The organism is Kitasatospora sp. NPDC001132, from assembly GCF_053598415.1.
Map to the genome: position 1 here is coordinate 343,691 of NZ_JBSFKF010000002.1, position 115,343 is coordinate 459,033.

Annotated in this window: 82 protein-coding genes and 2 pseudogenes (2 of these 84 running past the window's edge); 34 read left to right on the top strand and 50 right to left on the bottom strand. The window is 73.4% G+C overall.

Translation table 11 applies throughout. The features are described from left to right. Positions 1-763, bottom strand: partial view of an ABC transporter substrate-binding protein gene (locus ACWDBE_RS03600; protein ID WP_449787646.1) — the 5' portion only. 515 nt of this gene lie to the left of the window's left edge; only the first 763 of its 1,278 coding nucleotides appear in the window; the start codon lies at positions 761-763; its stop codon lies off the left edge, out of view. 204 nt (positions 764-967) lie between these two features. Between ACWDBE_RS03600 and ACWDBE_RS03605 the strand changes: the two genes are divergently transcribed. Beyond that, on the top strand, positions 968-1,816 hold the full coding sequence (locus ACWDBE_RS03605; protein ID WP_449787647.1) for a universal stress protein: 849 nt from the start codon (positions 968-970) through the stop codon (positions 1,814-1,816). 28 nt (positions 1,817-1,844) lie between these two features. Here ACWDBE_RS03605 and ACWDBE_RS03610 read toward each other — a convergent pair whose 3' ends face one another. Genes ACWDBE_RS03610 through ACWDBE_RS03620 form a run of 3 tightly spaced genes read right to left on the bottom strand, consistent with a single transcriptional unit; the run spans position 1,845 to position 4,764 of the window. Beyond that, positions 1,845-2,678 carry an ABC transporter ATP-binding protein gene (locus ACWDBE_RS03610; protein ID WP_449787648.1) on the bottom strand — a complete coding sequence of 278 codons (834 nt, stop codon included), beginning with the start codon at positions 2,676-2,678 and terminating at the stop codon, positions 1,845-1,847. Beyond that, a complete protein-coding gene (locus ACWDBE_RS03615) occupies positions 2,675-3,769 on the bottom strand; it encodes a FecCD family ABC transporter permease (RefSeq protein ID WP_449787649.1) in 1,095 nt (364 codons plus the stop codon). The genes ACWDBE_RS03610 and ACWDBE_RS03615 overlap by 4 nt, the downstream gene beginning before the upstream one ends. After that, positions 3,766-4,764 (bottom strand): FecCD family ABC transporter permease, encoded by a 999-nt coding sequence (locus tag ACWDBE_RS03620; RefSeq protein WP_449787650.1) that lies wholly within the window; start codon positions 4,762-4,764, stop codon positions 3,766-3,768. The genes ACWDBE_RS03615 and ACWDBE_RS03620 overlap by 4 nt, the downstream gene beginning before the upstream one ends. A 91-nt stretch (positions 4,765-4,855) precedes the next feature. Here ACWDBE_RS03620 and ACWDBE_RS03625 point away from each other — a divergent pair, with 91 nt between their 5' ends. Beyond that, a complete protein-coding gene (locus ACWDBE_RS03625; RefSeq protein WP_449787651.1) occupies positions 4,856-5,818 on the top strand; it encodes an ABC transporter substrate-binding protein in 963 nt (320 codons plus the stop codon). 107 nt (positions 5,819-5,925) lie between these two features. Here ACWDBE_RS03625 and ACWDBE_RS03630 read toward each other — a convergent pair whose 3' ends face one another. Further along, positions 5,926-6,345, bottom strand: a complete 420-nt coding sequence (locus ACWDBE_RS03630) for a MarR family winged helix-turn-helix transcriptional regulator (protein WP_449787652.1) — start codon at positions 6,343-6,345, stop codon at positions 5,926-5,928. Between the two features lie 99 nt (positions 6,346-6,444). Between ACWDBE_RS03630 and ACWDBE_RS03635 the strand changes: the two genes are divergently transcribed. Then, complete coding sequence (locus ACWDBE_RS03635) at positions 6,445-7,269, top strand: SDR family oxidoreductase (RefSeq protein WP_449787653.1); 825 nt, start codon at positions 6,445-6,447, stop codon at positions 7,267-7,269. Positions 7,270-7,736: 467 nt separating this feature from the next. On the opposite strand, the pseudogene ACWDBE_RS03640 reads toward ACWDBE_RS03635, so the two are convergent. Together ACWDBE_RS03640 and ACWDBE_RS03645 are read right to left on the bottom strand one after the other, a co-directional pair. Then, positions 7,737-8,105, bottom strand: a pseudogene (locus ACWDBE_RS03640) (5-methyltetrahydropteroyltriglutamate--homocysteine S-methyltransferase); the annotation flags it as partial. 400 nt (positions 8,106-8,505) lie between these two features. After that, positions 8,506-8,958 (bottom strand): acyl-CoA thioesterase, encoded by a 453-nt coding sequence (locus ACWDBE_RS03645; RefSeq protein ID WP_449787654.1) that lies wholly within the window; start codon positions 8,956-8,958, stop codon positions 8,506-8,508. Between the two features lie 497 nt (positions 8,959-9,455). Between ACWDBE_RS03645 and cobF the strand changes: the two genes are divergently transcribed. Then, a complete protein-coding gene (gene cobF / locus ACWDBE_RS03650) occupies positions 9,456-10,214 on the top strand; it encodes a precorrin-6A synthase (deacetylating) (RefSeq protein ID WP_449787655.1) in 759 nt (252 codons plus the stop codon). A gap of 105 nt (positions 10,215-10,319) precedes the next feature. On the opposite strand, the gene ACWDBE_RS03655 is transcribed toward cobF, so the two are convergent. From ACWDBE_RS03655 to ACWDBE_RS03685, 7 genes are all read right to left on the bottom strand, one after another. Beyond that, complete coding sequence (locus tag ACWDBE_RS03655) at positions 10,320-10,772, bottom strand: MarR family winged helix-turn-helix transcriptional regulator (protein ID WP_449787656.1); 453 nt, start codon at positions 10,770-10,772, stop codon at positions 10,320-10,322. Next, the gene (locus ACWDBE_RS03660) at positions 10,772-12,235 is read right to left on the bottom strand and encodes an MFS transporter (RefSeq protein WP_449787657.1); all 1,464 of its coding nucleotides are present in this window, start codon (positions 12,233-12,235) and stop codon (positions 10,772-10,774) included. The genes ACWDBE_RS03655 and ACWDBE_RS03660 overlap by 1 nt, the downstream gene beginning before the upstream one ends. Before the next feature lie 158 nt (positions 12,236-12,393). Beyond that, complete coding sequence (locus ACWDBE_RS03665; protein WP_392876696.1) at positions 12,394-12,750, bottom strand: zinc ribbon domain-containing protein YjdM; 357 nt, start codon at positions 12,748-12,750, stop codon at positions 12,394-12,396. A gap of 54 nt (positions 12,751-12,804) precedes the next feature. After that, a complete protein-coding gene (locus ACWDBE_RS03670) occupies positions 12,805-14,604 on the bottom strand; it encodes a SulP family inorganic anion transporter (protein ID WP_449787658.1) in 1,800 nt (599 codons plus the stop codon). A gap of 312 nt (positions 14,605-14,916) precedes the next feature. Then, complete coding sequence (locus ACWDBE_RS03675; RefSeq protein ID WP_449787659.1) at positions 14,917-15,963, bottom strand: IPT/TIG domain-containing protein; 1,047 nt, start codon at positions 15,961-15,963, stop codon at positions 14,917-14,919. A gap of 156 nt (positions 15,964-16,119) precedes the next feature. Beyond that, the gene (locus tag ACWDBE_RS03680; RefSeq protein WP_449787660.1) at positions 16,120-18,240 is read right to left on the bottom strand and encodes a HelD family protein; all 2,121 of its coding nucleotides are present in this window, start codon (positions 18,238-18,240) and stop codon (positions 16,120-16,122) included. Positions 18,241-18,356: 116 nt separating this feature from the next. Beyond that, a complete protein-coding gene (locus tag ACWDBE_RS03685) occupies positions 18,357-19,976 on the bottom strand; it encodes an ADP-ribosyltransferase domain-containing protein (RefSeq protein WP_449807113.1) in 1,620 nt (539 codons plus the stop codon). 252 nt (positions 19,977-20,228) lie between these two features. Between ACWDBE_RS03685 and ACWDBE_RS03690 the strand changes: the two genes are divergently transcribed. Continuing rightward, positions 20,229-20,915, top strand: coding sequence for a macro domain-containing protein (locus ACWDBE_RS03690; protein ID WP_449807114.1), 687 nt, complete (start codon positions 20,229-20,231; stop codon positions 20,913-20,915). A gap of 102 nt (positions 20,916-21,017) precedes the next feature. On the opposite strand, the gene ACWDBE_RS03695 is transcribed toward ACWDBE_RS03690, so the two are convergent. Then, on the bottom strand, positions 21,018-21,680 hold the full coding sequence (locus ACWDBE_RS03695) for a TetR/AcrR family transcriptional regulator (protein ID WP_449807115.1): 663 nt from the start codon (positions 21,678-21,680) through the stop codon (positions 21,018-21,020). Between the two features lie 99 nt (positions 21,681-21,779). Here ACWDBE_RS03695 and ACWDBE_RS03700 point away from each other — a divergent pair, with 99 nt between their 5' ends. After that, the gene (locus ACWDBE_RS03700) at positions 21,780-22,793 is read left to right on the top strand and encodes a zinc-binding dehydrogenase (RefSeq protein ID WP_449807116.1); all 1,014 of its coding nucleotides are present in this window, start codon (positions 21,780-21,782) and stop codon (positions 22,791-22,793) included. Positions 22,794-23,089: 296 nt separating this feature from the next. Continuing rightward, on the top strand, positions 23,090-25,912 hold the full coding sequence (locus ACWDBE_RS03705) for a penicillin acylase family protein (protein WP_449807117.1): 2,823 nt from the start codon (positions 23,090-23,092) through the stop codon (positions 25,910-25,912). Positions 25,913-25,954: 42 nt separating this feature from the next. On the opposite strand, the gene ACWDBE_RS03710 is transcribed toward ACWDBE_RS03705, so the two are convergent. Next, positions 25,955-26,266 carry a hypothetical protein gene (locus tag ACWDBE_RS03710; RefSeq protein ID WP_449787666.1) on the bottom strand — a complete coding sequence of 104 codons (312 nt, stop codon included), beginning with the start codon at positions 26,264-26,266 and terminating at the stop codon, positions 25,955-25,957. A gap of 171 nt (positions 26,267-26,437) precedes the next feature. On the opposite strand from ACWDBE_RS03710, the gene ACWDBE_RS03715 reads away from it, so the two are divergent. The 3 genes from ACWDBE_RS03715 to ACWDBE_RS03725 all read left to right on the top strand — a co-directional run bounded on the left by ACWDBE_RS03715 (position 26,438) and on the right by ACWDBE_RS03725 (position 29,873). Continuing rightward, positions 26,438-26,992 carry a YceI family protein gene (locus ACWDBE_RS03715; RefSeq protein WP_449787667.1) on the top strand — a complete coding sequence of 185 codons (555 nt, stop codon included), beginning with the start codon at positions 26,438-26,440 and terminating at the stop codon, positions 26,990-26,992. 105 nt (positions 26,993-27,097) lie between these two features. Further along, complete coding sequence (locus tag ACWDBE_RS03720) at positions 27,098-28,345, top strand: threonine synthase (protein WP_449787668.1); 1,248 nt, start codon at positions 27,098-27,100, stop codon at positions 28,343-28,345. A 142-nt stretch (positions 28,346-28,487) separates the two neighbouring features. Then, positions 28,488-29,873 (top strand): hypothetical protein, encoded by a 1,386-nt coding sequence (locus ACWDBE_RS03725; RefSeq protein ID WP_449807118.1) that lies wholly within the window; start codon positions 28,488-28,490, stop codon positions 29,871-29,873. Between the two features lie 59 nt (positions 29,874-29,932). Here the strand turns inward: ACWDBE_RS03725 and ACWDBE_RS03730 are convergent, their stop codons facing one another. From ACWDBE_RS03730 to ACWDBE_RS03755, 6 genes are all read right to left on the bottom strand, one after another. Next, positions 29,933-30,988 carry an MDR family NADP-dependent oxidoreductase gene (locus tag ACWDBE_RS03730; protein ID WP_449787670.1) on the bottom strand — a complete coding sequence of 352 codons (1,056 nt, stop codon included), beginning with the start codon at positions 30,986-30,988 and terminating at the stop codon, positions 29,933-29,935. After that, on the bottom strand, positions 30,985-32,649 hold the full coding sequence (locus ACWDBE_RS03735) for a phytoene desaturase family protein (protein WP_449807184.1): 1,665 nt from the start codon (positions 32,647-32,649) through the stop codon (positions 30,985-30,987). Before ACWDBE_RS03735 ends, ACWDBE_RS03730 begins: the two co-directional genes overlap by 4 nt. Positions 32,650-32,678: 29 nt before the next feature. Further along, a complete protein-coding gene (locus tag ACWDBE_RS03740) occupies positions 32,679-34,418 on the bottom strand; it encodes a phytoene desaturase family protein (protein ID WP_449807119.1) in 1,740 nt (579 codons plus the stop codon). Beyond that, positions 34,405-43,650, bottom strand: a complete 9,246-nt coding sequence (locus tag ACWDBE_RS03745) for a non-ribosomal peptide synthetase/type I polyketide synthase (protein WP_449807120.1) — start codon at positions 43,648-43,650, stop codon at positions 34,405-34,407. Before ACWDBE_RS03745 ends, ACWDBE_RS03740 begins: the two co-directional genes overlap by 14 nt. 71 nt (positions 43,651-43,721) lie before the next feature. Further along, positions 43,722-44,579, bottom strand: coding sequence for a sterol desaturase family protein (locus ACWDBE_RS03750; protein ID WP_449807121.1), 858 nt, complete (start codon positions 44,577-44,579; stop codon positions 43,722-43,724). A 310-nt stretch (positions 44,580-44,889) separates the two neighbouring features. Continuing rightward, on the bottom strand, positions 44,890-46,323 hold the full coding sequence (locus tag ACWDBE_RS03755) for a helix-turn-helix domain-containing protein (RefSeq protein ID WP_449807122.1): 1,434 nt from the start codon (positions 46,321-46,323) through the stop codon (positions 44,890-44,892). 356 nt (positions 46,324-46,679) lie between these two features. Between ACWDBE_RS03755 and ACWDBE_RS03760 the strand changes: the two genes are divergently transcribed. Continuing rightward, entirely contained in the window at positions 46,680-49,886 is a 3,207-nt protein-coding gene (locus ACWDBE_RS03760) for a M28 family peptidase (RefSeq protein ID WP_449807123.1), read from the top strand. A gap of 91 nt (positions 49,887-49,977) precedes the next feature. On the opposite strand, the gene ACWDBE_RS03765 is transcribed toward ACWDBE_RS03760, so the two are convergent. Together ACWDBE_RS03765 and ACWDBE_RS03770 are read right to left on the bottom strand one after the other, a co-directional pair. Further along, positions 49,978-50,634, bottom strand: a complete 657-nt coding sequence (locus ACWDBE_RS03765) for a hypothetical protein (protein WP_449807124.1) — start codon at positions 50,632-50,634, stop codon at positions 49,978-49,980. 299 nt (positions 50,635-50,933) lie between these two features. Then, positions 50,934-51,563 (bottom strand): hypothetical protein, encoded by a 630-nt coding sequence (locus ACWDBE_RS03770; protein ID WP_449787677.1) that lies wholly within the window; start codon positions 51,561-51,563, stop codon positions 50,934-50,936. Positions 51,564-51,757: 194 nt separating this feature from the next. On the opposite strand from ACWDBE_RS03770, the gene ACWDBE_RS03775 reads away from it, so the two are divergent. Together ACWDBE_RS03775 and ACWDBE_RS03780 are read left to right on the top strand one after the other, a co-directional pair. Further along, positions 51,758-52,996 carry a cytochrome P450 gene (locus ACWDBE_RS03775; protein ID WP_449787678.1) on the top strand — a complete coding sequence of 413 codons (1,239 nt, stop codon included), beginning with the start codon at positions 51,758-51,760 and terminating at the stop codon, positions 52,994-52,996. Positions 52,997-53,196: 200 nt separating this feature from the next. Further along, positions 53,197-54,972 (top strand): penicillin-binding transpeptidase domain-containing protein, encoded by a 1,776-nt coding sequence (locus tag ACWDBE_RS03780; RefSeq protein WP_449807125.1) that lies wholly within the window; start codon positions 53,197-53,199, stop codon positions 54,970-54,972. A 43-nt stretch (positions 54,973-55,015) separates the two neighbouring features. Here ACWDBE_RS03780 and ACWDBE_RS03785 read toward each other — a convergent pair whose 3' ends face one another. The 3 genes from ACWDBE_RS03785 to ACWDBE_RS03795 all read right to left on the bottom strand — a co-directional run bounded on the left by ACWDBE_RS03785 (position 55,016) and on the right by ACWDBE_RS03795 (position 57,829). Beyond that, complete coding sequence (locus ACWDBE_RS03785) at positions 55,016-55,747, bottom strand: TetR/AcrR family transcriptional regulator (RefSeq protein ID WP_449787680.1); 732 nt, start codon at positions 55,745-55,747, stop codon at positions 55,016-55,018. A gap of 139 nt (positions 55,748-55,886) precedes the next feature. Next, complete coding sequence (locus tag ACWDBE_RS03790) at positions 55,887-56,516, bottom strand: RipA family octameric membrane protein (RefSeq protein ID WP_449807126.1); 630 nt, start codon at positions 56,514-56,516, stop codon at positions 55,887-55,889. Next, entirely contained in the window at positions 56,513-57,829 is a 1,317-nt protein-coding gene (locus ACWDBE_RS03795) for a hypothetical protein (RefSeq protein ID WP_449807127.1), read from the bottom strand. The genes ACWDBE_RS03790 and ACWDBE_RS03795 overlap by 4 nt, the downstream gene beginning before the upstream one ends. A 235-nt stretch (positions 57,830-58,064) precedes the next feature. Here ACWDBE_RS03795 and ACWDBE_RS03800 point away from each other — a divergent pair, with 235 nt between their 5' ends. Beyond that, on the top strand, positions 58,065-58,973 hold the full coding sequence (locus tag ACWDBE_RS03800; protein WP_402399100.1) for a UTP--glucose-1-phosphate uridylyltransferase: 909 nt from the start codon (positions 58,065-58,067) through the stop codon (positions 58,971-58,973). A gap of 86 nt (positions 58,974-59,059) precedes the next feature. On the opposite strand, the gene ACWDBE_RS03805 is transcribed toward ACWDBE_RS03800, so the two are convergent. After that, complete coding sequence (locus ACWDBE_RS03805; RefSeq protein ID WP_449807128.1) at positions 59,060-59,827, bottom strand: hypothetical protein; 768 nt, start codon at positions 59,825-59,827, stop codon at positions 59,060-59,062. 83 nt (positions 59,828-59,910) lie between these two features. After that, a complete protein-coding gene (locus ACWDBE_RS03810) occupies positions 59,911-60,279 on the bottom strand; it encodes a hypothetical protein (RefSeq protein ID WP_449807129.1) in 369 nt (122 codons plus the stop codon). 183 nt (positions 60,280-60,462) lie between these two features. On the opposite strand from ACWDBE_RS03810, the gene ACWDBE_RS03815 reads away from it, so the two are divergent. Together ACWDBE_RS03815 and ACWDBE_RS03820 are read left to right on the top strand one after the other, a co-directional pair. Next, the gene (locus ACWDBE_RS03815; RefSeq protein WP_449787685.1) at positions 60,463-61,281 is read left to right on the top strand and encodes a glycerophosphodiester phosphodiesterase; all 819 of its coding nucleotides are present in this window, start codon (positions 60,463-60,465) and stop codon (positions 61,279-61,281) included. Next, a complete protein-coding gene (locus tag ACWDBE_RS03820) occupies positions 61,278-62,729 on the top strand; it encodes an MFS transporter (protein WP_449807130.1) in 1,452 nt (483 codons plus the stop codon). The genes ACWDBE_RS03815 and ACWDBE_RS03820 overlap by 4 nt, the downstream gene beginning before the upstream one ends. A 99-nt stretch (positions 62,730-62,828) precedes the next feature. Here ACWDBE_RS03820 and ACWDBE_RS03825 read toward each other — a convergent pair whose 3' ends face one another. The 5 genes from ACWDBE_RS03825 to ACWDBE_RS03845 all read right to left on the bottom strand — a co-directional run bounded on the left by ACWDBE_RS03825 (position 62,829) and on the right by ACWDBE_RS03845 (position 70,378). Continuing rightward, positions 62,829-64,664, bottom strand: coding sequence for a trypsin-like serine protease (locus ACWDBE_RS03825; RefSeq protein WP_449807131.1), 1,836 nt, complete (start codon positions 64,662-64,664; stop codon positions 62,829-62,831). 109 nt (positions 64,665-64,773) lie between these two features. Continuing rightward, positions 64,774-66,414 (bottom strand): trypsin-like serine protease, encoded by a 1,641-nt coding sequence (locus ACWDBE_RS03830; RefSeq protein WP_449807132.1) that lies wholly within the window; start codon positions 66,412-66,414, stop codon positions 64,774-64,776. A gap of 95 nt (positions 66,415-66,509) precedes the next feature. After that, positions 66,510-68,084: a trypsin-like serine protease gene (locus ACWDBE_RS03835; protein WP_449807133.1), complete on the bottom strand. Its 1,575-nt coding sequence runs from the start codon at positions 68,082-68,084 to the stop codon at positions 66,510-66,512. Positions 68,085-68,180: 96 nt separating this feature from the next. Next, complete coding sequence (locus ACWDBE_RS03840) at positions 68,181-69,797, bottom strand: trypsin-like serine protease (protein ID WP_449807134.1); 1,617 nt, start codon at positions 69,795-69,797, stop codon at positions 68,181-68,183. Between the two features lie 56 nt (positions 69,798-69,853). Continuing rightward, on the bottom strand, positions 69,854-70,378 hold the full coding sequence (locus ACWDBE_RS03845; protein WP_449807135.1) for a hypothetical protein: 525 nt from the start codon (positions 70,376-70,378) through the stop codon (positions 69,854-69,856). 355 nt (positions 70,379-70,733) lie between these two features. Here ACWDBE_RS03845 and ACWDBE_RS03850 point away from each other — a divergent pair, with 355 nt between their 5' ends. Beyond that, positions 70,734-74,813, top strand: a complete 4,080-nt coding sequence (locus tag ACWDBE_RS03850) for a polymorphic toxin-type HINT domain-containing protein (RefSeq protein WP_449807136.1) — start codon at positions 70,734-70,736, stop codon at positions 74,811-74,813. 11 nt (positions 74,814-74,824) lie between these two features. Further along, complete coding sequence (locus ACWDBE_RS03855) at positions 74,825-75,034, top strand: hypothetical protein (protein ID WP_449787693.1); 210 nt, start codon at positions 74,825-74,827, stop codon at positions 75,032-75,034. 257 nt (positions 75,035-75,291) lie between these two features. On the opposite strand, the gene ACWDBE_RS03860 is transcribed toward ACWDBE_RS03855, so the two are convergent. The 5 genes and pseudogenes from ACWDBE_RS03860 to ACWDBE_RS03880 form a co-directional block, all read right to left on the bottom strand. Next, positions 75,292-76,293 (bottom strand): alcohol dehydrogenase catalytic domain-containing protein, encoded by a 1,002-nt coding sequence (locus ACWDBE_RS03860; protein WP_449787770.1) that lies wholly within the window; start codon positions 76,291-76,293, stop codon positions 75,292-75,294. A 531-nt stretch (positions 76,294-76,824) separates the two neighbouring features. Next, positions 76,825-76,932 (bottom strand): annotated as a pseudogene (locus tag ACWDBE_RS03865) (DUF7158 domain-containing protein); the annotation flags it as partial. Beyond that, entirely contained in the window at positions 76,929-81,152 is a 4,224-nt protein-coding gene (locus ACWDBE_RS03870; RefSeq protein ID WP_449807137.1) for a glycoside hydrolase family 38 N-terminal domain-containing protein, read from the bottom strand. The pseudogene ACWDBE_RS03865 and the gene ACWDBE_RS03870, both read right to left, overlap by 4 nt. Positions 81,153-81,177: 25 nt before the next feature. Beyond that, complete coding sequence (locus ACWDBE_RS03875; RefSeq protein ID WP_449807138.1) at positions 81,178-83,622, bottom strand: endo-beta-N-acetylglucosaminidase; 2,445 nt, start codon at positions 83,620-83,622, stop codon at positions 81,178-81,180. 303 nt (positions 83,623-83,925) lie between these two features. Further along, positions 83,926-85,035 carry a LacI family DNA-binding transcriptional regulator gene (locus tag ACWDBE_RS03880; protein ID WP_449787696.1) on the bottom strand — a complete coding sequence of 370 codons (1,110 nt, stop codon included), beginning with the start codon at positions 85,033-85,035 and terminating at the stop codon, positions 83,926-83,928. A gap of 212 nt (positions 85,036-85,247) precedes the next feature. Here ACWDBE_RS03880 and ACWDBE_RS03885 point away from each other — a divergent pair, with 212 nt between their 5' ends. The 7 genes from ACWDBE_RS03885 (at position 85,248) to manA (ending at position 95,301) form a co-directional block, all read left to right on the top strand. Continuing rightward, complete coding sequence (locus tag ACWDBE_RS03885; RefSeq protein WP_449787697.1) at positions 85,248-86,537, top strand: ABC transporter substrate-binding protein; 1,290 nt, start codon at positions 85,248-85,250, stop codon at positions 86,535-86,537. 211 nt (positions 86,538-86,748) lie between these two features. Continuing rightward, positions 86,749-87,621 (top strand): carbohydrate ABC transporter permease, encoded by an 873-nt coding sequence (locus ACWDBE_RS03890; RefSeq protein WP_392879736.1) that lies wholly within the window; start codon positions 86,749-86,751, stop codon positions 87,619-87,621. Between the two features lie 3 nt (positions 87,622-87,624). After that, positions 87,625-88,551, top strand: coding sequence for a carbohydrate ABC transporter permease (locus ACWDBE_RS03895; RefSeq protein ID WP_449807139.1), 927 nt, complete (start codon positions 87,625-87,627; stop codon positions 88,549-88,551). A 59-nt stretch (positions 88,552-88,610) separates the two neighbouring features. Further along, positions 88,611-89,867, top strand: a complete 1,257-nt coding sequence (locus ACWDBE_RS03900) for a glycoside hydrolase 5 family protein (protein ID WP_449807140.1) — start codon at positions 88,611-88,613, stop codon at positions 89,865-89,867. A gap of 81 nt (positions 89,868-89,948) precedes the next feature. Further along, positions 89,949-92,990, top strand: coding sequence for an alpha-mannosidase (locus tag ACWDBE_RS03905; RefSeq protein WP_449807141.1), 3,042 nt, complete (start codon positions 89,949-89,951; stop codon positions 92,988-92,990). 104 nt (positions 92,991-93,094) lie between these two features. Continuing rightward, positions 93,095-94,048, top strand: coding sequence for an ROK family protein (locus ACWDBE_RS03910; protein WP_449807142.1), 954 nt, complete (start codon positions 93,095-93,097; stop codon positions 94,046-94,048). Positions 94,049-94,068: 20 nt separating this feature from the next. After that, on the top strand, positions 94,069-95,301 hold the full coding sequence (gene manA, locus ACWDBE_RS03915) for a mannose-6-phosphate isomerase, class I (protein WP_449807143.1): 1,233 nt from the start codon (positions 94,069-94,071) through the stop codon (positions 95,299-95,301). Positions 95,302-95,326: 25 nt separating this feature from the next. Here the strand turns inward: manA and ACWDBE_RS03920 are convergent, their stop codons facing one another. The 6 genes from ACWDBE_RS03920 to ACWDBE_RS03945 all read right to left on the bottom strand — a co-directional run bounded on the left by ACWDBE_RS03920 (position 95,327) and on the right by ACWDBE_RS03945 (position 101,258). After that, positions 95,327-95,722, bottom strand: coding sequence for a DUF2267 domain-containing protein (locus tag ACWDBE_RS03920; protein WP_449787703.1), 396 nt, complete (start codon positions 95,720-95,722; stop codon positions 95,327-95,329). A gap of 245 nt (positions 95,723-95,967) precedes the next feature. After that, a complete protein-coding gene (locus tag ACWDBE_RS03925; protein ID WP_449787704.1) occupies positions 95,968-96,558 on the bottom strand; it encodes an acyl-CoA thioesterase in 591 nt (196 codons plus the stop codon). Further along, positions 96,555-96,752, bottom strand: coding sequence for a hypothetical protein (locus tag ACWDBE_RS03930; protein ID WP_392879757.1), 198 nt, complete (start codon positions 96,750-96,752; stop codon positions 96,555-96,557). The genes ACWDBE_RS03925 and ACWDBE_RS03930 overlap by 4 nt, the downstream gene beginning before the upstream one ends. A 371-nt stretch (positions 96,753-97,123) precedes the next feature. Continuing rightward, entirely contained in the window at positions 97,124-98,086 is a 963-nt protein-coding gene (locus tag ACWDBE_RS03935) for a DUF6528 family protein (RefSeq protein ID WP_449807144.1), read from the bottom strand. Between the two features lie 274 nt (positions 98,087-98,360). Then, complete coding sequence (locus ACWDBE_RS03940) at positions 98,361-99,749, bottom strand: NAD(P)/FAD-dependent oxidoreductase (protein WP_449807145.1); 1,389 nt, start codon at positions 99,747-99,749, stop codon at positions 98,361-98,363. A 570-nt stretch (positions 99,750-100,319) separates the two neighbouring features. Beyond that, entirely contained in the window at positions 100,320-101,258 is a 939-nt protein-coding gene (locus ACWDBE_RS03945; RefSeq protein WP_449787706.1) for an FAD-dependent oxidoreductase, read from the bottom strand. 128 nt (positions 101,259-101,386) lie between these two features. Here ACWDBE_RS03945 and ACWDBE_RS03950 point away from each other — a divergent pair, with 128 nt between their 5' ends. Then, on the top strand, positions 101,387-102,292 hold the full coding sequence (locus ACWDBE_RS03950) for a LysR family transcriptional regulator (protein WP_449787707.1): 906 nt from the start codon (positions 101,387-101,389) through the stop codon (positions 102,290-102,292). Positions 102,293-102,406: 114 nt separating this feature from the next. Here ACWDBE_RS03950 and ACWDBE_RS03955 read toward each other — a convergent pair whose 3' ends face one another. Beyond that, on the bottom strand, positions 102,407-102,892 hold the full coding sequence (locus ACWDBE_RS03955; protein ID WP_402408932.1) for a cysteine/serine endopeptidase inhibitor: 486 nt from the start codon (positions 102,890-102,892) through the stop codon (positions 102,407-102,409). 268 nt (positions 102,893-103,160) lie between these two features. Here ACWDBE_RS03955 and ACWDBE_RS03960 point away from each other — a divergent pair, with 268 nt between their 5' ends. The 3 genes from ACWDBE_RS03960 to ACWDBE_RS03970 all read left to right on the top strand — a co-directional run bounded on the left by ACWDBE_RS03960 (position 103,161) and on the right by ACWDBE_RS03970 (position 104,586). Further along, a complete protein-coding gene (locus ACWDBE_RS03960) occupies positions 103,161-103,352 on the top strand; it encodes a hypothetical protein (protein WP_449787708.1) in 192 nt (63 codons plus the stop codon). A 143-nt stretch (positions 103,353-103,495) separates the two neighbouring features. Further along, the gene (locus ACWDBE_RS03965) at positions 103,496-104,149 is read left to right on the top strand and encodes a 4'-phosphopantetheinyl transferase family protein (protein WP_449807146.1); all 654 of its coding nucleotides are present in this window, start codon (positions 103,496-103,498) and stop codon (positions 104,147-104,149) included. Positions 104,150-104,202: 53 nt separating this feature from the next. Beyond that, complete coding sequence (locus ACWDBE_RS03970) at positions 104,203-104,586, top strand: barstar family protein (protein WP_449787710.1); 384 nt, start codon at positions 104,203-104,205, stop codon at positions 104,584-104,586. Between the two features lie 128 nt (positions 104,587-104,714). On the opposite strand, the gene ACWDBE_RS03975 is transcribed toward ACWDBE_RS03970, so the two are convergent. Then, positions 104,715-105,419 carry a polysaccharide deacetylase family protein gene (locus tag ACWDBE_RS03975; protein WP_449787711.1) on the bottom strand — a complete coding sequence of 235 codons (705 nt, stop codon included), beginning with the start codon at positions 105,417-105,419 and terminating at the stop codon, positions 104,715-104,717. Between the two features lie 449 nt (positions 105,420-105,868). Between ACWDBE_RS03975 and ACWDBE_RS03980 the strand changes: the two genes are divergently transcribed. Together ACWDBE_RS03980 and ACWDBE_RS03985 are read left to right on the top strand one after the other, a co-directional pair. Continuing rightward, positions 105,869-107,527, top strand: a complete 1,659-nt coding sequence (locus ACWDBE_RS03980; protein ID WP_449787713.1) for a CehA/McbA family metallohydrolase — start codon at positions 105,869-105,871, stop codon at positions 107,525-107,527. Positions 107,528-107,745: 218 nt separating this feature from the next. Further along, positions 107,746-108,240, top strand: coding sequence for an ATP-binding protein (locus ACWDBE_RS03985; RefSeq protein ID WP_449807147.1), 495 nt, complete (start codon positions 107,746-107,748; stop codon positions 108,238-108,240). Positions 108,241-108,275: 35 nt separating this feature from the next. Here ACWDBE_RS03985 and ACWDBE_RS03990 read toward each other — a convergent pair whose 3' ends face one another. Next, entirely contained in the window at positions 108,276-108,734 is a 459-nt protein-coding gene (locus ACWDBE_RS03990; RefSeq protein ID WP_449787771.1) for a DinB family protein, read from the bottom strand. 228 nt (positions 108,735-108,962) lie between these two features. On the opposite strand from ACWDBE_RS03990, the gene ACWDBE_RS03995 reads away from it, so the two are divergent. The 3 genes from ACWDBE_RS03995 (at position 108,963) to ACWDBE_RS04005 (ending at position 111,407) form a co-directional block, all read left to right on the top strand. Then, positions 108,963-109,562, top strand: a complete 600-nt coding sequence (locus ACWDBE_RS03995) for a carboxymuconolactone decarboxylase family protein (RefSeq protein ID WP_449787715.1) — start codon at positions 108,963-108,965, stop codon at positions 109,560-109,562. Beyond that, on the top strand, positions 109,559-110,425 hold the full coding sequence (locus tag ACWDBE_RS04000; protein ID WP_449807148.1) for an RNA polymerase sigma-70 factor: 867 nt from the start codon (positions 109,559-109,561) through the stop codon (positions 110,423-110,425). The genes ACWDBE_RS03995 and ACWDBE_RS04000 overlap by 4 nt, the downstream gene beginning before the upstream one ends. Positions 110,426-110,531: 106 nt before the next feature. Then, positions 110,532-111,407 (top strand): class I SAM-dependent methyltransferase, encoded by an 876-nt coding sequence (locus ACWDBE_RS04005; protein ID WP_449787717.1) that lies wholly within the window; start codon positions 110,532-110,534, stop codon positions 111,405-111,407. Between the two features lie 831 nt (positions 111,408-112,238). Here ACWDBE_RS04005 and ACWDBE_RS04010 read toward each other — a convergent pair. Next, entirely contained in the window at positions 112,239-114,659 is a 2,421-nt protein-coding gene (locus tag ACWDBE_RS04010) for a penicillin acylase family protein (RefSeq protein ID WP_449807149.1), read from the bottom strand. A gap of 322 nt (positions 114,660-114,981) precedes the next feature. Then, positions 114,982-115,343, bottom strand: the 3' end of a protein-coding gene (locus ACWDBE_RS04015; protein WP_449807150.1) for an MFS transporter. 973 nt of this gene lie beyond the right edge of the window; the window shows 362 of its 1,335 coding nt (coding positions 974-1,335); its start codon lies off the right edge, out of view; it ends in the stop codon at positions 114,982-114,984.

Consider the following 115,343-nt stretch of genomic DNA (forward strand, 5'->3'; position numbering starts at 1 on the left):
TCTGGTCCTCCATCTGGTTCGGCAGCGAGGGGTCGGCGGCCACCGATGTCGCCAGGTCGCGCATCACCCCGGCGGCCGTGACGGCCGGCTCCCCGAGCGAGGGCGCCTGTGCGTCGGGGGTGAGGATGGTGCCGCCCGCGCTGGTGACCAGCGTGTTGAACCAGACCGTCAGCCCCTCGTACTGGGCGCCCTGGATCTCCACGAAGTGCGGCTTGCCCTCGTCGGCCAGCTCCCGCGCCCGGGAGAGCATCTGCGCCCAGGTGTCGGGCGGGGTCGGCACCAGGTCGTCGCGGTACCAGAGCAGCTGGGTGTTGGAGTTGTACGGCACCGCGTACAGCCGGTCCCGCCAGGTCGCGGTGCGCACCGCCGCGGCGAGGGTGTCGGCGGTGGCCTGTTCGCGCATCGCCCCGGTCCACTCGCGGATCCAGCCGGCCTCGGCGAACTCGGCGGGCCAGGTGACGTCCAGGCCGAGGATGTCGACCTCGGTGTCGTGCGCCGCCATCCGGCGCACCAGCTGCTGGCGCTGGCCGTCGGCGCCGCGCGGCAGCTTGTTGTAGCGGATCGTGTAGCGACCGCCGGACCGCTGCCCGCAGCGGTCGGCGGCCTGCTGGAGGGCGCCCGAGTCGTCCGGGAAGTTGTACCAGTTCAGGGTTACCGGGCCGCCGCCCCCGCCACCCCCGCAGCCGACCAGGGCGGAGGCGAGCACGGCCAGTCCGGCGGCGGCGCTCGCCCACCGCGAGCGGAGACGGGGGACCCTCGGCATCGTTCTCCCGGAGTGGGACGGACCGGTCCGGGAGACCCTAGCCGGGCTCCCCCGCCCGGCCCGGGCTGTGCCGCGCCGCCCGCCCGTCGACCAGCCGGACGGCCGAACCGGGGCCGGGCCTCCGGGAGGCGCCGGTCGGGGCCCGCGCGGATACTGGGCGCACACGCAGAGACCTCCGGCCGCACCGGAACCGAGGAGCACGCCGTGACCGGACCCGTCGTCGTCGGATTCGACGGCTCACCCGAGAGCCAGGCCGCCGCCGCGTGGGCCGCCCGCGAGGCGCAGCGCCGCGGCCTGCGCCTGGACGTCCTCCAGGCCTGGCCCCGCCCGAAGCACCTCGCTCCCGGCAGCGAACGCGGCGACCATCAGGCACTGGCGCAACTCGCCGAACACGAGGGCGAGTTGCGCTCCATCGTGCCCGAGGTGGAGGTCGCCGCCTCCTCCGTGGCCGGCGATCCCGTGGAGGCGCTGGAGGCCGCCGGGCGGAGCGCCGCCGTGCTGGTGCTCGGCTCGCGCGGCCTGAGCACCCTGCGCGGGTTCCTGGTCGGCTCGGTGAGCCAGGAGGTGCTGCGGCGGGCGGCCTGCCCGGTGGTGCTGGTCCGCTCCGACGGGGACGAGCCGGAGGGCGAGGTGACGCTCGGCCTGGACCTCGGGCGCCCGGCGGAGCCGGTGCTGGCCTTCGCCTTCGAGGCCGCCGCGCTCCGCTCGGCACCGCTGCGCGTGGTGCACGTCTGGTCCCCGCCGGCCGGCAGCGAGTACATGTCCTACGGGGCGATCGGCGGGCTGGAGCGCGAGACGTCCGCGGCCGAGGACAGCGGGCTGGCGCGGGCCCTGGCGCCCTGGCGGGCCCACCACCCGGAGGTCGAGGTGACCACCGAGCTGATCCGGGGCAAGCCCGCCGTGGACCTGGTGGACGCCGCCGCGTCGTCCCGGCTGCTGGTGGTCGGCCGCAGGGTCCGGCACCTGCCGCTGCGCCACCACCACATCGGCCCGGTCGCGCACGCCGCGATCCACCACGTGCACTGCCCGGTCGCGGTCGTCCCGTACGGCTGAGGGCGTCGCGGGTGCGCCGCCCGGGAGGTCAGCGGGTCCGGGGGGCGAGGCCGACGGGGCAGACGACCGGGGTGCCGTGGACCGGGTCGGTGAGGATCGCGCTCTCCACCCCGTACAGGTCGCGCACCAGCTCCGGGGTGACGATGTCGCGCGGCGCGCCCTGGGCGGCGACCTTCCCGTCCCGCATGGCCACCATGTGGTCGGCGTAGCGGCAGGCGGTACTGAGGTCGTGCAGGACGAGGACGACCGTGCGGCCGCGCGCGGTCAGGCCGCGCACCATCTCCAGCACCTCCAGGGCGTGGCCCATGTCCAGCGCCGAGGTGGGTTCGTCCAGCATCAGGATGTCGGTGTCCTGGGCGACGGCCATGGCGATCCAGGCGCGCTGGCGCTGGCCGCCGGAGAGGGTGTCCAGCGGGCGGTCGGCCAGCTCGTGCAGGTCGGCGGCGGTGAGCGCGTGCTCGACCGCCTCGGCGTCGGCGGCGGACCACTGCCGCAGCAGGCCCTGGTGCGGCTGGCGGCCGTAGCGGACCAGGTCACGGACGGTCAGCCCGTCCGGGGCGGTGGCGGACTGCGGCAGCAGGCCGACGATCCGCGCGATCGCGCGGGTGGAGAGCGAGGTCAGCGGCTTGCCGTCGAGCAGCACGGCGCCGGAGCGCGGGGCGATGGTCCGGGCGAGGCCGCCGAGCAGGGTGGACTTGCCGCAGCCGTTCGGGCCGACGATGACGGTGACCTGCTGCCGCGGCAGTTCGAGGTCGAGCTCGCGGACCACGATGGTGCGGTCGTGGCCGAGGCTGAGCGCACTGGTCGCCAGGCGGTGGGCCGGGGCGGCGGTGGTCGCGGCGGTCGCGGTGCGGGCGGTCATGCGGTCCTCCGGGGACGGGTGGTGAGCAGCAGCCAGAGCAGGTAGGGGCCGCCCACGACGGCGGTGACCAGGCCTGCCGGCACCTCCAGCGGCGACAGGACGGTGCGGCCGATCAGGTCGGCGAGCAGGGTGAAGGCGGCGCCGGCGGCGGCCGAGGTGAGCACCGGCACGCAGCGCGGCCCGGCGATCCGGCGGGCGGCCTCGGGCGCGGCGAGCGCGATCATGCCGAGCGGTCCTGCGACGGCCACCGCCAGGCCCGCGCAGACCACGGCGACCGCCAGGACGCCGATCCGCAGGCCGCGCACCCGGACGCCCAGTCCGGTGGCGACGGCGTCGGAGAAGCGCAGCAATGACAGCCGCCGGCCGAGCAGCACGGCGGCGGGCAGGCAGGCCAGCAGGCCGAGTTCGAGGAGGCCGACGGTGTCGGCGTCCCGGCTGTTGAGGGTGCCGACCGTCCAGCCGTAGGCGGAGTTGGCGGCGTCGATGGCGGCGCGGGAGAGCATCAGGTTGGTCACCGCGCCGAAGACCGCGCCGATGCCGAGGCCGACGACCAGGAAGCGGTAGCCGTTGCGGCCGGCCCCGCCGCCGAGGGCGAAGGCGAGCGAGGCGGCGGTGGCGGCGCCCACCAGGGCGGCGGCGGAGGGCAGCAGCTGGGTGGCGACGCCGGTGACGGAGGCGACGGCGAAGGCGGTGGCGCCCTCGTTGAAACCGACGGTGTCCGGGGTGGCCAGCCGGTTCTGGGCGAGGGTCTGCATCAGGCAGCCCGCGACCCCGAGGGCGGCGCCGACGGCCAGGGCCGCCTCGGCGCGGGGCAGCCGCAGCTTCTCCACCAGAAGCACGTCGCGCGCGGTGCCGTCGCCGAAGGCGGCGCGCAGGGCGGTCACCGGGTTCAGGTTCGTCTCGCCGACGGCCAGGCAGACGGCGGTCACCGCGACCACGACGAGCAGCAGGGCGGTGCAGCCGAGCAGCGGCCGGACCGGGACGAGCACCGAGCGGCCGCCGAGGGCGAGCAGCCGGGTGCCGGGCGGGGTCGACGGCCGGGGCGCGGCCGAGTGGGTGTCGGGGTTCGGGGCTTTCAGGGTGGGGGTCACAGCGCGGGCATTCTGTGCGAGCGGACGACGGCGACCAGGACGGGGGCGCCGCACAGGGCGGTCATCACGCCGAGCGGCATCTCGTACGGGCGGGCGACCAGTCGGGAGGCCACGTCGGCGAGCAGCACGACGGCCGGCCCGAGCAGGGCGGAGACCACGAGCAGTCGGCGCAGGTCGGGGCCGACCAGGGCCCGGGCGGCGAAGGGCACCACCAGGCCGACGAAGGAGACCGGTCCGGCGATCGCGGTGGCGGCGCCGACCAGCAGGGCGACGGCGGCCACCGCGAGGGCGCGGGCCCGGCGGGGCTTGTGGCCGAGGCCGGTGGCGACGTCGTCGCCGAGGCTGAGCGCGGTCAGCGCCGGCCCGGAGAGCAGCGCCAGGACCAGGCCGAGCAGCAGCACCGGCAGCACGGCCAGCAGTTGGTCGGTGCCGCGGCCGGCGACCGAGCCGATGGTCCAGAACCGGATCTCGTCGGCGGCCCGGGCGTCGGACAGCAGCAGTACGGAGGAGCCGGCGTTCATCAGTCCGCTCAGCGCCGCTCCGGCCAGCACCAGCCGGACGGGGTCGTCGCCGGTGCCGCGCAGCCGGGCGGCACCGAGCGCCAGCAGGCAGCCGGCGGCGGCGCCCAGCACGGCGACGTACGGGCCGACGCTCGCCGCGCCGGCGCCGAGCACGATCGCGATCACCACGGCGAAGGAGGCGCCGGTGCTCACTCCGAGCAGGCCGGGCTCGGCCAGCGGGTTGCGGGCGGCGGCCTGGAGCACGGTGCCGGCCACGCCGAGCGCGAGGCCGACCGCGAGGGCCACGGCGGTGCGCTGGGCGCGCAGGTGGAACACGGTGAACCAGGAGTCGGAGTCGCCGTCACCGAGCAGGGTGGAGAACGCCCGTGACGGCCCCACATCGCCCGCGCCGAGCAGCAGGCTCGCCAGCACGGCGAGCAGCAGGATACCGCCGGCGGGCAGCAGTCCGCGCAGCAGGAGTGATCGGGTTGTCACACCGGGCCTCCCCCATCAGGGCTTTACGTATGGTTAGGCTAACCTCAGAAAAACGGTTCGCCCGTAAACTACCATTGCTCGGAGAACACCCATGCTTGGCACCCGCTTTACCAAGACCGTGCTCGGCGCGGCCGTCGTCGGCGCCCTCTCCCTGGGCCTGACCGCGTGCGGCTCCTCCGGGTCCGACGGCTCCGCGGGTGACTCCGGCTCCTCGTCCACCGCCGCCGCGAAGGACGGCAAGCGCAGCATCGACACCGCCTTCGGCGCCGTGGAGGTCCCGGCCGGGGCCAAGCGGGTCGTCGCCCTCAACGACACCTCGCTGGACACCGCGCTCTCACTCGGCGTCACCCCGGTCGGCACCAGCTCCAGCCGCGGCGGCACCACCGCCCCCGCCTACCTGAAGGCCGACGCCATCCCACTGGTGGCCACGGTCAAGGAGCCCAACATCGAGGCGATCCTCAAGGCCTCGCCCGACCTCATCCTGGCCTCCTCGGGCATCGAGAAGTCCCAGTACGAGAAGCTCTCCGCGGTCGCCCCGACCATCGTCCCCAAGGCCGGCGACTGGCGCTCGGTGCTCGCCGTGTACGGCGACGCGCTCGGCCACAAGGACGACCTGACGGCCAAGCTGGACGCCCTGGACAAGCGCGCCGCCAAGGCCGGCGAGGGCAGGACCGGCAGCGCCGTGGTGATGCGCTGGATGCCCAACGGGCCGATCGTGATGAACACCACCAACATGCCCGGCGACCTGCTGAAGAAGACCGGCGCCGGCACCATGCCGATCGCCGACGACCTGGGCGCCCAGCCCCACTCGGACCCGCTGTCCCTGGAGAACCTCAACAAGGCCGACGCCGACCGGGTGTTCGTCGCCACCCTCAACGCCGACGGCGAGAAGGCGCTGGAGACCGCCCGCAAGCAGGAGGCCTTCACCCGCCTCAAGGCGGTGGGCACCAACCAGCTCATGGGCGTCGACGGCCAGGTGTGGAGCAGCAGCTCCGGCCCGATCGCGGCGGAGAAGGTCGTCGAGGACATCGAGAAGGCCTTCGGCGCGAAGTAGCCCCACCCGGCAGGGAATTATCCCCCCCCGAGAACTTCCGAAGGGATTCCGAAGGAGTTCCGAGGGAAGGGCCGCAGCCCCCCGGACAACCGTCCGGGGGGCTGCCGTCATGCCTCCAGGACCAGCCGCAGGAGCTCGCGCAGGGACTCGCGCTGCTCGGCGCCGAGCCGGGCCAGCGGGTCTCCGGCGAAGGGCATCCGGGCCCGCAGGTCGGCGGCGACCTCGCGCCCGGCGGCGGTGGCGGCGACCCGCTTCACGCGGCGGTCGGCGGGGTCGACGCTGCGCTCGACCAGGCCGCGGGACTCCAGCCGGTCGATGATCACCGTCACGTTGGACGGCTCCGCGTGCAGCTTCTCGGCGATCCGGCGGGTCGGGACCGGTGCTTCGGCCGCGAGCAGCGCCTTGGCCTGCAGCGCGGTCAGCCCGTGGACCGCCGCGGCCGCCTCGGACTCCCGGCCGTAGCGGCGGTTGACGGCCGCGAAGAGTCCGACGATCTCGGGGGTGAGGTCATCCGATGGGTGGGACATGACCACCAGGGTATCGAGGTGCTTGACAAAGTGAAATATCGGGCCACATAGTTATGGATCATATTGGTTATGAATCATAAACATATGGAGTCCAGCGCGATGAGCAACAAGACCGTCCTGATCACCGGCACCTCCTCCGGCATCGGCCTGGCCACCGCCGTCGCCGCAGCCCGCGGCGGCTGGCACGTGATCGCCACCATGCGGAACACCACGAAGGCCGGCGCACTACTGGCCGCCGCCGGGCAGGCCGGGGTCACCGTCGACGTCCGGGCGCTGGACGTCACCGACCCGGCCTCGGTCGAGGCCTGCCTGTCCGGCGTCGACCAGCTGGACGCCCTGGTCAACAACGCCGGCGCCGGCCACGTCGGCACCCTGGAGCAGGAGAGCGTCGACGACGTCCGCGCCGTCATGGAGGTCAACTTCTTCGGCGTACTGCACGTCACCAAGGCCGCGCTGCCCCTGCTGCGGGCGAGCAAGGGCCGGGTGCTGACCGTGACCAGTGTCGGCGGCGTGGTCGGCCAGCCCTTCAACGAGGCGTACTGCGCCGCCAAGTTCGCGGTGGAGGGCTTCATGGAGTCCCTCGCCCCGGTCGCGGCCACCGCCGGGGTGTCCGTCAGCGTGGTCGAACCGGGCGCGGTGGCCAGCGAGTTCGTCAGCAACGTGGGCCTCACGGACGACGCCGCCGAGCAGGCCGGGCCGTACGCGCCGGCCCTGGCCGGCTACCTGGACCGCACCCGCAACGCCTTCGCCAACGCACAGGCGGCCGAGGACGTGGCCACCCGCATCCTCGGCCTGCTCGAGGCCGAGCGCCCCGCCTTCCGGCTGCTCACCTCCGACGCCGCCCGGGCCTTCGCCGGGGTGAAGCTCAAGGACCTCGACGGCTCGGCCGTGCAGACGCTGACCGCCGACTGGGTCACCCCGTGATCACCCGAGCCGCAGGGCCGGCAAGGTAGCCGGCCGGGCCCCGCGGGCGTCCGGGACGCGGCAGCCGGGCACCGTCCGCGAGTGCGGCACCGGCTGTCCCTGGGGGCGCCGCTCGCGGTCGAGCTCGGCACCGGCCCGCGCCGCCCGGTACACCGCCCGGGCCGACCGTGCCCCCACAGCGAGCGCGGGCCCCGGAAGGGTCGGCGGGGCCCTGGTCGGCAGCGGACCGGACGGCCACGCGGACGGCGTCGGACGGCATGCCCGAACAGTCGTGGCCGGCGTCCGACAGGGCCTGGACCTCGGCCTCGGTCGCGGTGGCCGGCAGGTTGACCGGGCCCGCGTCGGTGACCGCGCCGGCACCACGGCCAGGATGTCGATCGTGCCGGGCCGGTACTCGGCCGGCTCCGCCGCCGGCGCGGGCGCGGCGGCCTCACCGCGCCCGCCCGGCTCCCGTCAGCCGACCTCCGTCAACCGGCCAGTTCCGCGCGCAGCGTCCGGGCGGCGCCGACCAGGCTCTTCAGCGACGCCCGGGTCTCCGGCCAGCCGCGGGTCTTCAACCCGCAGTCCGGGTTGACCCAGAGCCGCTCCGCCGGGATCGCTGCCAGGCCCGCGCGCAGCAGGGAGACCGCCTCCGCGGTGCCGGGGACGCGCGGCGAGTGGATGTCCCAGACGCCGGGGCCCACCTCGCGCGGGTAGCCCGCCTCGGCGAGTTCACCGGCCACCTCCATGTGGGAGCGGGTGGCCTCCAGCGAGATGACGTCCGCGTCGAGGTCGTCGATCGCGGTCATGATCGCGCCGAACTCGGCGTAGCACATGTGGGTGTGGATCTGGGTGTCGGCCCCCCGGGCGCGCACCGCCGGGTCGTGGGTGATCAGGGAGTTGGCGCGAGAGGCGAGGTCCTTCGCGAGCCTGAATCCTCAAGTGCACCGGTGGCACGAGGACGCGAAGGGATGACGAACCGGACGGACACCCGCACCGTGCACGGCTCCGCCTGGTATGGTCGCCGACCCGCCCACGAGGTCACCGGATGGCCGCACGCCAACGGTCGCGTACGGGCAGTGGCAGGTCTTCGGACTCGTGGGCACGCCCACCCGGCCGAAACCGGGGCGGACACCTACACCCCGCCTGGCGGACGGGGCGAACCAGCTGCGTCGCCAGCTTAGGGGCAGAACGTCGCCGTCGAGGCGGAAATCTCGAAAGGCGTCCGTATCGTGGGACCTCGCCGCCGCCGTACGGCTACTCGGCCGAAGGTCCGCGCAGCTCGTCGGGGCCACCGTCCTCCGGGACCAGCTCGGGGACGGGGTGGGGCCGCCCCTGCGAGTCGATCGCCACGAAGACCAGCTCCGCCGTCGCCACCCGGGTCACCGGCCCGGCGAGGTTCCACCGCTCCGAGGTCACCTCCACCGACACGTCCATCGAGGTCCGCCCGACGCTGCCGACCCGGGCTCGGACGGTGAGGAGGTCTCCCGCCCGGACAGGCGCGAGGAACGACATCCCCCGGACGGAGACGGTGACCGCGGGAACACCGGCGTGCCGGCCCGCGGCGGCGGCGGCCGCGTCGTCGATCAGCTTCATCATCACGCCACCGTGCACCGAACCGTAGAGGTTGGTGTCGTGGTCGCTCATGATGTGGGCAAGGGTGACCGCCGAGTCGGCCGGGGTGCGGGAGAGGACAGCGGGACTGGTCACAGCGACGGCCCGCCCGTCATGGCGCCGTGGGAATCGTGGTCGGCGTTCCGCTGCACGGAACTCTCCTTCGTGAGGTCGCGGACCTCGGGCACGCCGAGGAGCGGGCAGCCGTCCGCACACGGCCCACCCGCACCATCGGCCCGCCCTCGGGGTCGTGGTGGGCCGCGGGCCAACACGGCACGCGGGCAGCGGCAGGTCTTCGGACTCGTGGGCGCGCCCTCCCGGCCGAACCGGGACGGACACCCACCGGTCGTCGCTCCCCGGACCCGTTGCCGGGCCCCGGCGCGCAGGACGGCGGTCGTTGCCGCTCGCCGCCGCGGGCGGTCCCGGACTCCCGCCGGGTTCCCTCGTGACGACACCCCGCCCGGCGGGCGGGGCGAACCAGCTGCCCCGCCAGCTTACGTCCATCCGCGCAGCTCACAGCCACCGCCCACCGCTTCGGTCGGCCACGTACGGCCCCGGGCCCGTACGCCGGGGCGGACGGCAGAATGTCCCCCATGCGGCACATCTTCGTCATCGGCATCGGTGCGGGCGACCCGGACCACCTCACCCTGCAAGCGGTCAAGGCGATCGGTCGTACCGACGTCTTCTTCATCCTCGACAAGAGCGACGAACGGCAGGACCTGATCGCGCTGCGCCGCCGGATGCTGGCCGAACACGGACGGCCCGGGCACCGCGTGGTCGAGGTGCCGGACGCCGAGCGGGACCGCACGACCCCGGCGTACGCGGCCGCCGTGGACGACTGGCGCGTCCGCCGCGCCGACCTGGTCGAACAGCTGCTCGCCGAGCACCTCGGCCCGGGCGAGAGCGGTGCGTTCCTGGTCTGGGGCGACCCGGCCCTCTACGACAGCGTCATCGCCGTGGTGGACGACGTGTCCGCCCGGGGCGGCGCGCCGTTCGAGTACCAGGTCATCCCGGGCATCAGCAGCGTCTCCGCGCTCGCCGCCCGGCACCGCACCACGCTGACCAGGGTCGGCCGCCCGGTGCAGATCACCACCGGCCGCCGCGTGGCCGAGGGCTTCCCCGAGGGGGTGGACGACGTGGTGGTGATGCTCGACGGCCGGGCCGCCTTCACCGAGATCGACCCCGAGGGGCTGGAGATCCACTACGGCGCCTACCTCGGCACCCCCGACGAGGTGCTCGACTCCGGGCCGCTCGCCGAGGCGGCCCCGCGGATCCGTGAACTGCGGGAGCGGGCCCGGGAGCGCAAGGGCTGGATCATGGACACCTACCTGCTCCGGCGCTCGGACGGCTGACGGCTCACTGCTGACGGCCCGCGGCTCACGGCTCACGGCTCACGGCCCACGGCTGACCGCTTCTCGCTTCCGCCGGCCGGGTCAGACGGTGAGCCGACCGCGGCCTCAGTCCAGCAGCTTCGCCAGTACCCGGTCGAGCGCGCGCAGGTCCTCCGGCGGCAGCCCGAGCAGCGCGTCCGGCGGCGTGGTGAGGATCGCGGTGGCGAGCGCCGCCTTCGCCTCGCCCTCCTCGGTGAGGTGGACCAGCTTGGAGCGCCGGTCGGCCGGGTTGGTGATGCGTTCGGCGAGCCCGCGCCGCACCAGGTCGTCCACGATGACGGTGGTGTACGGCGGGTCGGCGGTCAGCCGCTCGGCCAGCTCCCGCAGGGTGATCGGGCCGGCGGCGAGCCGGCGCAGCGCCCTGACCCGGCTGAAGCTCATGCCCAGGGCGTCGGCGACGGTCTTGCGGCGGTCGTCGCGCTCCAGCACGAGCGCGTACATCCCCTGCCAGACCCGGGCCGCCGTGGCGGCGTCGGCCCCGCTCCCCTTGGGGTGCCCGCCGGTGTCAAGGCGCTCCATCAGGCGTCCACCGTCTCCTTCGTCTCCTCGGTTCCCTCGGCCGGCTCCTGCTCGGCGAGCCGTCGCGCCACGCGCTCGGCCGTCGTCCGGGCCCAGCGGCCGGAAGTGAGCGTACCGGTGACCAGCACGGCCGCCCCGCAGCCGGCGATGATCCACCAGGCCGTCCGCGCGGCCCCGGTGAAGTCCGCCGGGTCCGCCAGGGCGGTCCCGGCCATCAGGGCGCCGGTCACCGCGACGCCCAGGGACTGGCCGACCTGCCGGCTGGTGGAGGCCACGGCCGCCGCCACCCCGGCCTGAGAGCGGGGCATCCCGGAGACGGCGGTGTTGGTGATGGGCGCGTTGACCAGGCCGAAGCCGGTGCCGAAGAGCAGGAAGGCGACGACCAGCAGCCCGGTCGGCAGGTGCTCGGAGTAGCCGACCGCCTGGAGCACGGCGCTCGCGGTGAGCGTCGTCCCGGCCAGCAGCAGCGGCGTGCGCGGCCCCCGAGTGGCCACCATCCGGCCGGACAGCGGCGCGGTGAGCAGCGACATGACGGCCATCGGCAGCATGACCAGCCCGGCGTGCAGCGGGTCGAGACCGCGGACGTCCTGGAGGTACAGGGAGCTGAGGAACAGGAAGCCGCCGAGGCCGGCGAAGGCGGCGACCGCGATCACGGTGGCACCGGAGAACGGTGCGGAGCGGAAGAACCGCAGGTCGATCAGCGGGTCGGTGCGCCGGGGTTCGTACCAGAGCAGGCCCAGCAAGGCGGCTGGCGCGGCCGCGGCGCAGCCGAGCACCACGGGCGAGGTCCAGCCGAGCTCCGGCGACTCGATGATCGCGTAGGTGAGGGCGGCGAGCAGCACGATGACCAGCAGCTGTCCGATCGGGTCCACCCGGCGGGTGCGGGCCGCCCGCGACTCCGGCACGTAGCGGGTGGTGAGGAAGAGTGCGGCCAGGCCGATCGGGACGTTGATCCAGAAGATCGCCCGCCAGCCGGCCGACTCGACCAGCGCGCCGCCGATGATCGGCCCGGCGGCCATGCTGATGCCCACCACGCCGCTCCAGACGCCGATCGCGCGGGCGCGCTGCCGGGAGTCGGTGAAGGTGTTGCTGATGATCGACATGGCGACGGGGTTCAGCATCGAGCCGCCGACCGCCTGCAGCATCCGCGCGGCGATCAGCCAGCCGAGCCCGGGGGCGAGGCTGCACAGCAGGGAGGCCCCGGTGAACACCACCAGCCCGATCCGGAACACCCGGCGGCGGCCGATCCGGTCGGCGGTGGAGCCGGAGAGCATCAGCAGGCTCGCCAGTACCAGGGTGTAGGCGTCGACCGTCCATTGCAGTCCGGACACCGAGGTGTCCAGGTCGCGCCGGATGGCGGGCAGGGCCACGTTCAGGATGGTGTTGTCGAGGCTGACGATCAGCAGGCTCATGCAGCAGATGGCGAGCACGAGCCAGGGCCGCGGTCGAGCGGCATCGGGCATGACGAACGCTCCATGATTATTTGTGTTGTTGTAATCATTGTGAGCATATAACTAACTCGGGCGACGGCTCCACCCCCGCCCCCGGAGAGGCCCCGGACGACGAAACGGCCGCGCCCCGCCGATCTCCTCGGCGGGGCGCGGCCGTTCAGGCGCGCGGGTCAGGCCTTCTTGACCACGCTGGACTTGAGCTGCATCGCGCCGAAGCCCTCGATCCGGCAGTCGATGTCGTGCCCGTCGACACCGTCCACCAGCCGGATGTTGCGCACCTTGGTGCCGGCCTTGATGCCGGAGACGCTGCCCTTGACCTTCAGCGCCTTGACCACCGTGACGGTGTCGCCGTCGTTCAGCACGTTGCCGACGGCGTCCTTGATCACACGCTCGCCGGCCGGCGCTCCGGCCTGGTCGCCACCGCCGGGCACCCACTCGTGGGCGCACTCGGGGCAGACCATGAGGGCGTTCATCTCATAGGTGTACTCGCTGGAGCACTGCGGGCACGGGGGGAGGTTATCGCTCATGAGTTCAGATTATCCAGGGGTGTTCGAGGGTGGCCTGAGGGACGGGTGAGGAGGTCAGCGGGGGTGCCGGTGCCGGTGGGCACCGGCCCCGGCGGCCGTGCGGCCGTGGTCGGCGGGGGCCGTGCGGCCGTGGTCGGCGGGGGCCGACCGCTCGCGCAGGTGGGTGCGGGCGTGGGCGATGGCCTCGGGGGTCGTGGCGAAGACGTGCCCGTGGGCGCGCAGCCCGTCCAGCACGCCGAGGGCGTCCAGCGGGCGGTGGTGTTCGTCCCGCAGGCCGGAGACCAGCACCAGGGTGCCGCGCCGTCGGAGCGCGGAGATGGCGTCGCCGAGGACGGTCGCGCCGCTGGCGTCGATCGCGCTGACCCGCGACATCCGCAGGATCGCGACCTCGACCTCGGCGGACTCGGTGAGTTCGAGCAGGAAGCGGTGGGCGGCCGCGAACAGCAGCGGCCCGTCGATCCGGTAGGCGACGATGTGCTCGGCGAGCAGCGCCCGCTCCTCCTCGCCGTGGTCGCCGCGGTCGGGCCGGGGCCCGGGAACCTCCCGGCCGGAGGCCTCGGGAACCTCGGCGAGCAGCGGGACCTGTTCCACCCGGGCCGCCCGGGCGACGGCGGCGAGCGCCAGGACGCCGGAGACCAGCACACCGACCACCACGGCGGTGACCAGGTCGAAGGCCAGCGTGGCGACGGCCGTCAGGGCCAGCACGGCGGCCTCGCCGCGCCCGGTGCGGGCCAGCGCCCGCAGCGAGCCGACCTCGACCATCCGGACGGCGGTGGCGATCAGCACCCCGGCCAGCGCCGCCAACGGGATCCCCGCGACCACCGGCGCGGCGGCGAAGACGATCACCGCGAGCACCCCGGCGTGCACCAGGGCGGCGAGCCGGGAGGCGGCACCCGACCGTACGTTGACGGCGGTGCGCGCGATCGCGCCGGTCGCGGCGACGCCGCCGAACAGCGGGGCCGCAAGGTTCGCCAGCCCCTGGCCGAACAGCTCGCGGTCGCCGTCGTGCCGGCCCGACACGCTCATCGCGTCGGCGGCCGTCGCGGACATCAGGGACTCCAGCGCGGCCAGCGCGGCGACGGCGAACGCGGAGGGCAGCAGCGCGGGGACGGCGGAGAGGTCCAGGAAGCCGAGCGAGGGCGCCGGCAGCCCGCTGGGCAGGTGGCCGATGGTGGCGACGGGCAGGCCGGCCAGGTCGGCGGTGACGGTCGCGGCGACGACGGCGATCAGCGAGAACGGCAGCGCGGGCCGCAGTCGTACGCCGACCAGCATCACGGCGGCGACGGCGAGCGCCACGCCGACGGAGGCCCAGTGGGGCGCGGCGGCGAAGTCGCGCACCGCCCGGGCCGCGACCACGGCCGGGTTGTCGCCCTCGGGCTTGCGCACCCCGAGCGCGCCGGGCACCTGCTGGAGGGCGATGACCCCGGCGATGCCGACGGTGAAGCCCTCCACCACGGGCACCGGCACGTACGTCATCCAGCGCCCGGCACGGACCAGGGCGAGGACCACCAGGAGCACCCCGGCGAGCAGGCCGACGGTCAGCACGCCGTCGGTGCCGTAGCGGGCGACGATCGGGACGAGGACCACGGTCATGGCGCCGGTCGGCCCGGACACCTGGAGGTCGGAGCCGCCGAAGACGGCGGCCAGCGCCCCGGCCACGACGGCGGTGGCCAGTCCGGCCTCGGCGCCCGCACCGGAGGAGATGCCGAAGCCCAGGGCCAGCGGCAGTGCCACGATCGCCACCGTGAGGCCGGCGGGCAGGTCCCTGCGCGGGGCGCGGCCCATGGTGGCGAGGATCGCCCGGGTGGGCAGGACGGCCCGCACCCGGTCGCCCACGACGGTGGCGAGGCTCATTCCGCGCCCGCCCCCGACCGCCGGGCGGGCGGCCACTGTTCGCCGATTGCCGCGGTCACGACCGCCCCTTCCTGCGTCCGACGGCGCCCGGACGCGCCTTCCACCGGTTCAACGGCACGACAGCATGTATGAACTTGAAGAATTTTTCAAATCACTTGTTTCGCATGTGATGGATTCCGACAGTAGTGGCGTCCTGCGGTCGGTGGTGGCCACGGGAACGGCCGGCCCCGGTTGCCCGGGCGCTGCTGCTGCTCGCCCTGGCCTCCGGGGCCGGTCCGGCCGCCAGGTCCGGCCCGGCGGCGGTGAGCCGCGCTACGGCGCGTAGGTGAACACCACCGGGCCACTGGTGCCGCCCGCCGTGGTGACCGTGACGTCCACCGGCCCCGGCTGGTCGGCCGCCGGTGCGGTGGCGGTGCACAGCCGCGGGCCGCAGGAGTGCCGGGTGGCGGGCCGGCCGCCGAAGGAGACCGTGCCGCCGGCCAGGTCGTCGCCGGTCACGATGACCGCGGTGCCGCCGCCGACCGGGCCCGAGGGCGTGTTCAGGCCGGAGAGCGAGGGAGCCGGCGGGGGCGGCGGCGGGGCACCGGTGTAGTCGAAGGCCGCCGGGGCCGTGGTCTTCCCACCCGGTCCGACCACCGTGACGGCGGCGCTGCCCGAGCCGCCGGGCGTGGTCACCGTGCAGGCGGTGTCGGTGCAGGTGCCGGGCGCCGGGACGCCGCCGACCAGCACCATCGCGCCCTCCAGGCCGACGCCGGTGACGGTCACGGGGGTGCCGCCCGTGCCCGGTCCCCTGGTGGCGCTGACATCGTCGATCCGCGGCTGCGAGCCGATCAGCGGCGGCAGCAGGCCGATGCCGAGCAGGTAGGTGGAGACGTGCCCGGTCGGGATCGTGTCGTTGGCGTTGGCCACCCGCGCGGTGATCGCGCCGGTGACCGGTCCGGTCCCCTCCGCGACGACCGGGATCTTCATGAACTCCTCCGTCCCGGAGCGGCGGTTGCCGTACAGGACGGCCTCCAGGTGGCGGCCGTCGGGCGAGACGGTCTCGGTGAAGGTGTAGTCGTTCGGCGTGGAGTAGAACATCGCGCCGCCGGTGGTCACGCCCGGCGGCAGGTCGACGGTGAAGTGGGTCGGCCCGGCGAGGTCCTCGGTGCCGAACGCGTGCCAGGACACCGAGAAGACGCCGTACCGGTTCTGCTCGGTGGGGTAGTTCCCGGCCTGGGTGAGGACCACCCGCTGGGTGATGACGGTGGCGGTGCGCGCTTCGCCGGGCAGGTCGGTCGCCCCCGCCGGAGTCGCGGCGGCGGTCAGGGACAGGGCTGCGGCAAAACCGGCTCCCGCCAGTCTGATGATCGTAGGCATACGGAAATCCTCCCGGGCGCCCGGCAGTTCGGCGGCCGCTTTCCCGAATTGCCCGGAGCGGCAGCGCATTTGGCGCGATCCCGCACCCACCCGCGCTCCCGGCCCTTTCCGTCACCGGCCCTGCCGTCACTCGCCCTGCCGTCACTCGCCCTGCCGTCACCCTCCCAACGGCGCGGGCAGCGGCCGGGCGTGCAGGACGTCCAGCCGGGAGACCGCCCTGGTCACCACCACGTACAGCCGGTGCAGACCGCGCGGCTCGGCCTCCACGATGGCGGCCGGCTCCAGCACCACCACGTGGTCGTACTCCAGCCCCTTCACCAGGGAGGCCGGCAGCACCGTCACCCGCGCCGTGGTGCCGACCTGTTCGGCCGCCCCGGTCGGGATGCCCGCGGCGAGCAGCGCCTCGGCGGTCCGCGCCGCCGCGCCGTCGGCCGCGATCACCGCGATCGAGCCCTCGCGCTCCAGCGCGGCCCGCACCGCCGCGACGGCCGCCGCGTCCAGGCCGCCGTCGGCCACCCGCCGCACCGTCAGCTCACCGTCCCGGCGCAGCGACACGGCCGGCGGCACGTCCACGTCCAGCGCGCCCAGCAGGGTGTTGGCGAGCTCCGTCACGGCGGCCGGGACGCGGAAGCCGGTGGTCAGCGGCACCACCGCGGCCTGCGGCTTGCCCAGGTGGGCGAGCTGCTCGGACCAGCTGCGGGCGGCCCACGGGGCGGTCGCCTGGGCGAGGTCGCCGAGGACGGTCAGGGAGCCGAAGGCGCTCCTGCGGGCGATCGCCCGGCACTGCATCGGGGAGAGGTCCTGGGCCTCGTCCACCACGACGTGGCCGAAGCCGGCCGGGCGCTCGATCAGACCGGCCACCTCGTCCAGGAGCATCAGGTCGTGCTCGGACCACGCGGCGCTCCGCTCCGAGCGCGGCGGCCGGCGCCACAGGATCGCCGCCTGCTCCCCGGGGTGGAGCACCCCGTCGGCGGCCTCGGCCAGCACCGCGGGGTCGCCCAGCAGGGCGGCGACCACGGTCTCCGGCCGCAGCCGGGGCCAGGCGGCCTCCAGGAAGGCCGCGACCGGCTTGCAGCGGCCGACCTTCCGCGTCCAGGCGCCGGACCGCACGCCCGTCCGGCGCTCAGCCTGGTCCTGGAGCATCGCCACCACCCGGGTGCGCAGGCTCTCCCGGCCGACGGCGTACGGCGGCGCCTGCTCGCGCAGTTCGGCGACGACCCGGTCGAGCCGCTCCGGGGACACCCGCCACCGGTAGGAGCCGTCCGGCACGACCAGCGGCTCCGCGGCCGCCGCCCGGATCCGGCCGTACAGCGCCCGGCGCAGCACCGTCGCCATCCGCCCGTCCTGTTTGACGGCGGCGGCCCGCTCGTCGTCCACCGAGGTGACCGGCCGGGTGGCGACCAGGTCCTCCACGGTGCACTGGCCCACGTCGATCTCGCCGAGCGCGGGGAGCACCTCGGCGATGTAGCGCAGGAAGGTCCGGTTGGGGCCGATGACCAGCAGGCCGCCGCGCTGGATCCGCTGCGGGAAGGTGTAGAGCAGGTACGCGGCGCGGTGCAGCCCGACGGCGGTCTTGCCACTGCCGGGCGCGCCCTGTACGCACACCGACTCGCCCAGCCCGCCCCGCACCAGCGCGTCCTGCTCGGGCTGGATGGTGGCGACGATGTCCCGCATCGGGCCGGTCCGGGGCCGTTCGATCTCGGTGGCCAGGATGCCGTCCGCACCGCCCTCCCGGATCCCCGGCGCGCCGCCGTCCGCCGAGCCGACTCCGCCCGACCCGCCGGGCCCACCGGGCCCACCGAGGGGTTCGTCCTCCAGCCCGGTCAGCTCCTCCGGTGCGCCCAGGCTCCAGGGCGCCCAGCCGAACCGGCGGCGGCGCGCCAGCCCGAGCGGGGCGTGGGCGCTCGCCTGGTAGAACACCCGGGACACCGGGGCCCGCCAGTCGACCACCAGTGGCGGCACCGTCGGGTCCTCGGAGATCCTCCGGCGGCCGACGTAGTAGCGCTGCCGCCGGTGGTCCCCGGCCTCCGCGGTGTCGGCGAAGTCCAGGCGGCCGAAGAACGACGGGCTCTCCGGCAGCTCCTTCATCCGCTTGGCGCGGGTGCGCAGGTACCGGCCGAGCGCCTCCGCGCTGGCGCCGTCGCCGGAGACGTCCTCCGCGGCGACGACCTGGAGGTCCGCGTCCTCGACCTGCCGGGCCATCGCCGCCCGGCAGACCTCGACGCAGGCCCGCTCCCGCTCCAGTTCGCCGCCGAGGTTCCCGGCTTCCGAGGTCATCGTTCGCGTCCCTTCCTGCACCACGGGGCCCATCCGCCGCTCGACGTCCAGCATAACTTAACCAAATAAAAATACTGACTTGGTTAACGAGTGGGAGCGGGTCCGGCCCTGACACCTCAGGACACCAGGGGCGCCTCCTCCAGCTCGGTCAGCGTCACCGTGCACAGACCGCCGCGCTCGACCCGGACGTCCGTGACCTCCAGCTGCGTGCCGGGCAGCAGGATGAACTCCTCCTCACCGGTGAACGCCGAGAAGTTCTGGATGCCGGCGGCCCGCACCGGGCGCACCTCGAAGAGCGTCCGCTTGCCCCGGCTCCCCAGGAAGGACTGCGCCACCCCGAGCTTGGAGGTGCAGGAGGACACGCCCCACCACGTCACCGTCCTGCCGAGCGGGTACTGCCGCCGCAGGTCCAGCGACACCCCTCGCCACAGCGGCGCCGTCCGGACGGGCAGCCGCGACACCGCCGCGAACAGCAGCCGCAGGTACGGCAGGTACGGCACCAGCCGGCTGCGGTCCGGCGAGCGCAGCACCGCGTTGATCTCCCGGTAGAACGCGGACTCGCAGGTGTAGAGGTAGAGCGCGGCGATCTCGTCGGCGGACAGGCCCGTGGCCCCCTCGTCCGCCCGCCGCTTGCCGAAGTCGTGCGACAGCGAGACGTGCCGGTCCAGGCCGCGCAGCAGCTCGGCGACCGGCGACACCGCCTCCCGGAAGCCCGTCGGCGGGGCGTCGAACACCCCGGTGATGGCGGGCAGGACGAGGCCCTCGTCCTTCACTCCGGCGAGCCGGTCCAAGTAGAGCTGGTGCAGCTCCATGGTGGAGGCGATGAAGGCGCCCATCCGCTCGGCGACCCCGTCGCCCGCCCCGCCGCCCTGCGCCGACGCGGCGTTCCACCCGGTGCTGGGCAGCCAGTCGACCTCGTCGGCGCCGAGCGAGGCGAGCGCGGCGTTCACCGTGGCGAAGTGCTCGCCGTCGCAGAAGATGTCGCCCTGGGCCGCCGGGTTGGCGTGGTCGATGTGCCGGACCTCGACCTCGGGGTACTTCTTCTGCAGCCGCAGCACGACGTTCTTCAGGCTGCGCGCGTGCGCGCCCCACCAGGCGAAGACCACGTAGCGGTCCTCCTCGGCGGCCTGCTGCTTGGCACGGAGGATCTCCTCCACGATCCGCTCGGCGACCGGCCGCCAGAACGCGGTGTGCTGGTCCGGCCCCATCGCGCCGTCACTACTCGCGGTGAGCGCCGCGTTCAGCAGCAACACGCCCTGGGTGAGCATGGCCTGGAACCACTCCGGCGGCTGGACCGTCTCCTGCTTCTTCAGCAGCGCCCGTATGTCGGCGATCGGCGTCTTCTTGGGAATGCCGTACTTCCACATCGCCGCGGCCTTGATGAGGCAGCGGATGCTGATCACCCGGCCGAACTGGCTGTCCTTCCAGTCGTGGAAGGTGTTGTCGAACATCGCGATGCCGGTGGCGCTCTCCGGCCTCGGGTACGGGTTCTGGCCGAAGACGACGACCTTCCACTTGTGCGGCGCGTGCGGCTTGAGCGCCTGGAAGGTCAGCTCGCGGACCGGGACGACCTCCGGACCGCGACCGGGGCCGATGAACGAGACCGCGCCCGGCTGCGCCTCGATGACCGGCTTCAGCAGCGGCAGCCACGGCTCGCCGCCGCCGGTGAAGAGCTCCGCGAGGGCGAGCGGGTCGTGCGGGTCGGGCTGGGTGGCGGGGGTGTCGACGGCGCTCATGGTGGTGCGACTCCGGCTGGTCGGGACCGTGCGAATGACAGGCGAACGGCAGGTGATGGACCGTCAGCTTTCCTGGCGGACAGCACAGTCCTACCAGCGGGGTCTGACAATCCCGGCCGCCCCGACCGGCCCACCGACCGGCCCCCGACCGGCGCGGACGGGACCGGACGGATTGTCAGTCCCGGGCGCTAGCGTCGTCGGCGTCACCAAGGAACCGGCCCGCAGGCCACACCCGACCGACAGGAGCCCCGCATGGCCACCGACCGCACCCAGTCGCCCCTCAAGGTGGTGCTGACGGACCTCAACGCGTCGGTCGTGGAGTCCTGGCGGGCGGCCTTCGCCGACGTCCCCGGGATCGAGATCCGGCACGCCTCCATCCTCACCGCGAAGGTCGACGCCTGGGTCAGCCCCACCAACTCCCACGGCCGGATGGACGGCGGCACGGACGCGGCGATCAAGCGCCACCTCGGCGCAGGCATCCAGCTGCGGGTCCAGAAGGCGATCCGCGAGCGGCACGCCGGCCACCTCCCGGTCGGCAGCGCGGTCTGCGTCCCGTCCGGCGCCGTCAACCCCGGGTTCCTGATCTCGGCCCCGACGATGCAGACCTCCTCGCAGAACGTCAGCGAGACGTTGAACGTGGCCCTGGCCTGCGCCGCCGCCTTCCAGGCCGTCCACCGGCAGAACCGGCTGCAGCCTGGCTCCATCCGCTCCGTCGCCCTGGTCGGCATGGGCGCGCAGACCGGCAAGGTGCCGCCCCGGGTCTGCGCCAATCTGATGTGGTCCGGCTACACCCTCTTCAACGACCACCACTTCGAGGACGACGACGACCTGCGCGCCACCGTCCTCGCCCAGCTGGACGACCTCGAGCAGGCGCCCGCCACCGAGCGGGTGCGCATATCGCCTCCCGCGCGCCGGAGTTCGACCGCCCGGCGGGCCTGACGTCACCCCGGCCGGCCGCGGGCCCCAGGTCCGCAGCCCGCCGCCCGACGGCGCACGGCCCACGACCCGACGACACTCCGTCAGCCCGTCGTGGGCGCGAGGTCAGCCCGCCGTGAGCGCGAGCCGGATCCACCGCTCGGACTCCGCGACCGCCACCCCCACGTCGAAGGCCTCCGGGGCGGCCGCGGCCTGCACCACGAGCCCCTTCAGCAGCCCGACGAAGACCAGTGCGAAGGCCCCCGGGTCCACCCCGGGGCCCAGCTCCCCGTCCCGCTGCCCCTGTCCGACCACCTCGGCCGTCCACGCCCGGGTCCTGGCGTCCAGCTCCGCCACCGCGGCGGTCAGCTCCGAGGCCCCGGCGAGCGCCTCGGCCCCCAGCACCACGAACGCCCGGCCCAGGTCGGTCGGATTGCGCACGCCCTCCAGGCAGCCGCGCGCGAACCCGCACAGCTCGTCCACCGCCCCCGCCCCGCTGCGCTCCGGCGCGGCCGCCGCCACCGCCTCGGCCAGCGCCGCCTCCTGGAGCCGGGCGAGCAGTGCGGCCTTGGAGCCGAAGTAGTGGGTGGCCAGCCCACGACTGAAGCCCGCCTCCTCCCCCACCCTGGCGAGCGTGACCCCGGTGCTGCCGTGCTCGGCGATCAGCCGGGCGGCGGCGGCGATCAGAGCGGACTCGGCCCGGGCCCGCCGTTCGGCCTGGGTGCGGCGGGCCGGCGCCTCCCGAAGCGTCCCGGTCCGGCCGCTTCCGTCCTCATCGTGCGTAGACATGACACCATGCTAGTGTGAACTTGCTTGTCAGATAACAAGTAACTTCCGGAGTGGCGGGCACTCCCCCGACCCGCCGCCCCCGCGAGAAGGGAAGTCCCGATGACCGCCACGATGCTGGCCGGCCGGCTCGACGTCGCGAAGGGCGCCTTCGCCGTGGAGGAGGTCCCCGTCCCGGTACCCGGTCCGGGCGAGGTGCTGATCAAGGTGGAGGCCGCCGGCGTCTGCCTCTCGGACGTCCACCTGATCGAGGGCATGCTCAAGCCGCTCTACCTCAGGGGCGACAAGGTCACCCTCGGCCACGAGGTCGCGGGCACCGTGCACGCCCTCGGCGAGGGCGTGACGACCGCGGCCGTCGGCGACCGGGTGCTGCTGCAGGCCGGCGAGACCCGCGACGGCGCCGTGCACACCCGCGGCGTGGACTACGACGGCGGCTGGGCCGAGTACGCGCTCGCCACCGCCACCACCCTGGTGCCGATCCCGGACGAGCTCCCCTTCGAGCAGGCCTGCTTCATCCCCGACGCGGTCTCCACCCCCTGGGCCGCCATCACCACCACCGGCGCCGTGCGCCCGGCCGAGGCAGTCGGCGTCTGGGGCGTCGGCGGGCTGGGTGCCCATGGCGTGCAGCTGCTGCGGTCCATCGGCGCCTTCCCGATCGTCGCCGTCGACCCGCTGCCGGCCGCCCGCGAACGCGCCCTGGCCTTCGGCGCCGACGCCGCCCTCGACCCGGCCGACCCCGGTTTCGCCGGACTGCTCCGCGAGGCCACCGGCGGCCGCCCGCTGTCCGCCGCCTTCGACTTCGCCGGGGTCGCCCCGGTGCGCGAGCAGGCCATGGCCTCCCTCGGCGAGCACGGCCGCCTGGTGCTGGTCGGCCTCACCGACAAGCCGCTGACCGTCACCAACGGCACCCTGGTCAGCTACCTGCGCCAGCAGATCCGCGGCCACTACGGCTCGGACGGCCAGGACGTCGTCGACCTGGTCAACCTGGTCCGCGGCGGCCGGCTGGAGTTCTCCCGCTCGGTGAGCGGCACCTTCCCGCTGGCCGAGGCCGCCCGCGCGGTCGAGGCGCTGGAGCACAAGGAGGGCAACCCGATCCGCCTGGTGCTCAAGCCCTGACCTCGGCGCGAACCCTGACCTCGGCGCACCACCGACCCGGCGCCGCACCTCCGGACTGAGCCCGGCAGGTGCGGCGCCGCCTTCTTCCCGCGGCTACCGCACCTCCGTGACCCGCAGCGCCGGGCGCACCGCCTCGGTCGCCGCCTCGACGACCGAATCGCGGCCGCCGCCCCGCGGACCACCACCCCCTCAACTTCCCTGCCTCGCGCCGAAAATGGCATGCACGCCACTAGCCAACCGGCCAGTAGCGCCCCTACCGTCGACTCTTCCGTGAGACTTCGACGGAGGAGTCCGCCTTGCGTTCACGCCAACGCCAACGCCCCCACACCCGCTCCCTCCGACTCCCGGCCGCCGCCCTCGCCTCGGCCCTGCTCGTCACCGCCGCCCTGACCACCACCCCCACCGCCACCGCCGCACCCACCTCCGCGACGACGGCCGCCGCCAACGACTACTGCGGCGGCCACTGCTCCGACATCCTGCCGCCCGGCGAGAACGGCAACGCCACCCTCGCCGACATCCTGCTCAACCGGGCCTTCGGCACCCGCCCCGCGCACACCGACGACCAGCTCGGTCCGTACGCCGCCCTGGCCTCCGGCTACCCCGGCCTGACCGAGGCCAAGCTGCGCGACTTCTTCAACGACGCCTCCTTCGGCGTCCCCGCCGACCAGGTGGCCAGTTCCACCAGCCCGCGCCCGGACGTCACCATCGTGCGTGACAAGGCCACCGGCGTCCCGCACGTCACCGGCACCACCCGCTACGGCACCGAGTTCGGCGCGGGCTACGCCGCCGCCCAGGACCGGCTCTGGGTGATGGACCTCTTCCGGCACGTCGGCCGCGGCCAGCTGTCCGGCTTCGCGGGCGGCGCCGCCGCCAACCGCCAACTGGAGCAGACCTTCTGGCAGGCCGCGCCGTACACCGAGGCGGAGCTCCAGCAGCAGATCGACGCCATCGCCGCCCGCGGCGGCCGGGCCACCCAGGCGCTCGCCGATGCCAACGCCTACCTCGACGGCATCAACCAGTACGCCAAGGAGTCCTACAACGCCCGCACCTTCCCGGGCGAGTACGACCTCACCGGGCACATCGACCCGATCACCAACGCCGGTTCGATCGAGCCCTTCAAGCTGACCGACCTGGTCGCCCTCGCCTCCGTGGTCGGCGCGCTGTTCGGCTCCGGCGGCGGGGGCGAACTGGCCTCCGCCCAGGTCAAGTCGGCCGCCGAGGCCCGCTACGGCAAGGACGCCGGGGACGCGGTCTGGAAGTCACTGCGCGAGGCGGACGACCCGGAGGCCGTCCAGACCCTGCACGATGGCCAGAGCTTCCCGTACGCGACCGTCCCCGACCAGCCGCAGGGCGCGGCGCTGCCCGACCCCGGCTCGGTGGTGCCCGAGCGGGTGGTCTACGACGCCACCGGATCCGCGAACTCGCTCACCACCGGGGCGAACGGCGTCCTGCCCGGGAACCTGCTGACCGCCAAGCACGGCATGTCCAACGCCCTGCTGGTCTCCGGCGCCCACACCGACGACGGCCACCCGGTGGCCGTGTTCGGCCCGCAGACCGGTTACTTCGCCCCGCAGCTGCTGATGCTGGAGGAGATCCAGGGCCCCGGGATCAGCGCCCGTGGCGCCGCCTTCGCAGGCCTGAGCTTCTACGTCCAGCTCGGCCGCGGCCAGGACTACGCCTGGAGCGCGACCTCCGCCGGGCAGGACATCACCGACACCTACGCCGTCCCGCTCTGCACCACCGACGGCTCGCCGGTCACCACCGCCGCCAACTCCTACCTCTGGCACGGCCAGTGCCTGCCCTTCGACCGGCTGGAACGCAAGAACTCCTGGAACCCGACGACCGCCGACTCCACCCCCGCCGGCTCCTACACCCTGGTGATGTACCGCTCCAGGTACGGCCTGGTGAGCGCCCGCGGCACGGTCGGCGGCGCACCCGTCGCCTTCACCTCGCTGCGCTCCACCTACCGGCACGAGGCCGACTCCATCATCGGCTTCCAGGAGCTGAACGACCCCGCCACGGTGCGCGACGCCGCGGGATTCCAGCAGGCGGCGCAGGACATCAACTACACCTTCAACTGGTTCTACGCCGACTCGCGGGACATCGCCTACTACAACTCCGGCAGCAACCCGGTCCGCGCTCCCGGAGTGGACCCGGGACTCCCCGTCCAGGCCCAACCGGCCTACGAGTGGGCCGACTTCGACCCCGCCGCCAACACCGCCCGGTACACCCCGGCGGCCGAGCACCCGCAGTCAGTCAACCAGGACTACTACATCTCCTGGAACAACAAGCAGGCGAACGGCTACACCTCGGCCGGCTTCGGCAACGGCTCGGTGCACCGCGGCAACCTGCTGGACGACCGGGTCAAGTCCCTGCTCGGCAACGGCGGCAAGGCGAGCCGGGTCTCGCTCACCCAGGCCATGGAGAGCGCCGCCCTGGCCGACCTCCGGGCCGAGGACGTGCTGCCCGACCTGATCCGCGTGCTGCGCGGCGCGCCCGTCACCGACCAGGCCGCCCTCACGGCCCTGCAGCAGCTGGAGGCCTGGCTCGCCAACGGCGCCCAGCGGAAGGAGACTTCACCGGGCAGTCACAGCTATGCGGACGCCACCGCGATCCGGGTGATGGACGCCTGGTGGCCGCTGGTCGCCGACGGCGTCATGCGACCGGGCCTCGGCGACCCGCTGTTCGGCGCACTGACCGGCGCCCTCCAGATCAACGAGTCCCCCTCCGGCGGCCAGACCGGCGCCGCCAGCGGCCCGGTGAGCGCCAACGAGGCCATCCCGCACAAGGGTTCGGCCTTCCAGTACGGCTGGTGGAGCTACCTGGACAAGGACCTGCGCGCCGTCCTCGGCGACCGGGTGTCCGGCCCGCTCGCCCGCCCGTTCTGCGGCGGGGGCGACCTCGCGGCCTGCCGGACCGTCCTGCTGAACACCCTGAAGCAGGCCGCCGCCCAGACCGCCGCCCAGGTCTACCCGGGCGACGCGGACTGCGCGGCCGGCGACCAGTGGTGCGCCGACACGATCATCCAGCGCCCGCTGGGCGGCGTGACGGACGCCAAGACCACCTGGCAGAACCGCCCCACCTACCAGCAGGTGGTGCAGTTCCCCAGCCACCGCTGAACCGCCGCGGCCGGCGCCCCGCTCCGGGGCACCGGCCGTCGGTCACTCCGGTCCGCCCACCCGCTTCGCGATGACCGCCGCGCCCTCCCGCAAGTACCGGGGCTGGTCCCGCAGCCGCCGGACCACCTTGATGTACGCCTCGCGACTGTCGCCCGTGGTCATCCGGTCCGAGGCGGCCCGGGTCAGATCGACGAAGGCCTCCATCAGCCCGGCCATCGCCCCCATCAGCGCCGCCTCCTCCTTCTCCGGCACCTTCTCCCGACCGCTGTCCTGCGCCTTCGGCAGCGCGTTCTCCCTCAGCTGCCGCCGCGCCTCCTCGACCGCATCGACGATCGCCCGTATCCCGCTGTCCATCCAGGCCCCCTCGCCCTTCCGTCCTCCGACGTTCCCCGCGAGCCTTCCCACCCCGTCTCCCGCTTAGGCCCAGCCCGGCGCGCGGACCGCCGGAACTGCCCCTAGCGTGGTCCGGAGCCCCGACCACCCCCGGGCCGAGACCCGGGCCCCGCACCAGGAGGCATGCCGACCATGACCATCCCCCTCTCCGAGCTCACCGGCGACTACGTCCTCGACCCCACGCACACCCGGATCGGCTTCGTCGCCCGGCACGCCATGGTGACCAAGGTCCGCGGCGCGTTCCACCAGTTCGAGGGCACGGCCCACCTCGACGGGAAGGAGCCGTCCCGCTCCTCCGTCCAGGTGGTGATCAAGGCCGCCAGCATCGACACCGGCGTGGAGCAGCGCGACCAGCACCTGCGCACCAACGACTTCCTGGACGCGCCGACCTACCCCGACATCACCTTCCGCTCCACCGCGGTCGAGGCCCGCTCCGACAGCGACTACCGGGTCACCGGCGACCTCACCATCAAGGACACCACCCGCCCGGTCACCATCGACTTCGAGTACACCGGCAACGCCGTCGACCCGTACGGCAACCTCCGGGTGGGCCTGGAGGGCTCGGTCACCATCAACCGCAAGGACTACGGCGTCACCTGGAACGCGGCCCTGGAGGGCGGCGGCGTCCTGGTCGGCGAGAAGGTCGTCCTGGAGTTCGACATCTCGGCGATCCGCCAGGGCACCTGAACCACCGCACCGCGCAACCACCGAACCGCGCGACCACCGAACCGCGCGACAACCGAACCGCGGAACCACCGGACCGCACCGCAACCGCCCGGCTAGTCTCCTGGCATGCCGACAGATGACTCCCTCGCGACCGGCCAGCGTTCCCTCGGCGACCCCGCCCTCGACTACCCGCTCTGGCCCCCGCTCACCGCCGGCTGCCCGCGCACCGGCACTGAGGACGTCTCCTACCCCGTCGAGGTCGACTACGCCTACGAGAAGGCCGACCCCGCCGCCCTGTTCGACACCGCCCCGGCGAACCCCGCCCCGGCCAACGGCACCCCGGCGCGCCGCGGCCTGGAGCGCTGGGCCCCGCTGCTGCCGCCGCTGCTCGCCCCGGGCCTGGGCGAGGGCTCCACCCCGCTGGTGGAGCTCGAGCCGGGGGTGTACGTCAAGGACGAGTCCCGCAACCCCACCTGGAGCCACAAGGACCGGCTGAACCGCTGCACCACCAGCGCCGCCGTGGGCGTCGGCGCGCCGGGTATCGCGGTCGCCTCCTCCGGCAACCACGGTGCCTCGGCAGCCGCCTACGCCGCCCGCGCCGGACTGCCCTGCGTGGTGTTCACCGGCCCGGACCTGCCGCCGAACGTCGACGCCTTCCTCAACGCGTACGGCGCGGTGGTGCTCCCGGTGCCGTGGGAGGCCCGCTGGCCGCTGCTGCGCCAGACGGTCGAGCGGCTGGGTCTGCACCCGGTCAGCAACCTGACCACCACCCACACCGGCCACGCGTACGGGCCCGAGGGCTACAAGACGGTGGCCTACGAGATCTTCCAGGACGTCGGCGTGCCGAGCGCGGTGTTCGTCCCGACCGGCTACGGCGAGCTGCTGTTCGGCGTCTGGAAGGGCTTCGCCGAGCTGCGGCGGCTGGGCCTGACCGACCGGGTGCCGCGCGTCCACTCCTGCGAGACCGCAGCCTCCGGGCCGCTGGCCCGGGCGATCGCCGAGGGTCTTCCGGCCGCCCGTGTGACGGTCGGCCCGAGCGCCGCGTACTCGATCACCTCCCCGGTCAGCGGCTACCGGGGCGCGCTCGCCGTCCGGGCGAGCGGCGGCCGGGCCCTGACCCTCGACGACACGCAACTCACCGCTGCACAGCGGGAGTTGGCCAGAGCGGGGCTGTGGACCGAGCTGTCCTCGGCCGCCGGCCTGGCCGGGCTGCGCAGCCTCGGCGCGCCGGACCTCTCCGAGGGCCCGGTGGTCTGCGTGTCGACCTCCAGCGGCTTCAAGGACCTGGGCGTCGGCACCCACCGCACCGAGCCGGTCGCCCCCGACTGGGACGCGGTCGGCCGCCGTCTGCGCGCGGCCGGCCTCACCGACTGAGGCCCGGGTCCTCCACCGCCGCGAGGCCTGCTGTTCGCCCGCCCGCCCACACTCGTAGGGTTGCCGTAGGATCGGTGTTCGCCGAACGCCACCAGGCTTGCACCCTCCGTCAACTCCCCCCGCCTGTCGAAGGGTAGCCACCGTGTCGCGTTCCCTCCGCCGCCTGCTGCCGCTCGCCGTCGCCGTCGCGGCGGTGCCCGTGCTCGCCCTGCCCGCCCTCCCGGCCGGCGCGGTCACGTACGGCACCCCGACGATCACCTTCTCGGCCGGGTACCTGTCCGGCGCGGTCGGCGCCACCGGCGACCCGACCGTGACGGTGACGGTCGCCCAGTCCGGCGCCTCCGCCTCGGCACTGACCGTCGCCGCCTCCGCCACCACCCGCAGCGCCGTGGCCCGCACCGGAGACGTCACCGTGAGCGGCACCGGCGGCACCCGCACCCTGGCAGTGGCCGCCCAGGGCGTCGGCTACGCCGACCTCACCATCAAGGTCACCGGCCTCGGCGGCAAGAGCGCCACCCGCACCCTGCACTACGCCGCCTCCCCCTCCGTCCAGTTCTCCGCCACCAGCCGCTACCTGACCGGCTCCAGCGACGCCTCGGCCGCCGTGGACGCGGGCGGCGGCTACCTCGTGGTCGGCGACGACGAGTCCAACACCCTGCGCCTGTACGACCGCGACAACTCCGGTGCGCCGGTCCGCACCTGGGACTTCAGCTCGGCCCTCGGCGTCTCCAAGGAGATCGACATCGAGGCCGCCACCCGGGTCGGCGACACCATCTACTGGACGGGCTCGCTCGGCAACAACAAGGACGGCGTGGTCAAGCCCGACCGGCACACCGTCTTCGCCACCACCATCACCGGCTCCGGCGCCGACACCCAGCTCTCCCTGGCCGGCTCGTACCACGGCCTGCGCGACGACCTGATCACCTGGGACAACGCCCACGGCAAGCGCTACGGCTTCGCGGCCGGCGCCGCCGACGGCCAGGCGCCCAAGCAGATCGACGGGTTCAACGTCGAGGGCCTGGAGTTCGCCCCCGGCAGCACCAGCACCGCCTACGTCGGCTTCCGCGCGCCGCTCACCCCGGCCGTCACCGGCGGCCGGGCGCTGCTCGTCCCGGTCACCAACCTCCCGTCCCTGCTGAACGGTTCGGCCGCGCACGCGACCTTCGGCGACGCGATCGAGCTGGACCTCGGCGGGCTGTCCGTCCGCGACCTCCGCCGCAACGACCTCGGCCAGTACCTGATCGTGGCCGGCTCCTGGGCCGCCGAGGACAACTCCGCCCCGTACGCGCTCTACCGCTGGAACGGGCAGCCGGGCTCGCAGCCGACCAAGGTGATCGACCTGCCGACCAGCGACTACGGCGCCTGGGAGGCGGTCGCGGACGTGCCGGACCTGGACGCCCCGGGCGCCCGTGCCCAGCTGATCACCGACGACGGCTCCGCCGACCTCTACGGCGACGCCACCGCCGCCAAGGACCTCACCCACCCCGAGTGGAAGAAGTCCCGCAGCACCTGGTTCACCCTGAACTGACCACGCGCCAGGGCCCTTCGGCGGATCCGCCGAAGGGCCCGAACGCGCGTCCGCTCCGTTCAGAGCTCGACCAGCACCTTCCCCCGGTTGGCCGAACGGTCGAGGTAGAGGCCGCGGTAGGCCCCCGGGATGCTGTCGAACCCCTGGTGCACGGTCTGCCGGTACGTCAGCTGGCCGCTGCGGACCAGCGGCCCGAGGTCCCGCCGCAGCGCGGCCCAGTTCTCCTCGGTGAACCACTCCAGCGAGAAGATGCCGCGGATCGTGGCACGCGGGAACATGATCATCGGCAGCAGCCGGGGTCCCGACCAGTTCCCGCCGACCTGGCTCCCCCACTGCCAGCAGACGGCGACCCTGCTCTCCACCGCGAGCATGCCGAAGACCACGTCGGTCAGCGTCCCGCCGAGGCTGTCGAAGTAGCGGTCGATGCCGTCCGGCGCGAACGCCGCCAGCTCCTTCTCCACCTGCTCCGGCGCGTCACCGTCGTGGTACAGCAGCACCCCGTCGAAGCCCAGCTGCCACAGCCACTCGACCTTCTCCGGCGTCGCCGTGGTACCGATCACCCGCGCGCCCCGGTGCTTGGCCAGCTGCCCGACCAGTGAACCGACCGCCCCGGACGCCCCGCTGACCAGCACCGTGGACCCGGGCCGCACGTCGAGGAACTTCTCGACCGTCCCCCAGGCCGTCATCCCCGGCCCGCCCAGCACGCCGAGCGCGGTGGACAGCGGCAGGGCCTCGTCGTAGTCGGCCGGGTCCAGTCGGCGGAACGCCGGGAAGACCATCGGGAAGGTCCCGGTCTGCCAGAGCCGGGGCTCCCCGTCGCTGATCAGGTGGCTGCGCCAGCCGCCGAAGCCCTGCACCAGGTCGCCGACCGCGAAGCGCGCGGCCGGCCCGGCCTCCAGCACCTCCATGATCGAGTCCGCGCCCATGTGGTCGCCGATCGGCGTGTCCAGCGCGATGCCCTGGAGGTACGGGTCGACCGACACGTACCGGGTGCGCAGCAGCATCTCGTCCGCGGCGAGCCGGACGTCCACCTCCTCCACGACCTTCCGGTAGACCCGCTCGACGTCCGGCACGCCGTCCTCGTGCTCCTGGACGACCCACTTCTCGAATCTCACGAGGTGACTCCAAACTGCCGGTCGGCGGGGCCGACCGGTTCGATGAGCAGAGTGGGAAGCGGGGCGCTGTCGTCCACCTCGGCGGTGAAGGGCCTGTCGTCGTCGCGGCAGATGAACTGGACGACGTGCCGGCCGGCCGCCGCCGCCCTGATCAGCCCGCCGGTGGTCGCCCAGACCCCGGAGAGGTAGAAGTTGGCCAGGCCGGGCAGCCCCGGGCCGTTGCGCTTGATCTCCTCCTCCAGGGTCTCGCCGCTCTCCACGAAGGGCTGCCAACCAAGCACCGTGCCGTTGTAGTTGCCGGTGTAGCGGACCTGGGTGAGCGGGGTGGAGACGTCCTTGACGGCCACCGCCTGCCGGAGCCCGGGGTGGTGGCCGTCCAGGAACTCCACGATGGCGTCGCGCACCCGGCGCTTCTCCCGCTGGTACTCCCGTCCCCGGCCGACCGGCAGGGTGTGCAGTTCCTCGCCGCGCCGCACCCGGGGCTCCTGCTCCGGACCGGTGCTCAGCTCGCGCCAGGGCTCGATGTCGCAGAAGTAGCTGGCGTACACCACGGTGGTGTCGGTCGGCGACAGCTCCGGGTAGTGGCGGCTGCGGAACTGGACGTTGATGCTCGGGTGCCGGATGCCGGTGAGCCGCTCGGCGACCTCGTCCTCCAGCAGGTAGGTGGTGCACGGGTCCCCCGCCGGGAAGGGTCTGCGCAGGCCGAGGAAGACGGTCACGTAGCCGGGGAAGACCATGCCCGGTTCGGTGATGGTCTGGGTGTACAGCCGGCGGTAGGTGTCGCTCAGGTAGCGGCCCTTGAGCAGGTCCATCATGGTGGTCCGGCCGTCGCAGGCGGCCACCACGATGTCCGCCCGCACCTCCCGGCCGTCGCTCAGCCGCACCCCCACCGCGCGGTCGTCCTCGATCAGGACCTCCGTCACCTTGGTGTTGTACGTGATCTCGCCGCCCAGCCGCCGGTAGCGCTGCTCGATCGAGTTTGCCAGCCCCAGCGAGCCGCCCTCCGGTACCCCGGCCGACTGCCCGGCATGGCAGGCGAGTTGGAAGTAGTTGGGCAGCACCGGGAAGTTGGGGTGCTTCTCGTACAGGATGAAGTTGAACGCCTCCCGCAGCAGCGGGCTCCTGAACCGCGCCGAGTAGTCGCTCATCAGCACCGTGATCGAGCGCCGGATCACGTTGAAGTACGGCAGGAAGGAGGCCAGCATCCGCATCCGCTCCCACCGGCCCATCAGCCCGACCGGCTTGAGGAAGGGGTAACGGGCCAGGGCCAGGCGGAACTTGCGCAGCCCGGCGCAGAACTGCCGGATCTGCCGGGCGTCCTCGGGGGCGAGGTCCAGCAGGTGGGCCTCCAGCCGGTCCGGGTCGGAGTAGAAGTAGACCGCCCGGCCGTCCCGGGTGCGCACCACGTTGAAGACGTCGAAGTTGCGCATCCGCTTGCCCTGCAGTGCGCCGAGTTCGAGCCAGATCTGGTGCATCTCGTTGCCCGGGCCGCTGCCCAGCAGCCAGCTGACGCAGCAGTCGAAGGTGAACTCGCCGCGGTCCCAGCCGGTGCAGCAGCCGCCGGGGATCTCGTGCATCTCCAGGATCCGGGTGCGGTAGCCGTTCATCTGCGCGTAGCAGCCGGTGGACAGGCCGCCGAGTCCTCCGCCGATGATGACCATGCTCCGCCGGCCGTCGGTCGTCGTCCCGCTCACTCCGCAACTCCCACTTCCGCCACTTCGGCGCCCGCCACTCCCTCGTCCGCCGCTCCCCGGCCCGGCAGTCCGACGGTGGCCCGGCCGAGTTGCGGCAGGCGGCCCCACTTGCCCGGGTGCCAGGGTTCCCGGTTGTCGCTCGGCCAGGCCCGGAACGGCCGGCCGAGCTCCTCGCACAGGTACTGCGCGGCGAACCGCCCGCTGGTGGCCGCCCGGATCAGCCCCCCGAGCGAGGTCCACTGGCCCGCCATGGAGAAGCCGCTCAGTCCGGGCAGCCGCATCCGGTCCCGGTTGACCAGCCGGTTGGCGGCGTCCTCGGCCTCGGAGAACGCCTGCCAGGCGAGGATGCTGCCGTAGGTGTTCCCGGTGAACCGCTCGGTGGTCACCGGCGACGCCACGTCCACGAGTTCGATCCGCCGGCCGAGCTCGGGGTACGTCCGCTCCAGGAACTCCCGGACGAACGCGGCGACTTCCTGCTTGCGCGCCCGGTAGGCCCGGCGGTCACTGGTCCGCAGGTCCTTCCAGGAGCGGTAGTCGCTGAAGTAGGTGCAGTGCAGCACCGACTTGCCCGGCGGCGCGAAGCCGTCCGCGTAGGAGGAGCGCAGTTGCACCACCAGGCTGCGCTGGAGCGAGCCGGGCAGCCGCTCGCCGTCCTCGGGCGTCAGCAGGTAGGTGGTGCTGTGCGGCTCGCCCTCGGGCAGCGGGCCGTCGATGCCGACGAAGGCGGAGACCACGGACGGGTACAGGTTGCCCGGCTTGTCCAGCAGTTCGCCGTACAGCTTCTCGGTGGCGGGGCTGGAGTAACGGCCCTCGAGCAGCCGGTCGAGCACCGTCGGGCCGTCGCAGGCAGCCACCACATGGTCGGCGAAGTGCCGTGATCCGTCCTTGAGTTCCACCCCGATCGCGCGCCCGTCCTCGACCAGGACGCGCTCCACCCGACGGCGGTAGCCGATCACCCCGCCGAGCGAGGTGTAGCGCTCCTCCACCGATCGGGCCAGGCCGAGCGAACCGCCCTGCGGGAAGCCGGCGTTGCCGTTGTGGGCGGCCGCCAGGGTGTAGAGGTACGGCAGCAGCGGGAAGCCGGCGGGCTCCTGGAGGAACATGTTGGGGAAGGCCCGCCGCAGCAGCGGGTCCTGGAAGCGCTCCGCGAAGCCGCTCATCGGGGTGGTCGCGGTGCGCCAGAACAGCCGGAAGGCGGGCAGTACGGTGCGCAGGGTGCGCAGCCGTTCCGCCGTGGTGCGCAGCGGCGGCGGGGTGAGGTCCCATGGCAGCTCGATCGCGACGTAGCGGCGCAGGTCCCGGCAGAACTCCCGGATCGGCTTGGCGTCGCCGGGCGCGAGAGCCAGCAGGTGGGCCTCCAGCCGGTCCGGGTCACCGTAGAAGGTGACGGCCCGGCCGTGTTCGTCGACGACGCGGTTGAAGGTGTCGAAGAGGGTCACCGACTTGCCGTCCAGGGCGCCGAGTTCGCTCCAGACCTGGTGGGCTCCACTGCCCTCGGCGGTGCCGATCAGCCAGTCGATGCAGTAGTCGAACAGGTAGCCGTGCCGGGACCACGCGGTGCAGCAGCCACCGGGCAGCACGTGTTTCTCGAAGATCCGGGTCTCCAGGCCGCTCATCTGCGCGTAGCAGCCGGCGGCGAGGCCGGCCAGGCCGGCCCCGATCACGATGACCCTGGGCGGGCCGGCGTCGGCCCGCTCCCGGTCGGACCAGTCCGGTCCGCGGTCAGCCGAGGACATCGGCGGTGCCTCCGGTCAGGATGGCGCCCGCCAGTTCGGCGTTGCGGACGGCGAACTCCCCGTCGAGCATCTCGGCGTGGGCGCCGTGCCCGACGTACACCGCGGTGCCCGTGGTGGAGGCGCCGTGCCAGGAGCCCGGTTCGCCACCCAGGTGCACGGAGAGCCGTTCCTGCTCGCAGACCACGTCCAACTGGGCCTTCACCGTCCCGGCGTTGGGGGTTCGACTGCTGAACTCCAGGTATTCCCTGGCCTGTTCGAGGGTCTCCTGGGCGACGATCCGGGAGCCGGTGTGCCGGTGCAAGTGCTCGTGGAGTTCGCGTTCGAAGACGGCCAGGTGCTCCTCGCCGAGGTCGAAGGCCTCGGTGACCCGGTAGGCGTCCAGCAGCAGAACCGAGGCCACGGTGCGTCCGCGCCGCTCCAGCTCCTTGGCGACCTCGAAGGCGAGGTTGCCGCCGAGCGAGTAGCCGAGCAGGACGTACGGCCCATCGGCGTGCAGTTGCTCGACCAGGTCCGCGTAGCGGGCGGTCTTGTCGTCGCCGGTCAGGTAGTTGAAGGAGGCGATCCGGTGCTCCGGCAGGTGCGCGGCGAGCTGCCGGTAGACCAGCCCGTGGCCGCCGGCCGGCGGGAAGCAGAAGACCGTACGGTCCTCGGGCGCCCCGGCGTTGAACCAGAGGTAGGCCTCGCCGCCGGCCAGCTCGCCGGTGATGATCTGCTCCACGGTGCGGGCCATTCCGTGCAGGGTGGTGACCTTGAACAGCTGGCCCACCGGGATGCTGATGTTGAACTCGCTCTGGAGGTGGTGGATCAGCTCGATGAGCCGGATCGAGCTGCCGCCGAGTTCGAAGAAGTCGTGCTGGAGGCCGACCTCGTCCAGTCCGAGCAGGTTCTGCCAGTGTTCGGCGACCCTCGTCTCGTAGAGCGTGACGGGCGGTTCGTGCTGGGCGGCCGCGGTGTCGGCCTTCGGCTCGGGCAGGGCAGCGAGGTCCACCTTGCCGTTCGGGGTGAGCGGCAGGGCGGGCAGCTCGGTGAGGTAGGAGGGGATCATCACGGTGGGCAGGTGCTCGGCCAGGTGGCGGCGCAGTTCGCGGCGGTCCAGCACGGTGCCCTCGGCGGGCACCACGTAGGCGGCGAGGACGGCCTCGCCCCTGGCGTCCTGGCGGACCGCCACGCAGGCCTGGGCGAGCTCCGGGCGGGCGGTGAGGTGGGCCTCGATCTCGCCCAGCTCGATCCGGTGGCCGCGGACCTTGACCTGGTTGTCGATCCGGCCGAGCAGGTGCACGGTGCCGGCGGTGTCCCAGTGGCCGAGGTCGCCGGTGCGGTAGAGCCGTAGGGGCGTTCCGTCGAGGTCCAGGGTGCGGAAGCGCCGGGCGGTCTGCTCCGGGTCGTTGGGGTAGCCGGCCGCGACGCCCGCGCCGCCGATCCACAGCTCGCCGGGCACGCCCACCGGGACGGGCTCGCCGTACGGGTCCAGGACGTACACCGCGCTGTTCGGGAACGGCCGGCCGATCGGCACCATCCGGCCGGGTTCCAGCCCGTCGGTCGCACCCTCGTAGTAGGTGCTGTCGACGCTGGCCTCGGTCAGCCCGTAGGAGTTGACCAGCCTGGTGTGCGGACCGCACAGGGCGCGCACCCGCTGGTGCTCGGCGGCCTTCCAGGAGTCGGAGCCGACGATCAGCAGCCGCAGGAAGTCCAGCGTCAGGCCCTCGCGCTCGCAGTGGGCCAGCAGCGCGCGGGCCACGGCGGGCACGAACTCGCCGCCGTCCACGGCCTCCTCGCGCATCACCCGGTAGAGCCGGGCGGTGTCGAAGAGCAGCTCGCGGTCGACCAGGACTAGGGTGCCGCCGGTGCTGAGCGCCCGGGCGAGGTCGCCGGAGAAGACGTCGAAGGCGGTGCCGGCCATCTGGAGGTGCACCCGCACGTCGGTGTCGAGCCGGTACTCGGCGCGCCAGCCGGCGGTGACGGCGGCCAGGTTGCGGTGGTCGACCCGGACCCCCTTCGGGCGGCCGGTGGAGCCCGAGGTGTGGATCAGGTAGGCGGCCCGGTCCGGGTCGGCGGCGGGCAGCGGCACGGCGCCCCCCAGCACGGGCCGGTCCAGGGCCTCCAGGGTGACCAGTTCGGCTGGCAGTTCGGCCGCGAGCGGGCGCCGCTGGTCGACCACCACCAGCGCTGCTCCGGCGTCCGCCACCTGATAGGCGAGCCGGTCGGCCGGGTGTCCGGGGTCGAGCGGGAGGTAGGCGGCGCCCGCCCGCCAGATCCCCAGCAGGGTGGTGATCAGCTCGGGTGACTTGTCCAGGCAGACCGCGACCACCGAGCCCTCGCCGACGCCGAGTTCGCGCAGCCGTACGGCGGTGCGCTGGGCCTGCCGTTCCAGTTCGGCGTAGGTCAGCCTGCGGACGCCGTCCCGGCCGGGCGCGACCACCGCGACGGCCCCCGGCCGCTCGGCGGCGGCCTTGGCGATCAGCTCCGGAACCGGGGTGCCGTGCTCGATCCGGCGCTCGGCGCCGCTGAAGGCGGTGAGGATCCGCCGCCGTTCCGCCTGCCCCAGCATCCGCAGCCGACCGACCGGCTCGCTCTCGGCTGCGCGGGTCATGGCGTCCAGCAGGTTGCGGTAGTGCTCGGCCAGCCGCTGGACGGTGGCGGGGTCGAAGAGGTCGGAGTTGTACTTGAAGACGCAGTGGAAGCAGCCGTCCGCGCGGTCCTCGTAGGCGGACAGCGTGAGGTCGAACTGGCCCTCTTCCTCGGGGAGTTCGATGTAGTCCAGGCGGTAGCCGAAGCGCTCCACGGCGACCTTGTGGGTGAGCAGGATGAACATCGCCTGGAACACCGCGGAACGGCTCGGGTCGTGCTGGAGGCCCAGCTGCTCGACCAGCAGCGGGAAGGGGTACTCCTGGTTGTCCAGCCCGCCGAGCACGCTCTCCCGCACCCGGGCCAGCAGCTCGGCCACGGTCGGCTCCCCGGCCAGGCTCACATGCAGCGGCAGCGGGTTGACGAAGTAGCCGTAGACGGAGGCGAACTCCTCCTGGGTGCGGCCGGTGACCGGGCTGCCGACCACGATGTCCTGCTGCCCGGACCACCGGTTCAGCAGCAGGTAGTAGGCACCGAGCAGCACCATGAACGGGGTGGCGCCGTTGGCGCGGGCCACCTCGTGGACCCGGGCCGTCAGTTCGACGTCCAGTCGGAAGAACTCGGAGGCGCCGTTGTGGGTCTGGACGGGCGGGCGCGGCCGGTCGGTGGGCAGTGCCAGCACCGGCATCTCGGCCGGCAGGTGGCCGCGCCAGTAGTCGAGCATCCGCCGGGCCTCGGGGCCGGCCAGGAAGCGGTTCTGGCGGTTGAGGAAGTCCAGGTAGCGGGCGGGCACCGGGGGCAGGTCCGGGGTGCGCCCCTGCCGCAGCGCCTCGTAGACCTCGAACAGCTCCTCGATGAAGGTGAAGGTGGAGATCGCGTCCGAGACGATGTGGTGGACGGCCTTCATCAGCACCCAGCGGTCCGGGCCGCGCCGGAACAGCCGCAGCCGCACCAGCGGGTCCTCGGCGAGGTCGTACGGCCGCCGGTACTCGCGGACGATCAGGTCGTGGATCTCCTCCCACGGCCGGCCCTCGACGTCGAACAGCCCGGTGTCGGCCTCGACCTCCGCCCGGATGCGCTGGACCGGCCGGCCCTGCTCAGCGGTGAAGGCCGCGCGCAGCTCGGGGTGCCGGGCCACGAGGTGGCGGAAGGCCTCGAACATCAGCTCCGGGTCGAGTTCGGCGCGGACCTCGACGGCGCCGCCGATGTTGTACGCGAAGCCGTCCGGGTGCAGCAGCCGCAGGAACCAGAGCGCCTGCTGGTTGTGGGTGAGCGGGAAGCGGGACTCGTCGGTGTACAGCTCCACCTCGGCCTCGGCCGGGCCGCCGTCGGCGGCGAGCCGCTCGGCCAGCCCTTCGGCGAGCAGGTCCACCAGGTCGCCGACGGTGCCGTTGCTGAGCAGGGCCACCACCGGCAGGGCGACGCCCAGTTCGCCGTGCACCCGGGCGCGCAGCTCCATCGCGAGCAGCGAGTCCAGGCCGTGCGCGCCGAGCCTGGTCTCCTCTTCGATCCGCTCGGCGCCGATCCGCAGCACGGCCGCGGCGGCGGCGGTGAACCGTTCGGTGACCAGTTCCCGGCGGGCCTGGGGGCCGGCCGCGCGGTAGGCGTCGAGGAAGCCGCCGGTCTCGGCCGGGGCCTGCTCGGCGGCGCTCGCCGCCAGGTCGGCGACCAGCGGCGGCGGCGCCGGGTACCAGGCGAGGAAGGTCGGCCAGTCGACCACGGTGGCGACCAGCAGTTGGGCGCGGTCCTGGCCGAGGACGCGCTCCAGGACGGCCGTTCCGGCGTCCGGCGGCAGGGAGCTCATGCCGCGGGCGTCGCGGTAGTGGGCGACCAGGCCCAGTTCCTCGATCATGCCGGTGGCCCACGGGCCCCAGTCCAGACTGAGCCCCGGCAGCCCCTCGGCCCTGCGGTGGTGGGCCAGGGCGTCCAGGAAGGCGTTGCCGGCCGCGTAGTTGGTCTGCCCCGCGGTGGTGAGCAGCGAGGCGACGGAGGCGAACAGCACGAAGTGGTCGAGCGGTTCGTCGCGCAGCAGCCGGTGCAGCAGGTGGCCGCCGATCACCTTGGGGGCGTAGCCGGCGTCGAAGGCCGTACGGTCCATCTGGGCGAGCAGGGTGTCCTTGACCTGCCCGGCGAGGTGGAACACGCCTCGGATGGGCGGGAGTTGGCGCTGCCGGTAGTCGGCGAGCCAGTCCGCGAGAGCGGTCTCGTCGGTGACGTCGACCTGGGCGAGCAGGGGTTCGGCGCCGAGCGCCTGGAGTTCACGCAGGAAGGCGATCCGCTCGCCGGCGGGGGTGTCCGGGTCGGTGTGCGCCCACGCGGAGCGCTCGGGCAGGGCGGTGCGGCCGACCAGGATCAGCCGCCGGGCACCGCGCCGGACGAGGGTGCGGCAGAGCAGTCGGCCGAGGGCACCGAAGGCGCCGGTGACCAGGTAGCTGCCGTCGGGGCGCAGGACCGGCGGCAGCGGGCGGGTGAGGCCCTCGGCCTGCCGCAGCCTGCTGGTGAGCCGGGTGCCGGCCCGCAGGGCGATCTCCTGCTCGTCCCGGGCGGCGAGTTCGGTGAGCAGCGCCTCGGCCTGGTCGGCGGCGTCGACGGCCGGGTCGAGGTCGATCAGGGTGCCGCGCTGGGCGACCAGTTCCTGCTGCCACAGCACCCGGCCGATGCCCCAGGCGGGGGCGCCGAGCGGCTCGACCCGGTCGCCGGGGGCGGCGGCCTGGGTGCCCCGGGTGACGATGTGCAGCCGGCCCTCGGGGCGGGCGGCGGGCAGGGCCTGGGCGAGGGTGATCAGGGAGTAGGCGCCGAGGGTGGCGAGCGGGCCGAGCCGGTCGGCGCCGGCGGTGGCCAGGGCGGGCTGGTCGAGGTTCCAGAGGTGGACGACGGTGCCGAAGCCTGGGTCGAGGTCGGCGAACAGCTTCCGGACGTCCTCGGCGGAGTCGGGCCGGACGGTCGAACGTCCCTCCCCGTGCCGGTATTCGTCGCCGGGCCGGACCAGGTGGCAGCGGGCGCCGCGAGCGGCGGCCAGTGCGGCGAGCCGATCGCCGAGGCCGTCCTCGTCGGCGAAGAGCAGCAGGTCTCCGGGGGCCTCGTCGGCGGCCGGCCGGGCGGCTTCGACCCAGCCGACCTCGGTGAGCCAGCCGTCGATGGTGGCGAGCCCGACGGAGGCCGGGGCCTGGGCGACGTCGGCCACCCGGAAGCCGGTGACCCTGCCGACCGGGGTGCCGTCCTCGGTGTACAGCGCGAGGTCGCCGACGAGTTCCTCGCCGCTGTCCCGGGTGACGGTGGCGTGCACCCAGAGCGGGCGGTCGCCGATCTCGTCGAGCCGGACCTCGTCGATCGAGACCGGGAGCCGGACGCTGCCGTCCTCGGGCGTCTCCAGCCGGGTGGCCAGCAGGGTCTGGAAGCAGCCGTCCAGCAGCACCGGGTGCAGGTGGTGGTCGGCCGCGTCCGCACCGAGCTGCGCCGGAGGCCTGACCCGGGCCAGCGCCTCGCCGGGGCCCGTCCACACCTCGGCGATGGCCTGGAACGCGGGCCCGTAGTCGTAGCCGCGCCCGGCCAGCCGCCGGTAGCAGTCCGGGCCGTCGAGGTGCCGACCCCGGGTGCGCAGGGCGTCCACGTCCAGCGCGGGCCCGTAGGAGCGGCGCTGGCCGGTGCGGACCCGGCCGCTCGCGTGCACGCTCGGCTCGCCGCCGGCCGGGGTGGAGGCGACGGTGAAGCGGGCGTCCTCCGGTGCGTAGCCGAGCTGGACGGGGACGGGCTCGCTCTCGGAGAGGAACAGGGCCCGGTTCAGCTCGACCTCGGCCAGCGTCACCTCGGTGCCGCCGGTCAGGGTGCGGACGGCCTGGGCGGCCATCTCCAGGTATCCGGCGGCCGGGAAGACCACCTGGCCCTCGATCCGGTGGTCGGTCAGGTAGGGCAGCCGCTCGGGGTCGAGCGCGCTGGTCCAGCCGGGCTGGGCGCTCGCGGTGCGGCGGCCGAGCAGCGGGTGGTCGAGCTGCCCGAGCCGGACCTGCTCGACCGGCTTGGGCTCCACCCAGTAGCGGTCGCGCCGCCACGGGTAGGTCGGCAGCGGCACCGGGCGGCCGGCCGGGTGAAGCGCGTACCAGCTCAACTCGACGCCGAGGGTGTGCAGTTCGGCGAGGCTGCGGGCGAGGCGCTCGGGCTCGTCCTGCTGCCGGCGGATCGACGGCACGGTGTGCGCCTGCTCCGCGCACTCGCGGATCGCGTGGCCGAGCACCGGGTGCGGGCCGAGCTCCAGGAACAGCCGGTGGCCGTCCTCGGCCATCCGCTCGACGGCGGCCCGGAAGCGGACCGGGTTGCGGACGTTCTGCCACCAGTACTCGCCGTCCAGCTCCGGCCCGCGGGCGAGCCCCTCGCGGGCGGTCAGGTAGAGCGGTAGCCGCGCCTCCTGCGGCTTGATGGCGGCGAGCGCGGCCACCAGCTCGTCCCGGATCGGGTCCATCCGCACGCTGTGGTAAGGGACTTCGACGTCCAGCAGGCGGGCGAAGACGCCCTGCTGCCGCAGTTCCTCGGCCAGCGCGCCCAGCGCCTCGGCGTCCCCGGCCAGGGTCACCGCGGAGGGGCTGTTGACCGCTCCGAGCGAGACCTCGGAGCGGTACGGGCGGATCCGGCGCTCCACCTCGGCCTCCGGCAGGCCGACCGCGAGCATGGTGCCGGTGCCGGCCAGGCGCTGCTGGAGCCGGCTGCGGGCGAGCACCACCCGCACGGCGTCGGCCAGGTCGTACACCCCGGCCTCGTGGAACGCGGCGACCTCGCCGGTGCTGTGCCCGACGACCGCGTCGGGACGCAGGCCGTGGCTCCGCCAGAGCGCCGAAAGTCCCACCTGGACGGCGAAGTTGGCGGGCTGGGCCAGCCAGGTCTCGGCCATCCGGGAGTCCGCCTCGTCACGGCCCAGCTCGGTCAGCAGCGACCAGTCGGCCTGCGCCCGGATCTCCCGGTCGACGGCCTGCACGGCCTCCCGGTAGACCGGCTCGTGCTCGTACAGCCCCCGGCCCATCCCCCACCACTGCGGGCCCATGCCGGTGAACACCCAGGCCAGTCGGCGCTGCCCGCGCTCCCGGGCCCGGCCCTGGACCACCCGGGGGTGCTCCTCGCCGCGCCCGTACGCGGCCAGTGCCTCGTCCAGGTCCTCCCGGGTGGAGTAGACCACCCCGAGCCGCTCGGGGAGGTGCTGGCGACGGTGCGCCAGGGTGTGGCCGAGGTCGGCCAGGGACGCCCCGTCGGCGAGCTCCTGCCGTACGGCTGCGGCCAGTTCGGGCAGTCCGGCGGCGTCCTTGGTGCTCAGCGGCAGGACCGTGCGGGCCGGCTGGGCCGCCGGCGCGGCGGGGGCGGGCCGCGGCGGCTCCTCCAGCAGGACGTGGGCGTTGGTGCCGCCGAAGCCGAAGGAGTTGACGCCGGCGCGGGCCGGGCCCCGGTGCTCGGGCCAGTCCGTCGGGGCGGTCGGGATCTCGAACGGCAGCGCGTCCAGGTCGATGCCGGGGTTGGGCCGCTCCAGGTTGAGGTGCGGCGGGATGCGGCGGTGCTTGATCGCGAGCGCGGTCTTGATCAGCCCGGCGACGCCGGCCGCCGCCTCGGTGTGCCCGATGTTGGTCTTGACCGAGCCGACGTAGCAGCGGTCCCCGGCGCGCCGGCCGATGCCGAGCACCCGGCCTAGGGCGGCGGCCTCGATCGGGTCGCCGACCGGGGTGGAGGTGCCGTGGGCCTCGACGTACTGGAGGCTGCCGGGCTCCACCCCGGCCTCGGCGCAGACCCGCTCGATCAGGGTGACCTGGGCGTCCGCGCTGGGGACGGTGATGCCGTTGGTGCGGCCGTCCTGGTTGACGCCGGTGCCGAGGATGACGGCGTGCACCGGGTCCCCGTCGCGCAGCGCGTCGGAGAGCCGCTTGAGCACGACCACGCCGACGCCCTCGGCCCGGACGTAGCCGTCGGCGGAGGCGTCGAAGGCGCGTGAGCGGCCGTCCGCGGACAGGAAGCCGCCCTTGGTCTCGGCAATCGTGTACTGCGGCGCCATGTGCAGCAACGCCCCACCGGCCAGGGCGAGTTCGGTCTCGCCGCGGAGCAGGCTCTGGCAGGCGAGGTGGACCGCGACCAGCGAGGAGCTGCAGGCGGTGTCGATCGAGACGCTGGGCCCGCGGAAGTCGAAGCAGTGCGAGATCCGGTTGGACACCATCGTCATCATGGTGCCGGTGGCGGTGTGCGCCGCGATGGTGGCGAAGTCGAGGTCGGCGAACTGGAGGATCTTCCAGTCGAGGGTGAAGGCGCCCATGTAGATGCCGACTTCCCGGCCGGCCAGCTCGCCGGGGCGCAGCCCGCCGTCCTCCAGGGCCTCCCAGCTGACCTCCAGGAGCTTGCGCTGCTGCGGGTCCATGTGTTCGGCCTCACGCGGGCTGATCCCGAAGAAGTCGGGGTCGAAGGTGTCGAAGCCGTCGATGTAGCCGCCCCGGCCGCCGATCAGCCGTCCCGGCTTGGCCCGGTCCCGACTGCCCAGTGTTCCGGTGTCGTAGCGGTCGGCGGGCGTCTCGGTGAGACAGTCCCGGCCCTCGATCAGGTTGCGCCAGTAGGAGCGGTGGTCGTTGGCGTGTCCCGGCAGGCGGCAGCCGATACCGGTGATCGCGATGCGTTCGCGGGGCGCGGCGAAGGGCGAGGAGGTCATGATCCAATCCGGGGGTGACGGCGTGGCGCCGGGGACACGGGCAAGTGGGAGCGGCCTCTCGGGGGCCGGGTTCAGACGGACTGCTCGGTGGTCTTCGCCCGGCGCCAGGGGTGCAGCAGGGTGGCGCCGAGTTCACCGGTGGTGGGGAACGCGGCCGGGTCGGTGAGGCCGACGGCCTTCGGCACTCTGCCGGGCCGCCAGGTGAAGCTCCCGAACACGTGGTCCCAGAGCGAGAGGTCGGAGGCGTAGTGGCCGGCTTCGGCGAGGTCGGTGCTGTGGTGCAGGCGGTGGAGTTCCGGCCCGGCCAGGACGTGGCCGAGCGGGCCGATGCGGACTTCGATGTTGGCGTGGACGAAATACCCCTGAGCCAGGACGAATATTCCGACCACGAACACTGAATCCGGCGAGAATCCGATCAGCGCCAGCGACAGTTGGACCACGGACTGCGCGACGAACACGTCCAGGAAATGATTCACGCCGTTGTTCGCGACGTTCACCTTGTCCGGGACGTGGTGCACCCCGTGCAGCCGCCAGAGCCACCGGTTGCGGTGGGACCAGCGGTGCACGAGGTAGTCGCCGAGCGAGCCGACCAGCAGCGCGAGTGGGATCTCCATCTCGAACGGCAGCGCCGGATGGGCCGGGCCGAGCATCTCCACCAGCGCCGCCACCAGCCCCTGGGCCAGTGCCCCGCCGACCATGCTCAGCACGAAGTAGACGCTGTACCAGCCGAGTTCACGTCGACTCGGGTGCCAGTCGGTCCGGTACGGGATCACCCGTTCCAGGACCGCCAGATATCCGAGGACGGCGACCAGGAAGAGCGGGGAGACCCGGTCCGGCGCCCAGTGGAAGTGCAGGGTTGCGACGGCCGTGCACAGCACACCCAGGAGCAGTAGCGGATGGGCGAGCCGGCGGGCAATGGCTGACAGCACGCGCCCCCCGTTCTTCGCGGACTAACAACTGGAAACGTCAGAGACTCTAGCGGCAGACACGCGCCGTGACAGTCATTCGACGTGTTAACTCCATGAATGACCCGATCGGCGGACTATACGCTCACGAAGTTGACGTTTGTACGGCGCGAAAGGGGCGCATTTTCGAGAACGGCGGGAGTTGACGGTGTGACAGGACCGCTGTGCGGGGTGCCGGGCGCTGGCGCGCCCCCTCTCGCGCCGCCGCGCACGGCGCCCGATCCGGCCACATCGGACGACGGTCGCCGCCGGAGGGTCACGGAGCGCCGCCGGGTCAGGAGCGGGCCGGCTCCGCCAACCGGCGTGCGGCACGGGGCGCGTGCGCCGCGAGACGATCGCGCAGACCGCGCAGTTCGTACTCGACCAGCGCGGGCAGGGCCGTCGCGCCGGTCGCCTCCAGGGCCGGGCCGAGCAGGTCGACGGCCGCCGCCGGGTCGTGCGCGCAGACGTGGCAGTCCGCCGCCCGGACGGTGAAGAGGAGGCGACTGGAGGGAAGTTGGTCAGGACCGAGCAGGCCGAGGGCGGTCTCGGTGGCGTCCAGTGCCCGGCGGGCCAGCCGGGGGTCGTCGGTGGCCGCGGCGACGTCGCGCAGCGCGGCGGCCGCGGCGGACTCGACCCGCATCCGCATCGAGGCGATGGAGAGCCAGGGCACGTCGACCTCGTCCTGCGCGCCGATGTGGTCCAGGTGCGCCCGGGCCAGGCCGATCTGCCGGACGGTCGCCCGTACGTCGCCGGTGAGCGCGTACGCCCGGGCCCGGCTGATCCGTCCCATCGCCCCGGCCCAGTGCCGGCCCGGCGCGATCTGCTCCATCTCGCGGGCGTAGCCGAGGGCGGCGACCGGGTCCCCGTCCAGCCGGGCCAGGATGCTCATGTCGCTGAGCGTGCCGACCTGGGTGGCCTGGTCCGCGGCCAGTCCGGCCCAGGTGAGGGCGCGGTCGTAGCTGGCCATCGCGGTGGCGTTGCGGCCGTCCTGCATCCGCAGCGCGCCGGCCGCGTGGGCGTGCTCGGCGGCCAGCCGGACCAGCGGGCCGCGCTGCGCGGCGGGGGCGGTGGCGAGCCGGGCGAGCACGGCGCGCAGGGTGCGCTCGACGGCGGCGGCCAGGACCGGCCTGTCGCCGGTCTCACCGGAGCGCAGGTGGGCGGCGAGCAGCCCGGTCAGGGCGTGCGCGGTGACGGCGTCCAGCGGGCGGGCGGCGGCCCGGCCGCCGAGCGTCTCGGGGGCGCAGAACTCGGCGTGCAGATCGCCGAGTTCCCCGGGTTCCGGGACGGGACAGCCCTCGGCGCCGTGCAGCGGGCAGAGCAGGCCGTAGTCGGGCAGCCGCAGCGGAGCGGGGGCCGGCAGCGGGGCGGGCGGGCCGGACGGGGCCCCGCCCGGCAGCGGGGGCCGGAGCAGGGCGGGCGAGAAGGCGTTGACGTGGCAGAGTTCGGCGCTCTCGGCGCGCTGGCAGGCGGCGCTCAACTCACCGGCGGCACCGAGGAGGTCGTCGATCCGGTCGGCGGTCCTGGGGGTGACCCGGCGGGCACCGTGCTCGATCTTGCTGACCGCGGTGTGGTCGTAACCGATCCCGGCGCCGAGCTGCGCCTGGGTGAGGCCGGCCCGGCGCCGCCAGTGCCGCAGCCGGGCGCCGAACTCCCGCCAGGCCTCCTGGCCCCGGCCGGTCGGCGGTGCCGGCACCGCCGCCGCGGGGGCCACACGGTTGCGCTGCACGGCTGCCTCCCCGGGCGCGTCGTCCCCGGCCGCTCGCACGGCCGCCGACGATTCCAGTGGTTCCGACGACTCCGATGACGAGGACGGTACTCGATCGACACCCGCGCCGTACATGACGTGGTCTCAACCACCTGAGAAAAACCCCAGCTTGACGCAAAGAAGGGCCTGCCGCCTTGACGGAATTCGCCAAGTCCTTGCCTCGAGCGCACCAGGCATTGACCTGAGCATGACGTCGTGTGAGGGTTCGGGCACCCGAGCGCGGACGGCCCGCACGGCCGTCCCCCGGACGCGGCCCTGCGGTGCGCCACCAGTCCTGGTCGTCCGCGGTCGAGGACCCCCACACGCGAGGAGCCTCGATGCAACGCAGAGTTTCCGCACGCCGGCTGCTGACCACGGCGACCACCCTGACCGTACTGGCCGGCATGATCGCCGCCACCGCGGGCCCGGCCGGCGCCGCACCCGCCCCCTCCCCGACACCGCCCAGCGCCCTGGCCGCCGCGGTGAACGCGGCCGACGCCGCGGCCGCGGCCGGCCTGGACGCCCTGGCCAAGGGCCCCGACGAGACCTACGAACGCAAGGCCGTCACCCCGTGGGTGGGCGGTCTGTACTCGGTGGCGTACGAGCGCAGCTACCGCGGCCTGCCGGTGGTCGGCGGTGACGCGGTGGTCCTGGCCGACGGGCAGGGCAAGGTCCGTGCCCTGCAGTCGGCCGCCCCCGGCCCCGTCGGCGGCTCGGTCACCCCGCAGGTCGGCGCCGACCAGGCGGAGCGGACCGCCCGCACCGAGTTGCCCGCCGTGGACTCGGTGGAGTCCCGTCGCCTGGTCGTCCGGGTCAAGGACGGCAGCAGCCGCCTCGCCTGGGAGACCGTCCTCACCGGCCACCGGGGCAGCGCACCCAGCCGCCTGCACGTCTTCGTCGACGCGGCGACCGGCGAGGTCGTCGACCGCTACGACGACGTGCGCGCGGGCACCGTCAACAGCGAGTGGAACGGCCCCTCCCCGGTCACCATCAGCACCACCGGCTCCGGCGGCTCGTACTCGCTGCGCGACCCCAACCGGCCCGGCCTTTCCTGCTCCGACTACGGCACCGGTCAGGTGTTCTCCAAGTCGGGCGACTCCTGGGGCACCGGCAGCGCCTCCAGCAAGGAGACCGGCTGCGGGGACGCCATGTTCGCGGCCCAGAAGGAATGGGACATGCTCCGCGACTGGCTGGGGCGCAACGGGCACAACGGCAACGGCGGCAGCTGGCCGGTCAAGGTCGGCCTCAGCGACGTCAACGCCTACTGGGACGGCTCGACGATATCCATCGGCCACAGCCAGGCCAACAAGTGGATCGCCGCCATCGACGTCGTCGGCCACGAGTTCGGCCACGGCATCGACCAGTACACCCCCGGCGGCGCCAACAACGAGTCCGGCCTGGGCGAGGCCACCGGCGACATCATGGGCGCGCTCACCGAGGCCTACGCCAACGAGCCCGCCCCCTACGACTCCCCGGACTACACCGTCGGCGAGATGATCAACCTGGTCGGAAACGGCCCGATCCGCAACATGTACAACCCCTCCCTGGTGAGCAACAACCCCAACTGCTACTCGGCGTCGATCCCGCAGACCGAGGAGCACGCGGCGGCCGGCCCGCTGAACCACTGGTTCTACCTGCTCGCCGAGGGCTCCAACCCCGGCGGCGGCAAGCCCACCAGCCCCACCTGCAACAACTCCTCCGTCACCGGCATCGGGATCAAGGACGCCGGCCGGGTCTTCTACGGCGGCATGCTGCTCAAGACCAGCGGCATGACCTACAAGCGCTACCGCACCGCCACCCTGACGGCGGCGAAGAGCCTGGACGCGAGCTGCACCTTCTTCAACCGGGCCAAGGCCGCCTGGGACGCCGTCAGCGTCCCCGCGCAGAGCGGCGACCCGTCCTGCACGCCGTCCGGCACCAACGACTTCTCGCTCTCGCTCGGCCCGGCCTCCGGCTCCGTCCAGCCCGGCACCTCGACCTCGTCGACCGTGAGCACCGCCGTCACCTCCGGCACCGCCCAGACCGTCGGCCTGACCGCCTCCGGCCTGCCCTCGGGCGTCACCGCGAGCTTCAACCCCTCCTCGGTGCAGGCCGGTTCGTCCTCGACGCTGACCCTGTCCGCCTCTGCGGCGGCCGTGGCCGGGACGTACCAGATCACCGTCACCGGCACCGCAGGCGCCACCACCCACACCGCCCAGTACGGCCTGACCGTCGGCGGCGGGGGCAACCCCGGCGGGCCCGCGCCCGACATCGACGTCGCCAGGATCCAGGCCCACCTGTCCCAGCTGAACACCATCGCCAACCAGAACGGCGGCCACCGCCGGGCGGGCAGCGCCGGACACAGCCAGTCGCTGGCGTACATCAAGGGCAAGCTCCAGGCCGCCGGCTACAGCGTCACCGAGCAGACCTGCACCTCCTGCACGTACCAGTCCGACAACCTGATCGCCGACTGGCCCGGCGGCCCGTCCGACCAGGTCACCATGTTCGGCGCCCACCTGGACAGCGTCTCGGCCGGGCCCGGCATCAACGACAACGGCTCCGGCTCGGCGACCCTGCTGGAGAACGCGCTCGTGCTCGCCCAGCAGAACCCCAGCCTGACCCGGCACGTCCGGTTCGCCTGGTGGACCGGCGAGGAGCAGGGCATGCAGGGCTCGCAGTCCTACGTCGGCCGGCTGAGCTCCGCCCAGCGCTCCGCGATCAAGGCGTACTACAACTTCGACATGATCGGCTCGACCAACGCCGGCTACTTCATCAACAACCTCGACTCCACCGCCGCCGCGCCGATGAAGGCCTACTGGGACTCGCTGAACCTCAAGCCGGAGGAGAACGTCGAGGGCCAGGGCCGCTCGGACGACTACTCCTTCCAGCAGGCCGGCATCCCGACCTCGGGCTACGCGGCCGGCGCCAGCGACACCAAGACCTCTGCGCAGGCGGCCAAGTGGGGCGGCACCGCGGGCCGTTCCTACGACTCCTGCTACCACTCGTCCTGCGACACCACCGGCAACGTCGACGCGACGGTGCTCAACCGCAACGCCGACGGCGTGGCGTACACCATCTGGAAGACCTCGGTCGGCGGCAGCACGCCCACCAACGACTTCTCCGTCTCGGTGAACCCGACCACCGCCACCGTCAAGCCCGGTGAGACCGCCACCGCGACGGTCGCCACCTCGACCACCTCCGGCACGGCCCAGACGGTCAACCTGACCGCCTCGGGCGCCCCGGCCGGCGTGACGGTCGCCTTCAACCCGTCCTCGGTGCAGTCCGGCGGCTCGGCGACGCTCACCGTCGCCACCTCCGCCTCGACCGCCGCCGGCACCTACAGCATCACCCTGACCGGGACCGGCTCGGCCACCCACAGCACCAGCTTCTCCCTGGTGGTGGGCAACGGCCCGACCGACCCGGGCGGTACCTGGACCCCCGGCACCACCTACCAGGCGGGTGACGTGGTGACCTACGACGGGGTCGGCTACCGCTGCCTCCAGGGCCACACCGCCCAGGTCGGCTGGGAGCCGCCGATCGTGCCCGCGCTCTGGCAGCAGGTGTGATCAAGGTGTTCTGACACCCGGTGAAGCCGCTGCGCCGCGGTCCGTCGAGGGGACGGGCCGCGGCGCAGCCGTGTTGGGTCGGGGCGGGCACTCAGCCGGCGTGGAAGGCCACCCGGACACCGGCATCGACCGGGAGGACCAGCACGTTGCCGGTCTCCCAGAGCCATCGCCGCGGGATCAGGAACATCCGGTTGTCGGACTGCGCCAGCAGCCGCAGGCCCTCGTAGCGGTAGTGGAAGTGCGACCCGGCCCCCGCGTCCGGCAGTGGCGTCTCCCGCACCCCGGGCCAGTCCAGCGCGAGCGGCTCCGAGGTGTCGAGCAGGACGGCCGGCCGCACCTGGAGGTTGTGGGAGAGCGCTTCGGCGTCGGCCGCCCCCTTCTGCTGGGCGTAGCTGCCGACCGCCCAGTACGCGCACAGCGCGAGGATCGCCACCGTGACGCCCAGCGCCACCCGCTCGCCCGCCGCGGAGAACGGCGCGCCGGTGCCCCGCACGTACAGCAGCCGCGCCAGGAGGGCGAACAGCAGCCCGCCGCCGATCAGCAGTGGGGTGCCCATCGGGCCGGCGTCGATGACCTCGAACCCCGCCGCCAGGCCGAGCGCCAGCAGCGCGACCACCGGCAGGACGGCGGCGACGCACACCCGGCGCAGCACCCGGGAAGCGCCCGCACCGCGGCGGGCGGCGCCGGACACCAGCGGGAACGCCAGGGCCGCCACCAGCACCCCGCTGAGCGCGACCCCGACGGGCATGTAGAGCGCCGGGGAACTGCGCAGGAGCAGTTCCTGGGTGGAGAAGCCGATCGTCTCGGCGTCGATGCCGAAGTAGCCGTAGAGCGCGTCGGTGTAGGCGTAGCCGAAGAAGAAGAGCAGTGCGGTGACGAAGGTGGTCGGGGCGATCCAGCCCGCGAGCGTGCTGATCCAGCCGCGCCACGGGCTCGCGGCCGGCCGCTCCTCGGCTTCGGCCGGCCGCTCCTCGGCGTCGGCGGGCCGGTCCTCCGCTTCAGCGGGCCGGTCCTCGGCATCGGCGGGCCGGTCCTCCCCGGCAGGGCTCAGGGGGTGCTCCCGGTCCCGGTCCCGGTCCCCCCGTTGCCCTGGTACGGGGTTCCGCTCCCGCCGGGGCTCGTCGATCCGCCGGTCGGACCGGTCTTGCCGGTGGTGGGCACGCCCGGGCTGGGAGACGCCGTACCGGTGATCTCCCCCACGGCCTTGAGCTCCCGGCTCTCCCCTCCGATGGCCACCGTGTAGCAGATCGGTCGACTCGCTCCGCTCGACGTCGGGAGGGTGAACTCCAGCGGTTCGCTGCCGTGGTCGGTCACGGTCACCGCGGCCTGACTCGGGGTGGCGTGCTCGGCGTTGTGCGTGCAGTCGGTGACGTCACTGACGAGGGCCTGGACCGGTTTGGGCGAGGAGCTCCTCAACGTGACGACGGCCCTCTTGCCGGAACCCCGCGCACTGGCGGACACCGCGCCGGCGTCCTGGAAGCTCGCCTCGGTCTCGCGGGCCTTGGTCCGCTGGTCGTCGGGCTGGGGGCTGGAGGTCTGCCCGTTGCCGTTCTGGCCGTTGCCGTTCTGACCGGAGCCGCCGCCACAGGCCGCCAGGGCCGGTACGAGCAGGGCGGCCACCAGCCACCGGGCCGCTCGGCCGGTCGGGCCGCCTCCGAAGTGCCGGTTCCCGGGCATGCGTTCTCCCATCCGCGCAGCGATCAGGGCCGTTCGGCCCCGCCGCACGGTACTCGGACGGGTGCCGTGCGGCGGGGTGCCGCGCTGCCCGGGCCGCCGCCCGCCGCCCGGTCGGCGCAACCCGGGCCGGGGGCGCCCTGGCATAGAGTCGGTCGGCACGGACGAACCGTCAGCAGACCGGAAGGAAACACCCCGTGAGCACGGACACCCGCCCGGTACCGGAACTGGCCGCCGAGGTCGTCGAGCAGTGGCGGGCCGAGGAGGCCGAGCTCGTCGACCTGCTGGCCCGCACCCAGCGCGGCGTCGGTGGCGTCGCCGCCTTCCGGCTCGGCCCGACGCCGACCGTCCTGGTCACGGACCCGGCCGCCGTGCAGCACGTCCTGGGCCGCCATCCGGACCGGTACGTCAAGCGCTCGCACCGCGCCCGGATGCTGGTCGGGGACGGCGTGCTGTCCGCCGCCGGGGACGCCTGGAAGCGTCAACGGCGGCTGCTGCAGTCGCAGTTCACCGGCACCGGGATGCGCCGCTACGAGCAACGGATCGCCGCGGCGGCACAGCGCACCGCCGAGCGCTGGGCGGGGTACCGGCGCACCGGGGAGACCTTCGACCTCGGCGAGGAGATGCGCCGCTTCGCCCTGGACACCGTCTGGCGGGCGCTCACCGGGCTGCCGCTGGACGACCGGACGGACCACGAACTCCGGTCGGTGGAGCGGGTGGTGGCCGCGATGCCGAAACTGCCGACCGACGCGGCGGACGCCCGGGACGCCGTCGCCGGGGACCTCGCCCGGATCGACGCGGTGGCCCACGCGGCGATCGACGCGGCACGCTCGGCCGGCCCGACCGACGAGCCCGGAGTGCTCCGGGTGCTGGTCGAGGCGGGCGAGCGGTACCCCGAGTACACCGACCGGCTGATCCGCGACGAGCTGGTCACCCTGCTCGTCGCCGGCCACGAGACCACGGCCACCACGCTCACCTGGCTCTTCCTGCTGCTCGACCGCCACCCCGGGGCCCGGACGGCCGATCCGCAGGCGCTGGTGAGCGAGACCCTGCGGCTCTACCCCTCCGCCTGGCTGCTCCCCCGGCACGCCGTCGAGGACGACGTCATCGCCGGGCACCGCGTCGCCGCCGGGACGGACGTGCTGGTCTGCCCGTACCTCACCCACCGCGACCCGGCGCTGTGGCCCGACCCGGAGCGCTTCGACCCGGACCGCTTCGCCCCCGGCGCGGACCGCCCCGGGCAGCTCGGCGCGTACTTCCCGTTCGGCCTCGGCGCCCGCGCCTGCCTGGGCACCCAGTTCGCGCTGCGCGAGACCACGGCGCTGCTGGAACTCCTGCTGCCGATGGGGCCCCTGGCATTCCGCTCGCGGCCGGCGGGGGCGGCGTACAGCATCACGGTGCGGCCGGACGGGCCGACGCCGGCGGTGCTGGGCTGAGGCGGGCCCGAAGACGTGTGCAACCTTCCGGGCCCGCGCCGCATTGATCGGGTGGACCGGCCCGGCTGTCGACCGACCATCCGTCTCGGCATAGGCTGATCCGCGCCCGAACGGACTCTCGTCCGGCCTCGGGCCCGCGGGCCGATCCGCCGAATGGGACAGGCCCGCGGCAGACGAAGGATCGCAGGGGGGACGGAAGCGTGTTCGAGGAACACCGGGACAACAGGCACGAAGGTCATCAGGAGTACGACCAACTCGCCGATGACGACGTCGACTACGACCTCGACGGCCCGGACCGCGACGAGGACGGTGGCGGTGGGGGCCGGCGCGGCTCGACCGCGCGCCGGGTCGTGATGGTGACGGCAGGCGGGGTGTTCGCCGCCCTGCTGGCGGTCGGCGGCTACGGCGTCTACAACGTGCTGAACGCCGTGACGGACAACGACCCCTCCGTCGGCGGCCACCAGGGCTCCGCCACCGTGGCGAAGGCCCCGCAGGACCCGCCGACCGCCGAGCAGGCCGAGGCGGCGGCCAAGGAGTTCCTGGCGGCCTGGAGCCGCGGCGACATCGCCGCCGCGGCCGGCCTGACGGACCACCCGGAGAGCGCCCGCGCCGCGCTGGCCACGTTCCACGAGCAGGTGGGCGCCCGCTCGCTCGCGCTGACCAGGACGGGCCGCGCGCCGGCCGACACCCCGAGCGAGCCGGCCCTCGGCTTCCGGGTGAAGGCGGAGTTCGAGGGCATCCCGGACGCCTGGGAGTACGACAGCGTGCTGAGCTTCGTCCGATCCCAGGACGGGCGGCCCGTGGTGCGCTGGAAGCCCTCGGTGATCCACCCCCAGCTCGCCCCGGGCCGGACCATCGCGGTGAAGGCGCTGCCCAACGCCGTGTCCAAGCCCACCGACCGCAAGGGCCGGCCGCTCGACGCCTTCCCCTCGCTGCGCGCCGTCCTCCCCCAGATCACCCCGCCGGAGGGCAGCACCACCGCGCCCGGCCAGGCCGTGGTGCTCTCGGGCGCGGGCAGCGGCGCGGAGGCGGAGCAGCTGTTCGTGCTGACCCCGCCGACCGCCCCGAAGGTCAGGCTCACCCTGGACGCCGACCTCCAGCAGGCGGCCGAGGAGGCGGTCAAGCAGCAGTCGGCGAACGGCAATCCGGCCTCACTGGTGGCCATCGAGCCGAGCACCGGCTTCATCCTGGCGATGGCGTACGCCCCGCAGGGCGGCTTCAACCGCGCGCTCGCCGGCGGCCAGGCGCCCGGCTCGACGATGAAGGTGATCACCTCGGCCGCCCTGCTGGAGGCCGGGGTGAGCCCGGACACCGTGGTGCCGTGCAAGGCCACCACCAACTCCCCGCGCGCCTGGCACAACGACGAGCCCGGCGACTTCCCGTCCTACACGCTCGCCGACGACTTCTCCCACTCCTGCAACACCGGCTTCATCGACAAGGGCCTGGAGAAGCTCCAGCCCGGCACGCTGGCCTCGGTGGCCCGCGAGCAGTTCGGCCTCGGTCTGGAGTGGCACATCGGCGTCCCGAGCCGGGACGTCACCATCCCGCCGCCGGGGAACAAGGACGAGGCCGCGGCCGCGTACATCGGCCAGGGCCGGATCCAGGCCAACTCACTGGCGATGGCCTCGGTCGCCGCCACCGTGCAGAGCGGAACGTTCCGCCAGCCCGTGCTGCGCGAGGACGTGAAGCGGGTGACGGCGCCCGGCAAGCTCCCCGCCGACGTCGTCCGGGACCTGCGCGCCATGATGGCCAAGACCGCCACCCAGGGCACCGCCCGCACCCCGATGGCCGGGCTGTCCGGGCAGATCGGCGCCAAGACCGGCACCGTCGAGGCCGGCGGCCAGGCGAACAACAGCTGGTTCATCGCCTACCGCGGCGACCTCGCCGTCGCGGCCGAGGTCGAGGGCGGCGGGCACGGCTTCAGCGCGGCGGGAGTGGCGGCGGCGCAGGTGCTGAAGGCGGGCAACAAGGGCTGACGGCCCGCGGCCGCCTTCCCAGGCGGTCCGGCCGGCCGCCGACCTACGCTCCGGCGGGGGTCGGCGGCCGGTAGTCCGCCCCCAGGCCCATCCGGTCCATCAGGTCCCGCATCAGCATCTCGAACATCGGCTCCTGGTCGACGATCAGGGGCGCGAAGTGCGCGAACACCTCCAGCGCCACCTGGCCGTAGATCGAACGCCAGCTGGAGAGCATCACGACCACCGCGCCGAGCGGCATCTCCACTCCGGTCGCCGCACGGTACGCCGCCATCTGCTGCCGCAGCAGCGGCTCCAGTTCGTCGTCGGCCGGCACCGGGTAGGGGCGGGCGTTCCAGAGCTGCACGAACACCGGGCCCCAGACCTCGGAGAGCCGGCGGACCCAGTCGCTGCTCATGTCCGTCTGGGCGCCCGCCGCCGTGGCCGTCGGCGTGCCGAACAGCAGGTTGAACTCCTCGCGGTGGGCGAGCGCCCACTGGCGGAAGATCCGGGTGGGGGCGATCAGCCGGGCCGCGAAGTCGGTCTCGGCCTGCGCGTCGACCGCAGCCTGGAGTTCCAGCGCGAGGTCGGCGACGATGTCTCGGGCGGCGTGCCGGACGATGTCCGCCAGGTTCTCGAAGTGCCGGTAGAGCGCCGCGGGGGTCACCTGCACCCGCCGGGCGATCTCGGCGAGACTCAGGGCCTCCACCCCGCGCGCCGCGATGATGTCCCGTGCGACGGCCCGCACGTCCTCCGACATCTGGAGACGGAGTCGGTCGCGTCGCGTCAGCGTGTTCATCTTCCCGCTCTTCCCAGGCCCCGACGATCGCACGTTCGAATGCGTCGTATCCTACCGACCCCGGGTCTGACCCGGCGTCGGGGCGGCACCGATGTCGGGGCCGGACATGTCGCGGCGCTGCCCGGCCCCTGTTTCACCGTCAGGCCAGGCTCACCGCCACGGCACCGGCGGTGAGGTAGAAGAGCAGGAACAGCACCGGGATCCACAGCTCCACCAGCGTGAGCGGGAGGTACCGCCGGATCGTCTTGCCGTCCCCGAGCTCCACCCACTCGGCATCGTACGCGCGCGCTGGAAGCCGCTGCTCCAGTGCGTTGATCACCCGGTACTTGGCCCGGTTGAGCTGCCGGTAGGACGCGATCAGCAGGAACCAGGCCGCGCACTGCCCCACCGCCACCAGTCCGGCCACCACCAGCCCCCAGGTCGGCAGCCCCTCCAGCGCGCCGCCCCGGACCGCGCCGACCCCGGCCAGCAGGGCGGCGTTGACGGTCAGGAAGAAGGTGTTGGTCAGGCTGCGGCGGGCGCTGACCCGGTCCGCCATCTCCACGTACAGCTTGTACTGCTCCAGGACGGCCGCCTGGTACTTCTCGCCCGCCTCGTACTCCCGCGCGCCGACCAGGCCGTTCCACAGCCTCGCGTCGAGCGGGGTCGGTGGGTTCGGCGGGGCGGGCGGCGAGGCCGACTGGGTGGGCGGCGCGACGGCCTGCGGGACGGACGGCGGGACGGACGGTGCGACGGACGGCGGGACGGACGGTGCCTGGCCGGGGCTCACCACGCGGGCACCTCCGCCACCGACCCGTCCTGCGGCGGCAGTTCGCCCTCGACCTCGCGCACCCGGATGTCGACCCGGCCCGGCTTGGTCCGCGAGGGGCCGACCTCCTCGACGTCGACCAGGACCCGCCGGCCCTCCGCCAGCCTGCCCGCCTCCAGCTCCTCGCGGAGCGCGGGCAGCATGCGCCGCGCGTGCAGCAGCGCCGGCGTGGGCAGCTCGGGGTGGTCGTCCAACCTCACCAGGACGAAGGACTCGTTGACGACGGTGACGGTGGCCCCCTGCCGCTCCCCCGGCCGCGGGTAGTCCTCCAGCGACAGGGCCTGCAACGGAACGGCCGGGAAGGCGGCGGAGGTTCCGGCCGGCGGGTTCGCGGCACCGATCTCGATCCGCTGGCGCACCCGGTCGATCCACCGGATCACCACCTGCACCTCGTCGTTCTCCTTCAGCCCCGCCGCCTCGTGCGCCCGCATCCGGGAGCGGCCGCCCCCGGGCAGCTCGACCCAGACGCCCGCGTTGTTCACCTGGTAGACCCGCGCGGTGAACACGGCGCCGCGCTGGTAGGTCCGCTCCCAGCCGTCCCAGGGGTCCTCGCCCTCCTGCTGGGTGAAGACCAGCACGTTGTCCCGGTACACGAAGAAGCCGGGGTAGTCCCGACCGACGTGGAAGCGCTGCGACATGTGGTCCGGGATGGTCTCGTGGTAGCCGATGTCGCGCTTGTGCATCTCGGCGATCCGGCGCGGGTTGCGGAGGTCACGGACCCGGATGTGGTCCTCGCTGACCTCCTCCACCCTGGCTCTGGCGCGCTGGCGATCCTCCGGCGTGTACGGCCGCAGGTCCATCTCCGGCGCGCGGGGCTGCCGGCGCAGGGCCTCGATCTCCGCCTGCAGGCTCCTGCGCAGCTCGAACAGGCCCCGCACGCTCCACTCGTACCACACCACCCGGAACTGTCCCAGGGCGTTGCTGGGCACCTGGGCGCCCTTGTGCGCGATCACCACCAGCCGCTTGCGCAGGCACAGCGCCCAGGCCAGCTCCATGGCCACGGACGTCGACGGGACGGAGAGGTCGGCGACCACGATCCCGGCCCGGTCGATCCCGGCCCAGGCGACGTCCATCGCGCTCTCGGTGGTGCCGGGGACCTTGTCAGCGCGCTCGGCGCGCAGGTCCCAGTTCCTGATCCAGTCCTCGAAGTGTCCCTCGTACAGGTCGTCGAAGTTCTCCGTCCTGCCGTTCGGCAACTCCTTGTCCTCGTACGGCATCGCGAAGAAGACCATGTCCTCCTCGACCGACCCCTGTCGCCGCAGATCCAGCGTCAACTTCCCCTCCGGCTCCCCTGATGGTTCGTTACAAAGTAACGGGTGTTTACACCCTGGGGCAGGGGCAGCGCAACGCGGAGGGCGGCACTCCGGTGCGGCGCGACGCCCCAAGGCCGCCGCGGGGCCAACTCCCGTACACCGACGGTCCACTCGACACCACGTCGGCTCTTGGTAGCGTCGGCGGTGCCGCCGCGTCACCCCGGCGCAGCTCCACCGCCGAACGAGAGGGCGTCACATGGCCCCCAGGACGATCCGCCGAGCCGTCATCCCCGCCGCAGGACTCGGCTCCCGCCTCCTGCCGCTGACCAAGGCCACGCCGAAGGAGATGCTGCCGGTCGGCGACAAGCCGGTGATCGAGCACACCGTGCGCGAGCTGGTCGAGAGCGGCATCACCGACATCACCATCGTCGTGAACGGCGACAAGGGCCTGATCCAGGAGCACTTCCGCCCCAACCCCGTCCTGGTCGAGCAGCTGCGCCGGGACGGCAAGGCGGCCTTCGCCGCGGCGGTCGAGGAGGTCGGCGAGCTGTCCCGCAAGGGCCACATCAGCTACCTCTACCAGCACGGTCCTTACGGCAACGGCACCCCGGTGCTGAACGCCGCCCGCCACTTCGGCGACGAGCCCTGCCTGGTGCTCTGGCCCGACGACGTCTTCGTGGCGGAGGTCCCCCGCGCACAGCAGCTGATCCGGGCGTACGAGCAGACCAACGCGCCGGTGCTCGCGCTGATGCCGATGGCTCCCGAGGACTCCTACCGCTACGGCGTGCCGGTGGTGAAGGAGGACCTGGGCGGCGGCTCACTGCGGATCACCGGCCTGGTCGAGAAGCCGAAGCCGGCCGACGCGCCCTCCTCGTACGCGGCGATCGGCGGCTACGTGATCACCCCCGGCATCGTCGACGAACTGCGCGAACTCACCCTCCGGTGGCACGAGAAGCCCGAGGACGAGGTCTACCTGACCGACGCCATCAACGCCTACGCGGCCCGGCGGGCGGTGTACGGGCAGGTCATCGCCGGCACCTGGTACGACACCGGCAACCCCGCCGCTTACCTGCGCGCCCAGTTCGCCGCCGCGCTGGCCAACCCCGAGTACGGGCCCGAGCTGCGCCGGCTCGCCGCGGAGCTCTCCCCGGCGGCCGCCCGGTAGGGTCCGGGGCACGACCGTCGGCGCGCTGACAGGACAGCGGGGCCGCCACCGTGGTGGTGGCGGCCCCGCTCCGGTGGTGCTCGGTGTCACGAATGGAATCGGACGCGGACGATGAGGGCGTCGTCCGGCAGTTCGCGGAGGTACCGGTCCGCGAAGTCGAAGTACGCGTCGGCGGCGATCGGCTGCTGCGGCGTGGGGGCGTACTCGAAGCAGTCGGTCCACCGGCCGTCGAGGGTGACCAGGACGTTCGTGGTCCGGACCCGTACGGCGGCTCGATGTGCGTACTGCTCGCGGCTCTCGCCGAAGCGCCAGACGGGATCCGAGTCCCTGGTCCATGTCGGGGCGTTCGGGTCGGACTGCCGCCAGGCGACAAGAGCGCGCATGAGCGGTTGTTCCCTGAACGCCTGATAGGGCGAGCCGTCGGCGGGGGGAGCCGACGGGCCGCGTTCGGACATCGCCCGAAGGGAGCGCGCGGGCGGGAACCGCGCGGCGAACGCCGACCAGTCGTCCCACTCCCGGGCAGCGGCGACGGCTGCGGCCGTGCGCTCGGTGTCGAGGTCGAGGAGGCCTCGAGGTCCGCCGTCGCACCGGTGCGCCGGCGGCGCCGGGCGCGTGGAGCCGTCCAGCCAGACGGGGCTGCGGATCAGTCGCGGGTCGCTCTCATGACCGGAGCGGACGGCCAGGCCGTGCTCACCGTCTCCCCCGTAGATGTGCCACCAGTCCCATTCGCCCTGCCAGCGGCCGTCCACCGGCTGGGCGTCGTGCGCGAAGGGGGCGAGGGCCTCGGTGAGGGCGGCCCTCACCTCGTCGGCGGCCGTCCCGTCCAGGCAGACCGTGGCGATGTCCCTGGGCATGCTTTCTCCTTGTGCGGAAGGGGTGCTACGGCGGCCGCTGCCCGCCGCCGAAGCGGCGGGCAGCGGCCTGAGTGCGGATCAGGTCATCGGACCGTCCGGCAGCGGACAGTCCCAGCAAACATCGAAGTGGGAAGGGTGGTGGTGCCGACCGTGGTGCGGCTGGTGGTGTTCCCCTGCGCGTCGTACTGCGGGGTCAGGGTGCTGATGTAGGGCGGGCCGCTGGGCGCGTTCGCGCTGGAGGACCAGTGCTGGTTGGCCGCGTTGGCGCCGTTGCAGTAGTACAGCGCCAACTGGGCGCCGAGGTTGCCGTTCCACCCCGGGATGTCCAGGCAGAGCGAGGAGGCGCTGTGCACGAGGGCACCGTCTGCCCCGTCCTGCCACTTCTGGTTGTCGCTGCCGTCGCAGGTGGCGCGCTCGATGCCCCAGCCGACGAGACCGGCGGCGGGCCGCATGCACTTGCCGAGCGCATCGATGCCCGACCCGTCGAGCGGGGGCGGTTCCCCGTACGGGCCGGGCGAGGTGATCGTTACTGCTTGACAGGGTGCGTAATACTGTAACGCGCTGGCACCGGTACGCCCCCGGATCCCGGCCCGCGGGCCGCCCCGGATCCCTCTCCCCGCAGCTCGGAGCACCACATGCACCCCTTCCTCGACCACCCCGGGCCGCTCGCCTTCGCTCACCGGGGCGGTGACCTCGGGCGCCCCGAGAACTCGCTCGCCGCCTTCGAAGCCGCCGTCGCGCTCGGGTACCGCTACCTGGAGACGGACGTGCACGCGACGGCCGACGGTGTGCTGGTGGCCTTCCACGACTCGCGGCTCGACCGGGTCACCGACCGCACCGGAACGGTGGCGGAGCTGCCCTGGGAGGACGTCAGGCGGGCCCGGATCGGCGGGACCGAGCCGGTGCCGCTGCTGGAGGACCTGCTCGGCGCGTTCCCGGAGGCCCGGTTCAACATCGACGTCAAGGCGGCGCCGGCCGTCGGCCCGCTGGTCGAGGCGATCCGCCGGACCGACGCCTGGGACCGGGTCTGCGTCGGCGGCTTCTCCGACACCCGGCTGGCCGCCGTCCGCGCCGCCGCCGGCCCCCGGCTGGCCACCTCGCTCGGCCCGCGCGAGGTGGCCCGGCTGCGGCTGCGCTCGCTGGCGGAATCGTTCCTGCAGCCGTTCCTGTCCCAACGCCCCGGAGCGACGTTCGCCGGGCTGTGCGCCCAGGTGCCGGAGCGACACCGGGGCGTGCGGGTCGTCGACCGGGCCTTCGTCCGCACCGCCCACCGGCTCGGCCTCCAGGTGCACGTCTGGACTGTGGACGATCCCACACGGATCAGGGCTCTCCTCGACCTGGGTGTGGATGGCATCATGGCCGATCGCATCGACGTCCTGCGGGACGTCCTCGGCGAGCGCGGCTGCTGGACGGACGGCAGTACCGGCTCCAGCACGGTGATGGGAACCCCATGAGCACCACGAACTCGGCGACGCCCCTGCCGGACGACCCACCGACCGCCCCGGCCACGGCTGCCGCTGCCAGCACTGCCACCGCTGCCACCACCACTGCCACCGACGACGGACGGTCCCTGCGCCGGATGCAGTTCGGCTGGTACGTCAACGACTGGGCCAACGCCGCCTTCTCGGCCACCGTCCTGACGGTGTTCCTCGGCCCGTACCTGACCTCCGTCGCCAAGGACGCCGCCGACGCGGCCGGCAATGTGCACCCGCTCGGCCTGACGATCCGCGCAGGATCGTTCTTCCCGTACACGGTCTCGTTCTCCGTGCTGCTCTCGGTCGCCGTGATGCTGCTGACCGGCACCCTCGCCGACCGCACCGGGCGGCACAAGGAGCTGATGTGCGGCTTCGCGTACCTCGGCTCGCTCGCCACGATGGGGATGTTCTTCCTCCAGGGCGACCGCTACCTCCTCGGCGGCGCGCTGCTCGTCGTCGCCAACATCTCGTACGCGGTCTCGGTCGCGCTCTCCTACGCCTACCTGCCCGGCCTGGCCTCCCCCGACGAGCGGGACAAGGTCTCCTCCAAGGGCTGGGCCTACGGCTACGCGGGCGGCGGACTGCTGCTGATCGCCAACCTGGCGCTGTTCCAGGGCCACGACGCGTTCGGCCTGGACTCCGGCACCGCCGTCCGGATCTGCCTCGCCTCGGCCGGCCTGTGGTGGGCGCTGTTCACCGTCGTCCCCCTGCTCCGGCTGCCCTCCCGCGCCGGCGTCGCCCCGGTCGTGGCCACGGCGACGGCGACCGAGGACGGCAAGCCCACCGCCGGCAGCCTGCGCGAACTCGCCCGCACCCTGCGCGGCATGCGCGAGCACCCGCTCACCCTGCTCTACCTCGCCGCCTTCCTCTGCTACAACGACGGCATCCAGACCGTCGTCTCCCAGGCCTCGCTCTACGGCAGCGAGGAACTCGGCATGGAGCAGACCTCGCTGGTCACCGCCGTGCTCCTGGTCCAGGTCGTGGCGATCGGCGGCGCCCTGCTGCTCGGCCGGATAGCCCACCGCTACGGCGCCAAGCGGACCATCCTCGGCTCCCTGGTCGGCTGGGTCGTCACCCTCGCCCTCGGCTACTTCATGCCCGCCCACCAGCCCGCCTGGTTCTACGTCCTGGCCTGCATGATCGGCCTGGTCCTCGGCGGCAGCCAGGCCCTCTCCCGCTCCCTCTTCTCCCACCTCATCCCGCCCGGCCGGGAAGCCGAGTACTTCAGCTTCTACAAGGTCAGCGACCGCGGCACCAGCTGGATGGGGCCGCTCGTCTTCGGCCTCGCCTACCAGCTCACCGGCAGCTACCGCTCGGCGATCATCTCCCTGCTGGTCTTCTTCGTCATCGGTTTCGCCGTGCTGCTCAAGGTGCCGGTCCGCCGCGCCATCGAGGCCGTCGGCAACCCGGTGCCCGAGCGGCTCTGACGGCGCGACGGCGACACACGACGGCACGCACGACGGCACGGGCCCGGCTGCTCCCGACGGATCGGAGGAGCGGCCGGGCCCGGTCCGTGCACGGCCTCGTCAGCCGGTGATCATGGTCTTGCCGCCGATCGTCTTCCAGCCGCCCCAGGTCTGGCCCGGGCCGGCCTTGTACGACGCGTAGTTCAGGGCGCCGTCGTCCCGGCCGGTGGCGAAGAGGTTCATGACTCCGGCCGTGGCGTTGAACGTCGCGGCCGGGAACCGGCCGGCGGTGAACTTCCAGTCCCCCATGGAGGTCCAGGGCCGCCACGGCTTGCCGTCGGGCACCCACTCCGTGCGGGCGAGGATGCCGCCGCCGTCGACCGCGAACAGCTCGAAGCCGCCGGTCGCGGGGTCGAAGACGGCGGTCGGCGAGCCGGCGAACTGCTTGCCCGGGATCTCGTACCAGCCGCTCCACTCGCCCATGCCCGGCGTGAAGTAGGAGTGCGCGACCACCCCGTTGTCCTTGGTGGCGAAGACCTCCGCGGTCCTGGTCACCGGGTTGTAGGCGGCGGTCGGGCTGCCGGTGAACTTCACCTCGGAGTGCAGCGTGCTCCAGCCGCGCCAGGGCTTGCCGTCGGGCAGCCAGTAGGTCTGGGACAGCACGCCGTTGCCGCCGATCACGAACAGCTCGATGCCGCCGGTGGCGGGGTTGTAGACGGCGGTCGGGCTGCTCGCGAACTGCCAGTCGTTGATGTCGTACCAGCCGCTCCACGCCGTCATGCCCGGCTTGTAGTACGAGTGCGCGACCACCCCGTTGGCCCTGGTGGCGAAGACCTCCGCGGTCTTCGTCGCCGGGTTGTAGACGGCGGTGGGGCTGCCGGTGAACTTCCGGTCGGGGGTGGGCTTGAGGTCCTGGGCATACCACCCGCGCCAGCCCTTGCCGTCCGGCATCCAGTACGTCTGGCTGAGCACGCCGTCGGTGCCGACGGCGAACAGCTCGGTGCCGCCGGTGGCGGGGTTGTACAGCGCGGCGGGGACGCTCGCGAACTCCCAGTTGTCGGCGACCTGCTCCCAACCGCTCCAGGTCGTGCCGTCCGCGCTGGAGGAGGACACCACGTGGCGGTTGCCGTCGACGGCGAAGACCGTCGTGATCTTCCGGACCGGGTCGTAGACCGAGCTGCGGGCCGGCGGGTTGGCGGTGACGCTCTCCCACCAGCCGTCGCGGACCTGCTGGATCCACCCGCCGAGGTCGTCGACGCGCGTGTCGTACGCGCCGGTGCGGGTCTCGGTGGCGGGCACGCCCAGGCAGCCGCCCTGCCAGGAGCGGGACGCGACGGCGACCAGCTCGGCCTTGCCGTTGACCTCGCGGATCGCCGGGGCGCCGGTGTCGCCCTTGCAGATCGCCGCGCCACCCGTGCCGGTGGTGCCGACGCCGGTCGGGCTCACGGTGTCGAGGCTGAAGGAGCCGGCGTGCAGCTTGGCCGGGACCCACTCGTCCTTGGTCCGCCCGAAGCCGGGCACCCGCAGCGTCTCCCCGGCACTGGGGGCGGTGGTGGCGACCGCGACCGGGGCGACGCCGTTGACGGGCGCGGCAAGGCGGGCCAGCACCAGGTCGCGGTCCTGACGCGGCGCCAGCTCGGCGATCTCCACCGACCTGTCGCCGACGGTGGCGGTGGTCTTCCACTTCGGCACGCCGGCCGCCAGCGCCTGCGGCTGCGCGGGGTCGTCGGCGAAGCAGGAGGCGGCGGTGAGCACCCAGTAGCGGTCCACCAGCGCACCCGTGCAGGCCCGCGCGTTGTCACCGATCACCAGGCGCGCGGTGAAGGCGTAGGAGCCGTCGGCGGCCGCGTCGCCGACCACGGCGCCGGCCGGGGAGAAGGTGCTCAGCGTGCCGGCGGTCGCGGCAGCGACCAGCACACCGGCCCGCCAGGAACGGGGCTGGGACTTGCGGGACATGAGGGGGTTCTCCTGAAACTTTCGGAACTGACGGCGCCCCGCGAGTACGCGGGGCGCCGCTCGGTTTCTCCGGCGGCAGGGGCGCCCGGAGCGCCGCCTGCTGCTCTCGCTAGAGGGAGCTGGTGATCACGGTTCCGGTGTGGTTGCCGGGGATCGCGGTGAGGTTGAGGTCCTCGGAGGCGCTCCATCCGCCGTCGGCGTGGCGGGCGGTGAGCAGGACCTTGTTGTCGTTGGTGGTGACGGCGAACACGGCGTCGGTGTCGACGGTGGCGGCGCTGATGCCGGTACCGGTGACGTTCCCGACGACGCTGCCGAGCGACCTGACCGGCTGCCAGCTGCCGCTGGCGTAGCGCATGGTGTGGTACTGGCCGTCGCTCGCGATCAGGGCGAGGTTGAGGTCGTCGTTCTGCCGGGTGACGGCGACGGCGCTGACCGGCGCGGTGGCACCGGCGGCCTCGGCGACCGAGCCCCAGCGGGACCAGCTTCCGGAGGCGAAACGGGCCGTGTGGTAGACCTTCCCGCCCGACACGGCGGCGATGTGCAGCTCCCCGCCGGCAGCGCCGGCGGCGGAGATGGACGTGATCCCGGTGAGCGGACCGGTCGCGTCGGTGACCAGCTTGAACGACGTCCACTGCCCGTTCGCGGAGCGGACGTTGTGGAACAGGTAGCCGTCCGCGACGACGACCACGTGCAGGTCACCACCGACCGAGGCGATGGTCACCTGGGTGATGTTGCCCAGGTCGGACACCGTCGTGTTCAGGTCCACGAACTTCTGCCCCCAGCCGCCGTCGAGGTTGTGCACGGCGTAGTGCAGGTGCCCGTCACCACCGAGCGCGACCACATAGGTGTCACCGTTGATACCGACCGAGGACGCGGCCCGCACACCACCGATGTTCCCGGCCACGGCCTGGACGTCCTCGAACGGGGTCCACGAACCGTCGTACAGCCGGGACGCGAAGAACAGGTTCGCGTCGCTGCGCACCAGGGCCTGGGTCTTCCAGCCCACCGCCGTCGCGCGGACCTGCTGCACCCAGCCGGCGACGTCGTCGGTGCGGGAGTTGACGGCGCCGGTGCGGGTCTCGGTGGCGGGCACGCCCAGGCAGCCGCCCTGCCAGGAGCGGGAGGCGACGGCCACCAGCTCGGCCTTGCCGTTCACCTCACGGACCACCGGCGCGCCGGTGTCGCCCTTGCAGATCGCCGCACCGCCGGTGCCGGTGGTGGCGACGGTGGTCGCGCTCACCGAGTCGAGGCTGAACGCGCCGGTGTGCAGCTTGTTCGGCACCCACTCGTCCTTGGTCCGCCCGTAGGCGGGCACCCGCAGCGTCTGCCCGGCGACGGGCGCGGCGGTGGCGACCGGCAGCGTGGCGACGCCGTCGACGGGCGTCGCCAGACGGGCCATCACCAGGTCACGGTCGGCACGCGGAACCAGCGCGGAGACCTCCGCCGACTTGCCGCCGACGGTCACGGTCGTCTTCCACTTCGGCGCACCCGCCGCCAGCGCCTGCGGCTGCGCCGGGTCGTCGGCGAAGCAGGACGCGGCGGTGAGCACCCACGAGCGGTCCACCAGCGCACCCGTGCAGGCCCGCGCGTTGTCACCGATCACCAGGCGCGCGGTGAAGGCGTAGGAGCCGTCGGCGGCCGCACCGCCGACCACGGCACCGGCCGGGGAGAAGGTGCTCAGCGTGCCGGCGGTCGCGGCAGCGACCAGCACACCGGCCCGCCAGGAACGGGGCTGGGTCTTGCGGGACATGAGGATTCCTCTTCGAGTCAGTAAGGAGCAGCCCGCGGGAGCGGCCGGCATCGTGCCGGCACGCCCCCGCGGGGAACGGTGGGTCGGGCCCGGGATCAGCTGGTGGTGGCGGTGATGGACTGGATGCCCTTGCTGGTGACGGCGTAGAAGGTGGTCCAGCTGCCGTCGGCCTTCTTGTCGGCGGTCCAGATCTGGTCGTCGGTGCCGATGGCGAACAGGCGGACGGTGTCGCCGATGGTGGTGGTGGCCACCTGCTTGGCGCCGCGGACGCCGGGGACCGGGTCGAAGGTGGTCCAGGGGCCGCCGGCGGTGCTGTCGGTGGTCCAGATCTGGTTGTCGCCGCCGACTGCGAACACGCGCACGGTGTTGCCGATGGTGGTGGCGGCGATGTGCTTGATGCCGGTGCTGGGCATCTCCACGAACGGGGTCCAGGTTCCGGCGGTGTAGTCGCCGGTGGTGGTCCAGATCTGGTTGTCGCCGCCGATCGCGAACAGGCGCACCGTGTTGCCGACGGCGACGGCCGTCACCTGCTTGATGCCGGTGCTGGGCATCTCCACGAACGGGGTCCAGGTTCCGGCGGTGTAGTCGCCGGTCGCGGTCCAGATCTTGTCGTCGCCGCCGATCGCGAACAGGCGGACCTTGTCGCCCATGGCGACGGCGGTCACCTGCTTGACGCCGCTGGTGTTGGGCACGAGACCGAACGGGGTCCAGACGCCGGTGGCGGCGTCCCTGGCCGCGGTGCGGATCCGCCCGTCGGTGTCGGCCGCGAACAGCCGGACCTTGTCGCCCATCGTGACGACACTGGCCTGACGGATGCCGCCGCTCGCGGGAACGGCCTCGAAGGTGCCCCACACGTTCGTGGTGTACGAGCCGTCGTTCGTCCAGACCTGGTTGTCGCCGCCGACCGCGAACAGCCGGCTGCCCGGACGCGACGCCTTCATCTGCTGCACCCAGTCACCGAGGTCGTCGACACGGGAGCTGGAGGCACCGGTACGGGTCTCGGTGGCAGGGGTGCCCAGGCAACCGCCCTGCCACGAGCGGGACGCGACGGCGACCAGCTCGGCCTTGCCGTTCACCTCACGAATCGCCGGAGCACCGGTGTCGCCCTTGCAGATCGCCGCACCACCGGTACCGGTGGTGGCGATGCCGGTCGCGCTCACCGAGTCGAGGCTGAACACGCCGGTGTGCAGCTTGTTCGGCACCCACTCGTCCTTGGTCCGGCCGAAACCGGGCACCCGCAGCGTCTGCCCGGCCGTCGGAGCCGTGGTCGCCAGCGACAGCGGCACGACACCCTCGACGGGAGTGGCCAGGCGGGCCATCACCAGGTCACGGTCCTGACGCGGCGCCAACTCGGCCACCTGGACCGACGTGGCACCCACCGTGACGGTCGTCTTCCACTTCGGCGCACCCGCCGCGAGCGCCTGCGGCTGTGCCGGGTCGTCGGAGAAGCACGACGCCGCGGTCAGCACCCAACTGCGGTCCACCAGCGCACCCGTGCAGGCCCGCGCGTTGTCACCGATCACCAGGCGCGCGGTGAAGGCGTAGGCACCGTCGCCGGCCGCGTCGCCCACCACGGCGTGGGCCGAGGGAATCGAAAGGGTGGCCAGCACGCCGGAGGCCGCGGCGGCCACCAACGCGCCCGTCCGCCGGGAACGGGACTTGTCGGACATCAGGATTCCCCCCCTGGGATTGTACGTGACGGTGACGTCCCGCCGGACCGGCTACCGGGTGACGACCGGTCCGGCGGGACGGGGAACGGGCCGGTGTCAGCCCGTGGTGGTGGCGGTGATGGCCTTGACCCCGGCGGCACCGCCCGGGACCTCGCCCCACGCGGTCCACCTGCCGGCGTTGTAGTCGGCGTCGCGGTTGTAGACCTTGTCGTCCTCGTTGATGGCCACGACGTGCACGACATTGCCCTCGGCACTGCTGCTGATGGCCTTCAGCCGGTCATTGCTGACCTTCGTCCAGGTCGGGTCCCACCGGCCCGCGGCATAGTCGGCGCGGGTGCTGTACAGAGAGCCGTCCGAGCCGATGATCTGCACGTCCAGGCCGTTGCCGCGGGCGGCCGCGGTGATCCCCTTGACCCCGGCGGCACCGCCCGGAATCTCGCCCCACGCGGTCCACCTGCCGGCGTTGTAGTCGGCGTCGCGGTTGTAGACCTTGTCGTCCTCGTTGATGGCCACGACGTGCACGACATTGCCCTCGGCACTGCTGCTGATGGCCTTCAGCCGGTCATTGCCGATCTTCGTCCAGGTCGGGTCCCACCGGCCCGCGGCATAGTCGGCGCGGGTGCTGTACAGAGAGCCGTCCGAGCCGATGATCTGCACGTCGACGACGTTGCCGCGGGCGGCGGCGGTGATGCCCTTGACCCCGGCGGCACCGCCCGGGACCTCGCCCCACGGGGTCCAGCTGCCGCCGACCTTGCCGTCACACGTGTACACGTGACCGTCGGAACCGATGACGTAGACGTGCACGGTGTCACCGATGGCCACCGAGTCCACGGCGGTGAGGTCGCCACTCGGCAGGGGCCGCCAGCCACCGAGCCAGCTGCCGGCGCGGTAGTCGGCCACGGTCTCCCACAGCTTGCTGTCCGCGCCGACGACCTGCACGTGCAGGCCTGACCGGACCTCCGCCGTGAGGGAGCGCTGGTACCGCACCCAGTCACCGAGGTCGTCGACACGGGAGCTGGAGGCACCGGTACGGGTCTCGGTGGCAGGGGTGCCCAGGCAGCCACCCTGCCACGAGCGGGACGCGACGGCGACCAGCTCGGCCTTGCCGTTCACCTCACGAATCGCCGGAGCACCGGTGTCGCCCTTGCAGACCGCCGCACCACCGGTGCCGGTGATGCCGACAGCCGTCGCACTCGCGGTGTCGAGCGAGAACACGCCGGTGTGGAGCTTGCTCGGCACCCACTCGTCCTTGGTCCGGCCGAAACCGGGCACCCGCAGCGTCTGCCCGGCCGTCGGAGCCGTGGTCGCCAGCGCCAGCGGCACGACACCCTCGACGGGAGTGGCCAGGCGGGCCATCACCAGGTCACGGTCCTGACGCGGCGCCAACTCGGCCACCTGGACCGACGTGGCACCCACCGTGACGGTCGTCTTCCACTTCGGCGCACCCGCCGCGAGCGCCTGCGGCTGTGCCGGGTCGTCGGAGAAGCACGACGCCGCGGTCAGCACCCAACTGCGGTCCACCAGCGCACCCGTGCAGGCCCGCGCGTTGTCACCGATCACCAGGCGCGCGGTGAAGGCGTAGGCACCGTCGCCGGCCGCGTCGCCCACCACGGCGTGGGCCGAGGGGGCAGAGAGCGAGGTGAGGGCGCCGGCTGCCAGCGCGGCGGTGAGCAGTGCTGCATTCCAGGTGGTGCGAGGGGAGGTGCCAGACATGGGTTCAGTCCTGGGGAAGGTACGAGTGGCGGTCTGCGACATTCCGGAACGGACCGTCAGCCGGTCACGCGGAGCTCAACGAGGACGGAGCGCTTCCCACCGGGCAGGCTCTCGCCGACGGGCGCCACCGAGTTCGGGGCCACGTCGACCTGCTTCTCCTGGCCGGCGGCGGTGAGCTTGGCGCTGACCGCGCGTTCCTCGGTCCAGATCATGTAGACGTCCGGAACTTCCAGCGCGAGGTAACCGCTCTTGCCGCTGACGGTGAAGCAGTACCCGCGCTTGTCGAGGCGGGACTCGACGAAGATCTCGTTCGACGCCGAGCAGTCGGTCGGCACCGTGTTCCCCGGCCCTTCCTTGAGCTGGATGTGTCCGTCGCCCTGCATCAGCTTGATCTGACGCTCCATCAGGATGCGGTCGGCCCCGGGGTGCTGGAAGTCCTCCACGGCGACGGGCATGGCGGGGTCCACCGGAGCGGGATCGGCGGACTGAGCCGTCGCGATGGAAGCGAATCCGATGCCCGCCGCGGTCAGGACGCCGACGGTGCCGAGCAGGACGGCGTTGCGCGAACGGGGTATCAGCATGGCGTGGTTCCTTCTGTTCTGATGAGGAGCCAGGCGATTGGTCTGCACGCCGGCTCGCATGAGGGCCTAGTAAAGCATGCGTAAGATAACAGCAATGGCATGCCTCCGTCGCCCAATTGCTTGTTCGCACAGGGCCCTCCGACGTGAGGCCGGGGACGGAGACATTCCCGCGGCCGGACAAGACGACCGGGAGATCCCCTCGCGCTCCGCGTGCGACAGCGGGATCCCCGGCGATCCGGAACGCGCGACGACGCACACCACCCGAGAGGAATGGATCGTGAAACACCCTTTGCGCTCCTCGGGAGCGCCGGGCAGTAGCGGGAGAGCACGGCGGCCCTGGCGCCGAATATCGGCATTGCGCGGCGCGTGTGCGATTCTCCTGCCCGCTGCCCTCGCCGCCGGACTGCTCGGTCCGGCGCCCGCGTTCGCCGCCGGGCCGGAGGCCGGCGCCTCCAGCCAGGCGCCGGTGGACCGCGGCCAGGTCTTCACGCTGTGGACGATCGGCGGGCCGGGGGTCAAGGCAGCGGCCGAGGCCGCGTTGACCGGCTCGGATGAGGACGTCGAACGTTTCCTCAGCGTCGAGAAGAGCCTGGCGGAGTACCACGACGACCGCGTGTCGGCGGCCCAGATCCTCAGCCTCGGCGGCAACGGCGTGCGCGAGGCCGCCACCAAGGCGCTGAGGGGCTCCGAGGACGACCTGCGCGCCTTCATCAAGGACGGCTGGAAGTCCCCGCTGGAGCAGGACCGGCGGGTCCAGGCAGCGCAGCTCATCGCCACCGGCGGAGTGAACGTCAGGGAGCAGGCCACCGCCGCTCTCAAGGGCACCCCCGAGGACGTGAAGAAGTTCCTCGACCAGGGCCAGTACGACGCCCGAGCGGTCGACAACCGCGTACTCACCGCGCAGCTCATGGCCGCCGGAGGCCCTGCCACCAAGGAGGCCGCCAAGGTCGCCCTGCGCGGCACGCCGGCCGACGTGGCCGAGTTCCTGGAAGTGGGCCAGTTCGTCGCCCAGGCCCGGGACCAGGAACGCGCCACCATCTCGCAGCTGGCCGACCAGGCCGAGCAGGCGGGCACCCGGGCGCAGGCCGCCACCGAGGCCGCCAAGGCCGCGTCCAAGCGTGCGGTCGACCTGTCCCAGCAGGCGAAGCAGGACGCCCAGGACGCCGCCAGGGAGACCGAGGAGGCGGGCAAGGACCTGGCCCGCGCCTCGGAAGCCGCAGGGCGAGCGGCCGCCGCGGCCGAGGGGGCGGCCGTCGCCGCCCAGCAGGCGGTCTCGGCCGCCGGCGCCGCCAACCAGGCCTCCCGCGTCGCGTCCAGGGCTGCCGCCCAGGCCGCCAGTGCGGCCGGCGCCGCCGCCTCCGCCGCGACCAACGCCCGCAGGGCGGCGGGCGCCGCTGCCTCCGACGCAGGGAAGGCTGCCGAAGCCCGCCAGCGGGCCGAGGAGGCCCGCAACGCGGCCAGGGACGCCGAACGCGCCGCGGAGGCCGCGGACCACGCCGGTGTCTCCTCGCAGGCGGCCGCCGAAGCGTCCACCGCGGCCAAGAGCGCCAGCGGCAACGCCATGGCCGCCGCCGACTCCGCGGAGAAGGCCAACCGTCAGGCGAACGCGGCCGGGGCCAGTTCCAACCGCGCGCAGGCCGCGGCCCAGCAGGCCCGCAGGCATGCCAACGAGGCCGACCGGGCGGCGAACGCCGCCGCGACGCTGGCCGGCCAGTCGGCCCAGGCCGCCTTCCAGTCCCGCGACGCCGCCCGCAGCGCCGCCACGCACGCCAACAACGCCGCCGCCGCCGCGGACAACGCCGCCGAACACGCCGGACAGTCCTCCGACGCGGCCGCCGAATCCTCCCGGCAGGCCGAGGAGGCGAGGAACGCCGCGAACGTGGCGACCGGAGCGGTGAAGACCGCGAACGACGTCTACGAGCTCGCCCGCAGGACCGAGGCCGAGGACCTCGCCACCCGCACCGCCGCCGCCGTCGAGGTCGCCCGCGACGTGAAGTTGGCCGAGGACGAGGCCACCGCCGACGTCGGCACCATCCTGGCCGAGTGGCAGGCGCTGGAGACGGACGCCACCGGCCTCGCCGCCGAGGCGGCCCGCCCCGGTGCAGACCTGAAGGCGGTCGCCGTCAAGGCCCGCAAGGTCGCGCTCCAGACCATGAGGGGCGGCGGCCCGTGGGCTCAGGAAGCCGCCGCCGACGCCCTGTCCGGCACCGACGGGACCGTCCTGGCCTGGGTGCGCACCGGCCGGAGCAAGGCCGAGCAGGACGATCTGCGCCAGAGCGTCCAGGAGCTCGCCCAGGACAGCCCCGACGAGGCCGTCCGTACGGCCGCCGCCCAGGCCCTCAAGGGTGACGCGGAGCAGATCAGGGCGTTCCTCACCACCGGTCGGCACGAGGCCGCGGCGACCGACGACCGCGTCCGCGCCGCACAGGTGATGAGCACCGGCGGCCCGAGCGTGCAGGAAGCCGCCACGAAGGCACTGCGGGCGGGTTCGACCACGGCCGTCGCCGCGTTCCTGCAGACCGGCCAGCACACCGCGCGTCAGATCGACGAACGCGTCCAGGCCGGGCAGCTGCTCGCGTCCGGGGGCCCGGAGGTCCAGGCCCAGGCCAAGACCGCGCTGGCCGGCACGCCCGCGCTCGTCCACGAGTTCCTGCTGTCCGGTCAGTACATGGCCGACCGCAAGGACCAGCTCGCCGCCACCCACGCCGCGCAGATGCGCAACCTGATCGCCGGGGCCTCCCAGACCGCGGCCAAGGCCCAGCAGAACGCCTGGGAGGCCACCGAGGCCGCGGCCGTGGCCAACGACGCGTCCGCCGCCGCCGACGAAGCCCGCCGGCAGGCCCGCACCTCGGCCGACCAGGCGGCCGGCTTCGCCACCGCCGCCGGCCAGTCCGCGCAGGAAGCCGAAGCCTCCGCCACGCGCGCGGCCGCCGCCTCCGCGACCGCCCGCAAGGCGTCCCAGGCCGCGGCGAAGGACGCGGGCAAGGCGATGTACTCCGCGGCCCGCGCCCGCGCGTCCGCCGAGAACGCACGCGGCTCCGCCGCGCAGGCTCGAAGCGCCGCGGCCCAGGCCCATGCCTCCGCGGTCGCGGCGGGCAAGGACGCCGGAGCCGCCCAGCAGGCCGCCGACGAAGCCTGGGAAATCGTCGCGGAGAAGGAGTTCCAGGAACGCGTGGCCGCGCTGGCCGCCGAGAACCCGGACCTCCAGACCGAAGCCCAGGGACTTGAGGAGGAGTTCAAGAAGGAGATCGAGAAGCAGATCCAGGACGCCCTCCAGGAGGAGCGGGACCGGCGGGAGTACGGCAGCTGCAACCCGTTCAAGCTGCTCAACGCGCCCATGTACATCCGCCAGGAGTGCGCCATGCGCCCGCCGGGGTTCCCGGTCGAGTCGCTGGAGACGCTCCGGAAGATGGGCGTCTACATCGAAGACGATGTACGGGCCGTCACGCAGCTCTTCAAGGTCGTCCTGGGCGTGGACACCGCCGAGCAGTGCATCAAGGAGAAGAGCGTCGGCGCCTGCGCCGAACTCGCGATCACCTTCTTCCCCGCGGGTAAGGTGCTCAGGCTCAAGAAGATCGCGGCGACGGCCTGGTCCGTCGAGGAGACGGCCGCGGCGTCGCGGCTCAACCGGCTGGTCGCGTCGTGCCTGAGGCCGAACAGCTTCGTGGCGGGCACCCCCGTCCTGATGGCCGACGGAAGGACCCTGCCGATCGAGCGGGTCCGCATCGGCGACCAGGTGCGGGCGACCGACCCGGAGACCGGCGAGACGACCTCCCGTCGCGTCGAGAACGTCATCCACACGCCCGACGACCGCGACTTCACAGACGTCACCATCGCCTCGGACGACGGTCGCGGCGGCACGATCACCTCCACCGACGAGCACCCGTTCTGGGCGGAGAACCGGCACAGCTGGCGCAACGCGGCCGACCTCAGGCCCGACGACGCCCTGCGTACGCCCGACGGCGGGACCGCCCGGATCACCGGCACCAAGCGCTGGAAGACCCTCCAGCCCGCGTACAATCTCACGGTCGATTCCGTCCACACGTACTACGTGGTGGCGGGAAGCACACCGGTGCTGGTGCACAACACCAGCTGCCCGATCGGGTTCGTGGACCTGGGCGGCGGCAAGTTCAAGTCGCCGGCCGGCGTCGTCTACGGGCCCGGGTCCAAGCACGGGCACCGGGTCGACCACGTCCTGGAGCACGGGGTGCCGGACCCGAGCAAGACGACGCACTCGGTCTTCGCGTCCGGGAAGGACGGGGTCCTCGGGGTCATCGACAAGGCGTGGCTCAAGCGCGGCGCTCCCGAACCGGGCGACCCCGGCGCCTTTGTGGTCGACATGGGAGAGGTCGTCGGGACCGCCGGTGAGAAGAAGGTCAGGCTCATCGTGAAACCTGGGACATCAGAAATCATCACCGCATATCCATGGCCGTAAGGAGTTCAGGAATGGCTGACTGGTGCCCCAGGTGCGACCAGGGCTGGGTACGGGAATACGTGGCCCGTGGGCAGAGCGAAGTCATCCGGCTCTGCGAGGAGTGCGAAGCCCTCTGGCGAGCCGGAGAACAGGTCACCAAGGAGCACTTCGGGAGCTTCGACGACTACATGGCGGCCCTCGGCCTGGCGCCGCTGTGGTCGGAGATCTCGCCGGTGAACTGATGCAATTCGTGAACGGCTGACCGAGGAGCCCCGCCAGGAGATCTGGCGGGGCTCCTTCGTGCCGTACGCGGATGATCGCCCGGGTGCGCGGGTTCCGGTCCCGAGTTCGCGGGGTGCGGCGGCCGGTGGCGATGAAGAAGCGCTCGCAGCCCGGGGCGGCGCAGCGGCCCCGGGCGCGGCCGCCGCGTTCGCTGAGCCACAGGCCGAGGGCGGGGGCGGCGCTGGAGAGCCGAACCAGCCTCACCCGGGCCCAACGCTCAGCGCCCGGTGGTGAGGACCATGCGGAAGCGGGCCCGTCCGCTGGTCATCTTGTCCACCGCGGCGGCGGCCTCCTCCAGCGGCACTTCCTCGATCCACGCCCGCACGCCGCTGAGGGCCGCGAAGCGCAGTGTGTCCTCGGTGTCGACGGCGGTGCCCGAGGAGTGGCCGTAGACCTTGCGGTCGCCGGTGATCAGTTGCAGCGGGCTGACCGAGATGCCGTCGGTCGAGACGCCCACGACGATGAGCTCGCCGCGCCGGCCGAGCCCGTCGACGGCGGCGGACACGGCGTCGGCGTTGGTGACGGTGGACAGGACCACCTTCGCACCGCCGAGTGCCCGCAGCGCCAGGGCGACGTCACCGACGGTGCTGTCGATGTAGTGCTCGGCGCCGAGCTGGTGGGCCAGCGGCTCCTTCTCCGCGCCGCGGGCGATGGCCACGGTGCGGAAGCCCATCGCTCGGGCGAACTGGACACCCAGATGGCCCAGTCCGCCCAGGCCCAGCACGGCGACGGTGTCGCCGGCCCGGGCGCCGGAGCGGCGCAGGGCGTTGAAGACGGTGACCCCCGCGCAGGCCAGCGGGGCGGCCTCGGCCGCGCTCAGCTCGTCGGGGATCGCGGCCAGCGCCATGGCCGGGGCGATGACGCTGTCGGCGTAGCCGCCGGGGTAGGCCGCGCCGGGGACCTGCAGCTCGGGGCAGTGGATGCCGTCGCCCGAGCGACAGGCCTCGCAGTGTCCACAGCTGCCGCCGTACCAGCCGACGGCCACCCGGTCGCCGACCTTCCAGCCCTCCACCCCTTCCCCGAGCGCCTCGATGCGGCCGGCGATCTCGTGGCCGGGGGTGACCGGGAAGGTCGTGCCGGGCAGGGCGCCACCGGCGATCAGGAGGTCGGAGTGGCAGACGCCGCAGGCCTCGACGGCGATCCGCACCGCCCCTGGCCCCGGCTCGCGGACCGGCACCTCGGACAGCTCGGGCACCGCGCCCGGGGCGGCGACCCGCACGGCGCGCCGCGGGCCGTCGGAACCGGAGGAGGAGGGCGAGGAGGAGGACGGCGAGGAAGGGGACGAGGAGTGCGAGGAGGCAGCCATGCTGGAGACCCTTCTGTACGGGGGCGAGGCGGGGCGCCACGCGCACCCGCCGGTCCCACCAGCTTCGTACGTCCACCACCGTTTGTCCGCGCACCGCTGGTCGGGACCGTGGACGCGTCGAGCGGCCTCCAGCTCGCCGTCGGGGAGGGCGAGGTGCCAGTGCTCGGCCGCTGGGCGGATGGTCATGGTGCGGTAGTGGGTGTTGTCGGTGGGTGAGGGCTCGACGTCGGCGGTCACCGCCTCGTAGACGGCGCGGACGGCTGCATTGCCCTCGTAGGCGGCCGCTGTGATGGAGCCGAGTTCGACGGCGGCTTGGTGGTCGAGGTGGTCAGGGCCGTCGGAGACGACGGGCAGGTTGCGTTCGGCGGCCACCGCCTCGCAGAGGGCCTCGGTCAGGAGCACCTGGGCGACCCAGCGGGTGAGTTGGCGATCCTCCGAACTGCCGGGCTGCGGCAGGGCGGTGGCTCGTGGGCCGCTTCGGAGGGCGGCGAGGCGGTGATCGAGGGCCGCCCGGGAAAGGGGACGTCCGTCGAGGAGGCCGAGCGTGGTCATGCCTCCACCACCAGGGCGACCGTCGGGGAGTACTGGCAGCGGCCGAACCACATGACCTTGGCGAGCGCCCAGTACGAGCCGTGGTCGGTGGATTCGGGGACGGTGACATCGAACTCGACGGTCGTGGTCGAGCCGGCTGCGACGGTGAAGCCGCGGACGGGCTCGGCGATGGTGTGCCACGTACCCCACGGGGAGACGAGTTGCAGCTCGCCCCGGATCTCGCCGCGGGCGCGGTTGGTGAGGGTCAGAGCGAGGACGGCCCGGCCTCCGGGGACGACCCGCAGGGTTTCGTGCGACACCGCGACGTCCAGGCCGGTGGCGCGGCCGGTGGTGGCCTTGGTGCCCTGGGCGATCGTCCAGTCCTCGGGGGTTTCGCCGGGGGCAGGGAGAAGATCGGGAAGGTCGCCGACCGCGATCGTCACCACGTCCTCGATCTGCTGGCCGTCGTGCTCGATCCGGACGGCCGCGAAGTACGGCCCCGGTTCGGCCCCGGCGGGCGGGGTGAGGGTGACCGGGAAGCGCAGGTGCCCTCCGGGTTCGAGCCGGTACGGGCGGCTGCCGAGGCTGGTCGTCCAGCCTTCGGGGGGCAGCACCGCGGCCGTACCCTCGACCGCCGCGTCCCGCAGCTGGGAGGAGAGGACGACCGACAGCGTCACCGGCTCCCCCGCCGTCCGCAGCAGTCCGGGCGAGGCGCCGACGGACACCGGTAGGTAGCCGAGCGGCGCCGGGCCCCGGTTGTGGAGCCAGTAGCGGGCGTGTACGGGTTGGGCGGCCTCCGCCACCGGGCCGAGGTCCGCTTCACCCGCCGGAGCGGCGACGGCCGGGGTCGCGAGCAGGGTGGCGATCTGCGATCCGGCGAGGTCGAGGGCGGGGCCACCGCTGGGCAGCGGCCGTTCCAGCAGGTCGGCGGCCCGGACGTCGCCCAGCCCGAGCGCGCCGCCGAGTCGCGCCGACCGTCCGAGGCCGGTCGACTCGACCAGGCGGACGGTGAGGTCTGGACCGACCTCGGCCGCCGAACCCTGCGCGATCGGGTTGCCCGAAGGCTTGAGCGCCCCCAGCAGCACCTCCCGCTGCGGCTCGACCCGCAGCCAGGACAGGGTGGCCGGCAGCGGCCCCTCCTGCGCCGGGACGATCCGGGCGTACAGCGGGTGGTTGAACTCCTGGCCCTGGGCGGGCAGCACCTGGTCCCGCCAGTCGCCGCCTCCCCCCACCAGTGCGTAGCTGAACTCATGTGTCCAGTGCTGGAGTTGGAAGGAGGCACCGTCGGGCAGGGTGCGCCGGGGCGGGTCGATCCAGACGCCGGAGGGCCAGCCGGTGCAGGAGCGCATCAGCGACAGGTGCAGCGCTCCGGTGGTGTCGACCGCGAAGCCGGGCAGGCCGAAGCTCAGCAACGCCACGGTGTGGTCCGCGAGTTGCTCCGAGACGGGAACCCTCGACGGGCAGACGGCGGTGATCCGGGCGTCGGCCAGGTCCTCCGCCAGCGCCGCGGCGTCGGAGACGACGAGTGCCGGCAGCGCCCGCAGGTCGCGCAGGTCGGCGTCCGGGCCCCAGACCTCGGCGAGCGGCCTGAGGGCCGGCACCCACACCGCGCCGTGCGCCTTCAGGGCGGCGGCGCACTCCTCTCCCGCCAGCGAAAGCAACTCCCGCGCCAACGGGTTGACTTCAGGCGGGCCGACCACGATCCGGAAGTCCGGCAGGTTGGAGTCCACGTCCAGCCAACCGTAGCGCGCCCAGTCCGCCGCCGAGGTGGTGGCGGTGACCCCGACCCGGGCGAGCGCGACCACCAGCGGACGGGCGTCGGCCGCGTCGTCCAGGGTGGGGACGACGACCTCCGCCACCCCGAGGGCGCGCGAGCCGGCCGCCGCGCCCGTCGCGTCGATCAGGTCCACGCGCGCGGTGGCGCCGAGCCCGAACCAGGTGTTGGCCGGGTTGTCCAGCGTCCAGGGCGCCTCCGCCGAGTCCACGTCCGGCATCGCGAAGCCGCGCCCGACGACGGCGCCGGCGACCTCGCTGACGGGCAGCCCGCCGGGGACGTCCACCGGGAAGCGCAGTCGCAGCAGCCGGTCGGCGCCGGAGTGGTCGACCACCCGGGTGCGGCAGTCGACCCGGTCGAGGCCGCGCCAGAGCGTGACGGTCTGCTCGTACCGCACGGAGTCGACCGTGCCCTCGATCACCAGGCGCTCGCCGAGCGGCCCGGTCTCCCGGCGCACCGACGCCCGTGCTTCCCCGGAGCCGACCACCGGTCCGCTGGGCACCAGGTGCCAGGGGCCCTCGCCGAAGTCGGGGTGCTGCGGGTACTCCTCGTACACCCGCAGCTCGTTGCCGATCCGGCCGTCCTGGATCAACTCCCGCTGGTGCAGGAGGTCATGGACCGACGTGAGGCCGCCGCCGCGCGCCGGGTCGGCGGTGGCGCGGTACCGGTCGTTCCCGATGGTCACGCCTGCGGCCGCCGTCCACGGCTGCTCCGCGACGCCCTCCACCAGCCGCCAGGTGCGCCAGCCGAGTGCGGGCACGTCGGTGGCCAGGAAGCGCAGCGTCCCCCGGTCGACGGCGCTGGGCACCGGCTCACCCCTGTCGTCCAGCACCCGCACCGACCGTACGTCGTCGGGCAGTTCGACCGTCACGAGGTCGGTCCGGTCGAAGGAGAGCGTGTTGGTCACCACCACGGCGGAACCGACGCCCCCGGCGGAACCTGCGCCCCCGGCGGAGCCGACGCCCACCGTGGAGATCCGCGCCGTGAGCGCGTCCAGTGCCGCGTCCCGTACGCCGGACGCCAGGTCGTACGCCTCCCGCCAGCCGCCGAGCAGGTCCAGGTACACCTGGTCGGACTCGGAGCCGGTGATCGCGTCGTGGTGCGCCCCGTAGGCGAGTTGGCGCCAGACCTTGTCCAGCGCGGCGTCCGGGTAGCGGCCGAGGCCGTGGACGGACGCGAGCGCGGCGAGCTTCTCCGCGTCCACGGCCGCGACCTCGCCGGCGCGTTGGGCCTGCTTGGTGTCGATGTACGAGACGTCCTTGCCGGTGTACACCGGGTTCATGTCGCGGGTCTGCGGGCTGGGTCGCCGTCCGGTGGCGGCGAGTTCGGCGCGGACGGCATCGAGGAAGTCTCGCGGGATGGCGCAAACGAAGCGCGGCCAGAGGTACTTGGCGGCCCAGGAGCGGTGGATCTCGGTGACCCACTTGTTCGGCGGAGTGTAGTCCGTCCCGACCGGCAGCAGCAGGTTCTTCGTCGCCCCGACCGGCTTGAGCTTGCGGTACAGCTCGTAGACGGCCTGTTCGGCGGTGGCCAGGTCGGGCGAGGAGTCCATCCACCAGCCGGCCGAGTAGTGGTGCGGCATGTAGTGGGTGAGCACGCCCTCGCCGCCGGGGGCGATCCACTCGAACTCGCTGGGGAACTGCATCACCCGGGCGTCGTCCTTGGCCGCGCGGAAGTTCTTCTGGATCGGGCCCCACTGGTGGAACGGGCCGCGCGCCCAGGCGCTGCCGGTGAGGCCGGCCGCGGCGAGGTGGCCGGGGAACTGCGGGTCGTGGCCGAACACGTCGAGCTGCCAGGCGGTTCGCGGGTCGCCGCCGAGGATGTCGCGCTGGTAGCCGATGCCGAGGACGAGGTTGCGGATGGTGGTCTCGGCGCCGGTGAGGTTGGTGTTCGGCTCGTTGTAGGTGCCGCCGACGAGTTCGACCTGACCGCGTTCCAGCAGCTGCCGCAGGGTGTCGCGGCGTTCTGGGTGCTGGTCGAAGTACGGCTTCAGGTAGTCGACTTCGGCGAGGACGAACTTGTACACCGGGTCCCGCAGGGCGAGGTCCAGGTGGGCGTCGACGAGGGCGAAGCCGTTGCGTTCCCACAGCGGCCGGGTGGTGGCGTCGGCGGAGAGCAGTTCCCAGGGGGAGGTGTAGGCGGCCTGGGTGTTCCACCAGACCGGGTCGTAGTGGAAGTGCGAGACCAGGAACATGGTCCAGCCGGGCTCGGCGACGTCCACCACGGCCTCGACGGACGAACCCTCGACGCTGACGGTGACGGCGAGCCGGTCGCCGGGCGAGGCCCCGCCGATCTCCAGCGGGACGTCGACCAGCCCCGTGCCGGTCGCCTCGCCGCGGACGCCCTGGCCGCTGACGTCGATCCGGGCGGCCGGGCCCTCCAGCCTCACCCGCAGCACTTGGCGCGGGGCGTCCTCGGGGCCGACGAACAGGTCGGTGCTCTCGACGGCGGTGATGGTGACCGGCACGGGGTGCCTCCTCCTCGGAACGGGGCTACGCGCCCCAGGCCTCGAACTCGTAGATGCGGGCGGCCGGGTCGGTGGTCTGGGTGGGCGTGGTGACCACCAGCCGGACGTAGCGGGCGGTGGTGTTCACCGGGTGGCTCGTCGTGCCGGCCGTGTTGCCGGTGACGTCGGCGACGGTCGTCCAGGGGTCGCTCGTGCCCGACCGGACCTGGATGGTGAAGTCACGGGTGTTGTACGAGGCGCTCTCGCCGCCCGCCGCCGCGTGCCTGACCACGAACGTCGACAGCTTCCTCGCCGAACCGAGGTCCACCTCCAGCCACTTGGCGGAGGTCAGGGTGCACCACTTGTCGCCGGTTCCGCCGCCGACGCTGCCGTTGACGGCCTTGGCCGGGCCCTCGTTGGCGTTGCACTGGCCGGAGGCGGTGGCCGGGCGGTTCAGCGCCAGGTTGGTGGCGGCCGGCGGGGTGCCGTTCCAGCTCACCGTGGTGGAGGTGGCGGCCGAGCGTCCGTAGGTGGTGGAGACCGCCTCGACGTCCAGCGTGGTGGCGTTCTCGCCCCCGGCTCGGTCCAGCCGGCCGACGAAGTACGCGTCGTTGGGTGTGGCGCCGAGGAAGGTGCGGCTGCCGTCCGCGTTCCGCCGGTAGACCTCGTAGTGGTGCACGTTGCCGCCGGGCGCCGCCGTCCAGGACAGCCGCAGGGACTGGACGGCGCCGGGCGTCACGTCGCTCGCGCCGAGGACGGTGAGGCCGGACGGTGCCGCCGGTTTCTCCACCGAGCCGTCGTAGAGGGCGATTTGGCCGACCCTGAGGTCGTACGCCGGGTCGCTGCCCTCGACCCGCAGGGCGATCTGGGCGACGGTGCGGCCCGCGTACGGGGAGAGGTCGAGGGTGTGCCGCTCCCAGCCGGTACCGGAGTCGGCGCCGACGTCGATCATGGTGAAGGTGCCGGGCGCGTCGGTGAAGGAGAGGGCCGCCTTGAGCTTGGTGGGCCCGGCGACCGGCGTCTTGACCACCAGGTCGAGCCTGGTGTCCGCGGCTACCGGCAGCCTGGTCTGGTACAGCCGCACGGTGTTGGCGGCGTCAAGCTTTCCGCTCAACCGCAGTGCGGATCCGCCCTGGTAGGCGTCGGTGAAGTCGACGGACGGGGTGAGTCCGGCACCGCTCGACTCGACCACCCAGCGGTAGGTGGGCGGGACGTCCTGGAGCGAGAGGTTGTTCCAGCCGCCGGTGGCGACCCGGGTGCCGGCCGCGTTGTAGAAGTCGCCCTGCCCGGTGTCGAAGGTGGTGACGAAGGGCTTGGTGGTGATCGGCGAGGACTCGGCGACGTAGCCGGCCAGGCCGGGCCAGCTCGACGAGAGGTCGATCCTGGACGGGTCGTTGGCGGCGCCGACCCAGTACCGGGCGTCCTTGGCGTAGAAGTCGGCGCGGTCGGTGGCGGACTTCCAGGTCCACTCCGGGCGGTAGAGTCCGAGCGAGGTGGTGTGCGGCTGCCCGGACGGGAAGAGGGAGGCCCAGTTCACCCCGGTGTTGTAGCCGTTGGCCTCGGTGTCGATGCCGGAGTAGAGCTCGTACTCGCTGCGGCCGAGCTGGCGGGCCAGCGCCCGGGAGGAGTTCAGGCCGCTCGACGACCAGCCGAAGTTCAGGAACATCGAGTCCGAGGTGCGCTTCGAACCCTCCTGGAGGAAGGGCGAGTTGGCCGACGTGAGGGCGTTCTGCCAGTTGACCGACCCGGAGGTGGTCATCGCGTCGTACCACATGAACTCGGTGCCGCTCTGGGCCTTGGTGTACTGCATCAGGTTGCGCACCTCGCCCGCCAGGGCCGAATCCCCGCCGCCCGTCTCCTGGTTGATGAACCAGCCGTCGAAGCCGTAGTACTGCGCGGCCTGGACGAGCTTGTCGGCGACGGGGTACCGGCTGCCGAACTTCTGGACGAAGTCGCGCACCCACTGGAGTTGGCCGCCGTACGCGCCGGGCGGGAAGAAGACGGTGCCGTACACCTTGACGCCGTTGCGGTGGGCGGCGTCGATCACGGTCGGGTTGGGGGCGAGGATCAGGCCCTCGCCGGCCGAGCCTCCCCAGAACACCAGCTTGTCGACGTACTGCCAGTAGCCGAAGGCGTAGTAGTTCGGGTCGGCGGAGCCCTGGGAGGGATTGCCGGAGGTGGGGCCGAAGGAGACCAGCGAGGCGATCCGGCCCTCGCCGGTGCGGGCGTTGGGGTTGGCGCGCAGCGCCGGGTCGCTGGTGCGCGGCTGGAGCGGGACGCGGGAGCGGTTGAAGCGGGCGTCCGGGTCGGTGGCCGGGTCCCAGTTCAGGATGCTGTTGGGGTACCAGTACGAGGCGAACGGCTGGGTGCCCGACGTGGCGGTGGCGGCGGGCGCGGCGGCCGGTGTCGGGTCGGCCCAGGCCGCGGGGGTCGCGGTGAGCGTGGCCGCCGCGAGGGCGGCGCCGAGCAGCAGGGGGAGGCGTCGTGACATGCGGGGGCTCCGATCGAGCGGAGGGGGGATGGGCGGGCCCGCCGTCGCGAACGGGGGCCCGGCTGCATGCGGGCGGGCCGGTGCTGGATCGAGTGGGGTCGGAGTGGGGGCCGAGCGGGGACCGGTTGGGAACGGGGTCGGGACCGAGTCGGAGTCGCACCGCTGGCTGGCTCCCCGGGCGCGCGGAAACGGAAGGGAGCGGAAGGGAGCGGACGCGGAGCGAGACAGGCAGCGGGAGCCGGACGGAGCGCGGTGGGCGCGCGGGTGGAGCGCGCCGAGCGGCGCCCGCTCGGCGCTGCGAGGCTAAACCGGTTCAGAACCGCTGTCAACGATGTGCGCAGCGACCACGCCCACGGGGGAAGCCGCAGGGGAAGCCACCGGGAATCCGGCCGGCGCGCCCCCCGGCGGCGAGGTGGACTCCCGTACGGTCAGCCGGGGCGTGGGCATCTGCAGGTCCCGCCCAGGACCGGCCTCGTCCAGCTCCGCCAGCAGGCTGCGTGCGACCTGCTCGCCGAGCGCGAAGGTGTCCCGGCTGAGCGCGGTCAGCGGAGGGTGGACGATCCGGGCGAGCACCGAGTCGTCGAAGGAGACGATGGACAGCTCGCCGGGCACCGCGACGCCCATCTCCCCCGCCACGCCGAGTCCGGCGACGGCCATCACGTCGCTGTCGTAGACGATCGCGGTGGGCCGCCTGGCCCGGGACAGCAGGGTCCGGGTGGCGGCCGCGCCCTCGGCGTCGCTGAAGTCGGTGGGCACCGACACCGCCTCCTCCAGTCCGAGCCGGCGCGAGGCGTCGCGCAGCGCGCGGATCCGCCGCTGGGTGTGCTGGAAGTGCGGCAGCCCGGCGAGGTGGGCGATCCGGCGGTGCCCGATGGCGGCCAGGTAGTCGACGATCGAGAGCATCGCCTCCCGGTCGTCGGCCCAGATCCGCAGCTGGTTCCCGCCCTTGCCGGGCCCGCCCAGCACCACGGCGGGCAGCCCGAGTTCGTCCAGCACCGGCAGCCGCGGGTCCTTGACCTGGAGGTCGACCACGATGAAACCGTCCACCCGGTGCTCGGACGCCCAGCGCCGGTAGACCTCCGTCTCGGCGGCGGTGTCCTCGACCACCATCAGGTGCAGTGCGACCGAGCCGGCCGAGAGCACCGCCTGGAGCCCGGACAGCAGTTGGCTGAAGAACGGCTCGACGCCGATGGTGCGGGCGGGCCGGGCGATCACCAGGCCGACGGCGTCGGCCCTGGCTCCGCCGAGGGCCCGCGCGGCGCTGTGCGGCCGCCAGTTCATCTCCTCGGCGACCCGCAGGATCCGGGCCCTGGTCGCCTCGCTGACGCCCGGGCGGCCGTTGAGCGCGAAGGACACCGCGCCCTTGGAGACACCGGCCTGGCGGGCGATGTCGGCGATCGTCGGTCTGCCCACAGAACCCGACTCCTCTCTTGACAGCCAAGTTTAGGCGGGAGCATAGTCCCAGGCATCGCTAGACCGGTTTAGTTAGTCAGATTGCGGAATCCCCTCCCCGAGCCGGCACCCCGTGTTCCGGCACCGCCGAGATCCGGCACGTCCCGCAAGAACCGGCACCACCCCCCGAGCTCAGCACGATCCCCCACCCACCCCAGGACCGGGAGACCCTCATGCGAAGAATCTGGGCGGCACTGACCACGACCGCGCTCGCCACCGCCGCCCTCACCGGCTGCGGACTCGGCTCCGGCGACACCAAGGACGGCGACACGGTGGCGAGCGCGGCCGCCACCGGCGAGGTCAAGGGCAAGGTCTCGCTCCAGACCTGGGCGCTCAAGCCGAAGTTCACCGACTACATGCAGGGCGTGATCGACGGCTTCAAGAAGAAGTACCCCGGCGTCGAGGTCGAGTGGCTCGACCAGCCCGGCGAGGGCTACTCCGACAAGGTGCTCAGCCAGGCCGCCGCCGGCACCCTGCCCGACGTGGTCAACCTCCCGCCGGACTTCGCCTTCCCACTGGCGAAGAAGGACGTCCTGCTGGACGTCGCCAAGGCCGATCCGAAGCTCGCCGAGGAGTACGTCCCCGGCGGCGTGGACGCCTACCGGTTCAACGGCCACCAGGGCACCTTCGGCTACCCCTGGTACCTCAACACCGATGTGAACTACTGGAATTCGGAACTCCTGACGAAGTACGGCCTGGACCCGCAGAAGCCCCCGGCCAACCTGGACGAGCTGATCGCCCAGGCCCGGACGATGAAGGAGAAGTCCGGCGGCCAGACCTATCTGATGAGCCGCAAGCCGGGCATCGGCGACCTGTACAACATCGGTGTGAAGATCATGTCCGACGACGGCAGGAGCTTCACCTTCAACACCCCCGAGGCCGCCGCGCTGCTCGACAAGTACCGCGACGCCTTCAAGGAGGGCCTGATGCCGAACGGGGTGCTCACCGACACCTACGCCGGCAACTCCAAGCTCTTCAGTTCCGGCACCGCGGCCTGGACCACCGGCGGCGGCAACTTCATCACCAGCCTCGCCACCGACAACCCGACCCTCGCCCCGAAGGTCGTCCCCTCCCCCGCGATGGCCACCCCGCCGCTGTACGTCCAGGGTCTGTCCATCCCGAAGAACACCAGGAACCCGGCCGCCGCGGTGGCCCTCGCCCGCTGGGTCACCAGCCCCGAGAACCAGGCCGCCTTCGCCCACCTGACCAGCGTCTTCCCGTCCACCAAGGCCTCCGCGAACGACCCGTTCTTCAGTAGGAGCGACGGCACCAACGCGGGCGACGCCAAGGTGATCGCCTTCACCTCGCTCGCCAAGGCCCAGCTGATCCAGCCGGTCGAGGTGGACGACGCGATGGGCACCGTCATCAAGCAGCAGTTCGCCCTGGCCATCAGCGGCGACACCAGCTCCAAGCAGGCGCTGGACACCGCCGTCGAGCAGTGCAACAAGCTGCTCAAGGGCTGATCCCACCGGACGGCCACCCCGGGCACCACCGAGCACCACCGAAACCTCACCGCGCCCCAACCCCTACCGGGCCGCGCCCCACCCCGAACCGGGCGCGCCCCAACCCCCGAACCGGCGACAAGCGGCGGGCCTCCCCCACACCCGCCGCTCCCCACCCCAGAACTCCCCGGCGGGCACCCGCAGCACCCCCAGGCCCCAGGAAGGCGACGGCATGACCCACCGGCGTTGGTTCACCCCCTGGCTGCTCGCCGGGCCCGCGATGGTCTGGCTGGCCGTCTTCAACCTCTGGCCGGCCGTCAACACGGTGATCCTCTCCTTCACCGACGCCAAGCCCATCGGCGGCGGGCAGTTCACCGGCCTGGAGAACTACGGCCGGCTGCTGGACGACGAGCAGCTCGCCGACGCCCTGCTGAACAGCATCGTGTTCATGCTGGTCTGCCTGCCCCTGCTGACCGTCCTGCCGCTGCTGCTCGCCCTGCTCGTGCAGCGCAGGATCCCCGGGATCACCTTCTTCCGCACCGCCTTCTACACCCCGGTGATCGCCTCCGCCGTCGTGGTCGCCCTGATCTGGGGCTGGGTGCTGGACGACCGCGGCCTGGTCAACGGCCTGCTGCGGCAGACCGGGCTCGCCGACTCCCCGGTCCCGTTCCTGACCGACCGCTGGCTGCTGCTGTTCAGCGCGATCGCCCTCACCGTCTGGAAGGGTCTCGGCTACTACATGGTCATCTACCTCTCCGCCCTCGCCAACGTCCCGCGTGAGCTGCACGAGGCGGCGGCCGTGGACGGCGCGGGCCCGCTGCACCGGTTCTGGCACGTCACCCTGCCCGGGGTGCGCCCGACCATGGTCCTGGTCTCCGCGCTGATCTCGGTGAGCTCGCTGCGCGTGTTCTCCGAGCTGTACGTGCTCTCCAACGGCCAGGGCGGGCCCGGCGGGCGGGACATGTCGGTGGTGATGCTGATCCAGATGTACAGCCGAGGCTTCAACGGCCACCTGGGCTACGCCTCGGCGCTCAGCCTGCTGCTGTTCGTCGTCACCCTCGGCCCGATGCTGTTCCTGATGCGGCTGAACCGGAAGGCGGCCTGACCCGTGACCACCGTCCGCACGTCGAACGAGACCCCCGCGAAGCCCTCGGGGACCGCCGGGAACGCCGACAACGCCGGGAACGCCAAGCCCGCCCGGGGCTTCAACACCCCCTCCAGCGCCGTGACCGCCGCCCGCTACCTGCTCCTGGCCCTGGTCCTGCTGCTGGTCATCGGCCCCTTCCTGTGGCAGCTGTCCACGTCCCTCAAGGGCCCCGCCGAGGACGTCTACACCCGCACCCCGAGCTTCCTGCCCGACCAGCCCACCCTGGGCAACTACGGCAAGGTCGCCGAGGTCGTCCCGGTGTGGACCTACGCGCTCAACTCGGTGATCGTCGCCGCGGTCTGCATCGCCGGCAACGTGGTCGGCTGCACGCTGGCCGGCTACGCGCTCGCCCGGCTGCGCTTCCGCGGCGCCAAGCTCGTCCTCGGCCTCTTCCTCGCCACCCTGATCCTGCCCGGCGAGGTCACCATCGTCTCCCAGTACGTGCTGGTGCGCAGCCTCGGCCTGGCCGACAGCCTGCTCGGCGTCGCCCTGCCAGGCTCGATCGCGATGCTCAACGTGCTGCTGATGCGCACCGCGTTCGCCGCCGTCCCGGCCGAGCTGGACCAGGCCGCGCTGGTGGACGGCGCCGACGTCTGGCAGCGGCTGTGGCACATCGGTCTGCCGAACGTGCGCGGCATGCTCAGCGTGATCGTGATCTTCACCTTCATCGGCGCCTGGGACGACTTCCTGTGGCCGCTGATCGTGCTCAACGACCCGCAGAAGTACACCCTCACCGTCGGGCTGCAGTACCTCAACGGCACCTTCTCCGCCAATCCGCGGCTGATCGCGGCCGGCACCATGATCGCCTTCCTGCCGATCGTCGTGGTGTTCGGCGTCTGCCAGCGCTTCTTCTTCAAGGGCGTCGAGGAGGGGGCCGTCAAGGGATAGAGCCCGTCCGGGGACAGTCCACCGTCCGTACGCCCCAAACTCGTTGAGGAAGCCATCCGATGACCACCGCTCCCCGCTTCGGTGTCAACTACACCCCCAGCGCCGGCTGGTTCCACCACTGGCTCGACTTCGACCTCGACGCCGTGCGCGCCGACCTCGACTCCATCGCCGCCCTCGGCCTGGACCACGTCCGGGTGTTCCCGCTCTGGCCGGTCTTCCAGCCCAACCGCACGCTGATCCGCCCGCGCGCCGTCGAGCAGCTGACGGCCCTGGTGGACGCGGCCGGCGAGCGCGGGCTGGACGTCGCGGTGGACGGCCTGCAGGGCCACCTGTCCAGCTTCGACTTCCTCCCCTCCTGGACCCGCACCTGGCACCGGCGCAACCTCTTCACCGACCCGCAGGTGCTCGACGGCCAGGCCGCCTACCTGCGCGCCCTGTCCGGGGCGCTGCGCGAGCGGCCCAACTTCCTCGGGATGACGCTCGGCAACGAGATCAACCAGTTCTCCGGCGCCCCGCACCCCGACCCGGACCGGGCCACCCCCGCCGAGGCGGAGGCCTGGCTGCGCCGGATGCTCGACGCCTGCGAGCGGGGCGCCCCCGGCCGGCTGCACCTGCACGCCTCCTACGACGCGGCCTGGTACCTGGACGAGCACCCCTTCACCCCCTGGCACTCGGCCCGGATCGGCGCCGCCACCGCCGTGCACTCCTGGGTGTTCAACGGCACCGCCCAGCGCTACGGCGCCCACTCGACCGCCACCACCCAGCACGCCGCGTACCTGGTCGAGCTGTCCAAGGCCTGGGCGGACGACCCGGCCCGCCCGGTCTGGCTGCAGGAGGTCGGCGCACCCGCCCCGCACATCACGGCCGAGGACGCGGCGCGCTTCACCGGTGCCACCGTGGCGGCCGCGCTGGACTGCCCGGACCTGTGGGGCGTCACCTGGTGGTGCTCGCACGACGTGGACCGATCGCTCGCCGACTTCCCCGAACTGGAGTACAGCCTCGGCCTGTTGACCACCGACCGGACGGTCAAGCCGGCCGGCGCCCGGCTCGCCGAGGCCGCCGCCGAGGCCCGCCGGTCCTGGCAGGCACCGAAGCCGCGCAGCACCGCCGTGGTGGTCGCCACCGGCGACGAGGTCACCTCGCCCTACCGCTCGGTCTGCGGCCCCGGCGGCCCGGTGTACGAGGCGTTCATGCGCCTCGCCGAGGACGGCGCCCGCCCGACCGCGGTGCTCGCCGAACGCGCCGAGGACCACGCCCACCTCGCGGCGCGTGGCATCACCGAGGTGGTGCACCCCGCCGACGTACGTTCGCTCTAGCCCGTTCCCCCCTCCGCCACGCGACCCCCGCCACCCCGTCCCCTGCCACGCACCCGCAGCCACGCAACGGAGCCCGCTGACATGCACGATGACCGCACCCTGGTCGAGTCCCGCCTCAAGCGCGTCCTGGACGAGCGCATCCGTCCGGCCGTGTACCCCGAGTCCGTCCCGCTGGAGGTCGGCATCTGGACGGCACCCGGCGAGCCCGTCCCGGTCGCCGAGGGCCTGGCCGCCCCGCGCACCCCGATCGCGGTGGGCGACGCCTGGGGCGCGCCCTGGGGCACCAGCTGGATCACCGTGACCGGAACCGTCCCCGAGGCCTGGGCCGGACACACCGTCGAGGCGCTGATCGACCTCGGCTTCGACGCCAACATGCCCGGCTTCCAGTGCGAGGGCCTGGTCTACCGCCCCGACGGCTCCCCGGTGAAGGGCCTCAACCCGCAGAACCAGTGGGTGCGGATCGCCGCGCCGGCAGCCGGCGGCGAGCAGGTGCTGCTGCACGTCGAGGCCGCCTCCAACCCGGTCATCCTGGACTACCACCCCTTCCTTCCCACCGAGTTGGGCGACCGGGAGACGGCCGGCGACCGGCCGCAGTACAAGCTGGCCCGGATGGACCTCGCCGTCTTCGACGAGACGGTCTGGCAGCTGGTGATGGACCTGGAGGTGCTCGGCGAGCTGATGGCCGAACTGCCGGTGGAGGGCCCCCGCCGCTGGGAGATCCTGCGTGCGGTCGAGCGCTGTCTCGACGCGATCGACCTCCAGGACGTCAACTCCACCGCTGCCGCCGCCCGGTCGCAGCTCGAAGGGGTACTGGCCGCGCCCGCCGTGCCGTCCGCGCACCGGATCAGCGCGATCGGTCACGCCCACATCGACTCGGCCTGGCTCTGGCCGCTGCGCGAGACCGTCCGCAAGGTGGCCCGCACCACCGCCAACATGACCGCGCTGCTGGAGGACGAGCCGGAGTTCCGCTACACCATGTCCCAGGCGCAGCAGTTCGCCTGGATCAAGGAGCACCGCCCCGAGGTGTACGCCCGGGTCCGGAAGGCGGTGGCCGAGGGCCGGTTCGTCCCGGCCGGCGGCATGTGGGTCGAGTCCGACACCAACATGCCGAGCTCGGAGGCGATGGCCCGGCAGTTCGTGCACGGCAAGCGGTTCTTCCTGGACGAGTTCGGGGTGGAGAACCACGAGGCCTGGCTGCCGGACACCTTCGGCTTCACCGGCGGCCTGCCGCAGATCATCCGCAACGCGGGCTCCAAGTGGCTGCTGACCCAGAAGATCTCGTGGAGCCAGGTGAACCGGTTCCCGCACCACACCTTCCTCTGGGAGGGCATCGACGGCACCCGGATCTTCACCCACTTCCCGCCGGTGGACACCTACAACTGCTCGATGAAGGGCAGCGAGATCGCCCACGCGGCGAGGAACTTCAAGGACAAGGGCGTCGCCCGGCACTCGCTCGCCCCGACCGGCTGGGGCGACGGCGGCGGCGGCACCACGCGCGAGATGGTCGCCAAGGCGGCCCGACTGAAGGACCTGGAGGGCTCGGCCGCCGTCCGCTGGGAGAACCCCGCCGAGTTCTTCGCCAAGGCCGAGGCCGAGTACCCGAACCCGCCGGTCTGGGTCGGCGAGCTCTACCTGGAACTGCACCGCGCCACCCTGACCAGCCAGGCGAGGACCAAGCAGGGCAACCGGCGCAGCGAGAACTTGCTGCGCGAGGCCGAACTCTGGTGCGCCACCGCCGCGTTGCGCACCGGCGCGGCGTACCCGTACGAGCAGCTGGACCGGATCTGGAAGACCGTCCTGCTGCACCAGTTCCACGACATCCTGCCGGGCTCGTCCATCGCCTGGGTGCACCGCGAGGCCGAGGCGACGTACGCGGCGCTGGCCGGGGAGCTGGAGGGCCTGATCGGCGCGGCCCAGCGGGCGCTGGCCGGGCCGGCCGCCGGCGGGCGCGAGCTGGTGTTCAACGCGGCGCCGCACACCCGCTCGGCGGTGCCGGCCGGAGGGGCCGCCGCCGTCGCCGTGCCGGGCGGCGCCTGCGAGGCGGTCGAGCGCTCCAGGGGCGGCTTCACGCTGCGCAACGGGCTGCTGGAGGTCGTCGTGGACGCGGACGGCCTGATCGCCTCGGTGGTCGAGCTCGCGACCGGCCGGGAGACCGTCGCCCCCGGCAGCCGGGCCAACCTGCTCCAACTGCACCCCGACTTCCCCAACATGTGGGACGCCTGGGACGTGGACCAGTTCTACCGCAACACCGTCACCGACCTCACCGGCACCGACTCGCTCACCGCCTCCGCGTCCCCCGCCGGGGCCTCGGTGCGGATCGCCCGTTCCTTCGGCTCCTCCACCGTCGTCCAGACCCTCACCCTGCCGGCCGGCGAGCAGCGGCTGGACATCGACACCGAGGTCGACTGGCACGAGACCGAGAAGTTCCTCAAGGCCGCGTTCCCGCTGGACGTCCACACCGAGCGCTACGCCGCCGAGACCCAGTTCGGCCACCTCCACCGGCCCACCCATACCAACACCAGCTGGGACGCCGCCAAGTTCGAGGCCTGCAACCACCGCTTCGTCCACTTCGAGGAGCCCGGCTGGGGCGTCGCCCTGGTCACCGCCTCCACCTACGGCCACGACGTCACCCGCACGGTGCGCGCCGAGGACGGCGGGACCACCACCACGGTCCGCTTCTCGCTGCTGCGCGCCCCGCGCTTTCCCGACCCGAAGACCGACCAGGGCCTGCACCGCTTCCGGCACGCCCTGGTGCCGGGCGCGGCGATCGGCGACGCCGTCCGCGAGGGCTACCGGATCGGCCTGCCCGAGCGGACGGTCACCGGCAGTACGGAGCGCGTCGCACCGCTGGTGGAGCTGGACAACGACGCCCTGGTGGTGAGCGCCGTCAAGCTCGCCGACGACCGCAGCGGGGACCTGGTCGTCCGGGTCTACGAGGCGGGCGGCGGCCGCGCCCGGGGCCGGCTGACCACCTCCTTCCCACTGGCCGGCGCCGTGCCCTGCGATCTGCTGGAACGGCCCTGGGACGGCACCCGCGGCGAGGTCGCGTTCGAGGACGGCGCGGTGCGGCTCGAGCTGCGCCCGTTCGAGCTGGTGACCCTGCGCCTGCGGGTCTCCGCCTAGGCCGTACGCTGTTCGGCGCCCTTACGATGTTCGGCCCTCTTACGCTGTTCGGCGCCTCGGCCCCGTGGCCGGAGCGCCGCCCCTCGACCGATCTGGAGCCCGCCGTGCCCGTCACCCCGCTGTTCGCCGCCCTCGACATCGGCGGCACCAAGATCGCCGGGGCGCTGGTCGACGCCGACGGAGGGCTGCGGCACCGGCTCCAGCTGCCCACCCCTGCCACCGAGCCGGGCGCGGCCGTGCTCGCCGTGGTGCACCAGGTGCTGGAACGGCTCGCCGGGACGGCCGACTGGGCCGCCGTGACGGCCGTCGGGATCGGCAGCGCCGGCCCGGTCGACCTCGCCGGCGGCACCGTCAGCCCGGTCAACATCCCCGGCTGGCGCGGCTTCCCGCTGGTCGACGCGGTCGCCGCGCACCCGGCGGTCGCCGCGCACCCGGCGGCGGCCGCCCGCGCCCCCCTGCCCGTCCGGCTGGCCGGGGACGGCGTGGCGATGGCCGCCGCCGAGCACTGGCAGGGCGCGGCCCGGGGCGCCGACAACGCGCTCTGCCTGGTGGTGTCCACCGGCGTCGGCGCCGGACTGGTACTCGACGGCGCGGTGCGCCCCGGCCCCAGCGGCAACGCCGGCCACCTCGGCCACATCGCCGTCGACCTGGACGGCGAGCCCTGCCCGTGCGGCTCCCGCGGCTGCCTGGAGGGCCTGGCCAGCGGCACCGCGATCGCCCGCCGGGCCCTCGCCGAGGGCTGGCGGCCCGCGGACGGCGACCGGACGGCCCGCGCCGTCGCCGCCTCCGCCGCCGCGGGTGACCGTGTCGCGCTGGCCTCCTTCGACCGCGCCGCCCAGGCGCTGGCCGCCGGGATCGCCGCCACGGCCGCCCTGGTGGACCTCTCCCGGGTCGTCGTCGGCGGCGGGGTGGCCGCCGCCGGGGACGTGCTGTTCACCCCGCTCGCCCGACACCTGGACCGCTACGCCGCCCTCTCGTACGTCCGCGGCCTGGACGTGCGCCGCGCCGAACTCGGCACCGACGCCGGGCTGATCGGCGCCGCCGCGCTCTGCCGCTGAGCCCGCCCGGAGCCGCCCGCATGCCGCCGTCCCCGCTGCCGCCCTTCGCCCTCCTGCGCAACCCCGTCCGCCGGTACGCCTGGGGTTCGCCCACCGCCATCCCCGCGCTCACCGGCACCGCGCCCGACGGCACCCCGCAAGCCGAACTCTGGCTGGGCGCCCACCCGTCGGCGCCGTCGCTGCTCGTCACCGGCGACGGCACCAACGGCGACGGCGACGGCGATGTCCCGCAGCCGCTGAACGAGCTGATCGACGCCGACCCGGACGGCCTGCTCGGACCGGACACCGTACGGCGGTTCGGCCCGGCGCTGCCGTTCCTGTTCAAGGTGCTGGCCGCCGACCGGGCCCTCTCCCTCCAGGTCCACCCCACCCGCGCCCAGGCCGAGGCCGGCTACGCCGCGGAGCAGGCCAGGGGCATCCCGCCGGACGCGCCGGAGCGGGTGTTCAAGGACCGCGGGCACAAGCCCGAACTCATCTGCGCCCTCGGCGACTTCGAGGCGCTGTGCGGCTTCCGGCCGGCCGCCGCCACCGCCCGGCTGCTGGACGCCCTCGGCGTGCTCCCGTCCTGGGCCGCCGCCCTGCGTACCCGGCCCGCCGAGGCCGTGCTGCCCGAGCTGCTGCGCGCCGGGCTGAACGCCGACGCCGCCGAACTGGCCGCCGTCACCGGGGCCTTGCGGAGCGCCGCGGCGGCCGGCGGACCGTACGGCGCGAGCTGCGCCGCGTACGTCCGCCTCGCCGAGGAGTACCCCGGTGACCGCGGGCTGCTCGCCGCGCTGCCGCTCAACCACGTCCGACTCGGCGCCGGGCAGGCCCTGTACCTGGACGCCGGGGTGCCGCACGCCTATCTGCGGGGCGTGGGCGTGGAGTTGATGGCCGAGTCGGACAACGTGCTGCGCTGCGGGCTCACCGCCAAGCACGTCGACCCGGACGGCCTGCTGGCGGTCACGTCCTTCCGCACCGGGGAACCCGAGGTGCTCGTACCGCGCCCGACGGGGCGCGACGGCGAGGAGGCTTTCGCCTCACCCGCCGAGGAGTTCGGGCTCTCCCGGCTGCGCCCCGGCGCCGTCGCCGTCCGCGTCGAACTCGCCACCCCGCAGATCCTGCTCTGCGTCTCCGGGTGGGCCCGCCTGCGGGCACCCGGCGGCGCCGAACTCCCGCTCCCGGCGGGCGCGTCGGCCTACCTCCGCCCGGGCGCCGGGCCGGTCGAGCTGACCGGCCCGGGCGCGGAGCTGTTCCGGGCCACCACGGGGTAGCTACCGGGGCGGGCCTGCCCTGCGCTCAGGCCCGTGCCGGGTGGCCGAACAGCAGGTCGTAGCCGTCCGGGAGTTGCTGGATCACCCGGTCCAGCAGCTCCCCGGGGACCAGGTCGGCGACGGTGCTCAGCACGGCCCCGATGTCCCACTGCGCCGTCGCCGGGGTTGCGCCGTCGATCCACCCCACCACGGCCTGCACGAAGCGTTCGGCGGTCAGCGGCTCGGACGCGGGCGCGGCGTCGCGCAGCAGCGGGGCGTAGGTGACGGGCAGCGCGTCGGCGAGTTCGACCCGCTCGGACCCCACCAGGTGCTCGCCGAGCAGGGCCAGCACGACCCGGGCGGCGTGATCCGCCTCGGCCTGGCCCCGGTACTCGCCGCGCTCCACCACGCGGGCGAGGAAGTCCTCCCAGGAGATGGTCATCGCGTCCTCCTTCCGGTCGGCGGCGCCGGCCGGCCCGACGGCGGCCCGCTCGCCCTGGACCAGCAGGGAGGTCGCAGCCCGTGACCACCGTGGAACGTACCGGTGCCCGTGCTGCTCAGCGTAACTCGCCCCGGCGCCCGCGGAAGCGGCCGGCCGTCAAGGAACCGTACGGACGCCCCCGAGACCGGGGGGCCGACCGGGCGGGATCGCCGCCGCCGGCCACGCCACCGGACCCGGGCGGCGGTTCATCGCACCGAGGCGTGGCACCGCCTGCGCGGTCGGCGCGACGGCACCGCGGCGGCGGCCGCACCGGCCGGAACCCGCTGCGCCGGCGGCGTCGCGGCCACCCCGGCCGTGCTCACCGCCGTGGCCGCGGTCACCGTGGTGGCCGCCAGGGCCGCCTGGGCGCGGGCCGCGTCCGCCATGAACGCCGAGAGAAAGCTCCGCTCGGCCGGGCTCAGCGCCCGTGAGCGGCCGGACTCGCGGTCCCGGGCGACCACCACCGTCCGTGCCCGCATAAAGGTGATCCGGTCCCGGCAGACATTCACCTCGACCTGCGCGGAACTCCGTCCGAGCCGTTCCACGGTGAGCCGCACCGACAACGGCTCGGGCCGGTGGTGCAACTGCTCCAGGTAGTCGATCTCGTGCCTGGCGATAATGAATCCGGACGGGAACAGCGATTCCCGTACTGCCGTTTCGTGGTGGCTGAACAGGTCGTAAATCCCCTCCTGGACGTAGCCGACCAGACGCGCGTTGTTGATGTGCCCGTTCTCGTCGACGTCGCTCCACCGGGTGGGGCAGGACAGCACGTGCACGCCCGGTTGCACCGCGTTCACTGCCGGGTCAGCCCGGCACCGGCGGGGAGCAGCGCGCGCTGCAACCTGGCGTAGTAGCCGGAGTGTTCGGCCGCCATCCGGGCCGCGGTCCACCCCTCCTCGGCCGCCTCGGCCGCCGCCTGGACGACCAGGCTGTCCAGCACCCCGTCGACCGCGCGGCAGAGGTCGTGAACGGCCGCGAGCCGCTCGGTCACGTCCGCCCCGCTCCCCGCGTTACGGGACGGGAAGGCTGCCAGTGATTCCATCGCGAGCTGAAGGTCGTCAACTCCGTCCGGCCGGTTTTCCGCAGGGAAATTCCGCATGATTTTCTCCATGACTCATTCGGCCGTTACGGCCCGGTAGCTAGCGTTCGATTACACCGGATCGGTGTCGACCCCCCGACCCCACGACGCTATCCCAGCCGACCGGGGTCGACTGATGGTTTGCGGACCGCGACGGGAAACTGACCACCATCGGAGTAGTTTGTCGGTGTACACAATATGCCCCATCAGTCGAATGCCGTCCGCAATTCGGGTGGAATTTCCGACGCGCGCCCCAGGATGGGCTCCCCGCACGCCGAAGTCTGCTAGCAGCCACTCCACCACCTCGCCTTGTACAGGTGCGCGCCGCGCAGCGACCGCGAACCCTCCGGCCGGTGCAGGGTGATCACCGAGGTGCACCAGTCGCACGGAGCCTCGTGTTCGGGCGCCACGGTGAGCAGCCGGCCCGTGCCCGGCTCGTCGCCGACGCTCTTGAGGTCCCGCTCGGCGGCCGGATCGGCCAGGTGCACGGCGGTGAAGCGGCCGGTGGCCGGGTCGTAGCGCCACAGGCCGTCCGAGGTGGTCACCCAGAACCCCCCGGGAGCCGCCAGGACGGCGGCCAGGTCGTGCCCCCCGCTCCCCGGCAGGGGGCTCGTCCGCACGGCGTCGAGCGTCGGCGCGGCCGGGGTGCCGCCGACCCGCAGCGCGGTCAGTGCCGAGTCCCCGAGCGCCCAGAGCAGGCCGGTCCGGCCGTCCCAGTGCACCCCGTGCGCACCCGGCAGCGGGAACTGCGCGTACGTCGCGGCCCGCGGGCCCTGTGAGGCCGCGTACAGCCGCACCCAGGCGCCCGAACTCGCGGCCACGGCCACGTTGCCGTCCGGCAGCAGCTCGATGCTGTGCGGGTTGACGGCCGTCCCCAGGTCCGCCGCCCAGTGGGCCCGGCCGGTGGTGGTCTCCACGACGGCGGCGAGCCCTCCGGAGGCGGTCGTCAGCAGGTAGCGCCGCCCGTGCCGGACGCGGGACTTCGCCTCGTCCGGGTTGGTCCAGCTGCGTGCGGGCGTCAGATCCGCCAACTCCGGTGCCCGGTCGGCGCTCCAGCCCCAGACCACCGGCAGCCGGTCCGGCCCGCGATAGGCCATCAGCTCCTCGGCGCTCTGCAACACCAGCACGCTGCGCGAGGCCTGGTCCACCACCGCGACCTGCCGACCCGGCGAACCGGCCCACGCGCCGGCCGTCGGCGCGCAGAGCAGCAGGGCGACCGCGAGGGCCGGCGGTGTTCTCCTCAGCACGCCTTCACCGTCGTTGCTGCGTGGCGAATCCGCTCGGCGGCACGTCCGAACGGACCATCGATGCGCGGTGGTGGATCGTGCGGAGCCGTCGGCGGATCCACCTCGTTCACTGTCATCCGCACATCGTGGCGGGACGGTCCCACCGGCGGTCGACGCAACGCGGTACGGACACGTCGGGACGTCAACCCTGCGTTCCGGCGCCGCCCGTTCGGCGTCCGGAGGCGCAGGGCAGCCGAAGGCTCAGCACACCCGAAGGCTCAGCACACCCGAAGGCTCAGCGCCCGGCGACGACGTCCGCGACCCGGGCGATCGGCGAGGTGGTGGCCCGGCCGGCCGCCTCCTGCTGGTCGGCGGCGTGGTACGCGGCGTACATCGCGTGCACGCCGAGCCAGCGCAGCGGCTCCGGCTCCCAGCGCCGCACGGTGTGGCCGACCCAGGGCAGCCGGGTCAGCTCGGTGTCCCGGCCGAGCACCAGGTCCCGCAGGGTGCGGCCGGCCAGGTTGGTGGTGGTCACCCCGCTGCCGACGTACCCGCCCGCCCAGCCGAGCCCGCTCACCCGGTCCAGCTCGACGGTGGCGCACCAGTCCCTGGGGACGCCGAGCACGCCCGCCCAGGCATGGTCGATCCGCGCGTGCGCGGCGGCCGGGAAGAAGCGGTCGAGGATCCGGCGGAGCTGGCGCACCGTCTCCACCTGGGTGCTGCCGTCCGAGTCCGTGCGCGAGCCGAACCGGTACGGCACGCCCCGCCCGCCGAGCGCGATCCGGTCGTCGGCGGTGCGCTGGGCGTACATGTAGGCGTGGGCGAAGTCGCCCAGCACCTCGCGGCCCTGCCAGCCGGTCTCCGCCCAGAACTCGGCGGGCAGCGGCTCGGTGGCCACCATCGCGGAGTTCATCGGCAGCCAGGTGCGCTTCTCGCCGCGCAGCCCGGCCGTGAACCCCTCGGTGGCGCGCAGCACCTGGTCGGCGGTGACGGTGCCGTACGGCGTGACGGCGCGGGGCTTGCGGTGGCCGCCGCCGGGCAGGATCGCGGTGACGGTCGTCCCCTCGTACACATCGACGCCCGACTCGCGTACCGTGCGGGCGAGTCCGCGGGCGAGCTTCGCGGGCTGGATGCGGGCGCCGTACCGGGTCCAGCAGCCGCCGATGGTGCCGGCGACGTCGATCCGGTCTCGTGCCTCCTTCTCCCCGAGCAGCTCGACCCGGCCTTCGCCGTAGGCCCGCTCGCCCTCGACGTGCTCGCGCAGGCGCTCCAACTGCGGCTTGCTGCGGGCTACTTCGAGGACGCCGCCGCGGACGATGTCCGCCTCGATCCCCTCGGCCGCGGCGACGTCGACAACCTCCCCGACCGCCGCGTCCATCATCCGCTGCATCGCCGCCGCACGCTGCCGCCCGTACCGCTTGGCGAACGCGCCGCGCCCCGCGAAGCCGTTGTACAGCCAGCCGCCGTTGCGCCCGGAGGCGCCGTAGCCGCAGAAGCGCTGTTCGAGGACGGCGACCCGCAGGGAGGGGTCGGCCTTCTTCAGGTAGTAGGCCGTCCAGAGACCGGTGTACCCGCCGCCGACGATGCACACGTCGACGTCCCGGCTCCCCGGCAGGGCGGGACCCGCCTCGGGCACCCCGTCCGCCGCGTACCAGAACGACACCTCGCCGTTGACCGCCGCCACCGGAACCTCCCACACCCTCGCTGACCTGCCCGGACGCTACCTCCGGCGGGTCGATGCGGGCCACCCCTCACAGTGCAAGGATCGCCGGCCCCGACCAGCCACCCTGTCAGTCGCGCAACGGCTCCAGCGCCCGTGTCCAGCTGTACGAGCCGGGCACGAAGTCCGCGATCCGCACCCCCGTCCGCCGCAGCTTCGCCAGGCTCTCCTCGTACGCCGGATGCGCCACCCGGACTCCCCGATCCCGCCCGCGGCCCCCGCCGCACAGACCACGACGTACAGCACCGGCTTCTCGGCCGTCCCGGCAATCCCCTCTGGTCACCGCCGCCCCACCACCGGGTCGGCAGGCACCACCTTCCCGAACCGCTCCCCCGCCGCACCCCCGCGCCCCCGCCCCGTGGGCCTCAGGTGCGGATCCGTACGGGCGGGACGATGGAGGGCGGGGAGCAGCGGGAGGTGGTGGCGCAGACGGTGAGCGGTCTCTGATGGGGGGCCGTCGAGGACCTGGACGGACCGGAGCACGGGTGGCTGCCCCCGTCCGGCGGGGGTGACGGTCTCGGGCGGGCCGCCCGGTCACCCCACCAGCGCGGCCGCGGCGTCGGCGCAGCCCCAGCTGAGGGTGACGCCGGCGCCGCCGTGGCCGTAGTTGTGGACGATCCGGCCGCCCGGTTCCGCTTCGAGGCGGGGGCCGCCGTGGCGGGCGGGGCGCAGGCCGACGGCGTGGCCGATGACGCGGGCGTGGCGGAGTTCGGGGATGCGGGCCGTGCAGCGGGCGAGGATCGCCTCGGCGGTGGCCGGGTCGGGGGTGGTGTTCCAGTCGTCCGGTTCGAAGGTGCCGCCGAGGACGACGTCGGCGCTGCGGGGGTGGATGTAGGTGTAGCCGGCCGGGTCGTCCTGGATGCGGGTCGAGCTGGGCAGTCCGGGGTTGCGGACGAGGACGAGCTGGCCGCGCACCGGGTGCACGGCCCGGTCGTCGCAGAGCTGCCGGGCGCCGATTCCGGTGGCGTTGACGACGACGGGCGCCCAGGCGAGGGCCTGGTCGAGGGCGTCGAGGCGGCGCTGGACGACCTCGCCGCCGTTGTCGACGAACCGGCCGAGCAGCCAGGGCAGGTAGAGCGGCATCTCGATGGCGGGGGCGGTGAAGGACCAGCCGTCCGCGCAGTCCGGTCCGTGTTCGGCGGCGGTCAGCCGGCGCAGGTCGGGGACGGCCTCGCCCCACCAGGGCAGGCCCTCCGGCTGCCGCTCGTGCTCCAGCATCCGGGTCCTGCGCATCGAGACGCCGGGGACGCCCTGCTCGGTCTGGCGGACGAATTCGGCGAAGGCGGTGGCGGACCAGTCCGCCACCCGGCGGTCGGTGCCGGTGGCGACCGGGAACCAGACGGCCGCGGCGACGGCCGAGGTCGTCGACAGCAGGCCGTCCGCCGTCACCACGACGACCCGAAGTCCCTTCTCCTGCAGTCGGATCGCTGTGGTGAGCCCGATGACTCCGCTTCCGACCACGACGACGTCCATCGTGAACTCCTCCCTCGAAGGCCTGCCCGCCGGGGTGCCGGCGGCCGTCTCCAGGAAAGCCGGTCGCGCCGGAGGCCGTCCAAGACCGGTTCTGTCCGGGTGCGATAACCCGCGCTTATCATCGCCGGATGGACCTGCGTCTGGATCTGCGCCGGATGCGCTACTTCTCCGTGCTGGCCGAGGAGTTGAACTTCACCCGGGCCGCCCGGCGGCTGCACGTGGCGCAGCCGGCGCTCAGCCAGCAGATCAAGGCGCTGGAGCGGCAGCTGGGCGCAGAGCTGGTGGAGCGGACCAGCAAGGGCTGCGCGCTGACCCCGGTCGGGCGGGCCGTCGCGGAGGAGGTCCGGCGGGTGCTGCGGGAGGTGGCGGCGGCCGAGGAGCGGGTCGCAGCGGTGGTGCGGGGGCGGGAGGGGAGGCTGCGCGTGGCGTACACCCGCTCCGCCCGCGGCGGGGTCTGCGACGCCCTGGTGACGGAGTTCCGCAACCGGTACCCGCGGCTGGACGTCGCACTTCAGACCGCCTGGACCTCGCACAGCGTCGGCGAGTTGCTCGCCGGGCGGCTGGACGCGGCGTTCGTCCGGCCGCCGCTGGACGTCCCCGAGCTCGCCTGCCGGATCATCGCCGAGGAGGAGTTGCTGCTCGCCGTGCCGGCCGGCCATCCGCTCGCCCGCGGCCGGGCCCGGATCGGCCGGCACCGGATCGTGGACGAGCCGGTGGTGCTGTGGCCGCGTGAGAACGGGCCCGGGATGCACGCGCTGATCACGGGGCAGCTGTGGCCCGGCGGTTCGCCGCGGATCGTCCGGGAGGAGCCGGACGACGAGCAGCTGTTGCTGGCGGTGGCGGCGGGTTACGGCATCGCGCCCATCCCCGAGGGGCGGGCCCGGGTGTTCCGGATCCCCGGCGTCTGCCTGCGCCGCCTCACCGCCCCGGTGCCGACCGTCACCCTGGGGCTCGCCCACAATCCGCGGACCGCGCCCCCGGCCGTCCAGCTGCTGCTCGCGATGGCCCCGCCGCTCGGCGGCGGCCGGCCGTGATCCCGAACGGCCGGTTCTCGCCCGTGCCCTGCCGAGCAGCCACCGGCCCTCCGACGGCAGCCGTGCCCGCCCCCGTCATGCCGCGGGGGCGGGCACGGCCGTTCGGGGGCCGGCTCAGCCGATGGTGGAGCCGGTGATCGGGGCGGACAGCTCGACCGTCTTGCCGTTCAGCGCGGTCTTGACGAACTGCCAGCTCAGGCCGGTGATGACGCCCTTGTCCAGCGGGGCCAGCTTGGCGAACGCCGGCTGACTGAGGTCGATGTGGGTGGAGTCACAGGACGGACACTGGTCCTTCACCGGGACGGTGATGGTCTTGCCCTGGTAGGTGACCTTGACCGAAATGCCCTTGCAGACCGGGTCGTTGTTCGGGTTGGCGGTGGTCCACCAGGTGTGCGAGACGGCGACCAGCATCTGGGTCGCGGCATTGATCTGGGTGCCACAGGCACCGTAGCCGGCGTCGTTGTAGTAGGTGGCCTTGCCGGACATGGGCTGGTTGATCGGTATCGCGGCGCTGGCGGAGCCGGCCGAGAGGGCGATGAGGGCGGCTGCGGCGAGCGGGGCGCCCGCGAGGATCCTGAGGTTCTTGCCGATGGCGCGCATGGGTTCGTTCCCTCCGGTTGCAGTGCAGGTCATGGGCATGACAGGCGATAAGTCCGGCGAACCGCACAGCAGTTCATCGATCGAACGCCCGCCCCCGTGGAGGGAACGTATGCGTTCGAGCGCATTGTGGTCCAGACCTCCACGGTGTTGGCATGAACACAAGGCAGGCATCTTTACCAATGCGCCCGAAGGGACGAAGATGCGTGACCGCCCCGGCACGCAGGGTGTTGACAGGCCGTCACCCGTCCCCCTCCGGAGGCCCCCTCAGATGCGCACCTCGCTCGTCGCCCTGCTGCTCGGCACCGTCCTGCTCCCGGCCACCGCACCCGTCACCGCCGGTGCGGCACCCCGCGAGGTGAACCAGGGCTACAGCATTCCGGTCGCCGGCGTCACCGACCTCGGCGCGCTGCCCGTCCTCGGCAGCCTCGGACTGGACTTCGCCCGCCTGCTCACCGAGTAACAAGCCCTGCGCGAGGCGGCAGCCGCCTCCGAGCAGCCGGGCGCCCCGGCCGCGGTCTCCGATCAGCCCACCAAGATCCCTCCGTCCGGGTTACCCTCGTCCCGCGCGGCGACCACCCGCGCAGCCGACCGAGGGGGGAACGGATGATCGGGGACCTGCTGCCGGACGTCGTGGTGACCGAGGTGGCCTACCTCGACCCGCCGGAGGCCAAGCTGGAGCCCGAGGAGGAAGCGATCATCGCCCGCGCCGTCGACAAGCGGCGCCGCGAGTTCACCACCGTCCGGCACTGCGCCCGGGCCGCACTCACCCGACTCGGCGTCCCGTACCAGCCGCTCGTCCCCGGCCTGCGCGGCGCGCCGAGCTGGCCGGACGGCGTGGTCGGCAGCCTCACCCACTGCGACGGCTTCCGCGCGGCGGCCGTGGCCCGGGCCGGCACCCTCGCCTCCGTCGGCATCGACGCCGAGCCCGCGCTGCCGCTGCCGGAGGGCGTCCAGGAGGCCATCGCGCTGCCGGTCGAGCAGCAGCGGCTCGCCAAGCTGACCGCCGAGCACCCGGGCGTCCCGTGGGACCGCATCCTGTTCAGCGCCAAGGAGTCGGTCTACAAGGCCTGGTTCCCGTTGACCCTGCTCTTCCTGGACTTCAGCGAGGCCGAGCTGGACCTCTCCCCCGACGGCACCTTCACCGCCCGGCTGCTCGTGCCCGGCCCGGTGGTCGACGGCCGCCGGATCGACGGCTTCGACGGCCGCTGGGCGGTCCGGAACGGACTGCTCGCCACCGCGATCGCGGTCTCCCCCTGACCGGCCCCCGTTCCGCCCCCGACCCGCCGTCGGCGCCGCATATCCTCGTCCCCGTGACGGTGACCTATGTGATCGACGGCGACGGGATCAAGACCCTGGAGGACTTCTGGGAGGCGGCCGGGCGGACCATCGGGGCGGACGGCTACTTCGGCCGCAACCTCGACGCCTTCGCCGATTGTCTGCGCGGGGGATACGGCACGCCGGACGACGGTGACTGGGTCATCGAGTGGCGCCACCACGAGGTCTCCCGCCGCAACCTCGGCTACCCGGAGACGGTCCGTCAGCTGGAACGGCGGTTGGACCGCGCCCACCCGACCAACCGGGCGCACATCACCGCCGAGCTGACGGCCGCCCGGGAGGGCCGGGGGCCGACGGTCTTCGACTGGCTGGTCCGGATCATCGAGGAGGAGCACCCGGGCGGTCTGCGCCTGGCGTAGGGCCCGTCTCCCGGACCCTTGCCGGGGCCGCGACGCTCCTCCGGTCTTCGGCCGGGAGGCACCCCCGGGGCGCGCCTCGCGCACCCCCGGGGCGCGCCTCGCGGCGGGCCCCGCCACGGGTCTCCCGGCTACAGCACGTCCGAGAGCCGCACGAAGCTCCGCCCCGCCGCCAGCAGCCCCGGCACCGCGCCGGCCACCCCGGGAGCCGTGCCACCGCCCGGGTGGTTCATGTGACCGATCACGATCGCACCCGGTGGGGCCGAGGAGACCTGGCGCCGCACCTCGGCCGCGCTGTACGTCGCCCCCTCGTCCCCGTTCACGGTGAAGCCGGCCACACCCTGGCCCAGGTCGGCGACCACCCGGGTGGCGACGTCGTCGTAGTGCGCGGTGCCGGAGCGGAAGAACCGCGGCGGGTGCCCGAGCAGCCCGGTGAGCTTCCGCGCGTTGCCCGCCACCTCGTCGTACACCTCGCCGACGCCGCCCGTCCCGGCGATGCCGTAGGCGGAGCGGCCGGTGACCGAGAGCGGGCGGTGGGCGGTGCCGTGGTTGCCGATCTCGAACAGCGGGTCGGCGGCGAGCCGCTCGAACTCGTCCGGATTGGCGTCGATCCAGCGGGCGTTCAGGAAGAGGGTGGCCGGCACGTCGTGCGCCCGCAGGAAGTCGATCAGGTCGGCGTCGTAGCCGTTGCCGCCGGGGCCGCCGCAGGCGTCGAAGGTGAGCGCCATGGCGCTCACACCGTCCGGCAGCGCGGTGACCACCCCGGAGACGTCCAGCCCCCACTCGCTCGGCGCCAGCGCGCCGTACCGCTCCACCGTCTCGGCCCGGGTCGGCACGTGCGGGGCCTGTCCCGCGGGCTCGGGCGTGGGATGGGGAGTCGACTCCGGCGCGGACGTGGGCCCGGCGGCCTCCGCGGGCCCGCCGGACGGTGTCGCCGAAGCCGCCGAAGCCGCCGAAGCCGTCGGGGCGGCCGGGGCAGAGGCCGACGGCGCGGCCGAACCGGTGCCCGCCGCCCTGCCCCCGCAGCCCGCCAGCGCCCCTCCGGCCACCACCATGAGCAGCGTCCGCCGACTCACCGACACGGTCGTCTCCCGTTCAGGCTGTTCCTCACATCAACTGATGACATGACTATGAACCGACCATTCGTCACTCACCGCAACTCGCCCCGGCCCCGCCCGGCCCCTCTTCACCGGTCCGCCCCACCGCCGTGGGCCCCGACTCACCCCCGGTTCACTCGCCGGGGTAGTCACGCGAGGGACCCACCCGCCCCGATCCGGAGGCCTCGATGCCGACCGAACCCAGCAGCCCGCGCCCCGACCAGCCGACCCACCAACCGACCCACCAGCCGGCCGCCGAACCAGCCGAGCAGCCCGCGGCGCGGCCGGCCCGGCCCGCCCGCCGCGACCTGCTCCGCACCGGCCTCGCCACCGGCGCCGCCACCGCCCTGGGCCTGGCCGCCACCACCGGCCAGGCGAACGCCACCTCCGCCGACGCCCCCGGCGCCACGCCCGCCGACCGCACCCTCACCCTCACCGGCCACCTGCCCACCGGCGCCCCCGACTTCGTGTACCTCCCGGTCGAGGTGCCCGAGGGCGTCCGCGAGATAGCCGTCTCCTACGGCTACGACAAGCCGCCGGTCCCGGCCGGCACCCCCGGCAACTCCTGCGACATCGGCATCTTCGACGAACGCGGCACCGACCTCGGCGGCTCCGGCTTCCGCGGCTGGTCCGGCGGCTTCCGCACCGGATTCAGCCTCTCCCGCGGCGCCGCGACCCCCGGCTACCTCCCCGGCCCGATCAACCCCGGCACCTGGCACGTCGTCCTCGGCCCCTACCAGGTCGCCCCGCAGGGCCTGGACTACCACGTCGAGGTCACCCTCCGGTTCGGCCCGCCCGAGCCGCGGTCCACCCCGCAGTACCCCGCCGAGCGCGCCCGCGGCCGCGGCCGGGCCTGGTACCGGGGCGACTGCCACCTGCACACCGTCCACTCCGACGGGCGGCGCGAGCCCGAGGAGGTGGCCGCCGGAGCACGCGCGGCCGGCCTGGACTTCATCGTCTCGACCGACCACAACACCAGCTCCTCGCACGCCGCCTGGGGCCCGCTGGCCGGCCCCGACCTGCTGATCCTGCCGGGCGAGGAGATCACCACCCGCAACGGCCACTGGCTGGCCCTCGGCCTGAAGCCCGGCCAGTTCGTCGACTGGCGCTACCGCTCGCGCGACGAGGAGTACCCGCGCTTCGTCCGCCAGGTCCACCGGTCCGGCGGCCTGGTGGTGCCCGCACACCCGTACTGCCCCTACGTCGCCTGCCAGTGGAAGTTCGGCTACGAGGAGGCCGACGCCGTCGAGGTGTGGAACGGCCCCTGGACCTATGACGACGAGTCGGCGGTGGACACCTGGGACGGCCGGCTCGCCGTCGCCCTGCGCGAGGGCCGCTCCTGGCTGCCCGCCCTGGGCAACAGCGACGCGCACAGCGAACCGCAGGTCATCGGCTCCCCCCACACCGTGGTGCTCGCCGAGGACCTCACCCGGGACGCGATCCTCGACGGGCTGCGCGCCGGGCGCAGCTGGCTGGCCGAGTCCTCCGCCGTCACGCTGGACCTCACCGTCACCGGACACGGCCGCCGGGCGGGCATCGGCGAGGAGCTGACCGTCCCGGCCGACGCCCCGCTGGACGTCCGGCTCACCGTCTCCGGCGTGCCCGGCGGGACGGTCCGCCTGCTCACCGACGAGGGGCAGATGCACCAGGAGTCGCTGCCCGCCGACGGCGCCGGGACGGTGATCTGGCGCACCACCGCCTCGCTCGCCGCCTACGTCCGGGCCGAGGTGCGCCACCCGAAGGCGGACGGCACCCCGGGCCGGGGCAACTCGATGGGCCCGGACCTGCCCTGGGGGCCGATGGCGGCGCTCACCAACCCGATCGTGCTGCGCACCGGCGACCGGTAGGGGCCGTCGGCGGGCCCCCGGTCATCTCGCCGACCCGCCCAGGAACCGGGTGGGGGACGACTCGGACCACCCGTTTGGACTAGGTTGATCCCCGAAACGCATCAGTCGTAGGGACGAGGCGGTCGGTTGTCCGGATATGGGCCGACCAGCCCCTTCGCACTCCGACCGCCCCGCCCCGGCTACCCGACCGTCCCCGGCCCGCGAAGGGATCAGCAGCTGTGAACCGTACGACCGTAGGTGGGCCGGAGCTCGGGGGCGGCCGGGGCGCCGGGGGCGTCCTCGTCCTCGTCGACCCGGCCGGGGCCGGGAACAGCCAGGTCGCGGAGCTGCTCGCCCGGGAGCTGAACCCGAGCGTCCACCTGCGGACCGACGACTTCCTGCGGGTCATCCGCAGCGGCCAGCTCCCGCCCCACCTGCCCGAGGCCCAGCGCCAGAACGCCACCGCCCTGGCCGCGGCCGCCCAGGCCGCCTTCGCCTACGCCACCCGCGGCTACCAGGTCGTGGTGGAATCCCCTGCGGTGCCCGCCGCCCTCGACACCTTCCGGCGCGAGAGCCGCACCACCGGCGCCGCCCTCCACTACGTCGTCCTCCAGGCCGGCCCGGCCCCCGAGGACGCCACCCACACCCTCGACACCACCGACCTCACCCCCGAGGCGACCGCCGACTCCGTCCTCGCCGCCCTCACCCACCGCACCCACCTCCTCGGCTGGTAGGGCCCCTCCTCCTCCCCCCTCAGGCCCCGCCTCCCTCAGGCCCCCACCACCCCGTCGATCGCCTCCCGCAGGAAGTCCGCATGCCCGTTGTGCCGGGCGTACTCGTGGATCAGGTGGAGCATCACCAGCCGCAGCGACACCTCGGCGTCCCAGCGGGCCTGGTAGCCGGTGACGTCGAGGGACCGGGCGGCGCGCTCGATCCGGCGGGAGTGCTCGACCTCGGCCTGCCAGGCGGTGAAGGCCTCGGCCCGGGTGGTGCCGGCCGGGTCGTACGCGGCCTGGTAGTCGCCGTCCTCCGACCAGACCAGCGGCACGTCCTCGCCGGCGATCACCCGGCGGAACCAGGTGCGCTCGACCTCCGCCATGTGCCGGACCAGCCCGAGCAGGCTGAGCGTCGAGGGCGGGCTGGAACGCAGGCGCAGCTGCTCGTCGGTCAGGCCCTCGCACTTCAGGGCCAGCGTCGCCCGGTGGAAGTCGAGGAAGCCGCGCAGCATCTCGCGCTCACCGCCGGTCAGCGGCGGGGCGGGGCGGCCGTCGGGGGCGTTCACGGTGTCGTTCTCCTCGCGGTGGTCGGGAAGTCCCCGCGGACTGTAGCGAACCGTCCTCCCCCTCCGGAGGTCATTTTCCCTCCGGCTTCCTCAGTCACCTGTCACATCCGCGTGCCCTCCGGTGTCTTCATGTCCGGCAACCCAGACAGCCCACCGAACCGGGAGGACGACACCATGGCACTGCGACTGCCGAAGGCCCAGCTGCCCGCCGAACTGAGCGAGAACATGATCAAGGGTTTCGGGACCACCCTCGAACCCGTCGAGGCGATCTGGCACAACCCCGCCGTCGCCACCGCGAACCTGGACTTCTCCCGCCGGATCGCCGAGTGGGACGCGCTCGACGAGGGACTCAAGTCCTTCGCGCACATGGCGGTGGCCGCGCAGGTCGGCTGCGGCTGGTGCCTGGACATCGGCTACTTCCACGCGCAGAACCAGGGCCTGGACCTGGCCAAGGCCAGCCAGGTGCCGAACTGGCGGGCGGCGGAGGTGTTCACGCCGCTGGAGCGCGAGGTGCTGGAGTACGCCGAGGCCATGACGGTGACCCCGCCGGCCGTCACCGACGAGCTGTACGACAGCCTGCTGGACCAGCTCGGCGCGGCGGCCATGGTCGAACTCACCGCCTACGTCGCCTTCGTCAACATGGCCACCAGGAACAACACCGCCAACGGCGTCCGTTCCCAGGGCTTCTCCGACTCCTGCGACATCCCGCTGGCCCGGCGCACCGCCGCCACCGGCAACGCCGGCGACGCCCCGGCCGGAGCGTCGCCGGCATGACCGAGGATGCCTTCGTCACCCATCGCGGCCTGCTCTTCACCGTCGCCTACGAGCTGCTCGGCTCCGCCGCCGACGCCGAGGACGTGCTGCAGGAGTCCTGGCTGCGGTGGGCCGAGGTCGACCGCGGGCAGGTGCACGACCCGCGCTCGTACCTCATCCGGATCGTCACCCGCCAGGGCCTCAACCGGCTGCGGACACTGTCCCGCCGGCGCGAGCAGTATGTCGGCGAGTGGCTGCCGGAGCCACTGCTCACCACCCCGGACGTCGCCGAGGACGTCGAACTCGCGGAGAGCGTCTCGTTCGCGATGCTGACCGTACTGGAGACGCTCGGGCCTACCGAACGGGCGGTGTTCGTGCTCCGCGAGGTCTTCGAGCTGCCGTACGAGGAGATCGCCGAAGCCCTCGGCAAGACCTCGGCCGCCGTACGGCAGGTCGCCCGGCGGGCCCGCGGACACGTGGCGGCCCGCCGGCCCCGGGTGCGGGTGAGCCGCACCGAGCAGCAGCGGGTGGTGGAGCGGTTCCTGGAGACCCTGCGCACCGGGCGGTTGCAGGACCTGATGGAGGCGCTGGCGCCGGACGTCGTCCTGATCGCCGACGGCGGCGGGATCGCGGCGGCCGCGCCGGCCCCGGTCCACGGTGCCGAGGCGGTTGCGGCCCTGCTCGCGCGCATCGGGCGGCTGCCGGTCGCGCCGGACACCGCCACGGTGTGGCTCAACGGCGCGCCGGGCGGCCGGATCGACATCGGCGGCGAACCCTCGGTGGTCAGCCTCACGGTGGAGAACGGCCTGATCACCCGCGTCTACGTCGTGCGCAACCCGCAGAAGTTGACCAGGCTCGACACCCCGGCCGACCTCACCCGCTAGCCACCCCGGTCGCGCGGTGGGGCCCCGAGCCCCTCGGGACACCACCGCGCCCCCACCGTCCCCCGGAACCCCCGCCATCACGTACCGTGTTCGGACCACCACAGGTTTGGGTACGTACCTCGGCGCGCCCGACGGCCGGGCACCCACCGAGCAGGAGACCCAGCGGCCCATGGACCACAACCGCATCCCCCCGACCGTGCGCCGGACCTACGGCACCGACGATCTGGCCCAGGCGGCCAGCTTCGCCGGCGGATTCATCAACTTCGGCTACTGGGAGGGCATCGACCTCGCCGCCCCGACCCCCGAGGACCGGGTGCGCAGCCAGGAACAGCTGTACCGGCGGGTGTTGCGGGAGTTCCCCGAGCCGCGGGAGCGGCTGCGGCTCGCGGAAGTGGGTTGCGGCCGCGGCCTCGGAAGCGCCCTCGCCCTGCGGGAGTTCCGCTTCGCGGCGGTGACCGGGGTGGACATCCACCCCGACCAGATCGAGCGCGCCCGCGCCGTCAACGCGAGAGCCCTGGCCACGTACCCCGATCGGCTGGCATACACCCTCGGCGCCGCGGACGAACTCCCGTTCTCCGACGGCCACCTGAACGGCGTCTACTCCGTCGAAGCCGCCCAGCACTTCCGCGAACTCAACGGCTTCGCCCGCGAATCCGCCCGCGTCCTGCGGTCGGGCGGCCGGCTCGTGGTCACCACCTTCTTCACCGCCCCCGGCCCCGACGCCGCCGAACGCCTCAAGATCATGCTCGCCAGCTTCGCCGACGGCCTCGACATCCCCCACCCCCTCCACGGCTTCACCGCCGACCTCACCCGCCACGGCTTCACCGACATCACCACCGAGTCCATCGGCACCCACGTCTGGCCGGGCCTCGACCGCTACCTCACCGACACCGTCCCCGCCGCCCACTGGTCCCGCCACTTCCTCACCGCCTGGCGCGACAACCTCCTCGACTACCACATCGTCACCGCGACCCGCATCTGACACCGGGATCGGGCCTGCTCGCGCCCCCGGCCGCCGACCGCCTCATCGGCGCCGACGGATCATCACTTGAGCCACCCCCGCATGCGTGTGCGGGGCCGAAGCTCGGCAGGGGAGACCTGTGCTCCCCTGCCCTCGCAACCGTCGAGGGGGCGATGAGACTGCGGCCGCGTCCACCGCCGCGGTGCCAGCACGTGCGACAGCAGCAGGTTGGCAGGCCCCGGCCCGCCCGGCCGACCTTTGACCTGGGATGGGTACCACGGCCGGCCGGGCGCAAGCCCTCGCCCCGACCTTCGTGTGCGAGTAGGCTCCGGAAGCCTAGAAGCAGCACCGATAATTGGCTTGGCAGTAAAAGAGATGACGACACCACATGACTGCGGCTGCGGATCGCTTACCGAAGCGAAGTGAATCAATCGGCACCCTCTGACGAGCATCACTGCAGGTCGGAAAGTGTCGGCCCCGCGCTCGCGGGGATTGCTCCCCGGACGGAACGCCTCAGCGCGGCCTGCTGGCGTCGGCCCCGCGCTCGCGGGGATTGCTCCCCGGACGGAACGCCTCAGCGCGGCCTGCTGGCGTCGGCCCCGCGCTCGCGGGGATTGCTCCCGCCTGGGTCGACGAGAACCTCCTCGGCGGCTCGCGGGTGGTGCCGGCCTCCGGGGCAGGCCTGCACGAGCTGCTGCATGCTCTCCAGCGGTCTCTCGGTGGTGTGGTCCCCGCCGTTGCCAAACAGGCGGGCGCCTGTCTGTTGTCGAAGGCGCACTGCCCGGTCCACGCGCGGGCGACCGCCGTTGCCGGAACGGCGGCCGCCCGACGTGCGGTCGGTGGCGGGGCGGGTCAGCGCCGCAGGGTGGTGACGGTGAGGCCCGGGGCGGTGCGGATCTCCGCTTCGGTGAAGCGCTCGGTCATCCACTGCTTGCGCGCGTAGGCGCGGGTCTGGTCGGTGTAGTGGGGTGAGGTCGGGTTGGCGGACTCGCCGTAGGTGAGCAGGGTGCGGGTGCGCGGGCCGTGGTCGGTGAGTTCGGTCGCCATCACGAAGCTGGCGCCGTGCGGGACGGTGCGGAGGTTGGTCGGGTAGGTGCCGCCTCCGGTGCCGGAGTCCGGCCCGGCCGTCATGACCACGTTGAAGCAGCCCAGTTGGTGGGAGCAGCCGTGCAGCGGGATGCCCGCCCAGCGCTGGACGCTGCCGATCGGGGCGTCCACAGGGAGGCCGCGGGTGGCCAGGTCCTTGACCGCGTCGGCCAGGGCGCGTTGGGCGTCGGGGTTGGCGGCGTCGATGCCGCGCGGGGTGGTCAGCGGCTGGGCGGGGTCGGCGGGGACGGTCTGCCAGGCCGTCGTGCCGGTGCGTGCGAGCGCGTCCCGGTAGGCCTGCCAGAGCACGGTGCCGTGGCTGTCGGCGTCGGCCCGGGTGTTCCAGGCCGCGAGTACGTCGCAGGCCGGGCGGACGTCGACCGGGTTGCCGTCGGAGCCGGCGATCACCGGGTGGGCGCGGCAGAGGGTCACGGCGTCGTCGCGGTCGAGTTCGGCGCTCTGCACCCGGTTGCCGAACATCGTCGCCTGGAGTGTGCCGAGGGTGAAGCCGGGGGCGCCGAGGCCGTCGGTGCCGGCCCTGCGGTCGGCGATCATGCGCAGGCTCAGCTGCGAGCGCAGCATCCGTTCGGAGGCGCCCTTGTAGACGGTGGGCAGGCCGGTGATCGGGGCGTCCGCGTTGGTCAGGTACGGGCCGTTGTTGGCGTTGGCGACGTAGTCGGTGCGGGTCAGGCCCGGCTGGTTGGCGGGGCCGAAGACCCCGGGCACGAGCGCGTCCGGGTCGCTGCCCGGGTCGCAGGCGGTGGTCGAGCCGTCCAGGACCGGCCCGAGGGGGGTGGCCGCGGCGAGGCAGCGGCCGAGTTGCTCGTCGGGGAGGTGGGGGACGGCGGAGGCGTCGGTGAACCAGGTGGTGCCGGTGGAGTCGACGGCCGTGGTGTACACCCAGGGGAGGCCCTGGTAGGTGCGCTGGGCTTGGCGCAGTTGGTCGAGGTTCTGGGCGCGGCCGATCGCCAGCCACTGGTTCAGCGAGCGGAGGTTCTCGGCGTTGGCGTCGCCGAAGGTGTAGGCGTACTGCCCGGTCCAGCCGTCGGCGAGGACGTAGCCGAGGCGGGAGCGGTAGACGGTCCGGTCGACGGTGGTGGGCGTCCCGTCGGCGGCCCGGACGGCGACCTGGACCTTCTCCTGCACCATCCGTTCGACCTTGCCGTCCACCAGGTAGGCGGTCGGGTCGCCGGGCACCAGGGTGAGCCGGTGGAGGGCGTAGTGGTCCGCGTAGCTGGTGGTGTGGCTCCAGGCGAGGCCGCGGGTGTGGCCGATCTGGAGGAACGGGATGCCGTAGATTCCCGCGCCGGCGATGTCCAGGACGCCGGGGATGGTCAGCTGGGCCTGGTAGAAGCGCTCCGGGCCGGCCCAGTGGAGGTGGGGGTTGGCGAGCAGCAGACCGTTGCCGTTGCGGCTGGCGTCGCGCCCGATCGCCCAGGCGTTGCTGCCGAGTTCGGGGTTGTCGGCGGATCGGCCGGGAACGCCGATCAGGGGTACGGCCGCCGCCTGCTCGGACGCCTCGCCGGCGGGCCCGACCCCGGCGGCGGGCCCGACCCCGGCGGTGGGCCCGACCCCGGCGGTGGGCGCGGCCGCGGCGGCAGGCTCGGTCCCGGCGCCCGGGACGGCCGTGGCGATCTGCTTCTTGGCGGCGGCGCTGCCCGACATGGTGTTGACCTCGTAGAGGATGTTCCACAGGTCGTCCGCGGTGATCGGCCCGACCCAGTCCTTCCCCCGGCAGGACGGGTCCGGCAGGTGGTCGGCACCGGTGTCGCGCAGGTAGCGGTTGTATCCGGCGACGTAGCCGTCCACCAGTTGCCGCGCCTCGTCGGTCGGGCCGAGCGGCGCGGGGGTGGCCAGCAGGCGCTTGACCGTCCCGGTGCGCAGCACGCCCTGCTGGTAGGTGTCGCTCACCAGGTTGCTGACCCGGTCGACGGACTGGCCGTCGGGGCCGAAGTGGCGCGAGCGTTCGCCGCGCGTGGTGACCACCTGGTCGGCGAGCTGGCACAGGTTGTCCTGGGCGAAGGCGTATCCGTAGCCGTAGCCGAGGCCGCCGAAGTCGTGGGCCAGGACGTGCGGGACGCCGTACTCGGTCCGGCTGATCCTGGCGGTCCAGCCGCCGCGGTCGGTCTCCGTGTCCGCCGCCTGTGCCGCGCCGGGCACCAGTGCCGTCAGCAGCGCGGACGTCACCCCGAGTGCGAGCGCACCGGAGGCGAAACGCCGTGCGCGTGAGCGAAACTGATGTCCACTCATTTTCTTGTCGTTCATCATGGCCCCAAACTGGCGGCGCGGGCGCCGCCGGTCATCGCCCCTCGGGACGACCCGGTCTCGGCCCCCCGGACTATCCGTGTACGTCTCGGGTCAGGGATGCTCCCTGTCCGCACCGCTTCTCCGTCGGACGATGCGGTTGTGGATCATCAGGGTCCGCGCCGGTCGGCCCCAGACCGTCCTCGTCGAGCACGTCGACGACGAACCGCGGGCGCGCCGCCCGCTGAACGGCCCGAGGGCCGGCTCAGCCCACCGAGGCCTTGGACGACCGCACCGGCTCGGCCTCCGCCCCACCGGCACCCGCCCCACCGGCACCCGTGCCACCGTCCGCCTCGGCCAGCGTCGCCAACCGCCGCAGGCTGGCCCGGCGTTGGAGCGCGCCGAGACCGACGGTCGCCGCACCGAGTCCGAGCCAGCCGATCGGCCCGGCGGCCATCACCACACCGGTGAGCAGCAGCGGACCGACCGACTTCTGCACCGACTGGGACATTCCGGCGACCCCCAGGTACGAGGCCCGGGCGCCCGGCGGGGCCAGCACGACCGCCAGTTCCCAGGAGCTGACCGAGCGCAGCAGTTCCGCCAGGGTGACCAGGATCGCCGCGGCCA

Excerpts from the sequence above, each read along its gene's own strand:
- ACWDBE_RS03785 (WP_449787680.1), bottom strand. The coding sequence starts at position 55,747 with ATGAACACGCTGACGCGACGCGACCGACTCCGTCTCCAGATGTCGGAG.
- ACWDBE_RS03990 (WP_449787771.1), bottom strand. The coding sequence starts at position 108,734 with ATGCTGCGCGGCTTCCTCGACTTCCACCGGGCGACGCTGGCCCTGAAG.
- ACWDBE_RS03840 (WP_449807134.1), bottom strand. The coding sequence starts at position 69,797 with ATGTCTGGCACCTCCCCTCGCACCACCTGGAATGCAGCACTGCTCACC.
- ACWDBE_RS03830 (WP_449807132.1), bottom strand. The coding sequence starts at position 66,414 with ATGTCCCGCAAGACCCAGCCCCGTTCCTGGCGGGCCGGTGTGCTGGTC.
- ACWDBE_RS03905 (WP_449807141.1), top strand. The coding sequence starts at position 89,949 with ATGCACGATGACCGCACCCTGGTCGAGTCCCGCCTCAAGCGCGTCCTG.
- ACWDBE_RS03835 (WP_449807133.1), bottom strand. The coding sequence starts at position 68,084 with ATGTCCGACAAGTCCCGTTCCCGGCGGACGGGCGCGTTGGTGGCCGCC.
- ACWDBE_RS03680 (WP_449787660.1), bottom strand. The coding sequence starts at position 18,240 with ATGACCTCGGAAGCCGGGAACCTCGGCGGCGAACTGGAGCGGGAGCGG.
- cobF (WP_449787655.1), top strand. The coding sequence starts at position 9,456 with ATGCGGCACATCTTCGTCATCGGCATCGGTGCGGGCGACCCGGACCAC.
- ACWDBE_RS03690 (WP_449807114.1), top strand. The coding sequence starts at position 20,229 with ATGGCCACCGACCGCACCCAGTCGCCCCTCAAGGTGGTGCTGACGGAC.
- ACWDBE_RS03675 (WP_449787659.1), bottom strand. The coding sequence starts at position 15,963 with ATGCCTACGATCATCAGACTGGCGGGAGCCGGTTTTGCCGCAGCCCTG.
- ACWDBE_RS03770 (WP_449787677.1), bottom strand. The coding sequence starts at position 51,563 with ATGCCCGGGAACCGGCACTTCGGAGGCGGCCCGACCGGCCGAGCGGCC.
- ACWDBE_RS03945 (WP_449787706.1), bottom strand. The coding sequence starts at position 101,258 with ATGGACGTCGTCGTGGTCGGAAGCGGAGTCATCGGGCTCACCACAGCG.
- ACWDBE_RS03855 (WP_449787693.1), top strand. The coding sequence starts at position 74,825 with ATGGCTGACTGGTGCCCCAGGTGCGACCAGGGCTGGGTACGGGAATAC.
- ACWDBE_RS03920 (WP_449787703.1), bottom strand. The coding sequence starts at position 95,722 with ATGACCATCTCCTGGGAGGACTTCCTCGCCCGCGTGGTGGAGCGCGGC.
- manA (WP_449807143.1), top strand. The coding sequence starts at position 94,069 with ATGCCGCCGTCCCCGCTGCCGCCCTTCGCCCTCCTGCGCAACCCCGTC.
- ACWDBE_RS03700 (WP_449807116.1), top strand. The coding sequence starts at position 21,780 with ATGACCGCCACGATGCTGGCCGGCCGGCTCGACGTCGCGAAGGGCGCC.
- ACWDBE_RS03980 (WP_449787713.1), top strand. The coding sequence starts at position 105,869 with ATGCCGACCGAACCCAGCAGCCCGCGCCCCGACCAGCCGACCCACCAA.
- ACWDBE_RS03610 (WP_449787648.1), bottom strand. The coding sequence starts at position 2,678 with ATGACCGCCCGCACCGCGACCGCCGCGACCACCGCCGCCCCGGCCCAC.
- ACWDBE_RS03825 (WP_449807131.1), bottom strand. The coding sequence starts at position 64,664 with ATGTCCCGCAAGTCCCAGCCCCGTTCCTGGCGGGCCGGTGTGCTGGTC.
- ACWDBE_RS03685 (WP_449807113.1), bottom strand. The coding sequence starts at position 19,976 with ATGAGCGCCGTCGACACCCCCGCCACCCAGCCCGACCCGCACGACCCG.
- ACWDBE_RS03805 (WP_449807128.1), bottom strand. The coding sequence starts at position 59,827 with ATGCCCAGGGACATCGCCACGGTCTGCCTGGACGGGACGGCCGCCGAC.
- ACWDBE_RS03625 (WP_449787651.1), top strand. The coding sequence starts at position 4,856 with ATGCTTGGCACCCGCTTTACCAAGACCGTGCTCGGCGCGGCCGTCGTC.
- ACWDBE_RS03710 (WP_449787666.1), bottom strand. The coding sequence starts at position 26,266 with ATGGACAGCGGGATACGGGCGATCGTCGATGCGGTCGAGGAGGCGCGG.
- ACWDBE_RS03670 (WP_449787658.1), bottom strand. The coding sequence starts at position 14,604 with ATGAGCCTCGCCACCGTCGTGGGCGACCGGGTGCGGGCCGTCCTGCCC.
- ACWDBE_RS03885 (WP_449787697.1), top strand. The coding sequence starts at position 85,248 with ATGCGAAGAATCTGGGCGGCACTGACCACGACCGCGCTCGCCACCGCC.
- ACWDBE_RS03720 (WP_449787668.1), top strand. The coding sequence starts at position 27,098 with ATGCCGACAGATGACTCCCTCGCGACCGGCCAGCGTTCCCTCGGCGAC.
- ACWDBE_RS03815 (WP_449787685.1), top strand. The coding sequence starts at position 60,463 with ATGCACCCCTTCCTCGACCACCCCGGGCCGCTCGCCTTCGCTCACCGG.
- ACWDBE_RS04000 (WP_449807148.1), top strand. The coding sequence starts at position 109,559 with ATGACCGAGGATGCCTTCGTCACCCATCGCGGCCTGCTCTTCACCGTC.
- ACWDBE_RS03660 (WP_449787657.1), bottom strand. The coding sequence starts at position 12,235 with ATGCCCGATGCCGCTCGACCGCGGCCCTGGCTCGTGCTCGCCATCTGC.
- ACWDBE_RS03900 (WP_449807140.1), top strand. The coding sequence starts at position 88,611 with ATGACCACCGCTCCCCGCTTCGGTGTCAACTACACCCCCAGCGCCGGC.
- ACWDBE_RS03635 (WP_449787653.1), top strand. The coding sequence starts at position 6,445 with ATGAGCAACAAGACCGTCCTGATCACCGGCACCTCCTCCGGCATCGGC.
- ACWDBE_RS03810 (WP_449807129.1), bottom strand. The coding sequence starts at position 60,279 with ATGCGGCCCGCCGCCGGTCTCGTCGGCTGGGGCATCGAGCGCGCCACC.
- ACWDBE_RS03995 (WP_449787715.1), top strand. The coding sequence starts at position 108,963 with ATGGCACTGCGACTGCCGAAGGCCCAGCTGCCCGCCGAACTGAGCGAG.
- ACWDBE_RS03760 (WP_449807123.1), top strand. The coding sequence starts at position 46,680 with ATGCAACGCAGAGTTTCCGCACGCCGGCTGCTGACCACGGCGACCACC.
- ACWDBE_RS03655 (WP_449787656.1), bottom strand. The coding sequence starts at position 10,772 with ATGGAGCGCCTTGACACCGGCGGGCACCCCAAGGGGAGCGGGGCCGAC.
- ACWDBE_RS03955 (WP_402408932.1), bottom strand. The coding sequence starts at position 102,892 with ATGCGCGCCATCGGCAAGAACCTCAGGATCCTCGCGGGCGCCCCGCTC.
- ACWDBE_RS03765 (WP_449807124.1), bottom strand. The coding sequence starts at position 50,634 with ATGCCCGTCGGGGTCGCGCTCAGCGGGGTGCTGGTGGCGGCCCTGGCG.
- ACWDBE_RS03820 (WP_449807130.1), top strand. The coding sequence starts at position 61,278 with ATGAGCACCACGAACTCGGCGACGCCCCTGCCGGACGACCCACCGACC.
- ACWDBE_RS03665 (WP_392876696.1), bottom strand. The coding sequence starts at position 12,750 with ATGAGCGATAACCTCCCCCCGTGCCCGCAGTGCTCCAGCGAGTACACC.
- ACWDBE_RS03875 (WP_449807138.1), bottom strand. The coding sequence starts at position 83,622 with ATGTCACGACGCCTCCCCCTGCTGCTCGGCGCCGCCCTCGCGGCGGCC.
- ACWDBE_RS03735 (WP_449807184.1), bottom strand. The coding sequence starts at position 32,649 with ATGGTCATCATCGGCGGAGGACTCGGCGGCCTGTCCACCGGCTGCTAC.
- ACWDBE_RS03890 (WP_392879736.1), top strand. The coding sequence starts at position 86,749 with ATGACCCACCGGCGTTGGTTCACCCCCTGGCTGCTCGCCGGGCCCGCG.
- ACWDBE_RS03745 (WP_449807120.1), bottom strand. The coding sequence starts at position 43,650 with ATGACCTCCTCGCCCTTCGCCGCGCCCCGCGAACGCATCGCGATCACC.
- ACWDBE_RS03715 (WP_449787667.1), top strand. The coding sequence starts at position 26,438 with ATGACCATCCCCCTCTCCGAGCTCACCGGCGACTACGTCCTCGACCCC.
- ACWDBE_RS03740 (WP_449807119.1), bottom strand. The coding sequence starts at position 34,418 with ATGTCCTCGGCTGACCGCGGACCGGACTGGTCCGACCGGGAGCGGGCC.
- ACWDBE_RS03960 (WP_449787708.1), top strand. The coding sequence starts at position 103,161 with ATGCGCACCTCGCTCGTCGCCCTGCTGCTCGGCACCGTCCTGCTCCCG.
- ACWDBE_RS03630 (WP_449787652.1), bottom strand. The coding sequence starts at position 6,345 with ATGTCCCACCCATCGGATGACCTCACCCCCGAGATCGTCGGACTCTTC.
- ACWDBE_RS03695 (WP_449807115.1), bottom strand. The coding sequence starts at position 21,680 with ATGTCTACGCACGATGAGGACGGAAGCGGCCGGACCGGGACGCTTCGG.
- ACWDBE_RS03950 (WP_449787707.1), top strand. The coding sequence starts at position 101,387 with ATGGACCTGCGTCTGGATCTGCGCCGGATGCGCTACTTCTCCGTGCTG.
- ACWDBE_RS03965 (WP_449807146.1), top strand. The coding sequence starts at position 103,496 with ATGATCGGGGACCTGCTGCCGGACGTCGTGGTGACCGAGGTGGCCTAC.
- ACWDBE_RS03800 (WP_402399100.1), top strand. The coding sequence starts at position 58,065 with ATGGCCCCCAGGACGATCCGCCGAGCCGTCATCCCCGCCGCAGGACTC.
- ACWDBE_RS03845 (WP_449807135.1), bottom strand. The coding sequence starts at position 70,378 with ATGCTGATACCCCGTTCGCGCAACGCCGTCCTGCTCGGCACCGTCGGC.